Origin of the sequence: Paenalcaligenes niemegkensis (assembly GCF_022230885.1) — a bacterium.
In the GTDB taxonomy this organism is placed as follows: Bacteria; Pseudomonadota; Gammaproteobacteria; order Burkholderiales; family Burkholderiaceae_B; genus Paenalcaligenes; species Paenalcaligenes niemegkensis.
Genome location: NZ_JAKGCT010000004.1, coordinates 402,579 through 515,761, shown reverse-complemented (window position 1 = coordinate 515,761; position 113,183 = coordinate 402,579). Strand labels below are relative to the sequence as shown.

Annotated in this window: 108 protein-coding genes, 15 pseudogenes and 2 riboswitches (1 of these 125 only partly in view); of the genes and pseudogenes, 55 read left to right on the top strand and 68 right to left on the bottom strand. The window is 51.3% G+C overall.

Features of this window, described 5'->3' with window-relative positions; all coding sequences use genetic code 11:
• Positions 1-10: 10 nt before the first annotated feature.
• Complete coding sequence (locus L1889_RS06435; RefSeq protein WP_238664436.1) at positions 11-484, bottom strand: DUF2214 domain-containing protein; 474 nt, start codon at positions 482-484, stop codon at positions 11-13.
• A gap of 1,061 nt (positions 485-1,545) precedes the next feature.
• Between L1889_RS06435 and L1889_RS06430 the strand changes: the two genes are divergently transcribed.
• From L1889_RS06430 to L1889_RS06420, 3 genes are read left to right on the top strand one after another with little or no spacing between them, the layout of a single operon-like run.
• On the top strand, positions 1,546-1,881 hold the full coding sequence (locus tag L1889_RS06430) for a type II toxin-antitoxin system RelE/ParE family toxin (RefSeq protein ID WP_238664435.1): 336 nt from the start codon (positions 1,546-1,548) through the stop codon (positions 1,879-1,881).
• Positions 1,878-2,210, top strand: a complete 333-nt coding sequence (locus tag L1889_RS06425) for a helix-turn-helix domain-containing protein (RefSeq protein ID WP_238664434.1) — start codon at positions 1,878-1,880, stop codon at positions 2,208-2,210. Before L1889_RS06430 ends, L1889_RS06425 begins: the two co-directional genes overlap by 4 nt.
• A gap of 28 nt (positions 2,211-2,238) precedes the next feature.
• Entirely contained in the window at positions 2,239-2,421 is a 183-nt protein-coding gene (locus L1889_RS06420) for a helix-turn-helix domain-containing protein (protein WP_238664433.1), read from the top strand.
• A gap of 64 nt (positions 2,422-2,485) precedes the next feature.
• Here the strand turns inward: L1889_RS06420 and L1889_RS06415 are convergent, their stop codons facing one another.
• From L1889_RS06415 to L1889_RS06405, 3 genes are read right to left on the bottom strand one after another with little or no spacing between them, the layout of a single operon-like run.
• Positions 2,486-2,821, bottom strand: a complete 336-nt coding sequence (locus L1889_RS06415) for a type II toxin-antitoxin system HicB family antitoxin (protein ID WP_238664432.1) — start codon at positions 2,819-2,821, stop codon at positions 2,486-2,488.
• On the bottom strand, positions 2,818-3,072 hold the full coding sequence (locus L1889_RS06410) for a type II toxin-antitoxin system HicA family toxin (RefSeq protein ID WP_238664431.1): 255 nt from the start codon (positions 3,070-3,072) through the stop codon (positions 2,818-2,820). Before L1889_RS06410 ends, L1889_RS06415 begins: the two co-directional genes overlap by 4 nt.
• A gap of 46 nt (positions 3,073-3,118) precedes the next feature.
• Positions 3,119-3,271, bottom strand: a complete 153-nt coding sequence (locus L1889_RS06405; RefSeq protein ID WP_238664430.1) for a helix-turn-helix domain-containing protein — start codon at positions 3,269-3,271, stop codon at positions 3,119-3,121.
• An 83-nt stretch (positions 3,272-3,354) separates the two neighbouring features.
• On the opposite strand from L1889_RS06405, the gene L1889_RS06400 reads away from it, so the two are divergent.
• Together L1889_RS06400 and L1889_RS06395 are read left to right on the top strand one after the other, a co-directional pair.
• Positions 3,355-3,783 carry an Xre family toxin-antitoxin system antitoxin gene (locus L1889_RS06400; protein WP_238664429.1) on the top strand — a complete coding sequence of 143 codons (429 nt, stop codon included), beginning with the start codon at positions 3,355-3,357 and terminating at the stop codon, positions 3,781-3,783.
• A gap of 13 nt (positions 3,784-3,796) precedes the next feature.
• Positions 3,797-4,249 carry an RES family NAD+ phosphorylase gene (locus L1889_RS06395; RefSeq protein WP_238664428.1) on the top strand — a complete coding sequence of 151 codons (453 nt, stop codon included), beginning with the start codon at positions 3,797-3,799 and terminating at the stop codon, positions 4,247-4,249.
• 287 nt (positions 4,250-4,536) lie between these two features.
• Here L1889_RS06395 and L1889_RS19120 read toward each other — a convergent pair.
• From L1889_RS19120 to L1889_RS06355, 9 genes and pseudogenes are all read right to left on the bottom strand, one after another.
• Positions 4,537-5,144, bottom strand: a pseudogene (locus L1889_RS19120) (ABC transporter ATP-binding protein).
• Between the two features lie 91 nt (positions 5,145-5,235).
• Positions 5,236-5,328 (bottom strand): ABC transporter ATP-binding protein C-terminal domain-containing protein, encoded by a 93-nt coding sequence (locus L1889_RS19115; protein ID WP_372871723.1) that lies wholly within the window; start codon positions 5,326-5,328, stop codon positions 5,236-5,238.
• Positions 5,328-5,996: an ABC transporter ATP-binding protein gene (locus tag L1889_RS06385; protein ID WP_238664427.1), complete on the bottom strand. Its 669-nt coding sequence runs from the start codon at positions 5,994-5,996 to the stop codon at positions 5,328-5,330. Before L1889_RS06385 ends, L1889_RS19115 begins: the two co-directional genes overlap by 1 nt.
• Positions 5,993-7,248, bottom strand: a pseudogene (locus L1889_RS06380) (ABC transporter substrate-binding protein). Before L1889_RS06380 ends, L1889_RS06385 begins: the two are co-directional and overlap by 4 nt.
• Before the next feature lie 17 nt (positions 7,249-7,265).
• On the bottom strand, positions 7,266-8,228 hold the full coding sequence (locus tag L1889_RS06375) for a branched-chain amino acid ABC transporter permease (RefSeq protein ID WP_238664426.1): 963 nt from the start codon (positions 8,226-8,228) through the stop codon (positions 7,266-7,268).
• The gene (locus tag L1889_RS06370) at positions 8,225-9,085 is read right to left on the bottom strand and encodes a branched-chain amino acid ABC transporter permease (protein ID WP_238664425.1); all 861 of its coding nucleotides are present in this window, start codon (positions 9,083-9,085) and stop codon (positions 8,225-8,227) included. The genes L1889_RS06375 and L1889_RS06370 overlap by 4 nt, the downstream gene beginning before the upstream one ends.
• Positions 9,082-10,335, bottom strand: coding sequence for a metal-dependent hydrolase family protein (locus L1889_RS06365; protein WP_238664424.1), 1,254 nt, complete (start codon positions 10,333-10,335; stop codon positions 9,082-9,084). Before L1889_RS06365 ends, L1889_RS06370 begins: the two co-directional genes overlap by 4 nt.
• Positions 10,336-10,374: 39 nt before the next feature.
• Positions 10,375-11,169 carry an alpha/beta fold hydrolase gene (locus tag L1889_RS06360; protein ID WP_238664423.1) on the bottom strand — a complete coding sequence of 265 codons (795 nt, stop codon included), beginning with the start codon at positions 11,167-11,169 and terminating at the stop codon, positions 10,375-10,377.
• Between the two features lie 9 nt (positions 11,170-11,178).
• On the bottom strand, positions 11,179-12,051 hold the full coding sequence (locus L1889_RS06355) for a fumarylacetoacetate hydrolase family protein (RefSeq protein ID WP_238664422.1): 873 nt from the start codon (positions 12,049-12,051) through the stop codon (positions 11,179-11,181).
• Positions 12,052-12,289: 238 nt separating this feature from the next.
• On the opposite strand from L1889_RS06355, the gene L1889_RS06350 reads away from it, so the two are divergent.
• Positions 12,290-13,138, top strand: coding sequence for a helix-turn-helix domain-containing protein (locus L1889_RS06350; RefSeq protein ID WP_238664421.1), 849 nt, complete (start codon positions 12,290-12,292; stop codon positions 13,136-13,138).
• 119 nt (positions 13,139-13,257) lie between these two features.
• On the opposite strand, the gene L1889_RS06345 is transcribed toward L1889_RS06350, so the two are convergent.
• A complete protein-coding gene (locus L1889_RS06345) occupies positions 13,258-13,809 on the bottom strand; it encodes a DUF3016 domain-containing protein (protein ID WP_238664420.1) in 552 nt (183 codons plus the stop codon).
• A gap of 480 nt (positions 13,810-14,289) precedes the next feature.
• Entirely contained in the window at positions 14,290-14,937 is a 648-nt protein-coding gene (locus tag L1889_RS06340; RefSeq protein ID WP_238664419.1) for a carbonic anhydrase, read from the bottom strand.
• 182 nt (positions 14,938-15,119) lie between these two features.
• On the opposite strand from L1889_RS06340, the gene L1889_RS06335 reads away from it, so the two are divergent.
• The 3 genes from L1889_RS06335 (at position 15,120) to L1889_RS06325 (ending at position 17,263) form a co-directional block, all read left to right on the top strand.
• Positions 15,120-15,548: a TOBE domain-containing protein gene (locus L1889_RS06335; RefSeq protein WP_238664418.1), complete on the top strand. Its 429-nt coding sequence runs from the start codon at positions 15,120-15,122 to the stop codon at positions 15,546-15,548.
• 217 nt (positions 15,549-15,765) lie between these two features.
• Positions 15,766-15,969, top strand: a complete 204-nt coding sequence (locus tag L1889_RS06330) for a YodC family protein (RefSeq protein ID WP_238664417.1) — start codon at positions 15,766-15,768, stop codon at positions 15,967-15,969.
• Between the two features lie 37 nt (positions 15,970-16,006).
• The gene (locus L1889_RS06325) at positions 16,007-17,263 is read left to right on the top strand and encodes a DUF445 domain-containing protein (RefSeq protein WP_238664416.1); all 1,257 of its coding nucleotides are present in this window, start codon (positions 16,007-16,009) and stop codon (positions 17,261-17,263) included.
• A gap of 2 nt (positions 17,264-17,265) precedes the next feature.
• Here the strand turns inward: L1889_RS06325 and L1889_RS06320 are convergent, their stop codons facing one another.
• The gene (locus tag L1889_RS06320; protein ID WP_238664415.1) at positions 17,266-17,931 is read right to left on the bottom strand and encodes a putative quorum-sensing-regulated virulence factor; all 666 of its coding nucleotides are present in this window, start codon (positions 17,929-17,931) and stop codon (positions 17,266-17,268) included.
• A gap of 236 nt (positions 17,932-18,167) precedes the next feature.
• Here L1889_RS06320 and L1889_RS06315 point away from each other — a divergent pair, with 236 nt between their 5' ends.
• A complete protein-coding gene (locus L1889_RS06315; protein ID WP_238664414.1) occupies positions 18,168-18,536 on the top strand; it encodes a NirD/YgiW/YdeI family stress tolerance protein in 369 nt (122 codons plus the stop codon).
• Between the two features lie 89 nt (positions 18,537-18,625).
• Here L1889_RS06315 and L1889_RS06310 read toward each other — a convergent pair whose 3' ends face one another.
• The 4 genes from L1889_RS06310 to L1889_RS06295 all read right to left on the bottom strand — a co-directional run bounded on the left by L1889_RS06310 (position 18,626) and on the right by L1889_RS06295 (position 23,686).
• Positions 18,626-21,013: a catalase gene (locus L1889_RS06310; RefSeq protein WP_238664413.1), complete on the bottom strand. Its 2,388-nt coding sequence runs from the start codon at positions 21,011-21,013 to the stop codon at positions 18,626-18,628.
• Between the two features lie 160 nt (positions 21,014-21,173).
• A complete protein-coding gene (locus L1889_RS06305; RefSeq protein ID WP_238664412.1) occupies positions 21,174-21,653 on the bottom strand; it encodes an alpha/beta hydrolase in 480 nt (159 codons plus the stop codon).
• Positions 21,654-21,670: 17 nt separating this feature from the next.
• Positions 21,671-22,909 carry a TrkH family potassium uptake protein gene (locus tag L1889_RS06300; protein WP_238664411.1) on the bottom strand — a complete coding sequence of 413 codons (1,239 nt, stop codon included), beginning with the start codon at positions 22,907-22,909 and terminating at the stop codon, positions 21,671-21,673.
• A 123-nt stretch (positions 22,910-23,032) separates the two neighbouring features.
• Entirely contained in the window at positions 23,033-23,686 is a 654-nt protein-coding gene (locus tag L1889_RS06295) for a potassium channel family protein (protein WP_238664410.1), read from the bottom strand.
• Positions 23,687-23,842: 156 nt separating this feature from the next.
• Between L1889_RS06295 and L1889_RS06290 the strand changes: the two genes are divergently transcribed.
• On the top strand, positions 23,843-24,907 hold the full coding sequence (locus tag L1889_RS06290) for an alkene reductase (RefSeq protein ID WP_238664409.1): 1,065 nt from the start codon (positions 23,843-23,845) through the stop codon (positions 24,905-24,907).
• A 17-nt stretch (positions 24,908-24,924) separates the two neighbouring features.
• Here the strand turns inward: L1889_RS06290 and L1889_RS06285 are convergent, their stop codons facing one another.
• The 4 genes from L1889_RS06285 to pbpG all read right to left on the bottom strand — a co-directional run bounded on the left by L1889_RS06285 (position 24,925) and on the right by pbpG (position 27,347).
• The gene (locus tag L1889_RS06285; protein WP_238664408.1) at positions 24,925-25,380 is read right to left on the bottom strand and encodes a PaaI family thioesterase; all 456 of its coding nucleotides are present in this window, start codon (positions 25,378-25,380) and stop codon (positions 24,925-24,927) included.
• Positions 25,380-25,844, bottom strand: coding sequence for a GatB/YqeY domain-containing protein (locus tag L1889_RS06280; RefSeq protein ID WP_238664407.1), 465 nt, complete (start codon positions 25,842-25,844; stop codon positions 25,380-25,382). The genes L1889_RS06285 and L1889_RS06280 overlap by 1 nt, the downstream gene beginning before the upstream one ends.
• A 101-nt stretch (positions 25,845-25,945) precedes the next feature.
• Positions 25,946-26,404 carry a carboxypeptidase-like regulatory domain-containing protein gene (locus L1889_RS06275; RefSeq protein ID WP_238664406.1) on the bottom strand — a complete coding sequence of 153 codons (459 nt, stop codon included), beginning with the start codon at positions 26,402-26,404 and terminating at the stop codon, positions 25,946-25,948.
• 16 nt (positions 26,405-26,420) lie between these two features.
• Positions 26,421-27,347, bottom strand: coding sequence for a D-alanyl-D-alanine endopeptidase (gene pbpG / locus L1889_RS06270; RefSeq protein WP_238664405.1), 927 nt, complete (start codon positions 27,345-27,347; stop codon positions 26,421-26,423).
• A gap of 387 nt (positions 27,348-27,734) precedes the next feature.
• On the opposite strand from pbpG, the gene L1889_RS06265 reads away from it, so the two are divergent.
• Positions 27,735-28,085 carry a flagellar protein FlhE gene (locus L1889_RS06265; protein ID WP_238664404.1) on the top strand — a complete coding sequence of 117 codons (351 nt, stop codon included), beginning with the start codon at positions 27,735-27,737 and terminating at the stop codon, positions 28,083-28,085.
• Positions 28,086-28,182: 97 nt separating this feature from the next.
• Here L1889_RS06265 and L1889_RS18740 read toward each other — a convergent pair whose 3' ends face one another.
• Positions 28,183-28,800 carry an SLC5/6 family protein gene (locus tag L1889_RS18740; RefSeq protein WP_308217604.1) on the bottom strand — a complete coding sequence of 206 codons (618 nt, stop codon included), beginning with the start codon at positions 28,798-28,800 and terminating at the stop codon, positions 28,183-28,185.
• Between the two features lie 23 nt (positions 28,801-28,823).
• Positions 28,824-29,645 carry a sodium:solute symporter family transporter gene (locus tag L1889_RS18735; RefSeq protein WP_308217603.1) on the bottom strand — a complete coding sequence of 274 codons (822 nt, stop codon included), beginning with the start codon at positions 29,643-29,645 and terminating at the stop codon, positions 28,824-28,826.
• Between the two features lie 69 nt (positions 29,646-29,714).
• Positions 29,715-29,824: riboswitch (TPP riboswitch) on the bottom strand.
• Positions 29,825-29,903: 79 nt separating this feature from the next.
• Positions 29,904-30,000, top strand: a riboswitch (TPP riboswitch).
• A gap of 47 nt (positions 30,001-30,047) precedes the next feature.
• On the opposite strand from L1889_RS18735, the gene L1889_RS06255 reads away from it, so the two are divergent.
• Together L1889_RS06255 and L1889_RS06250 are read left to right on the top strand one after the other, a co-directional pair.
• Positions 30,048-30,827, top strand: coding sequence for a 3-oxoacyl-ACP reductase (locus L1889_RS06255; RefSeq protein WP_238664403.1), 780 nt, complete (start codon positions 30,048-30,050; stop codon positions 30,825-30,827).
• The gene (locus L1889_RS06250) at positions 30,827-32,017 is read left to right on the top strand and encodes an LLM class flavin-dependent oxidoreductase (RefSeq protein WP_238664402.1); all 1,191 of its coding nucleotides are present in this window, start codon (positions 30,827-30,829) and stop codon (positions 32,015-32,017) included. The genes L1889_RS06255 and L1889_RS06250 overlap by 1 nt, the downstream gene beginning before the upstream one ends.
• 93 nt (positions 32,018-32,110) lie before the next feature.
• On the opposite strand, the gene mgtE is transcribed toward L1889_RS06250, so the two are convergent.
• Together mgtE and L1889_RS06240 are read right to left on the bottom strand one after the other, a co-directional pair.
• On the bottom strand, positions 32,111-33,457 hold the full coding sequence (mgtE, locus tag L1889_RS06245) for a magnesium transporter (RefSeq protein WP_238664401.1): 1,347 nt from the start codon (positions 33,455-33,457) through the stop codon (positions 32,111-32,113).
• A gap of 586 nt (positions 33,458-34,043) precedes the next feature.
• On the bottom strand, positions 34,044-34,997 hold the full coding sequence (locus L1889_RS06240; RefSeq protein WP_238664400.1) for an NAD(P)-dependent oxidoreductase: 954 nt from the start codon (positions 34,995-34,997) through the stop codon (positions 34,044-34,046).
• Between the two features lie 406 nt (positions 34,998-35,403).
• Here L1889_RS06240 and L1889_RS06235 point away from each other — a divergent pair, with 406 nt between their 5' ends.
• Together L1889_RS06235 and L1889_RS06230 are read left to right on the top strand one after the other, a co-directional pair.
• The gene (locus L1889_RS06235; protein WP_238664399.1) at positions 35,404-35,649 is read left to right on the top strand and encodes a type II toxin-antitoxin system Phd/YefM family antitoxin; all 246 of its coding nucleotides are present in this window, start codon (positions 35,404-35,406) and stop codon (positions 35,647-35,649) included.
• Positions 35,646-35,909: a Txe/YoeB family addiction module toxin gene (locus L1889_RS06230; protein ID WP_238664398.1), complete on the top strand. Its 264-nt coding sequence runs from the start codon at positions 35,646-35,648 to the stop codon at positions 35,907-35,909. Before L1889_RS06235 ends, L1889_RS06230 begins: the two co-directional genes overlap by 4 nt.
• 78 nt (positions 35,910-35,987) lie before the next feature.
• Here L1889_RS06230 and L1889_RS06225 read toward each other — a convergent pair whose 3' ends face one another.
• On the bottom strand, positions 35,988-36,728 hold the full coding sequence (locus L1889_RS06225; RefSeq protein WP_238664397.1) for an SH3 domain-containing protein: 741 nt from the start codon (positions 36,726-36,728) through the stop codon (positions 35,988-35,990).
• Positions 36,729-36,876: 148 nt separating this feature from the next.
• Here L1889_RS06225 and L1889_RS06220 point away from each other — a divergent pair, with 148 nt between their 5' ends.
• Together L1889_RS06220 and L1889_RS06215 are read left to right on the top strand one after the other, a co-directional pair.
• Positions 36,877-37,104 (top strand): hypothetical protein, encoded by a 228-nt coding sequence (locus tag L1889_RS06220; protein ID WP_238664396.1) that lies wholly within the window; start codon positions 36,877-36,879, stop codon positions 37,102-37,104.
• Positions 37,101-37,370 (top strand): hypothetical protein, encoded by a 270-nt coding sequence (locus tag L1889_RS06215; protein ID WP_238664395.1) that lies wholly within the window; start codon positions 37,101-37,103, stop codon positions 37,368-37,370. Before L1889_RS06220 ends, L1889_RS06215 begins: the two co-directional genes overlap by 4 nt.
• Before the next feature lie 264 nt (positions 37,371-37,634).
• Here L1889_RS06215 and L1889_RS19110 read toward each other — a convergent pair.
• Both L1889_RS19110 and L1889_RS06210 read right to left on the bottom strand, forming a co-directional pair.
• Positions 37,635-37,814, bottom strand: a pseudogene (locus L1889_RS19110) (integrase arm-type DNA-binding domain-containing protein); the annotation flags it as partial.
• 277 nt (positions 37,815-38,091) lie between these two features.
• A pseudogene (locus L1889_RS06210) lies at positions 38,092-39,017 on the bottom strand (YicC/YloC family endoribonuclease).
• Between the two features lie 111 nt (positions 39,018-39,128).
• On the opposite strand from L1889_RS06210, the gene L1889_RS06205 reads away from it, so the two are divergent.
• The 7 genes and pseudogenes from L1889_RS06205 to glnA all read left to right on the top strand — a co-directional run bounded on the left by L1889_RS06205 (position 39,129) and on the right by glnA (position 47,091).
• Positions 39,129-40,241: a metallophosphoesterase family protein gene (locus L1889_RS06205; protein ID WP_238664394.1), complete on the top strand. Its 1,113-nt coding sequence runs from the start codon at positions 39,129-39,131 to the stop codon at positions 40,239-40,241.
• A gap of 8 nt (positions 40,242-40,249) precedes the next feature.
• A pseudogene (locus tag L1889_RS19105) lies at positions 40,250-40,384 on the top strand (AAA family ATPase); the annotation flags it as partial.
• A gap of 116 nt (positions 40,385-40,500) precedes the next feature.
• Positions 40,501-42,885 carry an ATP-binding protein gene (locus L1889_RS06200; protein ID WP_238664393.1) on the top strand — a complete coding sequence of 795 codons (2,385 nt, stop codon included), beginning with the start codon at positions 40,501-40,503 and terminating at the stop codon, positions 42,883-42,885.
• A 34-nt stretch (positions 42,886-42,919) separates the two neighbouring features.
• On the top strand, positions 42,920-43,669 hold the full coding sequence (gene rph, locus L1889_RS06195; RefSeq protein ID WP_257793858.1) for a ribonuclease PH: 750 nt from the start codon (positions 42,920-42,922) through the stop codon (positions 43,667-43,669).
• Between the two features lie 30 nt (positions 43,670-43,699).
• Positions 43,700-44,308 (top strand): RdgB/HAM1 family non-canonical purine NTP pyrophosphatase, encoded by a 609-nt coding sequence (gene rdgB / locus L1889_RS06190; protein WP_238664392.1) that lies wholly within the window; start codon positions 43,700-43,702, stop codon positions 44,306-44,308.
• 7 nt (positions 44,309-44,315) lie between these two features.
• Positions 44,316-45,524 carry a radical SAM family heme chaperone HemW gene (hemW, locus tag L1889_RS06185; protein WP_238665871.1) on the top strand — a complete coding sequence of 403 codons (1,209 nt, stop codon included), beginning with the start codon at positions 44,316-44,318 and terminating at the stop codon, positions 45,522-45,524.
• A 155-nt stretch (positions 45,525-45,679) separates the two neighbouring features.
• Positions 45,680-47,091, top strand: a pseudogene (gene glnA / locus L1889_RS06180) (type I glutamate--ammonia ligase).
• Positions 47,092-47,115: 24 nt separating this feature from the next.
• On the opposite strand, the gene L1889_RS06175 reads toward glnA, so the two are convergent.
• From L1889_RS06175 to L1889_RS06165, 3 genes are all read right to left on the bottom strand, one after another.
• A complete protein-coding gene (locus L1889_RS06175; RefSeq protein ID WP_238664391.1) occupies positions 47,116-47,904 on the bottom strand; it encodes an ABC transporter ATP-binding protein in 789 nt (262 codons plus the stop codon).
• A 6-nt stretch (positions 47,905-47,910) separates the two neighbouring features.
• A complete protein-coding gene (locus L1889_RS06170) occupies positions 47,911-49,557 on the bottom strand; it encodes an ABC transporter permease (protein WP_372871721.1) in 1,647 nt (548 codons plus the stop codon).
• 91 nt (positions 49,558-49,648) lie between these two features.
• Entirely contained in the window at positions 49,649-50,683 is a 1,035-nt protein-coding gene (locus L1889_RS06165; protein ID WP_372871720.1) for a Fe(3+) ABC transporter substrate-binding protein, read from the bottom strand.
• A 325-nt stretch (positions 50,684-51,008) separates the two neighbouring features.
• On the opposite strand from L1889_RS06165, the pseudogene L1889_RS06160 reads away from it, so the two are divergent.
• The 7 genes and pseudogenes from L1889_RS06160 to L1889_RS06130 all read left to right on the top strand — a co-directional run bounded on the left by L1889_RS06160 (position 51,009) and on the right by L1889_RS06130 (position 57,189).
• Positions 51,009-51,784: pseudogene (locus tag L1889_RS06160) on the top strand (ferredoxin--NADP reductase).
• Positions 51,785-51,868: 84 nt separating this feature from the next.
• The gene (locus L1889_RS06155; RefSeq protein ID WP_238664389.1) at positions 51,869-52,255 is read left to right on the top strand and encodes a Rid family detoxifying hydrolase; all 387 of its coding nucleotides are present in this window, start codon (positions 51,869-51,871) and stop codon (positions 52,253-52,255) included.
• 6 nt (positions 52,256-52,261) lie between these two features.
• Positions 52,262-54,340 (top strand): ATP-dependent DNA helicase RecG, encoded by a 2,079-nt coding sequence (gene recG, locus L1889_RS06150; RefSeq protein ID WP_238664388.1) that lies wholly within the window; start codon positions 52,262-52,264, stop codon positions 54,338-54,340.
• A 53-nt stretch (positions 54,341-54,393) separates the two neighbouring features.
• Positions 54,394-54,516 (top strand): annotated as a pseudogene (locus L1889_RS19100) (LysR family transcriptional regulator); the annotation flags it as partial.
• Positions 54,517-54,525: 9 nt separating this feature from the next.
• Positions 54,526-55,358, top strand: a pseudogene (locus L1889_RS19095) (hydrogen peroxide-inducible genes activator).
• Between the two features lie 57 nt (positions 55,359-55,415).
• Positions 55,416-55,961 carry a Dps family protein gene (locus tag L1889_RS06135; RefSeq protein WP_238664385.1) on the top strand — a complete coding sequence of 182 codons (546 nt, stop codon included), beginning with the start codon at positions 55,416-55,418 and terminating at the stop codon, positions 55,959-55,961.
• A gap of 103 nt (positions 55,962-56,064) precedes the next feature.
• Positions 56,065-57,189, top strand: a complete 1,125-nt coding sequence (locus L1889_RS06130) for a branched-chain amino acid ABC transporter substrate-binding protein (protein WP_238664384.1) — start codon at positions 56,065-56,067, stop codon at positions 57,187-57,189.
• A gap of 85 nt (positions 57,190-57,274) precedes the next feature.
• Here L1889_RS06130 and L1889_RS06125 read toward each other — a convergent pair.
• The 4 genes and pseudogenes from L1889_RS06125 to ugpB all read right to left on the bottom strand — a co-directional run bounded on the left by L1889_RS06125 (position 57,275) and on the right by ugpB (position 61,608).
• Positions 57,275-58,359: pseudogene (locus L1889_RS06125) on the bottom strand (sn-glycerol-3-phosphate import ATP-binding protein UgpC).
• A gap of 25 nt (positions 58,360-58,384) precedes the next feature.
• Entirely contained in the window at positions 58,385-59,230 is an 846-nt protein-coding gene (ugpE, locus tag L1889_RS06120; RefSeq protein WP_238664383.1) for a sn-glycerol-3-phosphate ABC transporter permease UgpE, read from the bottom strand.
• 21 nt (positions 59,231-59,251) lie between these two features.
• The gene (gene ugpA / locus L1889_RS06115; RefSeq protein ID WP_238664382.1) at positions 59,252-60,133 is read right to left on the bottom strand and encodes a sn-glycerol-3-phosphate ABC transporter permease UgpA; all 882 of its coding nucleotides are present in this window, start codon (positions 60,131-60,133) and stop codon (positions 59,252-59,254) included.
• A 166-nt stretch (positions 60,134-60,299) separates the two neighbouring features.
• Positions 60,300-61,608: pseudogene (gene ugpB / locus L1889_RS06110) on the bottom strand (sn-glycerol-3-phosphate ABC transporter substrate-binding protein UgpB).
• Positions 61,609-61,787: 179 nt separating this feature from the next.
• Between ugpB and proC the strand changes: the two are divergent.
• The 7 genes from proC to L1889_RS06075 all read left to right on the top strand — a co-directional run bounded on the left by proC (position 61,788) and on the right by L1889_RS06075 (position 68,892).
• Positions 61,788-62,627 (top strand): pyrroline-5-carboxylate reductase, encoded by an 840-nt coding sequence (proC, locus tag L1889_RS06105; protein WP_238664381.1) that lies wholly within the window; start codon positions 61,788-61,790, stop codon positions 62,625-62,627.
• Between the two features lie 190 nt (positions 62,628-62,817).
• Positions 62,818-63,927: a high-affinity branched-chain amino acid ABC transporter substrate-binding protein gene (locus L1889_RS06100; RefSeq protein ID WP_238664380.1), complete on the top strand. Its 1,110-nt coding sequence runs from the start codon at positions 62,818-62,820 to the stop codon at positions 63,925-63,927.
• 108 nt (positions 63,928-64,035) lie between these two features.
• On the top strand, positions 64,036-64,962 hold the full coding sequence (gene livH / locus L1889_RS06095) for a high-affinity branched-chain amino acid ABC transporter permease LivH (protein ID WP_238664379.1): 927 nt from the start codon (positions 64,036-64,038) through the stop codon (positions 64,960-64,962).
• Positions 64,962-66,188, top strand: coding sequence for a high-affinity branched-chain amino acid ABC transporter permease LivM (gene livM, locus L1889_RS06090; protein WP_238664378.1), 1,227 nt, complete (start codon positions 64,962-64,964; stop codon positions 66,186-66,188). The genes livH and livM overlap by 1 nt, the downstream gene beginning before the upstream one ends.
• Positions 66,185-66,961, top strand: coding sequence for a high-affinity branched-chain amino acid ABC transporter ATP-binding protein LivG (livG, locus tag L1889_RS06085; RefSeq protein ID WP_238664377.1), 777 nt, complete (start codon positions 66,185-66,187; stop codon positions 66,959-66,961). The genes livM and livG overlap by 4 nt, the downstream gene beginning before the upstream one ends.
• Position 66,962: 1 nt before the next feature.
• A complete protein-coding gene (locus L1889_RS06080) occupies positions 66,963-67,664 on the top strand; it encodes an ABC transporter ATP-binding protein (protein ID WP_238664376.1) in 702 nt (233 codons plus the stop codon).
• Positions 67,665-67,770: 106 nt separating this feature from the next.
• Positions 67,771-68,892, top strand: coding sequence for a site-specific integrase (locus L1889_RS06075; protein WP_238664375.1), 1,122 nt, complete (start codon positions 67,771-67,773; stop codon positions 68,890-68,892).
• Between the two features lie 86 nt (positions 68,893-68,978).
• Here L1889_RS06075 and L1889_RS06070 read toward each other — a convergent pair whose 3' ends face one another.
• The gene (locus L1889_RS06070) at positions 68,979-69,587 is read right to left on the bottom strand and encodes a glutathione S-transferase family protein (protein ID WP_238664374.1); all 609 of its coding nucleotides are present in this window, start codon (positions 69,585-69,587) and stop codon (positions 68,979-68,981) included.
• Positions 69,588-69,604: 17 nt separating this feature from the next.
• Positions 69,605-71,524, bottom strand: a complete 1,920-nt coding sequence (locus L1889_RS06065) for an alpha/beta hydrolase family protein (protein ID WP_238664373.1) — start codon at positions 71,522-71,524, stop codon at positions 69,605-69,607.
• A 115-nt stretch (positions 71,525-71,639) separates the two neighbouring features.
• Between L1889_RS06065 and L1889_RS06060 the strand changes: the two genes are divergently transcribed.
• Genes L1889_RS06060 through fumC form a run of 4 tightly spaced genes read left to right on the top strand, consistent with a single transcriptional unit; the run spans position 71,640 to position 75,931 of the window.
• Entirely contained in the window at positions 71,640-72,605 is a 966-nt protein-coding gene (locus L1889_RS06060) for a D-2-hydroxyacid dehydrogenase (RefSeq protein ID WP_238664372.1), read from the top strand.
• A 32-nt stretch (positions 72,606-72,637) separates the two neighbouring features.
• Positions 72,638-73,432 carry an SDR family oxidoreductase gene (locus tag L1889_RS06055; RefSeq protein ID WP_238664371.1) on the top strand — a complete coding sequence of 265 codons (795 nt, stop codon included), beginning with the start codon at positions 72,638-72,640 and terminating at the stop codon, positions 73,430-73,432.
• A 12-nt stretch (positions 73,433-73,444) separates the two neighbouring features.
• Positions 73,445-74,494 carry a type I glyceraldehyde-3-phosphate dehydrogenase gene (locus tag L1889_RS06050; RefSeq protein WP_238664370.1) on the top strand — a complete coding sequence of 350 codons (1,050 nt, stop codon included), beginning with the start codon at positions 73,445-73,447 and terminating at the stop codon, positions 74,492-74,494.
• A 39-nt stretch (positions 74,495-74,533) separates the two neighbouring features.
• Positions 74,534-75,931 carry a class II fumarate hydratase gene (gene fumC / locus L1889_RS06045; protein WP_238664369.1) on the top strand — a complete coding sequence of 466 codons (1,398 nt, stop codon included), beginning with the start codon at positions 74,534-74,536 and terminating at the stop codon, positions 75,929-75,931.
• Between the two features lie 142 nt (positions 75,932-76,073).
• Here the strand turns inward: fumC and L1889_RS06040 are convergent, their stop codons facing one another.
• Positions 76,074-76,499, bottom strand: a complete 426-nt coding sequence (locus L1889_RS06040) for a universal stress protein (RefSeq protein ID WP_238664368.1) — start codon at positions 76,497-76,499, stop codon at positions 76,074-76,076.
• Between the two features lie 255 nt (positions 76,500-76,754).
• Here L1889_RS06040 and L1889_RS06035 point away from each other — a divergent pair, with 255 nt between their 5' ends.
• The gene (locus L1889_RS06035) at positions 76,755-77,087 is read left to right on the top strand and encodes a c-type cytochrome (RefSeq protein ID WP_238664367.1); all 333 of its coding nucleotides are present in this window, start codon (positions 76,755-76,757) and stop codon (positions 77,085-77,087) included.
• A 285-nt stretch (positions 77,088-77,372) separates the two neighbouring features.
• Positions 77,373-80,241 (top strand): annotated as a pseudogene (locus tag L1889_RS06030) (adenosylcobalamin-dependent ribonucleoside-diphosphate reductase).
• Here L1889_RS06030 and L1889_RS18730 read toward each other — a convergent pair.
• The 5 genes from L1889_RS18730 to L1889_RS06010 all read right to left on the bottom strand — a co-directional run bounded on the left by L1889_RS18730 (position 80,238) and on the right by L1889_RS06010 (position 83,342).
• Positions 80,238-80,690 carry an MFS transporter gene (locus L1889_RS18730; RefSeq protein WP_308217602.1) on the bottom strand — a complete coding sequence of 151 codons (453 nt, stop codon included), beginning with the start codon at positions 80,688-80,690 and terminating at the stop codon, positions 80,238-80,240. The pseudogene L1889_RS06030 and the gene L1889_RS18730 sit on opposite strands and share 4 nt — an antisense overlap.
• Complete coding sequence (locus tag L1889_RS18725; protein ID WP_308217601.1) at positions 80,672-81,445, bottom strand: MFS transporter; 774 nt, start codon at positions 81,443-81,445, stop codon at positions 80,672-80,674. The genes L1889_RS18730 and L1889_RS18725 overlap by 19 nt, the downstream gene beginning before the upstream one ends.
• 110 nt (positions 81,446-81,555) lie before the next feature.
• Positions 81,556-82,026 carry a RidA family protein gene (locus L1889_RS06020; RefSeq protein ID WP_238664366.1) on the bottom strand — a complete coding sequence of 157 codons (471 nt, stop codon included), beginning with the start codon at positions 82,024-82,026 and terminating at the stop codon, positions 81,556-81,558.
• A 144-nt stretch (positions 82,027-82,170) separates the two neighbouring features.
• Complete coding sequence (locus L1889_RS06015) at positions 82,171-82,566, bottom strand: tyrosine-type recombinase/integrase (RefSeq protein WP_238664365.1); 396 nt, start codon at positions 82,564-82,566, stop codon at positions 82,171-82,173.
• Positions 82,554-83,342, bottom strand: a complete 789-nt coding sequence (locus tag L1889_RS06010; protein ID WP_238664364.1) for a tyrosine-type recombinase/integrase — start codon at positions 83,340-83,342, stop codon at positions 82,554-82,556. Before L1889_RS06010 ends, L1889_RS06015 begins: the two co-directional genes overlap by 13 nt.
• Before the next feature lie 150 nt (positions 83,343-83,492).
• Between L1889_RS06010 and L1889_RS06005 the strand changes: the two genes are divergently transcribed.
• Both L1889_RS06005 and purT read left to right on the top strand, forming a co-directional pair.
• A complete protein-coding gene (locus L1889_RS06005; protein WP_238664363.1) occupies positions 83,493-84,542 on the top strand; it encodes a DNA-binding protein in 1,050 nt (349 codons plus the stop codon).
• An 89-nt stretch (positions 84,543-84,631) separates the two neighbouring features.
• Complete coding sequence (gene purT, locus L1889_RS06000) at positions 84,632-85,831, top strand: formate-dependent phosphoribosylglycinamide formyltransferase (RefSeq protein WP_238664362.1); 1,200 nt, start codon at positions 84,632-84,634, stop codon at positions 85,829-85,831.
• Positions 85,832-86,029: 198 nt separating this feature from the next.
• Here purT and L1889_RS05995 read toward each other — a convergent pair whose 3' ends face one another.
• On the bottom strand, positions 86,030-86,944 hold the full coding sequence (locus L1889_RS05995; protein WP_238664361.1) for a LysR family transcriptional regulator: 915 nt from the start codon (positions 86,942-86,944) through the stop codon (positions 86,030-86,032).
• 131 nt (positions 86,945-87,075) lie between these two features.
• Here L1889_RS05995 and L1889_RS05990 point away from each other — a divergent pair, with 131 nt between their 5' ends.
• From L1889_RS05990 to L1889_RS05980, 3 genes are read left to right on the top strand one after another with little or no spacing between them, the layout of a single operon-like run.
• Positions 87,076-87,615: a cytochrome b gene (locus tag L1889_RS05990; protein WP_238664360.1), complete on the top strand. Its 540-nt coding sequence runs from the start codon at positions 87,076-87,078 to the stop codon at positions 87,613-87,615.
• Between the two features lies 1 nt (position 87,616).
• Entirely contained in the window at positions 87,617-88,174 is a 558-nt protein-coding gene (locus L1889_RS05985) for a YceI family protein (RefSeq protein ID WP_238664359.1), read from the top strand.
• Between the two features lie 32 nt (positions 88,175-88,206).
• The gene (locus L1889_RS05980) at positions 88,207-88,788 is read left to right on the top strand and encodes a YceI family protein (protein ID WP_238664358.1); all 582 of its coding nucleotides are present in this window, start codon (positions 88,207-88,209) and stop codon (positions 88,786-88,788) included.
• 46 nt (positions 88,789-88,834) lie between these two features.
• Here the strand turns inward: L1889_RS05980 and arsC are convergent, their stop codons facing one another.
• On the bottom strand, positions 88,835-89,293 hold the full coding sequence (arsC, locus tag L1889_RS05975; RefSeq protein ID WP_238664357.1) for an arsenate reductase (glutaredoxin): 459 nt from the start codon (positions 89,291-89,293) through the stop codon (positions 88,835-88,837).
• Between the two features lie 188 nt (positions 89,294-89,481).
• Between arsC and L1889_RS05970 the strand changes: the two genes are divergently transcribed.
• The gene (locus L1889_RS05970; protein ID WP_238664356.1) at positions 89,482-90,114 is read left to right on the top strand and encodes an RsiV family protein; all 633 of its coding nucleotides are present in this window, start codon (positions 89,482-89,484) and stop codon (positions 90,112-90,114) included.
• Between the two features lie 6 nt (positions 90,115-90,120).
• Here L1889_RS05970 and L1889_RS05965 read toward each other — a convergent pair whose 3' ends face one another.
• The 5 genes and pseudogenes from L1889_RS05965 to mltG form a co-directional block, all read right to left on the bottom strand.
• On the bottom strand, positions 90,121-90,921 hold the full coding sequence (locus L1889_RS05965; protein ID WP_238664355.1) for an ankyrin repeat domain-containing protein: 801 nt from the start codon (positions 90,919-90,921) through the stop codon (positions 90,121-90,123).
• A gap of 163 nt (positions 90,922-91,084) precedes the next feature.
• Positions 91,085-91,855, bottom strand: coding sequence for a TatD family hydrolase (locus tag L1889_RS05960; protein ID WP_238664354.1), 771 nt, complete (start codon positions 91,853-91,855; stop codon positions 91,085-91,087).
• Between the two features lie 23 nt (positions 91,856-91,878).
• The gene (gene holB, locus L1889_RS05955) at positions 91,879-92,904 is read right to left on the bottom strand and encodes a DNA polymerase III subunit delta' (RefSeq protein WP_238665869.1); all 1,026 of its coding nucleotides are present in this window, start codon (positions 92,902-92,904) and stop codon (positions 91,879-91,881) included.
• Between the two features lie 2 nt (positions 92,905-92,906).
• Positions 92,907-93,542, bottom strand: a complete 636-nt coding sequence (gene tmk, locus L1889_RS05950) for a dTMP kinase (protein ID WP_238664353.1) — start codon at positions 93,540-93,542, stop codon at positions 92,907-92,909.
• Between the two features lie 2 nt (positions 93,543-93,544).
• Positions 93,545-94,554: pseudogene (gene mltG, locus L1889_RS05945) on the bottom strand (endolytic transglycosylase MltG).
• A 155-nt stretch (positions 94,555-94,709) separates the two neighbouring features.
• On the opposite strand from mltG, the gene ygfZ reads away from it, so the two are divergent.
• On the top strand, positions 94,710-95,660 hold the full coding sequence (ygfZ, locus tag L1889_RS05940) for a CAF17-like 4Fe-4S cluster assembly/insertion protein YgfZ (protein WP_238664352.1): 951 nt from the start codon (positions 94,710-94,712) through the stop codon (positions 95,658-95,660).
• On the opposite strand, the gene L1889_RS05935 is transcribed toward ygfZ, so the two are convergent.
• The 3 genes from L1889_RS05935 to L1889_RS05925 are packed head-to-tail and all read right to left on the bottom strand — an operon-like array spanning position 95,655 to position 97,587.
• Positions 95,655-96,764, bottom strand: a complete 1,110-nt coding sequence (locus tag L1889_RS05935) for an enoyl-CoA hydratase/isomerase family protein (protein ID WP_238664351.1) — start codon at positions 96,762-96,764, stop codon at positions 95,655-95,657. The two genes, ygfZ and L1889_RS05935, sit on opposite strands and share 6 nt — an antisense overlap.
• 4 nt (positions 96,765-96,768) lie before the next feature.
• Positions 96,769-97,149: an RnfH family protein gene (locus tag L1889_RS05930; protein WP_238664350.1), complete on the bottom strand. Its 381-nt coding sequence runs from the start codon at positions 97,147-97,149 to the stop codon at positions 96,769-96,771.
• A gap of 3 nt (positions 97,150-97,152) precedes the next feature.
• Positions 97,153-97,587, bottom strand: coding sequence for a type II toxin-antitoxin system RatA family toxin (locus L1889_RS05925; RefSeq protein ID WP_238664349.1), 435 nt, complete (start codon positions 97,585-97,587; stop codon positions 97,153-97,155).
• 61 nt (positions 97,588-97,648) lie between these two features.
• Between L1889_RS05925 and smpB the strand changes: the two genes are divergently transcribed.
• The gene (gene smpB / locus L1889_RS05920; protein WP_238664348.1) at positions 97,649-98,122 is read left to right on the top strand and encodes an SsrA-binding protein SmpB; all 474 of its coding nucleotides are present in this window, start codon (positions 97,649-97,651) and stop codon (positions 98,120-98,122) included.
• Positions 98,123-98,158: 36 nt separating this feature from the next.
• On the opposite strand, the pseudogene L1889_RS05915 reads toward smpB, so the two are convergent.
• Positions 98,159-99,477, bottom strand: a pseudogene (locus tag L1889_RS05915) (NAD(P)/FAD-dependent oxidoreductase).
• Positions 99,478-99,804: 327 nt separating this feature from the next.
• Here L1889_RS05915 and L1889_RS05910 point away from each other — a divergent pair.
• Entirely contained in the window at positions 99,805-100,416 is a 612-nt protein-coding gene (locus L1889_RS05910; protein WP_238664347.1) for a TetR/AcrR family transcriptional regulator, read from the top strand.
• A gap of 99 nt (positions 100,417-100,515) precedes the next feature.
• On the opposite strand, the gene ppsA is transcribed toward L1889_RS05910, so the two are convergent.
• Positions 100,516-102,879, bottom strand: coding sequence for a phosphoenolpyruvate synthase (ppsA, locus tag L1889_RS05905; RefSeq protein ID WP_238664346.1), 2,364 nt, complete (start codon positions 102,877-102,879; stop codon positions 100,516-100,518).
• Between the two features lie 165 nt (positions 102,880-103,044).
• Here ppsA and ppsR point away from each other — a divergent pair, with 165 nt between their 5' ends.
• Positions 103,045-103,878, top strand: a complete 834-nt coding sequence (gene ppsR, locus L1889_RS05900; protein ID WP_238664345.1) for a posphoenolpyruvate synthetase regulatory kinase/phosphorylase PpsR — start codon at positions 103,045-103,047, stop codon at positions 103,876-103,878.
• Between the two features lie 117 nt (positions 103,879-103,995).
• Here ppsR and L1889_RS05895 read toward each other — a convergent pair whose 3' ends face one another.
• From L1889_RS05895 to rseP, 10 genes and pseudogenes are all read right to left on the bottom strand, one after another.
• Complete coding sequence (locus tag L1889_RS05895; RefSeq protein WP_308217600.1) at positions 103,996-104,541, bottom strand: TrmH family RNA methyltransferase; 546 nt, start codon at positions 104,539-104,541, stop codon at positions 103,996-103,998.
• 29 nt (positions 104,542-104,570) lie between these two features.
• Positions 104,571-104,780, bottom strand: a complete 210-nt coding sequence (locus L1889_RS18720; RefSeq protein WP_308217599.1) for a hypothetical protein — start codon at positions 104,778-104,780, stop codon at positions 104,571-104,573.
• Positions 104,777-105,394 carry a ribonuclease HII gene (rnhB, locus tag L1889_RS05890; protein WP_238664344.1) on the bottom strand — a complete coding sequence of 206 codons (618 nt, stop codon included), beginning with the start codon at positions 105,392-105,394 and terminating at the stop codon, positions 104,777-104,779. Before rnhB ends, L1889_RS18720 begins: the two co-directional genes overlap by 4 nt.
• Positions 105,384-106,588: pseudogene (gene lpxB / locus L1889_RS05885) on the bottom strand (lipid-A-disaccharide synthase). Before lpxB ends, rnhB begins: the two are co-directional and overlap by 11 nt.
• Positions 106,585-107,376 (bottom strand): acyl-ACP--UDP-N-acetylglucosamine O-acyltransferase, encoded by a 792-nt coding sequence (gene lpxA, locus L1889_RS05880; RefSeq protein WP_238664343.1) that lies wholly within the window; start codon positions 107,374-107,376, stop codon positions 106,585-106,587. The pseudogene lpxB and the gene lpxA overlap by 4 nt, the downstream one beginning before the upstream one ends.
• A complete protein-coding gene (fabZ, locus tag L1889_RS05875; protein ID WP_238664342.1) occupies positions 107,373-107,834 on the bottom strand; it encodes a 3-hydroxyacyl-ACP dehydratase FabZ in 462 nt (153 codons plus the stop codon). The genes lpxA and fabZ overlap by 4 nt, the downstream gene beginning before the upstream one ends.
• Positions 107,835-107,865: 31 nt before the next feature.
• Positions 107,866-108,957 (bottom strand): UDP-3-O-(3-hydroxymyristoyl)glucosamine N-acyltransferase, encoded by a 1,092-nt coding sequence (lpxD, locus tag L1889_RS05870; RefSeq protein ID WP_238664341.1) that lies wholly within the window; start codon positions 108,955-108,957, stop codon positions 107,866-107,868.
• A 6-nt stretch (positions 108,958-108,963) separates the two neighbouring features.
• The gene (locus tag L1889_RS05865) at positions 108,964-109,446 is read right to left on the bottom strand and encodes an OmpH/Skp family outer membrane protein (RefSeq protein ID WP_372871718.1); all 483 of its coding nucleotides are present in this window, start codon (positions 109,444-109,446) and stop codon (positions 108,964-108,966) included.
• A gap of 134 nt (positions 109,447-109,580) precedes the next feature.
• Positions 109,581-111,920, bottom strand: a complete 2,340-nt coding sequence (gene bamA, locus L1889_RS05860; protein ID WP_238664339.1) for an outer membrane protein assembly factor BamA — start codon at positions 111,918-111,920, stop codon at positions 109,581-109,583.
• Between the two features lie 52 nt (positions 111,921-111,972).
• Positions 111,973-113,183: the 3' portion of an RIP metalloprotease RseP gene (rseP, locus tag L1889_RS05855; protein WP_238664338.1), read on the bottom strand. The gene runs 124 nt beyond the window's last position; only the last 1,211 of its 1,335 coding nucleotides appear in the window; its start codon lies off the right edge, out of view; it ends in the stop codon at positions 111,973-111,975.

Sequence of the window (113,183 nt, the reverse complement as noted above, 5' to 3'; positions counted from 1 at the left end):
TTACATCGTCTCAGACAAAACCTATCCAGCGGCCGGCTATGAGGACAGAAAGCCAAAGTATGGCGGATGTGATGGCCAAGGTTCGAACTCGCACAGATGGCTGGCCGCTGCGCAGGGCTGCATCAAAGTGCTCGCCGCGATGCTGAAGTGCGATGTTGCAGATTGCCAGTACAAGCAGTGTGGCCTTGAAGAGGAAAGCTGGATTCTCTGCGTACTCCACCGGCTTCACTGAGAATAACCAAAGCCCTGTCGTTACCGCGAGTGCGGTGCCCGTCGCCGCTGCGCGTACAAGAAAGGGGCCAAGGGTAGGCAGATCCCGCCTGCGCGTTGAACGTAAAAGAAGCAAATCGAGCGGTAGGATCGCGCCAAGAAGTAGCCCAATACCAAGGATGTGGGCTGCATTGACAACGAGATAGGCGACCCAGTATTCCTGCAGGAAGGCGGCACCGGGCCAGCCGGAAATTGCTTGCAAAAAACCTGTCATCGCCGTGTCGTCATTGCTTGATGCGTTCTGGATACATGTCGTACTGTTTGCCGCCGACCGTAATGCGCACGGCTTTTATATGCGCCTTGTTCGGCTTTCGCTTGATACCGACATAATCATGCTCCTTGAAGTGAGTAAAAAACTGAGAGTCCAACGCATTGACCCAGCTCCCGTTTTTAACGGTACAAGAACCGCCAGTGCCGACGGCCCCCAAAGCGAAGTGTAATAGCCTTTTCCAAACGTTAGCTTTGGGCCGTAACCTGCCTGAGTAATTAGCCACTCTCCAGATTATCAACTAGTTATGATGCTGTTCAAGATCACAATAGTTGCTATACATGCCACCTCATAGCTAAAAACCTGACGCTTGGTGTTGCTAGCTATTTCTTTTGACCTCTAGCACGTACTTCCCGAGGTGGATGATCTTCTGCCTCACTCACCTCAAACCTCAGCTCAGACTATAAAGTAGGTATCCCTACGCTAATAAAAAATATATCACAACCTCGGCTGTGACAGAGTGAGAGAGCCTGAGCTGATTCTCCATTTGGATCGTGAGCGTCCAGTCCTGCGCTTGCCGTTGAAATTAACGTCGCTGGGTATCTCAAGCTGCTAGTTTGGGACCAGTTGTTCGGTTCGCTCAAACGCGCCGGCGAACAGCAATGAAGTGACCCTAATAGTTTATGTAACTACACTAATTCTATGGAAATCACATTTGATCCGGTTAAAGACAAAGCCAACCAAAGCAAACATGGTGTTACGCAGCGAAATAGCCACATGCACATTATTAGCCTACGCAAGGCAAGCAGACGTGAGGTACAGAGCTATGTCGAACAAACCTAAACTAATTATTCTCACTGGGGCAGAAGATGCGGCAATCAGCGCTGGCATTGCCGCATTAACGTCGTAAAGCGAGCCGATTGGGCAAATGTAGCGGTGTGGTGCAGCTGATTTGATGGATGTCTATCCCATGAAAATTGGGTATAGCCAGGTCAGTCAGGCTAATTAATAAAGGGCACCTTTCGTTTTATCGCGAAGGTGTATAATAATTTATACATCCAAATGCTATGGAAAAAGACATTCGATGGTCAGGCTCGTCTTACGAAGACCTTCTGGCATTTCCTGAGAACCCTCGTAGGCAAGCAGGCTTTCAACTCGGAAAGGTCCAGGCCGGACTTGATCCGGACGACTGGAAACCATTTGATGATGTGGGAAAAGGCGTACGGGAAATTCGACTTCGCGACCGTAGTGGTGTTTATCGGGTTATGTATGTTGCTAAGTTTGATGAAGCCATCTATGTGTTGCACTGTTTTCAGAAGAAAACCCAAACGACAAGTAAGCAGGACAAAGAAATTATGAAGACGCGTTATGCCGCCATCGTGAATACCAGGAGCATGAAATGAGCATTGACACTGAAATTCGCCACACAACAAAGGCAGGAAGCAATATATTTCTCGAACTGGGTTTTCCGGCTGACGAGGCAAAACGGCTACAAGCCGAATCCGAGCAACAAATAAATGACACACAGTTGCTCAAAGAGCAATTGATGGCTGAGCTGGCTTCGTGGATAAAAGAGAGTCACCTGAAGCAGGTCGAGGCAGCCGAGATTCTGATGGTGTCGCGCCCCCGAGTTTCAGACGTTGTGAATAAAAAAACGAGCAAGTTCACGATTGATGCCCTGGTAGGCATGCTAAGCCGCATTGGTAAGCCTGTGACGCTTTCGGTGGGCTAATTATTTATTGTCTGAAAGGGAGGCTTGGATGGTTGCTGTTGTGCCAGAAAATTATCCTGTCGCAGCAAATTTTTCGTCAGCCTACCGTATTCCTCTGGCAACGCTCAAGGGCTGGGAACAAGGGCGGCGTCAACCTGACGCAACCGCAGCGGCGTATTTGAGCGTTATCGAAAAATTGTCAGCAGAGACGCGGGCTGCACTTGAAAGCTAAGTTGACGCCGAAACAGTAATATGGCGGTTTCTTGTGGGCGTTCAGTCGCGTGAGGGTAGCTGCTTTAAGCGTGAGCAGCTTCTTTGATGGCGCCAGCAACCCATTGGTTCAGGCTTTCTCCGCTGGCTGCTGCTGCGGTGGCGGCGGCCTCGTGAACCTCGGGGGCGATTCGTAGCACGAACTTTCCTGAAAAGCTCTTGCGAGGATCAATCCCGCGTCTGGCGCATTCATCCATAAAGAGGTTAAGCGAAAGCTCACCCTCGCGATGCAGCCCAGCAACATCATCAGCGTAGAAGTCTGCGCCGCCATTAAGCCCGACAAATTCACCCCGAAACATTTCAATATCGGGGTCAAAGGTAATAACAGCCTGCTGATTGCCTATTTTCATAACGTTCTTCATGGTTTTACTCCGTTTTCTTCAAGCCACCTTCGAATAGAGGCTACTGCACCCTTGTCTATGTCTGACGAGGGGTGAGGGCGGTGCATCACCTTCACTTGCCCAAAGAGGAATATGGCAACGCGGGAGCCTTCTCGCTCGGTGATTTCAGCACCAAGCTCGACAAAGAGCGCTGCTGCGTCACTCCACTTAACCCCGGCTGGGGCCAGCCTGGAAAAGATTAGCTCTAGCGTTCTTCGGTGTTTGGCTTTCATGCGATAAATGATACTGCAATGTAGTATCAATCGCAGGATGTTTTGATTAGTCTTTGCCCTGCACTGCGGGGCTTTGTTGTGGGCTGAGCAAGCGGTAGCTCACGCGAAGGGCAATCAAAAGCAGCGCAGGATCATCTTCTTCTAGTGCCGCAGATAAATACTCAGCGAATCTTTCTTCGCTGTCGATATAGTTAGACAAAGGCTATATCCGATAGTAGAGTTTGCTGACAAGTATCAATTGATCTATAATATACACATCAATTGATACCTGTGGAGAACGCCATGCTCGCTTTACGACCTGAAGACATTGGCGCAGTCATGAGCCTTGCGCCCAATCCCACAACCTTCGCTGAATTAGATAGGCTAATTTCAAAAGGCGTGCCCAAAAAAGCGTTGCGCGCTATTGCGGTACGGGTGTCTCTACATGGCGAGCAGGTTAATTCTATTCTGTACAAAGTTGTGCCGGAAGGCACCTTTAAACGGCGCAGAGTCTACCTCAGCGCGGAAGAGTCCGAACGTACCGAGCGTTTGGCGCGCGTCTATGCGACGGCTATGCATGTGCTTGAATCCGAAGAGGATGCTCGTGCTTTTTTACATGCTAAGCACCCCATGCTCGAGGGAAAATCCCCCTTAGAGGTAGCCTTCAGTGAAATTGGCGCACAGCGGGTAGAAAGGCTGCTCTGGTCGATTTTTTACGGTCTGCCCGCTTAACGGGTGGCATTGCGTGCGCTTATACCGAATCGCCAGCAGCAGGCATTCTATCTGGGATGGTACGGGGGCGGCGCTTATGGGTGGGCGCTGGAACTCTGCCGGAAAACCTATTATCTACGCCGCCTTGTCATACGCCGGTGCCATGCTGGAAGTGCTGGTCCATACAAATATTGCTAGGATACCGCCATCCCATCGATGTGTGATCGCGGATGTCCCGGAGGACGTGGCCTATACACGCTACTCGCCTGACGATCTGCCGGTGGGGTGGGACCTAGCCGAGAGCAGCGTTGCCCAGCAGATCGGCGATAACTGGATTCAGCAGAAGCAGACGGCCTTGTTACTCGTGCCTTCAGTCGTGGCCCGCATGGAATTCAACGTACTGATTAATCCTGCCCATCAAGATGCCTCACGAATTAAGGTTTCCGAACCCATGGTAGTGCAGTGGGATGAGAGGTTGTTTCGTTAAATGAGGTCTCGCTGACAGTCACTGCAGAAAGCGCTCTAACAGGGAGTGGCCCAACCAGGCCTGCGGTTGGTATTTACCGGCTCCAGCAGAGACAAGATGGCCACTCCCTGATTCATGGCGTTTCGTGCGGCATTGGGTCGCGTTGGGGGCGTTTGCACCGGAGCCTAAGCACGGCCAGCTCCATGCGGTTAGCCACTTATTACTGTTTCGGACGTCGCACGGCGCGGACCTTGCCGCTTGCGCCGCCACCGCAGTAAAAGATGCCGGCGCCGTCGAAGACATACCCCTTACGATGCCTTGATGCCCAAATATTGTTTTTGCAAGTCCAAACTTTGGCGCAAAGTGTTGGCATCGGTTTCCAGAGCAATTTGCCCGTTTTCCATGATGAGCACGCGCTCAGCAACTTGAATCCCAGCCTGCCAGTTCTGCTCGATTAAAAAAACCTGAATGCCATGAGCAGGAAGGTCGCATAGCACCGAGATAAGATCCTGAACTATTTTTGGAGCAAGCCCCTCCGAGGGTTCATCAAGTATTAGTAATTTTGGGTTAGTCATCAGGGCACGGCCGATCGCCAGCATTTGCTGTTCACCCCTGATAATTGGTTTCCGTAGTTATGACGACGTTGCGCCAGTCGTGGAAATGTGGCGTAGATGCGATCGGTGGTCCAGAGGTCCGATGCCTTCCCCTTAAATAGCTGGAGGTGCTCGTGAACCGTTAATGAGGGAAAGACTCGACGCCCTTGTGGCACGAGGGCGAGTCCGCTTTGGGCAATTTCGTGAACCTTTTTATGAGTTAGTGCTATGCCATTTAAGGAAAAAGCCCCCTTTTGAGCAGGCAGCAATCCAAGCAGGGCAGCACACAGCGTCGACTTACCGGCTCCGTTTCTTCCTAACATCACCACAGGTTCAGGGCCTATCTGCAAATTGATGCCGTGTATTACTTGCAAGGCACCTCGATTTACAGATAAACCATCTATTTTTAAAAGATTAGATGTTTGTACCAAGATAAATTTCCCTGACAAGTGGATTGTTCTCAATGTTTTCGGGAGTGCCCGAGGCTACAACCCGGCCATCACACATCACCGTAATGCGGTCGGATAGCCCCAGCGCGATATCCATATCGTGCTCAACAAATAGCAGCGTGACCTCAGGGGGAGATTGCGCAAATGATGCAGTAGCGCCGTTCTTCCTTCTGGAGACATCCCTGCAGCGGGTTCATCTAACAGTAATAGAGCTGGTTGACTGATCATCGCCATGGCAATTTCAAGTTCGCGCTGCTTTCCATACGATAGTGAACCTGCTATATCGTTAAGATGCTTGTCTAAGCCGAACTGCTGAAGAGTCGCTAAGGTGCGTTGACTTACTTGCGGGTAATGTTTCCACGAACGTAAGGAGAAACGGGGGCCGTGTTGTCCCATCGAGGCGACTTGTACGTTGTTCAATACGCTTCGATCGGCAAAAAGCAGAGATGTCTGAAAAGTGCGGCCTATGCCTAGTCTGGCTCGTTGATGCATACGAAGGTGGGTAATGTCCTGCTGGGCATAAGTGATGTGCCCGGCGCTGACGGGGACCGAACCAGAAATCGCATTGAACAAGGTGGATTTTCCCGCCCCGTTAGTCCCCAGCAAAGCGTGGCGCTCTCCAGGGTAAATTTCCAGTGATACCGTATCGACAGCCCTCAGGCTGCCGTACGACACACTGACTTTCTCTACCGATAAGATCGCCGCGGTGCTTGTATGTGATGTCATGGCTGGCAGACTGGGTTATTACGGGTTGGCGCACCCAGTGCTAAAAACGCTTCGCGTTCCATACCCAGGGTCTGGTTTACATTCTCAACCGTCTTGACTAGTTTGTTCTGCAGCTGGCCATCGTCATCGATGACAACTTCAGTGACGTAGTTAGTGGCAATCGCTTGTCGATTCTCATCCAGTGTGACGACGCCTGTTGGTGAGTTCAGCTGTAGAGAGGCCAGAGTTTGCTGAAGGGCTTGCTGATCGTCATCAAGCTTCCCTTCTACAGTATCTAAAGCTTGGAGTACCGCCATGGTGTTCAGGTAGTAGCCGTGAGCAAAGGATGATGGCATGTTAAAAGCATCTGGAAATGTGGTTTTGTATTGTTCGACAAAGGTTTGCCATTCTTCCGATGGATTGGTATCAGCGGTTGGCCCTGCAGCAATCATGCCGACTATGTTTTTGCTAAACGCCCCCTTGGTACTTAATACGTTCTGGTCGATCGTAACGGTGCCTCCGATCATGGCTGCTTCGCCGCCCGTTTGATAATACTGTGTCAGGAAATTGACCGCATCGGCTCCGCCCAGTAGTACGTAAATAGCATCAACGTCAGAGGGCAGTCGTGCAATAACTGAGCTGTAATCTTTGGTTCCGATTGGAACCCAGCTCTTTGTACGACTTCTCCACCTCGGGAACAGAACTCCGACTGAAAGCCCATGACCTGTGCGTAAGGGAAGGAATAGTCCTCGGAAACTACAGCTACTTTTTTATAGCCTTTTTCATCATAGGCATATGACCCGAGTCCTGCTTGCCACTGGGTGCCATCCATCGTGAAGCGGAAGAAGTTCGGTGCCGGATCACGTAGTGTGGTATCGGATGCCGCGGAGGTGCCATTTACAAACGTAGTGCCGGGGACGGTACGGGCATATTCTTTAACGGCCAGCCCTTCACTGCCTGAAAGCGGTCCTACAACTATATCTACCTTATCCAGCTCGACCAGTTTACGGGTTTTGGCTACAGCTACATCGGGCTTGGCGTTACTGGACTCTTTGACGAGCTCGATCTCCCGCCCGGCGACTTTTCCTCCGTGTACCTTTAAGGCAAGTTCAGCGCCTCGCATCGCGTCTTGGCCCGGCTGCGCAAAGGGGCCTTCTAAGGTAGCCAAAACACCTATTCGGATGGGGCCATTACTGGCGTAAGAGGCAGATGCCCCAAGTAAGGTACCTAAGGCAATAGCGGCACTGTGAAGAATAAATTTATTTTTATACATGAATGTCTCCGTTGTAATTAAGTTGTTTTCAAGCGGTTTACCACTTTTTCATACACACCCAACAAACCTCGGGGAGCGTAAATGACTGCCAAGACGAAAGAGATGCCAATGACCAGATTGAATCGTTCTCGCCCAATGAGACCTGTGGCGAAGTTTTCAAGCAGAACAAAAAACAAGGCCCCGATAAAAGCACCTGCGGGGTGCCATACACCGCCAAGTACCGCGACAATCAGTAAGTTAACGGCTGCCATGACATCGGTTGATCCAGGCGATACTTGTCCGGTGTGCCAGGCGTTCAGGATGCCTCCCGTCGCAGCAATCCAGCCGGCTATAGAGAACGCGATCAGACGAATGGTCGTAGTGTTAAAGCCAAGTGCGGCCATACGCAGAGGAGCATTCCTGAATCCATGAAGCACTGAGCCCAGAACTGAACGTTCAACGGCCCGGCACAGGAGCAAAAGCACGAGGCTGCTCAGCAGGCACAGAAAATAAAAGAGTTCCCGCTGCCTAAAGTCCCACGTTCCGAGAGAGGGTGCTCTTAAGCCATTAACACCATCAAAGCCGTTAAATACCGTGATGTTTTGGGATACGAAATAAAACAAGCACATGGACGTAGCCAGCGTGATCATCAGGAGATAGATTCCACTACTGCGTAGCGAGATCAGACCGACAATAAAGCCACCAAGCGTCCCGACACCTAAGGCTAAGATAATGGCGATGAGGGGGTGTAATTCGATACCAATATAAGAGCTGTTGGCAGACAATAGCCCCACGGTATAAGCGGCGGATGTAGCGACTGCCGCTTGAGCAAGCGAAACTAGTCCTGTAGTGATGAACAGGAAGTTCAGGCTAAGGGCCATAAGTCCAAGAATGAGCGCCCGCGTTGCCACCGAGGACAACCAGAAGGTATTAGCCCATAGAGGTAAGGTGATCAAGATCAAGCCGAATGCGGCCAGAGCCGTTTTTTTAGTCAGACTCATATTTTTCTGCCAAATATACCTTGTGGGCGCAATGCTAAAACAATGACCATGATCATGAAGGTAGACAACATGGCATAGTTAGGAAAGAAAGCCATGCCGAATTGCTCAGCAAAACCAATGAGTAATGCGCCAAGCGCCGCGCCAGCCAGGCTGCCCATTCCTCCTACAATCACCACAACGAGCGATGACAATAGGTAGCGCATGTCCTCTCCGGGTGCAACAGACAAGGCACTGCCGCCTACCACTCCAGCGAGGCCAGCCAGGACAGCTCCCAGTATGAATACCCGACTCATGATTTTGGGGACGTTGACACCAACCGTGCCTAATATGTCGCGATCATCCACGCCCGCTCTGATCAGGCTCCCTAATCGGGTGTGCAAAATTAAAAACCACAAGGCGACTCCCACTACAATCGCTGTCGCCATCACGAATAGACGGATAGTGGGGTAGGCGCCGATAATCATCATCGGGGTACTGCCATAGATGATCTCGGGTGGCGTGAACTGCAACGTGGCGCCTCCATAGCGTGCAAGTAGTAAGTCACTAAGGATCACGGCAAAGCCTATGCTGACTAGAGCTTGTCTAAGCTCATCGTCTTTCACTGGCTGCAATAAAAAACGGTGTAGAAAAACACCAATCAGACCGCTGGCGATCATTGCTCCAATCAGGCCCAAAACCCATGATCCAGTGCTAGAGGCAACGTCGTAACCCACATACCCTCCGACCAGAAACAGAGCTCCGTGTGCCATATTGACCAATCGAAGCAGACCAAAAATTAACGAAAAACCAGAGGCCACCAAGAAATACAAGCTGGCCACGGTCAGTGCGTTCAGGGTGATGAGTAGATAGAGTTTCATATGAGCTTTTTATAAAAAACACCGTCTTTCATTACCGCCAGTATTTTTTCTTTATCTTGCAGCACCGCGATGTCTTCCAAAGGGTTGCCGTCAATCAATAGCAGATCAGCCAGATAGTTTTCTTTAATCTGTCCTAGTTCGTTGCCCATACGCATGATCTTGCCGCCTTCCCGGGTTGCGGAAAGCAGGACATCCATAGGCGTGATGCCAATCATTTCAGTGAAATACTGCAAATCTTTGGCGTTGGTTCCGTGGGGAATCCATGAGAATCCATAGTCGCCACCCGGCAAGATTGGAATGCCGCGCTTATTCATCGCCTTTAAAGTCTCGACCGCATGTTCCAGCTCGTCGATATAGCCCATCTCTTCGGCCACCTCGGGAGTGATGCCCCATTCGCTGGCGTGGTATGCGGTATTAATCAGCCAGGCCAGCCCTGGGGCAAAAAAGTAGTCTCCTTTATGTTTTTCCAGCATGTCCAGGGCTTCTTCGTCCGCGTAGCTGGCGTGGTAGATAATATGGATGCCGTGCCGCAAGCACTGTTTAATGGACTCGGCCGAGCGGGCATGGGCTGCCAAACGCTTATCGAAACGTTTAACTTCCTGCACCGCTACGGAAATCTCCTCGTCGGAAAACGGTGTCAGCTTTGCGCTAATGCCTGCAATGTATTCGCCTGACAGGTTCAGCTTGATGGTGTCTACGCCATACTTGATAAACTGACGCACACTTCTGCGCATTTCTTCGGGGCCGGAAATAATGTCGCAAAAGCTGAGTTCGGGGTAGGGCATATGAGGCGGGATCGTGTCGCCCAGACCGCCTTGCACCGTAATTTCCTGCGATGCAGCCGAATAGCGTGGGCCCGGGTAAGCACCGCTTTCAATCGCATTGCGTACCACTACGTCCAGTCGCGGTTTCGCTGCAGCCGCACCCATACACGAGGTCCAGCCCATTTCCAGGTATTTTTTTGCCACTTGCATACACCATAGTGCGTGTTCTTCTGGAGGCATCATGGCAATGGCATTGAGCGAGGGCTGGTCATTCCAGGAAAAATGCGTATGTGCTTCGGTCATCCCCGGCATCATAAACTTACCGGCGGCATCGATCACTGTTACATCGCCGTTCTCGCGCTTTACTTGGTCAGACAACGGCGTAACGGACGCGATACGGTTCCCTCTAATCAGCACCTCTCCCAGGTAGGGAGCGGTTCCGGTCGCATCAAAAATTGTGGCGTTAGCGAATAATAAGTCGGGCATTGTTTTGTCTCCAGGCTTCGAATTGTTATGCCGCTTTGGTTATGAAGCAGAAAGGCCGTTAAGGAATTCACTCAGCAATTGCCGACATGGTTCAACCTGTTCGAACGTAGTCCAGTGTCCGCATTCCGCTAAGGTATGTATGGCGGGAGTCTTTGCAAATTGCTGAGCCAAGGCGTGCATTGATTGCGGCGAAGCCACCTTGTCGTCTTTACCCGTAATCAGCAAAGCAGGGCAACTGATCTGTGCCGCATCTGCGGCAATCGCCTCGGCTAAAGCAAAGCAGGTATTACCGTAGCCTTTAGGTTCCTGACGCATCAGGCATTCGCGTACCAAGGCAATAACGGCAGGCTGACTTAACTTGGTTGCTTCGGCGGTTGCACCCGCCACCACTTGCTCTGCAATTTCGGCCATACCAGCAACGCCTTCGCTGATCGCTTTTTCGCCTCGGGCACGTACACCAGGGCGGCCAGCATCGGGAGGCGATGCCATCGGGCCAAATAACGACAGCGACTTAACCCGGTCAGGGTGCTTTACAGCCAAATGCTGGCAAACAATTGTGCCCAGCGAATGCCCCAGGAAATGAGCCTGCTGGACGTCTTCAGCATCCAGCACTTGAATGATGCTTTGTACGAAACGATTAATGCTCAGGGCTTCACCATCAAAGACTGAACGACCGCTTCCCGGTAAATCAGGGCGAATTACCTGATAGTCTTGAAGTACAGGCATAAGCGGTGACCATGTATTGCTGGTGCCCCCTAAACCGTGAATGGCAACAATGACGTCGCCATCACCGTCCATTTCATAAACAAGGTTGTGTATGTTTTTCGTTGTCATGTTTTGCCCTTAGCTAAACTGGTTTTCTATATGGCCCAAGCCCTCTATCTCAACGCGTACCACATCCCCGGATTGCAGGTAGCGTGGTGGCTGCATTCCCATGCCTACGCCCGCAGGTGTACCCGTGGCAATAATGTCGCCCGGAAATAGGCGTATACCGCGTGAACACGTTTCAATTAGCTCGGGAATATCAAAAATCAAATTTCGCGTGTTGTTGTCTTGGCGTAGTTCGCCATTTACCCAGCATTGCACCTGGGCCTGCTCACCATCAAAGGCATCGGCCGTAATAATCCAAGGCCCCATTGGGCAGAACGTATCAAACGACTTACCCAAGTGCCATTGCTTATGGCGCATCTGCACATCTCTGGCTGTCACATCGTTCACCACCGTGTAGCCGTAGATGTGTTCAAGCGCGTTTTCACGGCTAATATTGACGCCGCCCTTGCCAATGACGATGGCTAGCTCCGCTTCGTAATCGATGGAATCAGAAACAGAGGCAGGTGGAATATGTACATTATCGAAGGGACCAATCACACATTCCGGCACCTTGGAAAATACAATCGGCCATTGTTTCTCTTCGGCTTTGCTATCCTTAAAAACAGAGTTCGCCAGTTCTGCAGCATGCTCATGATAGTTACGGCCCACACAAAAAATATTGCGCCTTGGATGAGGTATGGGGGCGAGTAGCTGAACCTCATTCAGCCTATGCTTAACATTGGACAAAGGGGGCAAGGTAGCCTGTTCGCTATATTGCTGCACCAATGGCAATGCGCCGAGGTCCACATCTTTATCAGACAATTGAAAGGCTTGCAGGGTTTGGGAGTCATCCGATACTTGCCCTACATATTGTTTGCCATTTGCACGATAAGTTGCTATTTTCACTTTGATGAGTTTTCCTGAAAACATTAAAAATTAGAACGTAATTAAATTCTAGGAAATCATCAGCAGGGACGTCTTATCAGTTCATCCGCAAGCTTATCGTTTTGTCTTGTCAGGGGGTCGGTACATACCCTTAGGATGTATTATTAATAGGTAAATACTGAATTTTTTGTTATAAAAAATGAAGTTGCATAGCTGTTAGACTCCTCCCACGCATCATAAAAAATAGATGATTAAAATCATGAAAGATACTTATGCGCTATGTCAGGGGAAGTTCGGCCGCGCGGTGTTGTTGAAACTGCGGGCGAGCTTGGTCTCTCACTCCCACGCCAGTGGTCAAATTGCCTTTTGGTTAGGAGGTTCGCCAACGAAGGCACGTATTGGCGATAAAAGTTACGAATATAAAACGGACGTTGCGCTGGGCATAAATCCTTTCGAATCGCACGACGCAACCATCTGCGACCCTAATGATCCGGCTTTGTTTTTAACCTTCGAATTTAAGCAGAGCTGGATTGAGGAACAACGCATTATTTCAGGAAAAGGGCTTTATTTTCTGAAACCTACCGTACCTATTGATGATGAGCTCTATAGCGCCTGCCACACCCTGCTTAACATCATGTTGAACCCGTTCCACAGCAATTATCAAAACATCGAGCCTGTGATTCTGGACATACTCATCAGGGCTACACAGGCGTCCGGAAATAATATTGCGGACTTGAGTACGGGATTGATAAGAACGCCAGACTACCGGGTTAAACGAGCCATTATGGCGTTAAGATCGAACACCTCACGAAAAATGTCGGTTGATCAGCTGGCAGACCACGTAGGCTTATCGCGTTCGCAGTTGCATGTGCTGTTTCGTAAAGACTTGAACTCTACGCCTTCCGTGGTGGCCAATCTGATGGTCGTAGAGGAAGCTATGCGTCGCATGCTGAATCATCAAGAGTCGCTAATCGATATTGCGCTAGATCTGGGCTTTTCGTCTCAAGGAAATTTTTCACGCTTCTTTAAGGAGCATATGGGGGTCTCACCGTCTGTTTATCGTTCAGCAGCGCGCAGCATATCCACGGTGGATTTTTTATCGGATTAGGCTTGATTAACAATAACGGCCGAAACCAGTCACGCAATCGGCCTCCCTCGCTTACCCTTAGCACCTTGCTCCTGTGGAAATGAAAAATACAGAGGCCTTGGCCGACACTTAAAAAAGCATCACTCCGTTTTGAATTCCCGTCGCAGCCAGTCATCGAGCAACGTCTTTTCGTAGCGTAGCGGGTCATCGTGGTACCCGTGTGCGCGCATCAGAAAGGCGGAGTCGCGTAACTTGGCATTGCCGTCTTTGAAGGTCTGGCCTTGGTTATTGCTCAATTGGTAGTTTAGATCAATGCGCGGCGGATAGATGTCGCGCACGATACGTACATCGTAGAGTCCGGCGCGACGCCAAGGCTCATACTCCCCGGCAAGCTTGATGTCGGTGAGCTGGACAAGCAAGTGCGTCTTCGGTGGCAGGTACTGAGGAGCCTGCTGTTCAAGGTGTTTGCGTAAGCTCTCCATCCATGCCTTGCTATCGCTGTCGCGTTGCAGGCGGTGACTGCGCATTTCGGCAAACTCGGAAGCGTTGATGAACTCGACTGAGATAGTTGCATCAGCCGCGCTTTCTACAGACGTGCGCTGGGCTGAAGGGGAGGGTCCTGCACAAGCGGCCAGCAGAGCGGTCACCAGAAATAGCGAAGCGAATGCGCTACGAGACAAACAAGTCGTCATGGGCATCTCCGGTAAAAGTGGCGCTAATAAGTGGCATGGCTTTTATCTCATTGTAGCGCCCGACATAGTTGCCGCGGCGTTTTCTCTTAGGCAGCACCGCTTTGTCGGACATTGTCGATCAGCTCCCTCCCGTTAAAGGGCGCCAGCCAATGAATTATGATTGTTTTGTGACTTTGTGTTGTTTTGGGCCAGCTACTTCGTCTATAACTTATAAACGCGTGACGTTTCCATGGGAAACGCCGCGGGCTCTATATATAAGCGCAAGCCAATTAAAATCTATAAGCGTAAGCTAATTAAAATCGCAAAATCGAGGTTCTGTCTATGCTCAGGCTATCAGTTTGCCCATGTCGAGATAGCCACTACCGGCGACTTCAGCGCAAGTGGTGGTTGCGGCTGCTCTTCCCAGGGCGAAAGCTTTTTCTATGCATGCGCTGTAATTCGCAAATGCTGTTGTCGACAAAAGCCGCATTAAAGCGAAACTTATAACTGAACTTCTTCGCTATAGGGTGTAAAGCGTCCCGTGAGCGGATCACGAATAAACAAAACCCCTGTAGCAACGCCAAAGTAAGCGCCGTGCAATGTCAGGTTGCCGCTTTCTATGGCTTCAGCCACCGCCGGGAAGGTAGGCAGGTTTTCAAGGCTATAGCCCACAACAGCCATTTCAAGCCGTCGTATCCATTCGGGATGGTCCGCACAGGGCGGTCCAATGCGTTCTGCTACGGGTGCGATCTGCGACATCCACTTGCCAATAAAGTCGCGTTTGGACAAAGGCGCAGCCTTGTTGGCAAAAGCGGAAATGCCACCACAGCTTGCATGCCCGAGCACGACTATATGTTTGACCTTTAAGGCGTTAACGGCAAACTCAATGGCTGCGCTCGTGCCGTGGAACGAGGTTTCGGTATCAGGTTCGCAGGGGGGCACAAGGTTGGCAATATTGCGAATAACAAAAATTTCGCCGGGCCCGGCATTAAAAATAGTTTCTGGCGCAACTCGGGAGTCACCACAACCGATGACCATGATCTCTGGGTGCTGACCGGATTTTGCAAGCTCTTCGTAGCGTTGGCGTTCGCGAGGAAGACAGCCGTTTAAGAACGATTGATAGCCAGAAGTTAGCCGAGTTGGAAACACTTTTAATCCCTTTTGTTGTTTGAGGCTTAGGGATTTTACGCCTACTTCGGTGTTGAGCATATAGCTAAAGCTTACGTGAAATGAATTAAGTGCTTGAAACCATCGCTTGCCAACGCTCTAACCAGACGGTCGAATGGTAAAATCAAGTTTCACTAAAAAATGTTTGCTCTCCAGGAATGACCATGATGATCAGTACAAGAAATCAGTTTCAAGGCAAGGTAAAAGCTATTCATGGCGGAGCCGTCAATGATGAAATCGTGGTTGGCGTGGCTTCAGGCCGGGAGATTGTTGCCATTATTACCGAAAGCAGTACTAAGAACCTGGCACTGACCGAGGGTTCAGATGTGGTGGTTTTGGTCAAGGCATCATCCATCATTTTAGCTACCGATATTCAGGGGCTGGTGTTTTCTGCCAGAAACCAGATATCAGGTGTTGTTGCCGTCGTAACCCAGGGGGCTGTTAACTCTGAAGTTGTGATTGATGCCGGGAATGACCTGCAGATTAGCGCCATTATTACGAATGTGAGCTTTGATAATCTTGGGCTTAAAGTAGGCGCAGCCGTGACGGCTATTTTTAAAGCTTCCAGCGTTATTATCGCGGCTAAAGCCTGATCTCATGCATTACTAATGCAGGGCGTGACGCCATGCAGCCCTTGTCATAACCCTTTCATCGATCGATAGCGGCGTCGGCCATATCCGGCGGCCTCGTCGCCATGCGATTGCTGTAAACTCTTAAGCTCGCTCGCGCTGTGGCGCTGATGCTCAGATTTCTCAGTTCGCTTATTTTCATCAATAAGCGAAACTTTCTTATTTTTTATATTGTGGTGCTATGTCCTTTACGAAAATGTTTATTGGTGATGTTGTGCGCCTGAAAAGTGGTGGTCCGCAAATGACGGTCACCCAGCTTGGTCTTACCCATGGCCGGGTCGAGTGCTCATGGTTCGTGAACGATGTGGAAATTCGTTCGGCATTTATTCACTCAGATGCCATTGTTCGCGTTGATGAGTCGCTTAACGCCGCTTCTCATCCTTAACGAAAAGATCAACGCAACGTAACCCACAGGAGCGGATGTGCTGCATTGGCTTCAATCCCCCTATAACCGAATGAAAGGCTTGGCAACGGCGTTGTTGTTTGCCGCTGCCTCCTTGTTTTTCTTTTCTAAGTATGTGGGCGATGGCACGGGTGCATGGGGCTATCTGACGGCGTTTGCTGAAGCTGCGATGGTGGGGGCCGTGGCCGACTGGTTCGCGGTAACAGCGCTCTTTCGGCATCCCTTGGGCTTGCCCATTCCACATACAGCGATTATTCCCCGCAAGAAAGCGCAGCTAGGCAAAAACCTGGCAAATTTTATTTGCGAGCATTTTTTATCTACGCCACAGCTCATGCAGAAGCTGCGTGACTACGACGTGGCCAGGCGCTTCGCTAATTGGCTTTCCCGTCCCGCCAATGCGGTCTTGGTGGGGGATTATGTGGGTTTGGCTGCGCTGCACAGTGTTTCGGCATTACGCGATAAGCGGGCAGAGCAGTTTATACAGGCCACTGCCATTGATAACTTAAAACGTATTGATCTCAGTGCACTGGCAGGAGGCATGCTCGACGGTTTAACGGCAGATAAGCGCCATCAGGAGTTGCTGAATCACGTTCTTAAATGGCTGAATCATCTGCTGCAGAATGACTCAGTGCAACGTCGCGTTGCATTGGCCATATCCAGCGAATTGAATTCGTCCTTGCATTTGAAGTCGTTAAGCCGGCTGGCCGGAGGCTGGTCTACCGATAAATTGGTCAGTGCCTTTTCTAAAGAGCTTGATGCCATAGCGAATGATCCGAATCACGAGCTGCGTCGCAACTTCGACGGATATTTACGTCTGCTGATACGTAAACTTAAAAAGGATCCGCGTTTTCATGAGCAGGCAGGTCAGCTGCAAGACGAGATTATTCATCATCCGGTGCTTGTGGCATATTTAAGCAGCCTGTGGAGCGACCTTATAGATTGGCTGCAGGCTGATCTGGCTCTACCCAACTCGGAAATTCGTGGTCGTATCAGTGCAGGCACCACTGCTTTTGCTAATCATTTATCTACTGACCCGGCGATGCAAGCGGTGCTTAATGAGAAGATTGATGAGTTTGCCCCGGCACTGATTGAAAAATACCGTGCACAAATTGCCAGCTATATCGAAGCCCGCGTGGTGGCGTGGAACGAGCAAGAGCTGGTAAGCCAGCTAGAGAAATCCATAGGTAAAGACTTGCAGTTCATACGCATTAACGGCACCTTAGTGGGCGGGGCGGTAGGTTTGATTATTCATGCAGTGGGGCGGTTTATTGGCTAGGCTTATAGCGTAGCTTGTACAGCAAGCTTCACATGCGGGTCTAAGGTATCTTGGCGCAGCAGCCATGCCTTGTAGTCGGCTGGCAAGTCGGCGATGGGCATCCCGCGATGTTTGCCAAATGGCATGGTGGCAGGTATACGGGCTTGTTCAGAATGAAGCCATAGCTCTTCCCAGGTGTTGACGGGCGTGCCTATGGCCTGCACCAGGGTACGCAATAAATCCAGGCAGTTTTGTACGTCTGCCAGAGCAGAGTGTGCCTGCTTCAGTCGCGCCCGGGCTCCGGCGCGGTCTATGTGATAAATGAGTGCAGACTGACTGTGACTGTCTAGTTTGGGAAAGTAGCGCCTGCTTAAAGCCAGGGTGCATATGCGCTTGACGTTAGGCGAGCCCGCCACCTGCCAGTCATAATCAATGTTGTGCCCAATGATGTATTGCGTGTCGGCCGGAAGGGCGAAGTCGGTGTGTGGACGGCAGCCCTGCAACTCTTCGTCATATATGTGGTGAGTGGCTAGTGCGCCCAGGCTGATTTTCTCGCTGGGACAATAACGTTCTTCGAACTGCTCTAGAACCTGCAGCGAGGAAGGTGAGTCGAGCCGCAACCACGCTGCCTCTATCACTTGAGCGTTTCGGGTGCCAGTAGTTTCGGTATCAAATAAAAGCGCGGTCATTGGGAAAACTATGTAAACAAGAAGGTGAATGTGTAACAGCCCGAGAAATTCCTGGCTCGGGACGTCATTATTGTCGTCGGACAGATGCGACGGGTAGCAGGCTATCTTACTAAGTTATACGTTGCCTGGCGAGGTGGCAGCGATCACAAACTATTACGAGTGGCTACGCCCCTACACCAATAGCCTCCTCATTACTTCTAGTATGAAGCTACTTTTAAACCGTCAGGAGAAAGCATATGAAATACGCCACCTTAAAGACTATATCCGCAAGCTTGGCATTAGGCGCCGCTAGTCTTGCTTTTGTGGGACAGGCCAATGCTGCGGACGAAACGCTTCCTGTTGCGACATCTGTGAGCCAGATTCTGGAAGACACTAAAGATGACCAGCCTGTAACGCTAAAAGGTTCATTGACGAAGCTTGAGGCCGACGAGAAGTATTCTTTCTCTGATGGTACTGGTGAAATACAGGTGGATATCGACGAGAATGTTTTCCCTGCCTCTACACTGGCTCCGAATGCCCAGGTCGAAATTACGGGTGAGGTAGATAAAGGCATTATCGGTAAAACCGAAATAGATGTTAAATCGGTAAATGTTTTAAGCCAATAACGAGCCCTCCCAGGTACGCAACATAAAGCCCCGGTTCAGTTCATTCTGAGCCGGGGCTTTATTCATGCCTTTGAAGGGGGGCTATTAGATTAAACGCGCGGGCGTTCCTGCTCCCGCTCAAAGAATCGACCTTTGGCAATAGCTTCAATAAAGGGTTTGTGATCGTCGGAGCCTTCTTTAACGCTCAGCACGCCGTTACTGTTGATTTCGCTATCAGGAATCCCAGCCAGGCCGAGAAGCTTTGTGCTGGCTCCGCAGGCATAGATGGGCTTGCAGTGACGATAGGCGTCGCGTATATGCTCTAAGGCCAAGCCTTCTTGTGCCAGCAGATTTAAGCCGTCGACCAAGGCTACCGCATCAAACAACACCGATGGTGAGTTTTCAAACGAGGCATCGCTGATGATGATTGGCCCGTTGGCACTTTCGAATTCGCCCAGGTAGGGACCAATCAGTCTTACCACCAGCCCCTGGTCCATCAGGGTATTGGCGAGTGTTTTGACCTGGGCGCCGTCTACGCCTTTAGTGACCAATATGGCGACCTTGCGGGTTTTAAGTTTTTCATCGCCGGGACGTGCTGTCATCGAAAGGGGCGGCGATTCAGTCAGCTCAGGCTTGAACTTCTGCTCGGTGGCTTTAACCATGGGGGTAGGCAAGGGGCTGACGCCCAAGCGGCCCGCAACATTTTCAGCAAGTTCGGTGTCGACATTCATGAGCATTGAGATCATCCGCTCGCGAATGGCGGGAACGGTTACTTTGCTCAGTTCAAATCGGAATGCGGCCGCGATGTGAGCTTGTTCGGCAGGAGTCTGGCTATGATAAAACAGCGCTGGCTGATTGTAATGCTCGGCGAATTTCTCTGGTTTTACCCGTGTTTCGTTCGCATTTACGGGTTCCGGGAAGGCAACGTAGCCCGAACTTCCGGCCTGAAAAGGACAGCCCCCACCCAGAGAGTTAGGTTCGTAAGCGGCTCGGCCCTGATGAATTGCCTGCCGGTGCATACCATCACGCTGATTATTGCGTATCGGCGTGATCGGCGCGTTGATAGGCAGTTCATGAAAGTTCGGTCCGCCCAGTCTGGATAACTGGGTGTCTGCGTATGAGTGGATGCGGCCAGCGAGTAAAGGATCATTGGTGAAGTCGATACCTGGCACTACATTGGCCGTACAGAAAGCCACTTGCTCGGTCTCGGCGAAAAAATTATCCGGATTCCGGTTGAGGGTCATTTTGCCGATGGGGGTCAATGGAACAAGCTCTTCAGGGATTATCTTGGTCGAGTCCAGTATGTCAAAGCTGAAACTTTCGGCCTGTTCTTCATCAAAAATCTGTACGCAAAGCTCCCATTCCGGGTAGTGACCGCTTTCGATCGCTTCCCATAAGTCGCGGCGGTGGAAATCGGGGTCAGCCCCTGAGGTTTTCACGGCCTCATCCCAGACCTGGGCGTGGGTGCCGTAGCTGGGGTTCCAATGGAATTTGACGAAGCTGGACTTGCCTTGCTGATTAATAAACCGAAAGGTATGAACACCGAAGCCTTGCATCATACGCAAGCTGCGCGGCAGGGCGCGGTCAGACATAAGCCAAAACACGGTGTGCAAAGACTCCGGCATCAACGACACGAAATCCCAGAAGGTGTCATGGGCAGACGCAGCCTGAGGCATGCCATGATTGGGCTCAGGCTTTACCGCATGAACGAGGTCAGGAAATTTCATTGCGTCCTGAATGAAGAAGACCGGCATGTTGTTGCCGACCAGGTCCCAATTGCCTTGATCTGTATAGAATTTAACGGCAAAGCCGCGTACATCTCTGGGGGTATCTTTAGAGCCACGTTCGCCTGCAACGGTAGAAAAACGCACAAAAACCGGTGTTTGCTTTCCTTTCTTCAAAAATGGCGCCGCAATCGTGATGTCGCTGAAGTCGCCATAAGACTGAAAGACTCCATGTGCACCCGAACCGCGTGCATGGACTACACGCTCCGGAATACGCTCGTGATCGAAGTGGGTGATTTTTTCGCGAAGTATAAAGTCTTTTAGTAGTGCGGGGCCCCTGGCTCCTGCTTTCAGTGAGTTTTGGTTATCGCTGATGACTACACCCTGATTCGTTGTCATCTCACCTGTGTTGGCACTTGCTTGCTGGTAGGGCGACAAACTGCTCTGAGGGTTAAGGTCCTGACGTTGTGCGCTGTATTTTTCTGAGGTGTTCTTATCGCTTAGCGTGCTGCCCGCCGCATGGTCGCCGACGGTAGCCGATTGTCCCTTTGCGGCAATACTGCCTTCATCCGAGTCGGCATATTCGCTGGATTTGGCTTGGTTATAAGGGAATTTTGCCGCTACGTCCTGGGTTTGAGTCGCCTTGATGACGTTATCTGCTTTTTTATCCGTTCCCAGAGTGCTGGGAGGACCACTATCTGTCGTACCCGCGCCGGTTTTCGCGGAATAGTGGGATGGGTTCCCGTTTTTTGCTTTTTCAGACTGATTAGACATCCCTAAAACTCCTTCAAAACATCGTGAATGGCGAGGTTGAAGCAATTCGCAATACTGCAAGGGGAGCGAATGAATAAAGAGTTAGTGTAGGATCTAAACCAGAGCTGTCACGTAAGTGACCGTAATCAATTGAAACGCGGGTAACAGTCTGATTTTACGCTTAAGTTTTGCGTCGCCGAGCCGCCCGGGGCGGCTCTATATCGACCTGGTCATCGCTAAAAAGTACCCGATTGCCCACCTGGAAAATACTGCGCTTCACCAATTGCTCGGTAATGATGCCCTGATGATAATCTGTGGGTCGGGAGGCCAGCGTCACGATTCGAACCGGGATCCAGCGCTCGGTGCTGTGCGCGACCAGCCTGACGGTCTGGCCTACTTTTAGCTTGATGGCACCCGGCATGCGGTGAGTGTCCCGATGCCCGACCGTTATTCTGAACTCACTTGGGCGATGGCTTATATAGGCATAGCGCAGCGCCTGATCCAGCTCATGCAGCTTGTGTAGCCACAGTGTCAGTTCATCAGACGCAGGCTGATTGAGCACCGGAGATTGCTTATCGATCAATTGTGCTGCGCATTCTGATTCAAGCGACTCAGGTAGTTGTACCAGCTTGGCGATAAGGGTAAATTGCTCAGGGGTCATAGCGGTTTATGGGAGGCCTACCCGACCTGGAAGGAGACTTCAGGGTAGCGTACATTGCTGCGCTTACGGCGGGCAAGCGTGTAGACCAGGGTAAGAGGCCCTAGACGTCCGACAAACATCAGTACCGTCAACATGGCTTGGCTGGGCAGGGAGAGGTGGGCGGTTATGCCATGACTCATCCCGGTGGTGCTAACCGCCGACATGACTTCGAACAGAACGCTCCTAAACGGAAGCTCATCAAAGATAGTAATAAATAACACGCCCAATACGAACCAGACGGTAGTAATGAATACCAGGGCAAGAGACTTTTGGACAATAACCGGGGCAATGCTGCGCCCCATCAGCACGACTTCTTCGCGCTGGCGTATGTATGACGTTACTGCCGCTACCAGTACGATGAGGGTCCCCACTTTGATGCCACTGGCAGTGCTTAACGAGCCGCCGCCAATAAACATATACACCATCATCAGCATGGTTGAGCTATCGCGCATATCAGCCACATTCATGGTAGCAAAGCCTGCTGTACGTGTGGCAATTGCTTGCAGCCAGGCAGCCGTAGCCTGATGCAGGGTATCCAGGCCGCCCAAGGTCAGGATGTTGTTGGCTTCAAAAGCCCAAATCGCCAGAAAGCCCACAATATTCAGAATCGCTGTGGCTATTAAAATCAGCTTGCTGTAGATTTGCAGCTTTCGCCACCCCCGAACTCGCGCTACATCCATAATGACGGGGAAGCCCAGCCCTCCGAAGATGATCATCAGCGAGAGCATGACTATACTGAAGCCATCGGGTACCATGCCGGCCAGGCTTTGGTCGTAGAGCGACATACCCGAGTTGTTGAAGGCCATGCTCACATGGAAGTAGGCCTGATAGAAGGCATCGCTCCAGGCGGTGTCCCGTGCCCACCAAAAACCCAGTATGGTGATGGCGCTTAGCTGTATCAGCGCTGCTATTTTGATGACCGATAGTGCTGTGCTGCGGATTTTTCCGACATTGGTCTGGTTAAAGGCTTCCAGGGCCAGAGCCTGCTGGCTGAGGCTTATGCGCTTGCCCATGCTGATGGCGGCGAGCAGGGCGAAGGTGACGAATCCCAGTCCTCCGATTTGAACCATGATGGTTAATAGGACCTGTCCAAACACAGTGAAGGTAGTGGCAGGTTCTACTACCGTCAGCCCGCTGACGGTAACCGCGGAGGTCGCCATAAAGAAAGCGTCGAACCAGCTGATAGGCACGCGGGTCGAGATGGGTAATCTGAGCAATAGGGAGCCCAGGAGGATCAACACTAGAAAGCCTATCGCAAGCACAGCCGGAGGGCCAGCATTAAGGGTCCGGCGCCGATGCAGACCTAGATTCAATCGCGCAGGGGTTCGAAAAAAGCTCATCTAGATTAATTTGGGTGCGATAGTGCGGAGCGCCTGCAGCGGACCAAATAATATGACTATGTCTTTGGGCTGTAATGCGAAATTGTCTTCGGGGTGCACGAAGCTTTGGGTTCTGCGTTTAATGAGCAGAACTTTTACAGCGCCGTTTTTGCTGTGCACGACTTCACCAATGGTGGCGTCTTCGAGCCGGTCGCTCGCGGTGATTTCAACGACGAAGTCGCCGTTACCCAAGGAAATATAGTCGTTGACCATGGGGTAGCTGAGCATTTGCGAGACGCGTATGCCCATTTCTTCTTCTGGATGGATAATGCGCTGTACGCCCAGCTTGCTAAGAATAAGATGCTGCGCGTGTGAAATGGCTTTCACCCAGATGCTCGTTATACCCAGCGATTTTAAATGTACTACACACACCAGACTGGCCTGTATGTCGTCGCCGATCGCCACGAGTACATTATCGTAATTATCAAGGCCGAGCTCTTCAAGAGCTGCTTTTTCAGTCACGTCGGCGATGACAGCACGTGAAATTTCATCAGCATAGCGATTGATCACCTTGGAATCGTTATCGACGCCCAGTACAGAGTGACCCATTTTCGTGAGCTCAATAGAGGCTGCAGAGCCAAATCGTCCCAATCCTATAACCGCGAACTGTGCCATTTTTTTATTCCGGGTGATATAAATAACTTATCATTGAGATGTAAAGCGAATGGTAGTCTACTGCAAATTCTGGTAAAAACCCTTATTCGGGTAATTGCCGAGTTGCAGGAATCGGGTGCATATCCCGATAACCTCCCTACAGGACGGTATGGCAGTATGGTTAATTTGTTTGACCCACTCAGGGTGGGTGATATTACAGTAACGAATCGCATTGTGATGGCGCCAATGACACGTACCCGTGCCACTCAGGGGCGCGTACCCAGCGACTTGATGCGCAACTATTATTGCCAGCGAGCCTCTGCAGGACTAATAATAGCTGAGGCAACATCCATTTCACCACAGGGCGTTGGTTATACGCACACTCCTGGCATCTGGAGCTCCGCACAGACGGAAGGCTGGAAAAACATAACCCAGGCGGTACACAGTAAAAATGGCAAGATATTCCTGCAGTTGTGGCATGTGGGTCGAGTGTCCGATCCCGAGTTGCTAAATGGACAAATGCCCGTTGCTCCCAGCGCCATCGCCTGTGAAGGGCAAGTCAGTTTACTGCGCCCTGTCCGCGACTATGTAGTGCCGCGGGCCTTAAGCTGCGAAGGCATTGCTGATATTGTCAAAGATTTTCGGGATGCCGCACAAAATGCGATAGCGGCAGGTTTTGACGGCATTGAGATCCATGCTGCAAATGGCTACCTGATCGATCAGTTTCTGAACGACAGCAGCAACCAGCGTCAAGATTCCTATGGTGGAAGCATCAGCAATCGCACACGGCTGTTGTTAGAGGTGGTCGATACCTGTGCCTCGGTTTGGGGTTATGGGCGCATAGGCGTGCATCTGTCTCCGCGAGGCCAGGCACATTCGATGTTTGATTCGGCGCCAGCCAGCTTGTTCACGCATATTGCCGGCGAACTCGATCGCCGTCAGGTTGCCTTTATATTGTGCCGGGAAGCCGGGGCTACCCAAGACATCACCAAAGTGATACGCCAGGCCTATAGCGGTGTGCTGATTGTCAATGAAAACTACGAGCGCGCCTCGGCCGAGAAGACCCTGGCTTCCGGAGAGGCCGATGCGGTGGCCTTTGGCCGTTCTTATATCTCAAATCCTGATTTGGTGGAACGATTCAAAGAACAGGCCGAGCTTGCAAGCCCCGATAGCGCCACTTTTTATACAGATGGGCCTCGGGGCTACACTGACTATCCTACACATGCCAGCCTGGTTTCTTAAGGGCAGAGCAGTGTGTCCTACACCCTGGAGCCCTCGCCACGACGGCGTACGACCTTGAAGCTTGCCGTGGCAGTTGCTACCAGGCGTTTCTTGGGGTCATGTGCCTGGGCCATGCAATGGGCGATGTCGTCAACAATGCTCAGGCAGCGTGCGGTCAATGTAATGTCACCGCGCGCAGGGCTGAGAAATTGCGAACTCATTTCGATGGTCGCCATGCCCGAGTCAGGTATCTTGACTCGGGCCGCAGCGCCTAGTGTGTAGTCGAGCGCACTCATGAGCGCTCCCCCATGTACATCGCCCCGACTATTTATATTGGCGTCTGACCAGAGCAATAAGGTGGTCGCTCCGGTTTCGTCAGCCTGAATCGACTGTAAGCCAATAGTATTCATAAACGGGATATGCAATCCAAAATGATCACCGCGTAACGGCAGGGTGACTGTGGCTGCATCGCTGGAAAAACAGGACTCGCTCATTACTTGGATGAGAGCTTCTCTTTAACGGTTTTGGATATCTCGGCCATGTCTGCACGACCGGCCAGATTTTGGCGCACGCTGGCCATTACCTGACCCATGATGGCGGGGCCGGTTATGCCTTTTTCGATGGCCTGGGAGATAGCAGCCTCGATGGCGGCGTGTACCGCTTGCTCACTGGCCTGCTCGGGAAGGTAGTGTTGCAGTACATCAATCTCGTTTTGTTCTTGTGCAGCGCTTTCTGTACGTCCCGCCTTTTCGAAAGCTGTGATAGATTCACGGCGCTGTTTAACCTGTTTTTCGATGATTGCTAAAATTTCAGCATCGTCCAGTTCGCGTTGCACTTCAATTTCACGTGTCTTGATAGCGGCCTGAAGCAGACGCAAGGTGTTCAAACGCACACTTTCCCGGGCGCGCATGGCAGATTTTACATCGTCGACAAGAGTGGCTTTTAAGGTTTGGCTCATGATTGATCCGTTTTGGACTGTGAAAACTCTATTTTATGCCACACATGGCGTCTGGTGATGTTAGCGGCGGAGTGCCGTTTCAAAAAGACGTGACCGTAGTGCTAATAGGCTCCGGAAGGGGCCTCCCATCGGATATCCAGTGCCGTAGGGTTTTCGCTGATCGTGACGTCGTGTGACTGGGTTTTGCCCAGGTAAGTGCTGTGTACGCTGTAGTTGCCGACAGGAAGCTGAATGAAGCAATAGGGACCATCGCTGGTGATGTTGAGCAAGGTCTGATCGTTGTCGTCTCGGATGACGACCTGAACGTCTGATACAAAAGCCGCATGTCCGCCGTCGCTTGCCACTGAGAAGTTGAGGCTGAGCGGGTAATTTGCGCGCACCCGTCTGAATGCGGCGACTTCGTCGCTGCCTATACCGCCGGTAACAACCACCATAGAGCCGTGATACTGAGGAGGCGGCATTGCCGTAGTGGTGTCGGCCAGCGCAGGCAGGCTGGCGCCAAGGCAAAGTAGAAGCAGGGATCGTGAAATAACAGGGCGCAGAAGTGAAGTTTTTGTCATGGCAGTCAGCCGTACCTTAAAGCATTGCCAATTGATGGCTGTTCTCAACCAGGCTGCGCAGCCGTACAGCATCTCCAATACGTGAGTATCGTCCTTGTGCATTTAACAACACAATGGCGACATCACGACCATCGATTTTCGTCAGCATCACCAGGCATTCGCCCGCTTCATTGATGAAGCCAGTCTTGGAAATCTGTATATTCCACTTATCGTTTTGAACCAGCCTGTTGGTGTTGTTGAACACGAGCTGACGGCCTTTACGCGGCTGCACCGAGTATTGTTCGCTGGTGGTGTAGCGATGAATTAATGGCTGGGCCGCAGTCGCCTGCAGCAATTTAACCAGATCTTTAGGACTGGACACATTTTCGCTTGATAACCCGGTGGGTTCTACAAAATGTGTTTGTCGCATGCCTAAAGCCCGTGCCTTGTCATTCATTGCACGAATAAAAGTTGCCTGGCCACCGGGGTAATGACGGCCCAGTGCGCTAGCTGCACGGTTCTCTGACGACATAAGAGCCAGATGAAGCATGTCAGCGCGTGAGAGCCTGGAGCCAACGCTCAGGCGCGAACTGGAGTTTTTGAGCCTGTCTATGTCAGCGCTGCTGACTTCCAGGACCTCGTCCATATCTTGACCAGCCTCGGCGACGACCAGGGCAGTCATCAGTTTGGTAATTGACGCAATTGGACGCACCTCTGTGCTGTTCTTTTCATACAATACCGTTGCGCTTTCAAGATCTTGTACATAAGCGATCTCTGAGCGCAGCGAGGCACGTAGTTCAGTCGTTTTGAAAGCAGGGCTATGGTCGCGGCTTGGCAGGCTTACCGGATGCAGGTTTTTTTGAAATACAATATGCGGGCTACGATAAACGGTGCGGCTAAGCGCTTCGACAGCGGCACTTTCGGCCAGGCTGGAAGGCACTATCAGCAGCGATGCGCTGATCACTGTTAACAGGCGAGTTATCGGGCGGCGCGATTGACGCAGAATGGCGATAGTATGTTTTTTATACGTTTCATGGCCGACTTATAAGTGTGTTCTTGGTGCCATGAATATTATCAGAAATTCGCAGTTAAATTAGGAAGTTACAACGAATACTTGAAAATAAGTTTAAGTTTGCCCATGGTTGTTTCATAGTGTGGAAATGACTGTTTTTACACACAGTGCTGTGACTAGGGGTTAGCCCTGGTTCGGCACCCTTTCTATTTTAAACCGGCCTGATAGGGTAATGCCGTGTCTATTTTTTTAGGTGTATTTTCGATGCGATTCAGCCTTAGACTTATTAGCCTAGCCATCGCTTGTAGCACGACGCTATTTTGGGCCTGCGGGGCGGCCATGGCTTCAGAATCATGGGTGAAATCTCAGGCCAGTCCAGGCATTACGCGGTTGAATGATGCTGTCAGTTATAAGATTGAGCCACCCAATGAGTGGGTTAGCAATACGAATCCAATTAAACGGGTTGATGCGCATCTGCAATACCAAAGCGACGCAACAGTAATTAGTCAGTTGTGTCTGGCCAATAGCTACCGCTGTGTGACCTTGAGCGGCAGCAGCTTTACTACCGATGTATTTAACGGTGAGCCTGGCAATTCAGAGTTTTTGCTGGTCCATACAGTGACGCGATGGAACGGATCCCTGCCCACGCTGTTTATTAAAAGCTCGATATCGGTCTGGTCGGGTCATTGAAACGAAAAAAGACGTAGGGCTGTAAAGCCCTACGTCTAAAAAGGTGGTGTACTAAAATTCGCTTTTGCGCCCTTAAGCAACCACCTTGCCACAACGGTTAAGACTGCGCTGCTGTCGAATTGTGATCAATACTGCGAATCTTAGAACTTAAGCTGCTTAAGTCGTAATTCGAACCACCAGAATAAAAACGATGCAGTAAAAAGGTCACAACAACTGGAACCACTGCAGCGAGTACAAACGATTCAAGTAAAAAATCCAGCGCGGCGTTGGGAGCAGGAAATAAATACAGGCCTGCTACCAGCCCGCTAACGGTACTAATTGTAGCAGTGGAACCGCTAAGCCGTGGGCTGAACAGGCCGTAGAATACCGGAAAAGCTGCTGCGGCGCACAAAAGGTCGGCTAATAGAAACAGATATAGCACGCTGTAGCCTTGAGATGAGGCCACCAGCACTGGGATTGCCAGAAGTAGCACTAGCCACTTTGATAACTTTTTAAGCGTTTTGCGTTCAGTCAATGGACGTAATCGATGGACATCAATCGCGATAATGCTTGAGACCGCACTGATCGCGGTGTCTGCGCTGCTCATTACCAGGGCGAGACCCAGCGGGATGAGAGCCACAGCAAACCAGCCTGGAACGGCCGGCATGATGACGCTAAACAGCGCAACTGAACTGTCTCCTTCCGGCGTGAAGGCGACGAATGCCAGTCCGAACAAGCCCATTACAAAGATAAAGGGGGCTACCAGTAACCCCCAAGCAGAAAGCCCCGACGCATGGAGGGGATGTCTTTGGCTGAATAGACACGCTGCCAGTTGCCTTGATGAAAGAGTCCAGTCAATAAAATAGCGACAAAAAACGTCAATCCGGCCTTGATTCCAATCGGGTCGCTTAAATTTAACAACTGAGGGGCACTCAGTTCCAGAGCGTTGACTGCCGGCCTCAGCCCTCCAATGGCTTGCCACCCGAAAGCAACCAGCACAACAAGAAGAGGCACGATCACAAGCATTTGTACCTTGTCAGTGAAGATGCTTGCCTTCAGGCCGCCATATGAGGTGTAGATAAGAGTGGCGCCCAGAACGATCAGCGACGTTACCCATAGCGGAATCGGTGCAATCAGGGTGACCAGCTTGGCGATAGCGGTGATCTCGGCAGTCAGTGCGATGAACATGTAGAACATCATGATGACTAAGGTGAGTGCATACATCGGTTTGCCGTAGCGTGTAAGTACGAACTCAGTCAGCGTGTGTCCCTCGGGGATGAGGGTGCGCATGCGTTGACCGAGGGGAATCATGGCAATTCGAGGTGACATCGAACCCACCGCATAACCAATGACTGCGGCGAGGCCTCCCCAGGTTGCTGCCTGTGCTGGAGAAAACAATATCCAGGCCCCCAGGGATGAGGCCAGGAGTGTCAGTACGGTGGCTGTGGAACTTTGGCTATTACGGGCAATAATGAAGTCCTCGAGACTGTCATTCGACCGTCTCGAGTACATGACACCGGCTGCGGCAAAGATGGCGGCAAAGGCGATCAGCCAGGCTAGGGTGGTTGTGCTGCTTAACAAGAGGCTCTCCCTGAAACGGTAATCCAGTAAGTGGAAAGACCGAGCAGGCAGGCGAATGCGGAGGACGTGGCTAGATGGATCTTCCTTCCCTTCGCCGGCATTACCCGGATCAGGTTCTAAGGGTTACGGCATAAATACCGAATCTCAGCCTAGTAACAAAGGCTCCCCCAGGAACAAGGGCTAGATTAGGACAGTGTGAGGGCTAAGTCAAACGCATGGACCCGATTTAGTTTGTACCGCCGCTTTATGCTACTCTTGGCTTTCGACACGGGGTGTCCCGCAAAGTGGGACTGAGACTACACCCGTACTACCTGAACCAGATCATACTGGCGTAGGGATGTCTGGCTGTCTAACATGGTTAGCGCGGCATTGCCCCTACGCTCTAACACTGAGGCAATGTGCATGGCAGCGTCATCTATTTTTCCCTTGAATCAACAATTGGTCCTGGTCACCGGAGGTTCCCGCGGGCTCGGTGCCGAACTGGTGAGCGCTTTTCTGGCCCAGGGCGCAAAGGTTGTGATTAATTATTTTAATAACGCCGAAGCGGCCATTAAACTGGCTCAAAAGCACGGGGATCGGGCTATTGCCATCCGGGCCGATGTCAGCGATCCGGCACAAGTGGGCGCCCTGGTTGAACAGGCTGCACGCCACTTTGGCCAGCCTGTCAGCACAGTCGTCAATAACGCTTTGCCAGCCTTTTCCTTTAACGGTGATGAGCGACCTCATGCTGATACGGTTACCTGGGGCAATCTGCAGCAGCAGTTGCATGGCATTCTGGGCGGGGCGCTTCATACGACTCAGGCCTGCTTGCCAGGGATGGAAACCATTGGCTTTGGCCGTATTATCAATATAGGGACCAATCTTTTTCAAAACCCGGTGGTGCCTTATCACGATTACACGGCAGCTAAAGCTGCACTGCTTTCGCTGACACGCACGCTGTCCAATGATCTTGGGCCAAAGGGGATTACCGTCAACATGATCTCAGGCGGGCTGCTGCGTACCACAGATGCCTCGTCGGCCACGCCGGAGGCAGTTTTCGACCTGATTGCCGCGAGTACGCCATTGCGCCGTGTGACTACGCCAGCTGAATTTGCTGATACGGCGCTGTTTTTTGCAAGCCCCTGGGCACGCTCTGTTACCGGGCAGAATCTCGTGGTAGATGGTGGATTGGTGAAGAACTAATGAAGCAGATGCATATAAACCTGTTTATCTATGGCTGCGGTCATCATCGTGCTGCCTGGCGTCACCCTGATTCTCAGGTCGAACGCCTCGGCGACATTCGCTACTTTCAAGATCTTGCCAGACTGGCCGAGCGCGGAAAGCTAGATGCCGTGTTTTTCGCGGACGGGCAGTCAGCAGATACTGTGTCGGATGGGCCTCGCTGGTTTCTGGAGCCATTGACGATGCTGTCGGCAATGGCGGTAGCGACCGAAAAGATAGGCTTGATCAGCACGGTCTCAAGCACCTTCTATACCCCCTTTCATGCTGCACGAATGCTGGCTTCGCTTGATCATATTTCGGAAGGGCGCATGGGCTGGAATGTGGTGACTTCCATGTTTGATGCTGAAGCCCGCAATCATGGTTATGAAAGCATGCCGGATCATCAGTGGCGCTACGGACGAGCCGGGGAGTTTATTGAGGTGGTCAAGCGCCTGTGGGATTCCTGGCAGGATGACGCCCTGAAGATAGACCGCGAAGGCGATTATGCCGATGTGACGAAGGTGCTTCCCCTTCACCATCAGGGGGAGCATTTTCTGGTGGATGGTCCGCTGACGGTACCTCGTTCGCCTCAAGGCCATCCCGTGCTATTTCAGGCTGGGGCGTCAGAGCAGGGCCGCCAGCTTGCCTCGGCTGTGTCCGAGGCGATCTATGCGGTGGCCTACGACCTGCCCGCAGCGCAGTCTTATTATCGCGATATAAAGCGGCGTGTACGCGAGGCGAATCGGCACGTTGAGGTTCCCATCATGCCTGGTCTGGTGACCTATGTGGGGTCTACACACCAAGAGGCCCTTGCCAAGCAAAAGGAACTCGATGAGCTTTTGCCGGCAGAAACCTCATTACGCCAGTTAGGCCAGTTTATTGCTCAGGATTGCATGGACTGGGACCTGGACGCGCCTGTGCCGGCTTTGCCGCCCCTGGACGAGTTTACCGGGCCTAAAGGGCGCTATGGCACGATTTTACGAATAATCCAAACCGAGAATCCCACTGTACGTCAGTTGTTGGGCCGGTTGGCAGCAGGGGGCGGGCACTGCACCATGGTGGGTACGCCTGAAGCGATTGCCGACCAAATGGAATTCTGGTTTAGAAATGAAGGTGCAGATGGTTTTAACCTGATGCCCCCGCTTTGCCCGGCAGTATTGAAGACTTTGTAGAGCAGGTGATACCCCTGCTTCAAAAGCGAGGGCTGTTCAGAAAGGAATACGCCGGGAATACACTACGCGATCACTTGGGCCTGACTCGCCCCCTTAGTTCAAACCCAAAATAGCGTTAGCAATACTAAAGTAAATGATCACGCCCGAAGCGTCGCAGATGGACGTGATCAACGGCGCGCTGGCTGAGGCAGGATCCAGCTTTAAGCGGGTAAATACAAAGGGAAGGGACATGCCGATAAGGCTTCCCACCATGACGATAAGCACCATGGTGAGCGCTAGTATCAGCGCTATTTCAGGCCCGCCTCTCCATAAGCCAATCATCGACACCGCTGCTGCCATGGTCAGGCCGAGCAAGAGTGCCACTGAGGACTCTTTCAGTATTAACTGAAACCAGTCTTTCAATTTGACTTCGCCTGTGGCCAAGGCACGAACCATTAAGGTGGAGCTTTGCGACCCTGCATTACCGCCGCTATCAATAAGCAAAGGCAAGAAGAAAACCAGGGCAACTGCGCCTTGAATTAACTCTTCGAAGTGGGCAATACCGGCGCCCGAGAACAGGTTTCCAAAGACCAGAACTACAAGCCAGCCCACACGTGATCGGTAAAGCAAGCTGATGCTGGCGTCTTTCAGGGACTCCGCAAGATTTCCCACTGCCCCGAACCGGCGCTGGTCGTCGGCGCTTTCTGCATCGTCAACGTCACGCGCATCATCATGGGTGACGATTCCCACCATCTCTCCATTGCTATCGATAATGGGCAACGCCAGCAAGTCGTAATGAGAGATACGGGTAGCCGCCTCGATTTGAGGGGCGGAGGCCTGGGCATGGATCACCTCGGTCACCATCAAGTCGGCGATCAGGGCGTTCGGCAGCGCTACGAGCAGTTGCCGTAATGAGATCGTGCCGATAAGGTGCCGATTGTCGTCCAGTACATAACATTGATAGATTGTTTCCGCATCCGGCGCAACCAGGCGTACGTGTTCTAATGCCTCCGCTGCCATCATGTTGGCGTTGAGGGTTACGTAGGCTGATGTCATGACAGCCCCTACACTCCCTTCAGGAAAACTTGCTAGCTTACGGATGTCTTCACGTTCTGCATGGGCGATTCCAGGCAAGATAAGTGCGCGAGCGTCCTCGGGAAGCCGGTTATAAAGATCCGCGCGTCTGTCGTGATCCATATGGGTCAGAAGCAGGCTGATCTCTTCGCGGCTCATGCGCTGCGACATCATGACCTGCAGCGGCACTTTAAGGTAGGCAAATATATGGGGCAGGCGTGCAATGGGACACAGCCGGAACAAGCCCAGGCTCATATCTGCATCAAACTGGTTCAGCAGTGCAGCAATATCCTGACTAGGCAGGGTCTCAAGTAATGCGGAGGCCTTGCTCCAGCTGCGATCGGCAACGAGCTGCCGAAGCAGAACCAGGTTTTCATCAAGATTCATATCAGCTCCTAACGTTCAGATTAAGGGGGCTGATTTCAATAATAGAAGGGCGTGCACGGCTAGTGCGCACCTGACGAGGACATGATACCGATGCCTAAAGCGTCCGGAGAGGCCTTGGGCTAAGCGACTTACAGGCAGAAAAAGCAGATTGATGTGTGCAGAGTTGCACAAAGAACCGCATACAAGAATAGAACGCGGCCGAATGTTGCGACAGCGTCCTAAATAATACTTGTCAGCCTAAGCCGCTTAGTAATACCTGGATCAGGGTCCACGAACATTCTCCTGTTGTTGAAATCGGAGAGAACTATAACACAGCTATTATGGCAGGACGAGTCCAGAGCCATTAACACCCATTAAAGGGTGTTGCCCATGGGGGCTAATGACTTTTTTGTTGCAGAGCTTGCACTCACTGCTAAAGTGCAACAAGCCTAGCAGCTACATAACGAAGGAAGGGGCACGTTGTCACGCGAGGCTACGAGTTCGGACAATGCTAAATCACAGACAGTAGCACAAAGCTTTTGCCAACCTTCTTTTCTTATAAAAATAAAATAAATCTATCATAACGATAGGTTTGTTTTTAGTTTATTTAAATAATTATATTTTCTTGCTCGCCTTTTTCCCATTTAATAATGTTATTAAATGTGATTTTGGCTCTTCTTATCATGGCTTCGTCTGTTGCAAATCCAATATGGGGAACAAGAACAGTATTTGGAGCATCTAAAATAGGGCAGTCTGCGGGAATTGGCGGTTCTATATCTACTCTATCTAAACCGGCACCAGCGATTGTCCCATTATGCAGTGCTTCTGCCAATGCATTGTTATCAACAATGGGTCCTACAGCTGTATTGATTAAAAATGAGCTGGTTTTCATTAATGCTAGCTTGTTTTTATCAATTAAGCCTTTGGTCTCATCTGTTAGTGGCATATGAATTGTAATAATATCACTAGCCTCTAAGACTTCATCTAATGATTTATATTCCACACCTTTATTTATCAGTTCTGGGTTTTCACTTCGGTTATAAGCAATGACGTGACAGCCAAAAGCTAAACCTAATTCAGCTACGGCGCCACCAATATCTCCAGTACCTAAGACTCCCAATGTTTTACCTTTTAAATCAGTCTGCCTGTAGCCCTGCTTTGTACCTCCTTCTCTGACGATTTTCTCTAAAGGTACAACACTACGCAACAGTGCAATGATTAATCCAAAAGTAAGCTCGGCGACAGAATTAGTGCTGTAACCGGCAGCATTTGAGACCTTGATTCCTTTTTCTTTACACTTATCTAGATCAATATGATCATAGCCAGTAAAGGCTACTGAAATATATTTCAATTTTTCCGCAACATCGATTACTTCAGAACTCAACGGAATATTAGCAAGCACTAAAATTTCTGCATCTTTTATTCTTGATTTAAGGGTCTCATTATCTGTTTTTCCATCGCCATAGAAAACTAGCTCATGACCATTATCTATTAAAGGCTTTGATATTGTATTGAACTCTTTATCATTAATTCCTAAGGGTTCTAATATTACAATTTTCATTTTTTCCTCTATGTTTATGATTATATGTACTGGTCTAATGGAGTTGAGTACTTTAATTAAAAATAATAACTGTCAAAAATTAGCGTGCCAAGCTTAATACTAACAAGAAGTAGTGAACTTGCTGTTAGCGCAGGATTGTACACTATGACTGAAGTTGATAAATCTTTGAAAATCTTGTACTTATTGGGTTTATAGGGCTTGATGATATCAGTAACATCACTCAATATTCTGTGGCGGCCAGGCCTAGACCGCAGGCTAATAGAGTGCGTCCAGAGAGTTTGACTAAGACGCTCGGGATCAATACCCGTTCAGGTGGCTTTCGTTCGTTGTTTAGGAAGGGTTAGTATCAGGGACTTGATTTCACGTACGTAATAGCGTACTGTTTAGATGCATTTGGAGAACTGCCATGACTACAACCATAACTGCAACTGAAGCGCGGGCAAACCTGTACCGCCTCATTGACCAAACCGCCGAGTCTCATCAGCCGATTCGAATAGCTGGCAAACGTACAAGCGCCGTGCTGATCTCGGAAACCGATTGGGATGCCATCCAGGAGACGCTGTATCTGACCTCTGTGCCTGGTATGCGTGAATCCATTAAAGAGGGAATGGCAGAGCCCCTGGAAAAGAGTGCTAAGGAACTGGACTGGTGACTTGGCAAATCGTGTTTGCAAAAGCAGCGCTCAAGGATGCGAAAAAGGTTGCTGCGGCTGGTTTCAAGCCCAAAGTGCAAACGCTGATTGCGATCCTGGAGATTGACCCGTTCCAGAATCCACCGCCTTTCGAAAAATTGGTCGGTGATCTTTCCGGGGCCTATTCCCGCCGTATCAATATTCAGCATCGGTTGGTGTACGAAGTGTTCATCCAGGAACGTGTCGTCCGTATCTTGAGAATGTGGACGCACTACGAATAGTGAACCTAATAGATTGAGCGGTTACCCGCTCCGTGTAGCACCTTCTCAGTCCAGGTTAACGCAAACCAGTTAACCACCTCAATCAAGCAGTCGGATACGCGAAATGTGCATATATCCCACCTTGCCTTGGGCAGTTCTTACCTGCCACCAATTGCCATCTTGCATATAGGTAAAAAACTGTTCGCCTTGTACAACACGGGCCACGTTCTGGCTTTTTGCACTTTTCTGGCTACGCATGTTGGTATAGCCGTCTGGGTCATCAATGATCGCCAGATTGGTAAAGCCTGCTGGTAGAGTAGGGCGGGCTTCTTGTGCAGGAGCATAGGTCTGGTTTTCCAACGAAAATGCCTGAGACTCCGTTAGGCAGGGGTTGGCAGGATGATCCAGGGGCAGTAGTTCTTCACTTAGCCCCTTGGTAGGAAAGCGGACCTCGTAGCCGTCGGCACGAACAAAAAGGTTATTTGCTTTTAATAGCGCAGGCCAAAAAGACTGTACGAAATTATTTTCACAAGCCCTGCAAGAGGTGTTGAAGGGATCGTCAAACTCCACACCATCAATGACGAACTTGATTTCTATGCTGTCTTTGGGTGAGTTGTAATCAAACCCTCGCGTTATCATTTGAGCACTAGCTGACTTAGCACGTCCATGTGGACACCAGATGGCGAGGCTATTTCCATTTCCATCATCAACATGATATTCCGTCGTTCCCTGGCCATATCCACTGGACCATTCGTAGGTGGCCGCCAGTGCTGCTAGCGGGGAAATGGCTATGAGTAGCCCCTGAAAAACCTGTGTTTGCAAACGTATGAATCTCTCCATTCAGTAGGGTGTCCTGGCATGTTACATGTGGGCATCTATTGTTTCGAGTGGTAGGTTTTTCAGTGGAGTGTGGCTGAACTACTCTTCAATCGCAAGCTGTCTTTTATAGGTGGTGAAAATCGACGGGCCAAATGATACGATCTGCAACATGGACATTAAAAAACTATCACTTCATGACCTGCTAACGCTTCATACCGATGCTATAACTGAGCTTCGGCATCGTGGCGTGCTTAGAACCAAAAACAATCCCACTGGTGACTACGCAGAATGGTTGGTTTCTAAAGCTTTGGGATTGACATTGGCAAGCAACTCGTCGGCAGATTACGATGCAGTCTCGGAATCAGGGAAAAAATACAAATCAAAGCGCGCCGAGTGACGCCTGATAATAAATCACGGCAGTTAAGCGTACTGCGTAATTTGGACGCTCAAGGCTTTGACGAATTGGTCGTTGTGATTTTTAACGAGCATTACCATGTGGAAGATGCGTATTCGATCCCCCACAGTGTCGCTACCGAATACGCCTCTTATAGATCGCACGTCAATGGCCACATATTGCATGCTCGTGGTGCCTTATTGAGTGATTCACGTGTGCAAGACATTTCTGCTGCGGTGCGTGCAGTAGCAATTGCTCATGCAAACTGAACGGTCTGTGACTTATGGGCTGTAGTCTGTTCTCAAGCTTTGCTACTCAGCTAACTATTGGTGTCATAGAGCAGAGCATCGTTAGCAATAGTCGGTCTATTGCTTTCTGCGATGTTTCTTAGAATTTGCCTAATGTCACGCCTCGTTACTGCTATTGGTTGCATTTGGCCTATCACGGGGGCGATGTCTTTGGTGTAAACGCTTAGAGGGATATGGTGATGCTTAAGGCGTTTTATGTTGCCTTCATGCCAGTCAGTAAAGAGATCATCTACTGTATCCATAGGGCCGTATATGGCTCTTTTTTGCTACTAACGGATCAAGGCCTTCACGTAGTTGCTTCATCTTAAGTGCTGCTTCTGCACGCGCGTTAGCTAAGGCTAGGTCATCTATGAAGCCTAGCGTCATTTGTTTACGCTTTCCGTTGGAGGTGAAGCGTAGCGCCCAAAACGCGCGCCCCTGCTAGGTACTACAAGGTAAAGACCATTGCCATCGGCGAAGTGTCCAAGCTTGCCCCGGAGCTTTGCGCTAACTTCCTTGCTTGTAAGTACTGACATAGAAACCTTACTCCAAATGTACCCACCACTGATTAACGCAGATTGTGCTATGTACTCACCGATTTTTTCTTGACTTGGGTGGGTGTTGGTAGAGTTATATGGAGTAAGGGTTTCTTTAATCTATTGAATTTATTGAAGTAATAGACCTTAATCGAACTCGGTAGACATCACTCAATATTCTGCGCCTGCTCACGCATCTGTTCAATCATGAGCTTTAAGTCTATGGCGGCTTCAGTCACACTGAGTGCGCCGGCTTTAGAGCCCAGGGTATTGGCTTCACGGTTCATCTCTTGGAATAAAAAGTCCAGGCGTTTACCACTGCTGCCTTTGCGCGCGCTTTTTTATCGCTAGTGGCTTCGGCAGCGAGTATGTGGTCAAGCTCTTTGACATGCGATCGCAGTCGGGTGAGTTCTTCAGCTACATCGATACGCATTGAAAACAGAGAGGCTTCCTGAGCTATGCGGGCCGAGAGCTCTTCTCCGCTGATCAAGTCAAAGCCTTCAGGGCTGATGCCCATCAGGGCCTCATGCAGCCGCTCGCTGATCTTTTGCTGCTGGTCTATCAGAATTTGCGGCATGTGTGTTTCAACGCGTGTGGCGATGTTGTCAACTTCAGCGGCGATTTCCAGCATGTTGTCCGCAAGACGTTTTCCTTCACGCTGGCGAGAAGCTTGAAGTTCGTTTAGAGCCAGATCAAAAGCTTCGATGCAAAGCGCCTGCCACGCATCAAGATCAGCTTGCGTAGCCTCTTGATGGTGAGCACTGCTTAATTCGCTTAATCGAGGGGCGGGGACATCTGGGATAATGCTTCGGGCTAAGGCAAGGTCATCAGCGATACGTTGCAGAAACTCCGCCTGCAGCGGCTGCTGCTGGTTTTGCATCTTTTTGGTGAAGCTTAGGCGCAGCTCGACTTTGCCGCGTTGCAGCCTGGTTGTCAGCCGCTCGCGCAACGCGCTTTCTACAAAGCGCATTTCTTCTGGAATGCGAAGAGTTAAATCCAGATACCGATTGTTTACACTGCGCAAATCAACGCTGATGGTGCCCAGGTCGGATTCGGCGCGGGCGTTGCCGAAGGCCGTCATGCTGCGGATCATAAGTTGCTACCGTTTAAGTCAGAGAATTGCTTAATTGTAGCCCCTAGTCTGACGCTAGCGATCCTGCATGTTCTAATGGCATAAAGCTGTTATATAAATCTCAGGGTATCCATGCTGAAACTGTTACATACCGCCGATTGGCAGATAGGCAGAGTCTATTCTCGCTTTGAACCAGAAGATGCTTACGCTTTGCAGGAAGCGCGCTTTACTGCAGTTGAAGGCTTGGCTCAACTTGCACAAGACCGGGGTGTTTCAGCCGTTCTGGTTGCGGGCGACGTGTTTGATAGCCAAAGCCTTTCCGAGCGCACCGTAAGACGGATGTTTAATGCGCTTGAGGCCTTTGACGGCGACTGGATTTTTATTTCAGGCAACCACGATGCTCTTCTTGCCGAGGGCGTGTGGCAGTTTGCCAAGCGTTTAAAACTGCTCTCGGAGCGGGTTCACCTGCTGGAAGAGGCCTCAGTCAGCTGTTTTGACCCCTACCGACTGGCGGTGTTGCCTGCGCCATTGACTCAACGGCATACGGTTCATGATCTGACGCAATGGTTTGATGAGGCGTTTACGCCGAAGGGCTACTACCGTATCGGCATGGCTCATGGCAGCGTACAGGGTGTGCTGAGCGACGAAGCAAGCCGTACGAACCCTATTGCTGCCGGACGAGCAATGCAAGCCGGGCTTGATTATCTGGCCTTGGGGGACTGGCACGGAATGAAGCAAATCGACGAACGTACCTGGTATAGCGGTACGCCAGAGCCAGACCGGTTTCGTAATAATGACGCTGGCTGTGCATTAATTGTGTCGATAGACCAGCCCGGCGCTGTGCCCCACGTTGAACGGGTGCAAACATATCAGTTTCGCTGGGAACAGCACAGTCATGCCATTGAGGTCGACAGCGATATACATCAGCTGGCGACGTTGCTGCATCAGTTTGGGTCCCAGACGGTCCTGGAGCTGACGTTGAGCGGGCGTATCAGCCTGGAGCAGCAGCGCCAGTGCATGGCTCTGATTAATGAGAAACAGGCACGTCTGCGCAGTCTGCAGGTACACACCGATGAGCTATTGCTAGTCCCCAGCGCCGAGGATATTGCGGCTTTGAATGTGGATGGGTACGTTGCACAGGTACTGGATCAGCTTCGCAGCGAAAGCGAAGAGGGCCAGGCCATTTCAAGCCGGGCCTTGGTCGAGCTGGCCTCCATTCTTGACCTTGTTCAACGACCTGCCTGAGAGTCACCATGAAGCTGCGCCGATTATATCTTTCACAATTTAAGCAGTTTGTGGATCCCTTCGAGCTCAAAGAGCTGGACGATGGTCTGGTTGTCATTACCGGGCCTAACGAGGCGGGAAAAAGCACCTTGTCCCTTGCGTTGCGATCTGCTTTTTTGAGCGGCATAACACTTCTACCGTCGAATCCTTCAGACCTTACGGTGATAGTTCCGCGAGGCCTGAAGTTCATGTTGAGTTCGAAGTTAAGGATCAGTCCGCCTTGCTTCATAAGCGGTTCTTGCGTCAGGCGGGCTGCGACTTGCGTATTGGCTCTGAGCACTTCGATGGGTCGGCTGCTGAAGAGCATTTGGCCGACGTGCTTGGTTTCAGTTTACGCAGGCGCGGAGGAAGTGGTCCGGACGACTGGGGCGTACCGGGATTGCTGTGGGTGCTGCAAGGCGAACTGCATAAACTGGCCCAGGCTGTTACCCCCGCGACGTCTCACCTGGGCGACGCCCTGGGCGCGAGTGTGGGGGCATTGGCCAGCAGTGATAGCGATGGTGTTCTGGCCGAAGTCGAGCGGCGCCTGGCGGAACTGCTAACCGGTACCGGAAAGCCCAGGGCAGAATACGATAAAGCTCTTAAAGAACAGGCAGAGCTGACCGCCCAGGTAGAGCGGCTTACTAAAGAATCAGCTACTTACCGAAAGCTGGTGGATCATTTAGAGAGTTTAGGCGAGCGTTTCAGGCGTGAACAGGATGTGCAGGTATGGAGCACGCTACGCGGCCAGATACCAGCGTTGCACCATGAGGCAACTCAAGCTGAGCAGCGTGAAGCCCGGTTGCTTCAGTTAACGACCGAGCTCAAAACGCTTGAGCAAGAAAAGCAATATATCTCTCAGGCTTTGCAAAACCATGATGCCGACCAGGCACGCTATACGCAGCTCCTGACCGTGGTCAGGCAGCTGGAAATATCAATGGCTCAGGGGCAAGAGCAGCTGCAGCAGGCTGAGGCCACCAGAGATATGGCTGTGAGCAGGATGCAAAAGGCGCAAGCGCAGCGTCAGGCAGCAACGGCATCTGCACAATGGAGAATGCAGCGACGAGAACATGAGCAGCTTGAGCATCGCCTCGCTCAGCTTCGTCATGCGAAGCAGTCAGTCGATACCTTGCTGGAGCAGCAACAGCAAGTAAAAGGCGATGGCCCTGCCATCGTGCTCAGGGCTGAGGATATTAACGCCTTGCGCAAGGCTGAACACGCTATGGCGGTATTGCTGGCCCAGCTAGAAATGGTCTCTACCCGATTGGATTTCCAGCTTCTCAACAGCGAAGCCGTTACGGTAGCGGGATCCCCTCTGACCGATAGCAGCCAGCCGCTTCAGATCACTGAGCAAACCACGATAGCAATCGCAGACGTGGGCTTGATTCATATTTCTCCTGGTGGGCAGGATCTTGCGAAGCTACGTGATCAGTTGCATCAGGCTCAATTGAATCACGCCAGACTCCTGAAGCAACTGTCTGTTACTGATTTAGCGCAGGCAGAGCACTGTTTCCGTGAACAGGAAAAAAGGCTGATTGAATTAAGACGCATTGAGAGTCAAATATCGATTCATGCTCCCGCAGGATTGAGCGCTTTAGAAAAAGAGATTGTCGAGGTCACTGAACGCATTCAATATATGCCGGCGCGGCCACCTGCTGATCTTAGGGAAACCTTATCGGTCGACGAGGCACAGGCGATTGAGCAAGCCGCGCAAAACGCTCTGGAGCGCGATGAGCGAGTATTGCAGGGGCTCAATCAGTCAGGTATAGAAAACAGGGTTAAACTGGCGGCGGCGAAGGATGAGATCAACCGCCTGCAAACCCATATCAACAGCGAGGCGCAGTCCACTCAGTCGCAGCAGCACTTGGCTCGCCTGACACTGATCAATACAGAAATTCAGCAAGCTGAAGAACGCAGGGCCGAGCTTGAAAGCACTCGTCAGCATGGCCGCAGTGCCGCCGATGTGCGGGCGGTAATTGCTGGCCTCGAAGGTCGTGCGGTACAGGCTGAACGGGCCTTCTACGATTTGCAGATTGAACTGAGCAAGGTCGAGACTGAGCTGCAAATTGTTGGGGCTCAAGGCTTAGACGAACAGTTAGCGAGTACACAGGCCGCTTTGAGTCAGGCACTTCAGCGTTGCGATCAGTTCAGGCAACGAGCCGAGACGCTGGAGCATCTTAAGCAGTATTTGATGGCCGCCCGCTCCAGCTTGCGGGAGCGCTTGCAGGCACCGTTGCTAAAGCGTATCAATTATTATCTTGAATTCCTTTTCCCCGGCTCCAGTATTGAACTTAACGACAACTTCGTACCTAAAGTATTACACCGTGAAAACAGTAATTCGGCCGAGTTGCTGGAACTAAGCTTCGGTGCTCTTGAGCAGATTGCGGTTATTTCCCGCCTTGCTTATGCAGATTTATTGAAAGAAGCGGGCAAGCCTACGCTTATTGTGCTGGACGATGTGCTTAGCTATTCTGACGAGTACCGTTTGGCTCGCATGAAAGCGGCTATTTATGATGCGTCTAAACGCCATCAGATATTATTATTCACCTGCAATCCCCACATGTGGAATGATGCGGGTGGACAAGTCATCAATATAGAACAGCTTAAATTACGCACCTCGATCTGAGGGTGCGCGACTGTTCGGTTTTCTGGAGAGTTCGTTGTTAACTCGCGATCAGGCAGTAAAATCACGGCATGAAGACCGTCTTAATAACCAGCTTCGTAACATGGCTTTCGAGACGGGTTTCAGCAAGCACGCTGAAGGCTCTGTACTGGTGAAGGCGGGTGACACGCATGTCCTTTGCAACGTCAGTGTCATTGACAGGGTTCCACCCTTTTTAAAAGGCAAAGGGCAGGGCTGGGTTACTGCTGAATACGGCATGCTGCCACGCTCTACCCATACACGTAGTGATCGTGAGGCGGCAAGGGGCAAGCAAAGCGGGCGAACTCAGGAAATTCAGCGTCTTATCGGCCGTAGCTTAAGGGCTGTCTTCGATTTGAAGTTACTGGGCGAACGTAGCTTGCAGATTGATTGCGATGTGTTGCAGGCTGATGGAGGCACTCGGTGCGCGAGCATCACCGGGGCGTGGGTAGCGGCTGCGCTCGCGGTGCAAAAGCTTCTTGATCAGGGGGTTCTGACGACGAGTCCTCTCCTGGGGCAAGTAGCGGCTGTCTCTGTAGGCAAAAGGGGGAGCGAGCTTTTGCTTGATCTGGATTATCTGGAAGACTCCAGCTGCGATGCCGATGTCAATGTGGTGATGACCGACGCCAATGCGTTTGTCGAGATCCAGGGTACGGCCGAGGGGCATAGTTACAGTCGCGAAGAGCTAAATGGTTTGCTCGATCTTGCACAGTCAGGCATAAGCGAACTGCAGGCCTTACAGCTTGAGGCTGTAAGGCAGGGCAAATAATTCACTGTAAATAGATATTTGGTGTCGAATATGAAAGTAGTGCTAGCGTCTAATAATCCGGGTAAGTTGCGTGAGTTTTCTGCCATTCTGTCTACCGTGGGCATTGATATGGTGCCTCAGGGCGAACTGGGTGTTAGTGAAGCAGACGAACCTTTTCAGACCTTCGTGGAAAACGCACTCGCTAAGGCGCGTCACGCCAGCGAGCAGACGGGACTGCCTGCGCTGGCGGACGACTCCGGCCTGTCAGTCCATGCCCTGAACGGTGGTCCTGGGGTGTACTCGGCACGATTTGCCCTCATGAATGGCGGCGAGAAGTCCGATGCTGCCAATAATCAGTACCTGGTGCAGAAACTGCAAGGTGTGTCTGATCGTCGGGCCAGGTACGTTGCGGTACTGGTGTATGTCAGGTCTGCCAATGATCCCTGTCCCATCATTACCGAGGGCTGTTGGGATGGCTCTATCGTAGCCGAACCGGCAGGGCATAATGGCTTTGGTTATGACCCCCATTTCTATGTGCGTGATTTGCAGAAAACAGCTGCCGAATTATCTGAAGAAGAAAAAAACAAGCGTAGTCATCGGGCTCAGGCATTGAAGCAGTTGCTAGAGCGCTTACAGCAGGAAACGGTGGCCCAGAGCTAATATGAGCATGACATCCACTCCTGCAGTGCGCATAAGGCCAAGCTCTGAAACGGCGCTTAAGTTCGATACGCTTCCGCCCTTGTCACTGTATGTGCACGTTCCCTGGTGCGTACGTAAGTGCCTATACTGTGACTTCAATTCGCATAAGGCTCCAGACGAACTGCCAGAGCAGCTTTATCTTGAGGCGCTGCGTGCCGATCTTGAACAGGCGCTCCCTCTTATCTGGGGGCGTCAGGTGGTCTCCGTATTTATTGGGGGCGGCACACCCAGTCTGCTGTCGGCGAAAACCATCGATGACATGCTCGCCATGATACGGGCCTATCTGCGTTTGCTGCCTGACGCCGAGATCACTCTGGAGGCCAACCCTGGAACAGTTGAGGCTGAGCGATTTGCAGAGTTTGGCCGCAGCGGCGTCAACCGGATCTCCCTGGGTGTGCAAAGTTTTGATGATTCTGCTTTAAAGGCATTGGGGCGTGTGCATTCTGCAGATCAGGCTCGACGAGCCATCGAAATCGCTCAGCGCTCGGTGCCCCGGATTAACATTGACCTGATGTACGCCTTGCCTGAACAGACCCTGGCGCTGGCCGCTTATGATCTGCAGCAGGCCCTAAGCTTTGACCCGGAGCATTTGTCTTTGTACCACTTGAGCCTTGAGCCCAACACGGTATTTGCTAAGTATCCGCCTGAGCATCTTCCGGACGAAGACACCAGTGCACTGATTCAGGATCACTTGATCGCCACTGCCCAAGAGCATGGCATTATGCAGTACGAAATTTCCGCCTATGCAAAAGCGGGTAAACACAGTCGGCACAACATGAATTATTGGGAGTTCGGCGACTACCTGGGTATAGGGCCTGGGGCGCACGGCAAACTTTCCTTTCCTGATCGCGTCATTAGGCAGTCTGCCTTGCGCAGTCCTGAATCATGGATGCAGGCTGCTCTCAAGCGAGATGGTTCGCATTTGGCTGAAGAGTACGCTATTGCCTTTGCTGACTTTCCATTCGAGTTCATGCTGAATGCGCTGCGACTAAAGCAAGGCGTCCCCGCCTCTTACTATGAGGAACGTACAGGCCAGAGCCTACGTCACGTATTGCCCACTATTAAGCGTTGCCTGGAAAAAGGCCTGCTTGCCGATGATCCTGTGCGTATTAAAGCCAGCGATCTGGGATGGCGTTTCCTGAACGATTTGCAGGCTGAGTTTCTTAAACTCAAATAGTCGCGATAAGGTGCTAATAATTGCAATTTTTATGGGTGGGCTGGTTCCCATGAATTACAATTCATCCTTAGACTGCATAGTATGTGGATAGTCACTTTGTGTTTTCGCCGTTTTATGCATTTTTATTGTCGCAATTTATTCCTGCTGGAGTCATGATGTCTACCCCCGAAGAGCTCGTCAAATTACTTTCCCAACATGACGTGGCATTTGTCGATTGTCGTTTCACCGATACCTTGGGCCGCGAGCATCATTTAACGGTACCAGCCCACAGTTTTGACGAAGAGCGCATCGAAGCGGGTATTGCTTTCGATGGCTCATCGCTGCCAGGGTGGAAGGGGTGGAAGCGTCAGACATGTTGCTATTACCTGACGCAGCAACTGCTCGCATGGATCCGTTTCGCGAAGAATCTACACTGATCGTCACGTGTGACGTGGCTGAGCCCACTGACCTGAACGGTTACGACCGGGATCCGCGCTCATTGGCAAAACGGGCTGAGGCTTATTTAAAAGCCAGCGGTCTTGGCGACACCGCTTATTTTGGCCCGGAGCCAGAGTTCTTTATCTTTGACAGCATCCGCTGGAACGATGATATGTCCGGCAGCTTTGTTGAAATCGGTGCCGATCACGCACCATGGTCCCGAGGCGCCAAACTGACGGGCAATAATCTGGGGCATCGGCCCGGCGTCAAGGGCGGTTATGTGCCGGTTCCTCCCGTCGACGCCTTTCACGACATGCGTTCCGAGATGTGCTTGTTGCTTGAGCAGCAGGGTGTGCCAGTGGAAGTTCATCACCACGAGGTCGGCGGCGCTGGCCAGCTTGAAATCGGTACACGTTTCTCGACCTTGGTCCAGCGGGCAGACTGGAACCAGATCATGAAATACACGATTATCAACGTGGCTCATGTGTACGGCAAAACAGCGACCTTCATGCCTAAACCTATTATGGGCGACAATGGCTCGGGTATGCACGTTCACCAGTCGATCTGGAAAGACGGGAAAAATCTGTTTGCCGGCAATGGCTATGGCGGTCTTTCAGAATTTGCCCTATTTTATATTGGCGGCATAATCAAGCATGCGCGCGCGCTAAATGCCATTACCAATCCCACCACAAACTCGTATAAGCGTTTAGTCCCGCATTACGAAGCCCCTGTGAAACTGGCCTATTCAGCCCGAAACCGCTCAGCCTCTATCCGTATTCCCTACGTCAGCAACCCTAAGGCTCGTCGCGTAGAAGCTCGCTTTCCAGATCCGATGGCTAATCCATACCTGGCATTCTCAGCCTTGATGATGGCGGGTCTGGATGGTGTGCAAAACCGGATTCATCCTGGCGATGCGGCCGACAAGAATCTGTACGATCTGCCGCCAGAGGAAGATGCAAAAATCCCTACGGTTTGTTCATCACTTGAGCAAGCCATCGAAGCGCTCAACAATGATCGCGAGTTTCTTACACGCGGTGGTGTGTTTAGCAACGAGATGCTGGATGCTTATCTGGATCTCAAGCAAAACGAGGTGACTCGCCTGAGAATGACACCGCATCCCGTCGAATTCGATATGTACTACAGCCTTTGATTGGATGTATGCGGACCTGTAGGGTTACGACGCTACGGGTTCGCCGCGCAGAAATGCTTGTGCACGTTGATTAAGCAGGGCTTCGCGCCTGATGAAATTGGCGACGAAGTCGTTGACAGGCGAGTGATGCAGGCCGTAGGCAGTATCCCACTGTATGATGTGTCCGTCTTTCATGACGCCGATACGATCAGCAATGGCAAAGGCCTCGGCTTGATTATGCGTGACCAGAATCGCGGTCAAACCCGTTTTTTGCAGTATGTCCCGTACCTCAAAGGCAAGCCGCTCACGGGTATCCACGTCCAGATTGGAAAAGGGCTCATCGAGCAGCAGTAAGTCAGGCTTGGGGGCCAAGGCTCGAGCCAGGGCCACCCGTTGTTGCTGGCCTCCGGACATCTCGTGCGGATATCGGTGACTGAAGTCCTGCAGCCCGACCAGCTCGAGCATTTCTGCGATACGCTCCTGACGGGCTGCCTTGCTGAGCTTGCGTAGCCCGAAACCTATGTTTCTGGACGCCGTCAGATGGGGGAACAGGGCGTAATCCTGAAACATCATGCCGACATTCCGATTCTCTGGCCGCACACTGTCCGAGCGGGTAGACAGACTCTGCCCTCCTAAGACTATCTGCCCAGACTGTAAGGGCTCAAAGCCGGCAATAGCGCGCAGTATAGTAGTTTTTCCGCACCCGGACGCGCCTAGTAAACAGCCGATGCTGCCTTGGTCGAGTTCCAGGCTCAAGTCGTGCACTACTGTTTTAGATCCGCTGGAAGTTCGGTAGGCAAGGGTGATGTTCTCTAAGTTCAGGTAAGCAGACATAAGTATTTAGTACGTGGTTTTAAATTGAGTACGCGCTAATAAGATAACGGGCAAGAGGCCTGCGGTTACGATGGCGAGCGCTGCCACCGCGCCTTCTTCGTAGGTCCCCCTGGCTGCTTCCGCATATAACCACGTCGCCAGTGTGTCAAAGTTCATGGGCCGTAGAAGCAAGGTGGCAGGCAGCTCTTTCATGGCGTCCACAAACACCAGCAGGGCAGAAGCCGCGAGGGCTGGACGCAATAGCGGCAGATGGATCTGGCCTAAGGTGGCAGTGGGGCCCGCTCCGAGTAACCGGGCTGCTTGCTCCAGGGAAGGAGGGATGCGTGATAGCCCAGCCTGGATACCTCCTGCCGAAATGGCCATAAAGCGGATACTGTAGGCAATAACCAGTGCGCCCATCGAGCCCATGATCAGTAAGCGGTCCGGGCCGCCCCAAAAGCCGCTTATCCAATTCAACGCTGTATCTGCGAAAACCAGTGGTGATAACAAGCCAATGGCTAAAACCGTGCCCGGTATGGCATAACCTATAGAGGCGACGCCAGCGATGAAGCGCGGTAGGGTTCTGGATAAGTCAGACCGTACGGCTCGTGCCGACCAAGCGACCGTTAAGCCACCTGCCAGTGTCACGATAGTTGCCGCCAATGCCAGGCTAACGGTATTGACGGCGCTGCTCAGCAACTGATCAGACATGGCGCCAGTCAGGTGCAGGTATTTGGCGCTTTCATTGAGCAGATAACAGGCCGGCGCAATAAAGCCAATGAATACTGGCGTCCAGCCCAAAGCACTTGCAAATAGAGCGGCTGATCCTTTTAGGGGAATGGGCTGCACAGGATGAGAGCGCTGATTGCTGCTGTAGCGCTGGTTGCGTCTACCGAAACGTTCGACCAGGATTAAGGTGGTGACCAGGCTCAGCATGGCTAGCGAGATCTGGGCTGCGCCAGCGAGATCAGAGCGCGTTACCCAAGTGGTATAGATTGAGACGGTTAAGGTTTGAATGCCCAGAAACTCGGAGGCGCCGATATCGTTCAGTGTCTCGAGTAATGCGAGACTGACTCCGACCGCAATTGCGGGTCTGGCCATAGGTAAGGCCACCCTGAAAAATACGGATCGGCTGCTTTCGCCCAATACGCGGGCGGCCTCAAGCAGGCTTGTGGCTTGTGTGGCAAACATCGCCCGTGTGCTTAAGTAAACGTAAGGATACAGAACGAAACCAAGCAAGAAGACGGCGCCACCCAATGAGCGTAAGTCAGGTAACCTGAATTGGCGCGGGCTATCGTAGCCCAATATGTCACGGATTAAGCCCTGTACGGGTCCGATTGGATGCAAGATATCCAGGTAGGCAAATGCCACAATGTAAGTGGGCACCGCCAACGGGAGCAGCAAGGCCCACGATAAAATACGGCGACCAGGAAACTGGTAGGCCGTGATTAGCCAGGCGGCGCCTACTCCTATGCTGGTGACAAGTATTCCGACGCCGATCAATAGCAATAGCGTGTTTGTAAAAGCGTTAGGCAGTACGTAGGAGAATAAATGAGCCCAATGATCAACTGAGCCAAAAGCATGCCATATAAGTACACCAACCGGAGCAGCGACAATGATGGCAATCAGGCACGAGAGTGCCTGCCACCCGTTTAGCCTAAGCCATAGGTTTATGATTGATCTTTCCGATGGCCGATTAAGACCCGCTTGGCGCCGGGGGCTTTCAGGCCGCTCAGCGCTGTAGCCATTCTGACCGCTACGAGATTTAGTTATCGAATCCAACTTTGTCCACCAGCTCGCTTGCTTGTTTACGGTGCTTGGCGATTTCAGTTAGCGGCAGGGGGTCAACCTCGAGTTCGCCGAAGCTGGCTACCACTTCGTCAAGCTCTACCCCAGCCTTTACCGGATATTCGTAATTGGCTTTGGCGTAAAGGCTTTGGGCTTTGTCGGACACCAGGTATTCGAGCAATGTCACGGCACTATCTTTGTGCGGGGAATGTTTGGCAACGGCTGCGCCGGAGATATTAACGTGCGTGCCTTGGCTTTTATCGCTGGCAAAAGTGGGACGTACAACTTTTATACCTTCACCCCATTTATAAGCATCGCTACCGGGTTCAGCGTTTTTCATGCGCCCCACATAATAAGCATTGGCAATGCCGATGTCGCAAATGCCGCCCAGGATATCGCGTGCCACATCCCGATCGCCACCAGCCGCCTTACGTCCCAGATTGGCTTTTACGCCTTCCAGCCACTGCTCGGTGGCTTCGGCACCGTCATGCGCTATTTTTGCAGCAATCAGTGCAGTATTGTAAGGATGCTGGCCTGAACGTATGCAGACCTTGCCTTTCCATTTTGGGTCGGCGAAGTCTTCGTAGGTCAGGGTATTGATATCAATATCGTTGGCCACATAGGCGACCCGGTCACGTAAGGACAGTGTGAACCATTGGCCATCACTGCCCCGCAAGTTTTCCGGAATAGCGGCATTTAAGATATCTGATTGCACGGGCTGCGTGATGCCGGCCTCGACGAGGTCAATCAAGTTGCCGATGTCCACAGTCATCAAGATATCGGCAGGAGACTTATCGCCTTCGGCTTTTACGCGCTCTATCAGACCATCTTTAACAAAGACGGTATTGACTTTGATTTTAGTGTCTTCGGTAAAGGCATCGAGCAAAGGAATGATCAGGCCGGGCTCGCGGGTCGTGTAGAGATTGACCTCGTCTGCTGTCGGAGCCGAAGCGGAGACGAAAGCCGCTGAAGTCATAGCCAGTGCGGCGAATAAAAGGGTGTGCTTGCGCATGGCGGTCATCAGAAGTCTCCAGATGTTAATATAAATAGCTATAATGAAAATGATTATCATCTAGAAGCAGAAGCTTGGCAAATGTTCGGGTCGTGTTTGAAGAACGCCGGCTTTTAGCGGTGTCTTGAAAGAAGTGCTTACTTGATTTTCCGCAAGCCGCGCGAGCCACCTTTAGATTAAGGTAAATCCTACTGGACAGCGGCTTTAGTTTCCTGGCTAAACCTGCAAACCCTGATTTAACAGGGTAGAATAACTGTTTATACCAAATCCTCGAATTTGCCTTTTATAGGCATAGCTGTCTTTAACCTCTACTTATAGCGTACACATGGCTGCTTTTAACTCTGAACGCGTTCTCAGTGTGCATCACTGGAACGATACACTTTTTCGTTTACCACCACACGAGACGCCGCGCTTCGTTTTACTAATGGGCACTTCGTGATGTTAGGCTTAGAAGTCGAGGGTAAGCCGCTAATGCGCGCCTACAGTATTGCCAGCGCCAATTACGAGGAAAACCTCGAGTTTCTCAGTATCAAGGTGCCAGATGGCCCGTTGACTTCGCGGCTGCAGCATCTAAAAGAAGGCGATACTGTGCTGGTCAGCCGCAAGCCGGTGGGCACCCTGGTCATCGACGACCTTCGGGCCGGCAGGAATCTGTATTTGTTTGGTACCGGAACAGGTCTGGCTCCTTTTATGAGTATCATTAAAGACCCCGAAACCTACGAGCGATTTGAAAAAGTCATTCTTGTGCATGGTGTACGGTTCGCCAGTGAACTTGCTTACGCAGATTTCATCGAGAAAGAACTGCCTGACAACGAATACTTCGGTGATATTATCCGCGATAAGCTCATTTATTACCCCACCGTCACTCGTGAGCCTTTCCGCAACGAAGGCAGAATCACCCAGGTTGTGGAAAGCGGACGTATTTTCAGCGATATCGGTGTTGATGTTATCGATCCCGCTCACGACCGCGCCATGTTGTGCGGAAGTCCGGCAATGCTTACTGACATCAGCAATATGCTTAACGAGCGTGGCTTCAAAATCTCGCCTGGGGTAGGGCAAATGGGTGATTATGTCATTGAGCGCGCATTCGTCGATAAATAATGTGGCTCAGACTGGGTTGTTAAGCTAAGCTATAGACGATTAAAATCTGATAGATATCCTTAAGTCTTTCGGTAGGCAACCCTTATGTCCAAACGTATTATCCATACCAGCTCTGCTCCTGCTGCTGTCGGTCCTTATTCGCAGGCAGTCGTTGTAGAGGCTGGAAAAACCATATACCTGTCCGGGCAGATCGGGCTGGACCCCAGTACAGGCGAACTTGTTTCCGACAATTTTGAAGCTCAGGTTAGACGCTGCTTCAGCAATGTCGAAGCGGTGGCTATTGAAGCCGGTGGAAACCTAAGCAATATCGTCAAGCTCACGCTGTATCTGACTGATCTAAGCAAGTTTGCCAGCGCTAACGCGATCATGGCTGAAATCATTCCCCAGCCTTATCCTGCGCGCTCCACCGTGGGCGTGGCAAGCCTGCCTAAAGCGGCCTTGATAGAAGTCGAGGCAGTGCTAGCTCTATAGCACCCTATGGCCTCCACCAGCGCATCCTTTACCCCTGCAAAGACGGCTAAAAAACGGGCGCCGACTCAGGCCGATCGCTTTAAGCGATTGGGTCTGATGTCCGACGACGACTTTATCGTTCATTTGCCCTTGCGCTACGAAGATGAAACCCAGGTCAACACCATATCGCAAGCCAGGCCGGGCGAGTTCATTCAAATTGAAGGCGAGATAGTCCAGCAAGAGCAAAGTGCCCGCCCCAGGAGGCAGTTGCATGCCACGATTGCTGATGAAACAGGGCAATTGCGACTACGCTGGCTGCATTTTTATCCCAATCAGCAAAAGCAGGTTGAGGTAGGTAAGCGAGTTCGGGTGCGGGGCGAAGTTCGGGGTGGTTTCCATGGGCTTGAGTTAATTCATCCTAAAGTTACCCAGGCCGACGCGGCGCTCGCCGATGCGTTGACACCAGTATATCCAACCACCGATGGCCTGCGTCAGTCAGCCATACGAAGCGCCATTCATCAGGCCATTGAACGCGCCGATTTACGCGACACCTTGCCCCCGGAAATTGTCCAGCGTCTTGAACTGCATCCTTTTGCTGAGTCTATCCGGTTGCTGCATTCGCCGCCGTCACAGACCAGCTACCAGACGCTAATCGAACGTGAGCATCCAGCCTGGGTACGAATAAAGTTTGATGAGCTACTGGCCCAGCAGCTTAGTCTGGCGGCAGCGCGTGCTGCCCGTCTGGCTCAGCAGGCTTATCCGCTGGCCAATAGCGACGGAAGCGTGAGGCAAGGTCTGCAGAGCAGTTTACGTTTTGAACTGACTGGCGCTCAGCAGCGGGTGATAGCCGAAATTGCTCACGATCTACGACGCGCTTTTCCTATGCATCGATTGCTGCAGGGGGATGTCGGTAGCGGCAAGACTGTTGTTGCCGCCTTTGCCGCCGCCCAGGCCATAGATAGCGGTCTTCAGGTAGCCATGATGGCTCCGACCGAGTTGCTGGCAGAGCAGCACTACCAAAAGATGACAGCGTGGTTTGAGCCCCTGGGGGTTCGGGTAGGCTGGCTAAGCGGAAGTAAAACCGCAAAGCAGCGGCTACCCGTATTAACGGGGCTGAAAGAAGGCACGCTTCCCCTGCTGGTGGGAACCCAGGCTCTTATTCAAGACAGTGTAGAGTTTAAGCATTTGGGCCTCATCATACTTGATGAGCAACACCGTTTTGGTGTGGGGCAGCGATTAAGCCTAAGCCGAAAAGGCGAGGCTGCAAGTCCTGTTGGGCTGATGGTGCCACACCAGTTGAACATGAGTGCTACTCCCATACCGCGCACCTTGGCCATGAGCTTTTTGGCTGATCTGGACGTGTCCGTAATCGATGAGCTGCCGGAGGGTCGGACACCAGTCATTACCAAGCTGGTAGCGGATGGCCGTCGCGACGAAATCATCGCCCATATTTATGCCCAGGTGAATCAGGGTCAGCAGGTATATTGGGTATGCCCGCTAGTAGAGGAAAGCGAAACGCTGCAACTGCAAACGGCTGTGGATACGCAGCTCTACTTGAATGATCACCTGCCTGGCATCACAGTAGGGCTGCTGCATGGCAAGCTTTCTGCTGCTGAGAAAGCGTCCGTCATGGAAGCTTTTCGACAGGGCACCATCAGTGTATTAGTTGCCACGACGGTAATTGAGGTGGGTGTAGATGTGCCTAACGCTACCTTGATGGTAATTGAGCATGCCGAACGTTTCGGTTTGGCACAGCTGCATCAACTACGGGGCCGGGTGGGACGCGGCGCCGATCAGGCAGTCTGTGTGCTGCTTTACCAGGGGCCGCTTTCGGCTATCGCTCGTGAACGTCTACGGGCTATGTACGAGACCACCGACGGCTTTGAAATTTCTCGAAGAGACCTTGGCTTGCGGGGGCCAGGCGAATTTCTGGGCTTGCGTCAATCGGGCCAGGAACTCTTGCGGTTTGCCGACATTGAAACCGACGAGGCGCTAGTCGAACAGGCCAGAAACTGTGCAATGCTGCTGCGCGAGCAATACCCGGAACATGCGATTGCTCATGTACGACGGTGGTTGAAGGGGCGTGAAGATTTCTTACGGACCTAAATTAAATATTCAGCAATAACGCCCTATGTGTTATTGCGCCCAATGAGCTCTCTATGACCTTAACCGAACTGAAGTATATTGTTGCCGTTGCGCGTGAGCGCCATTTTGGCCGTGCCGCCGAAGCCTGTTTTGTTAGTCAGCCCACCTTGTCTGTAGCGATCCGCAAGCTCGAAGAAGAGCTGGAAGTGGTTATTTTCGAGCGCGGCGGGTCAGAAATAGGGATCACGCCTATAGGGTTACGCATCGTTGAGCAGGCTCAAAAAGTACTGGAAGAGGGGGCCAATCTGCGTGAGATAGCCAGGCAAGGGCACGACCCCTTGGAAGGACCTTTACGCGTCGGAATTATCTACACAATCGCTCCTTATTTGTTGCCATCTCTGGTGCCTGAGCAGATCAAGCTTACTCCGCAGATGCCTTTGCTGCTGCAGGAAAACTTCACGGTGCGTCTTCTTGAGCTATTGCGGCAGGGGAAATCGATTGTGCGATTGTGGCTCTGCCATTGCCAGAGTCCGGCTTTATGGTACGTACCCTTTATGACGAGCCTTTTGTCGTGGCGGTGCCGCACAATCATGCCTGGGCTACTCGTGATGCCATTGATCCGGAAGAGCTGAAGAATGAAACGATGCTGCTGCTTGGTGCCGGCCATTGTTTCAGGGACCAGGTGCTGGGTGTCTGTCCGGAGCTGTCCCGTTTCTCGGCGACCAGCGAAGGCATACAGCGAACTTTTGAGGGTTCATCGCTGGAAACCATACGCCATATGGTTGCTACGGGAATTGGCGTCACGGTCATGCCGTCGAGTGCGTTATCGTCGCCGGGGCAGGAAACTAGCTTGCTGCGCTATATACCTTTTACTAAACCTGTGCCCGATCGTCGGGTGGTGTTGATTTGGCGTAAAAGCTTTCCGCGTATCGCTGCCATTAATGCGCTTAGTAAGGCGGTTATTAACAGCGGCCTCCAGAATGTGAATTTTTTACTTGATAAGAATACGATTTTTAATAACCTTGACGGATTGCAGTAAACGGGTTTAAGTGTAATGAGCAGGATCAGTTATTTACTTATTAGTTAGGAGTTAAGCATGGCTAAGGCAACAAAGGCAGTCAGAAAAAGCAGTAAAAAAGCAACTAAGAAAGTAGCTGTACGCACAACAGGCATTCTCGCTGTCAACATCGGAATTTCCGAGACTGATCGTGAAAAAATCGCCCAGGAGCTTTCTAAAGTCCTGGCCGATTCGTATACGGTTTATTTAATGACGCATAATTTCCATTGGAACGTTACCGGTCCAATGTTCAACACATTGCATGTCATGTTTATGGAGCAATACACCGAAACATGGCAGGCTCTCGATCTGATTGCAGAACGCATTCGTGCCTTAGGTCATTATGCCCCTGGAACCTACGCCCAGTTTGCAACCCTAAGTTCGATATCCGAACCCACCGACATCCCTGAAGCGCCCGACATGATCGAGATGCTGCTTAGGGCCAATGAAGGGCTGGCACGTACGGCTCGCGCCGCTTTTGATTGCGCTGACGGCGCCGATGACCAGCCCACGGCTGACCTGCTTACACAGCGCCTCGATGTACACGAGAAAAACGCCTGGATGCTGCGCAGCCTGCTGCAGTAAAGATCTGCATTATTTACTATAGAAAACCCTAAGCAACATTGTGTAGCAAGCTACGCCAGAGGTGTTTCGGTGTATGCTTTGCTGCACATAATTGGAGGTTTCTATGAAAATTCGCTTTACACCTATTGCCAGCGCAATCAGTCTGGCCGCCGGTATGCTGATGGCTTCTACCGTCAGCGCCGACACTATTAAAATCGCTATCGCCGGCCCCTTTACGGGTGCAGTGACGCAGTATGGCGACATGGTTAAGCAGGGCGTCGATACTGCAGTAGAACAAATCAACGCTTCGGGCGGTGTATTGGGAAAACAATTGGAAGCCGTCACGATTGATGACGGTTGCGAGCCCAAGCAAGGTCCTGTTGTTGCCAATCGGGTTATTAACGATGGCATCAATTACGTGGTTGGTCACGTGTGTTCTGGCGCTACCATTGCCGCTACTGATATCTATAACAATGAAGGCATTGTCATGATCTCGCCGTCGGCTACTGCGCCCGCTGTTACCGAAGGTAAGGGGTACGAGACTATTTTCCGCACAATTGGCCGCGACGATCAACAAGGCCCGGCCGCTGCCAAGTTTATTATCGAGCAGGTCAAGCCTGCCAAGGTCGCCGTATTGCACGATAAGCAATCCTACGGTCAAGGCATCGCCTCTTCCGTAAAAAGTGAACTAGAGGCCGCAGGCTACACAGATATTTTCTTTGAGGGCATCAATGCCGGCGACAACGACTACTCCGCTGTCATCACTAAATTAAAATCCAGCGGTGCAGACTTCGTCTATTACGGCGGCTATCACCCTGAAATGGGGCTGTTGCTTCGTCAAGGCGCAGAGCAAGGCCTGACAGCCAAGATGATGGGGCCGGAAGGGGTCGGTAACCCGGATATCAGCGCTATTGCCGGTGAGGCAGTAGAAGGAATGCTGTTGACTTTACCGGCTGATTTCACTCAGGACGCTGATAACGCTGCCATTGTAAAAGCCTTTGCCGATAAGGGCCGGGATGCAAGTGGAGCGTTCCAGCTTACGGCTTATGCTGCAACGCAATCGCTGGCAGCAGGTATTGAAGGGGCGGGTGTGGATGATCCAATCAAGGTAGCCGAATACTTGCATGCCAACGAGGTTAAAACGCCTATTGGTGTGCTGTCCTGGACAGAGCAGGGTGATTTAAAAGATTTTCAATTCGATATCTTTACCTGGCATGCTGATGGGAGCAAAAGCGTTTACGCTCAATAAACCGTAAACCAGGCCCGGTTAACAGGGCATATAAAAAAGGTGGCTCACTTCAAAGGAGCCACCTTTTTATTTAAGGGCCACGGGTTTAATCTTCGATGCGGATGCCGGTTTCCGCATCAAACCAATGGAGTTTAAAGTCGGGGTTGATGCCCACTTGAATGGTTTCACCGATCTGTAATGGATGCTCTCGGGTTTGATCCACAGCACAACGTACAATAATCGCCTGCTCTCCGTGGCGTCCATGTATCAGTTGTTCAGATCCCAGAATCTCAATCATCTCTATGTGTATGGGTATGCCGCTTGCGTGAATAGCAATATGCTCTGGCCGCAAGCCCATAATGACTTTACGCCCCCTCAGGCTGACCGGAATATGCTCCGTCGCCACATGCAGGCCCAGGTTCCGTTCGTCGTTCAGGGTGCCGTCCTGCTCGACCTGGACGGGCATGAGGTTCATGGGAGGTGAGCCTATGAAGCTGGCAACGAACGTAGTGGCAGGGCGTTCAAAAACCTCGGCCGGGGTACCAATCTGCTCGGCCACCCCTTTATTCATCACTACCATGCGTTGGGCCAGGGTCATGGCCTCGACCTGATCATGCGTTACATAAAGGCTGGTGGTGCGCAAGCGCTGATGTAGCCGCTGTATTTCAAGGCGCATCTGCACGCGCAGCTTGGCATCCAGGTTAGACAACGGCTCGTCGAACAAAAATACCTTGGGCTCGCGTACGATGGCCCGGCCCATGGCTACGCGCTGTCGCTGACCCCTGAAAGCTGTCGCGGACGGCGGTCGAGCAAGCTGGAGATTTCGAGGATTTGAGCGGCGTTATCAACACGGGTGCGTATTTCTTCTTTGCTGTGCTTACGTATTTTCAAGCCATAAGCCATGTTCTCGTAGACGGACATATGGGGATAAAGAGCATAGTTTTGAAACACCATGGCAATGTCACGTTCTGCGGGTTCGAGTTCGTTGACGACTTTTGCATCAATGCTGATCTGGCCATCTGTGACGGACTCCAGACCTGCCACCATACGCATAAGTGTGGATTTCCCGCACCCCGAGGGCCCCACAATGACAACAAACTCGCCGTCCAGCACATCCATGTTGATGCCATGAATGACTGCGATATTGCCGGGATAAACTTTGGTAACGTTGTTAAAGCTAAGAGTAGCCATTTTTTCAGTCCTGAATTGCTTGAGCTTATTTTTCTGAGTCGATCAGGCCCTTAACGAACCATTTTTGCATGAGCAGCACGACGGCAGCCGGAGGAATCATAGCCAAAAATGCAGTGGCCATGACCAGGTTCCATTCGGTGACGCTGTCTCCACCAGAAATAAGGCGCCGTATCCCTATAACGATGGGATACATGTTCTCTTGTGTGGTGATTAGCAGAGGCCACAGATATTGGTTCCAGCCGTATATGAACTGAATCACAAACAGGGCGGCAATACTTGTTTTGGATAAAGGAAACAAGATGTCTTTGAAGAAACGCATTGGTCCAGCACCATCGATGCGGGCGGCCTCTACAAGCTCGTCGGGCACGGTTAAAAAGAATTGCCTGAACAGGAAAGTAGCCGTGGCTGAGGCGATTAGCGGCAAGGTCAGCCCTGCATAGCTGTTAAGCATGTTCAGGTCGGCAACAACTTTGTAGGTAGGCGCTATACGCACTTCAACTGGCAGCATAAGCGTGATGAATATCAGCCAAAAGCACAGCATGCGGCCGGGAAAGCGGAAATACACCACCGCGAAGGCCGACAGCATTGAGATGGCAATCTTGCCAATGGCGATGCTCAGGGCCATCACGCTGCTTACCCAAAGCATGCGTCCCACGGGCGGCATGTTGCTGCCCGGCTCGCCAAACAGTGCGGCTTTGTAGTTCTCAATAAAATGGCCGCCCGGCAGTAAGGACATAGGGGCTCGTGCTACCTCTGCCGCCGTTTGCGTTGAGGCGACAAAGGTCATGTAGAGCGGGAATGCAATGATAAGTACCCCTAGGATAAGTATCACGTGCGTAAATATATCGAGTATAGGTCGACGTTCGATCATAGTAGCGCCTTGCTATCCCTATTAATAATTAACTTTACGGTCAATGTAACGAAACTGCACAACCGTCAGTACGATGACAATAGCCATAAGTACAACAGACTGTGCCGCTGATGAACCTAGATCCAGGCCGCGAAATGCCGTGGTATAGACTTTGTAGACCAATATGGACGTGGTTTCGCCCGGGCCGCCCTGGGTGATGATATCGACGATTGCGAAGGTGTCGAAGAAGGCATAAATGATATTTACTACCAGCAGGAAGAAAGTGGTGGGCGACAAAAGGGGAAACACAATGGACCAGAAACGTCGCATGGGACCCGCGCCGTCAATGGCGGCAGCTTCGAGCAGTGAGCGAGGTATGGCTTGCAGGCCAGCCAGGAAGAACAGGAAATTATAGGAAATTTGTTTCCAGATTGAGGCCATCACGACCAGCAGCATGGCGTCGTCTGCATCAAGACGGGGGTTCCATTTAATGCCCAGCTCGAAAAGATATACAGCAAACACACCTACCGAAGGCGAGAACATGAATAGCCACAGTACGCCGGTTACTGCGGTTGCAACGGCATAGGGCCAGATCAGCAGTGTTTTGTGAAGGGCTGCGCCGCGAATGACGCGATTGGCCATGACAGCCAATACTAATGAAATGAGCAAACCGAGTCCGGCCACAAGAAGCGAGAACTTGGCCGTAACTTTGAAAGACTGCAGATAGTCGGCTTGGGAGAAAAGCTCCCGGAAGTTATCGAACCCGACAAATACAGACTGTATACCGAAGGGGTCTTCAAGATGAAACGACTGCCAGAGGGCTTGGCCAGCGGGTAGAAAGAAAAATATCACTGTTACTGCCAGCTGGGGAGCAAGCAGTAAGTAAGGGAGTGTCTTATGGTTAAAAACGACACGTTTTTCCATGGTGGCAGCTTAAGTTAGATGGCTAATCATGGCTACGGGATCGCCGCAGCACTTAGCAAATAGGATAAATATACACGCTACAGTAAAACAAAAGACCGGGTAGAGGGGCCAAAGGCGCCCTATACCCGGTGAGAATTGTAATTTAACTAGCGGTTGATGCTGTGTGTTACTTTACGCTTTTCTCGAAGCGCTCAAGCAGTTCATTGCCGCGAGTGTTCATGGCTTTCAGGCCTTCGGCAGCACTAACCTTGCCAGCAAAGATCTGCTCCATGAGCCCGTCTTCAATATCGCGGATTTGGGGCAGGTAACCCAAGCGTATGCCGCGTGAGTTCTCGGTGGTGTTCTGCGTCCAGCTGTTTCACAGCGATTTCAGTGCCTTCATTTTTCTCGTAGAAATCAGAGGCTTTGGTTGCTTCGTAGCCGGCGTGTGTCACGGGTACGTAACCGGTACCTTGATGCCACGCTGCCGATTGTTCCGGACTGGCGATAAACTTGAAGAATTTCGTTACGCCTTTGTAAACATCATCTGATTTTTTGGCAAAAACCCACAGCGAGGCACCGCCAATTACGGAGTTTTGAGGAGCGCCTTCTACGCCGTCATAGTAGGGGAGAGTGGAAATACCAAAATTAAACTGGCCTGTTTTCAGGATGTTTGCGCGGTTGCCGCTGGAGCCTGTAAACATGCCGCACTTGCCTGATGTGAATAGCGCGTTAGATGTATCACCGCGACCGCCATACGTAAAGGCGCCATCTTTGGCCATGTCAGCGAGGAAGCTGAGATGGCGCTCGAAGACGGGCGTGTCTATTTGCAGACGTGCACCTAAGCCACCAAAACCATTGTCTTCAGAAGCGAAGGGAACGTTATGCCAGGCCGCGAAGTTTTCCAGGAGGATCCAGGAGGGCCAGGAAGTGGTGTAACCGCACTCGTAGCCAGCTTCACGTATCTTTTTTGCGGCCTCGGATACGGCTTCCCAGGTTTTAGGTGGGTTTGCCGGATCAAGACCTGCTTTTTCGAACGCATCCTTGTTGTAGTACAAAACAGGAGTGGAGCTGTTGAATGGCATGGACACCAGCTTGCCGTCAGTGTCTGAGTAATAACCGCCAACGGCACCGATAAAGGCTTTGGGATCAATAGGATCGCCTACTTTTTCGGACATTTCCTGCACGGGCTGAATCGCGCCCTTAGCGTGCATCATCGTGGCGGTGCCGACTTCAAAAACCTGTAGAATATCGGGTGCGTTACCTGCGCGGAATGCGGCAATCCCGGCGTTCATGGATTCACCATAGTTGCCCTTGTAGCTGGGCTTTACAACATAGTCTTCCTGACTTTTGTTAAAGTCTTCGACCAGAGCATTGACACGGTCGCCTAGCGCCCCTTCCATTGAATGCCAGAATTCGATATTGGTAGCGGCATTAACGCTGCCGATACTGGCAATAATGCCAGCGAGTGAGAGGGCAATTGTGGTGGCTCGCATGAGCTTTCTCCTGGTGGGTTAGCTGCTAAGTTTTTAAGTGCAACGGCTTCTAGTTTATTGCATCTTATTGCATGTTTATTACACAGGCGTGACTGTACAAACAATTGACTGCTTCGGTCAATGACGGCTTTCCCTGTGTTGTCCTTTATTTATTTTAAAATCAATACAATTGAGCCATTATGATTAACGAAAAATATAAACTGACCCTCGCATTCATTGGCGGCGGCAATATGGCTACTGCCTTGTCCGCAGGACTGATCCGCAAACGCTGTGCAGCTGAAGATGTGCTCGTAATTGATCCCAACGAGTCGGTGCGCGCCACATGGACAGAGCAGGGCACCTTTACTGCGGGCGAGCCGGATGCACAGCTGAGCGGTCACCGGGTATGGCTATTTGCTGTCAAGCCGCAAGCCATGAAAAACGCGGTGCTGGCCTGCAGGCCCTTTCTGCAGTCCGATACAGTGATTATCAGCGTAGCAGCTGGAATTGCGGCCACCGATATCGCGCGCTGGCTCGGAGAGCCTGACCAGCCTTGCAACCGGGTTATTCGATGTATGCCTAACACTCCTGCCTTTATCGGGTGTGGTGCAACAGGCCTCATGGCCCTGCCAGCGGTACATGACGACGACAAAAAACTAGCCGAGCAGTTGCTCGGCACGGTAGGCGAAACCGTTTGGGTTGATAGCGATGAGCAAATTGATGCTGTGACCGCCTTGTCGGGTAGCGGGCCGGCCTATGTCTTTCTGTTTCTCGAGGCATTGATACAGGGGGGAATAGAGCAGGGTTTAAGCAGTCAGCAGGCACGTAAGCTGGCTTTGGCCACGCTGAACGGAGCCACTCAGCTGGCAGGCCTGTCGCCAGAGTCTCCGGCTACATTGCGCGAACGTGTCACCTCTGAGGGCGGCACGACTGCAGCGGCCTTGCAGGTTTTTGAGCAGCAGCAGTTTCATGCTACCGTGCGTGCAGCGATGGCAGCTGCCAAACATCGTGCAGCACAGCTGGCCGCCGAGTTCTCCTGACACTAGGTATTTACCCACGAATTTCAATTTTTAGGGCTTATACGTAGTGACACTCAAATAACGCTTATAGAGAATACAGTCTCATCTATTACTTTATTTAATAATAACTACGCCTGGCGCAATCGAGAGTGGTTTAAGCCAAACACGGCTTTAACGATGGCACTGGCTGGTAACGAGGAGACTGGCTGCTATGAAATTCAAGGTGTTATTCGTTAGTGTGTCTTTAGCCTTTGGCGTCACCGCCGGAGCCGCATTCGCCGACACAATAAAAATCGGTATCCCTCAGCCCATGACCGGACCCGCTACCCAATACGGTGACCAGATACAGGCGGGGGCCCTGACGGCTATTGATGCCATTAATGCGCAGGGCGGTGTCAATGGTAAACAGCTTGAGCCACTATTAATTGACGATGCCTGCGAGCCCAAGCAGGCCGTTCCAGCTGCCAACCGGGTTGTTAATTCAGGTGCCAAGTTTGCTGTGGCCCATGCGTGCTCGGGCACCACGGTACCTGCGGTAAACGTCTACGAACAAGAGGGGATCGTAGCCATTACTCCCGGAGCCACTTCGCCCTTGGTAACTGACACGATCAAGCCGCATTTTTTCTTCCGCACTATTGGCCGTGATGACCAGCAAGGACCTTACGCCGCCAAGTATATTGTCGACGTAATGAAGCCGGCATCTATCGCTATTTTGCACGATAAGCAGACTTACGGCTCGGGCGTAGCCACCCAGGTGCGAGAAGCCCTGAGCCAGGCCGGAGCAAATGTTGTGTTGTATGAGGGTATTAACGTGGGCGACAGCGATTATTCTGCTGTGATCACCAAGTTACGAGGTGAAAAGCCTGATCTGATTTATTTCGGAGGCTATCACGCTGAGTTGGGCTTATTGCTGCGCCAGGCTCGTGAGCAAGGCGTGACAACCCAGTTCATGGGGCCTGAAGGGGTAGCGAATCAAGATCTGGTGGCCATTGCCGGAGAAGCAGTTGAAGGGCTGCTGGTTACTTTGCCGGCTGACTTTACCAAGTTGGAAGCCAATAAACCCGTAGTGGAAAACTTCAAAACTTATGGACGCAGTCCTGATGGTGCTTTCACTATTCCAGCCTACGCCGCTATACAGATTATTTCCCAGACTATTGAAGCCGTAGGTGAAGATCCAACTAAAGCGGCCGACTATATGCATGAGAATACCTTTGATACCGCCATCGGAAAAGTCGAATATGACGAAAAGGGTGATCTAAAACAATTCGAATTTGCCGTGTATCAGTGGGATAAATCCGGAAATTTCACTGAAATTAAATAAAATCAATTAGACCGTAGTATGGGGTAGAAACCCTCCCCCATATTACGGCTAAGCAATGCATTTCAGAGGTTACAATTCCGGCGGTCGCTTTATCGGAATAACTAAAATATGTCAGATTTACTACCGCAGTTAATACAGCAGTTCTTCAACGGGCTGTCACTGGGTGCTATCTACGCGTTAATCGCTATCGGGTACACCATGGTTTATGGAATTATCGGCATGATTAACTTTGCACATGGCGAGATCTATATGATCGGTGCTTATGCAGGGTTGGTGACCTTGTCGGTAATAGGTGTCAGCTCAGGGCTGCCACTGATTCTGATTATTCTCATTATGTTGCTGGTAGCTGCGGCCATTACGGCGGCATACGGTTTTGCGGTTGAAAAAATAGCCTATGCACCATTAAGAGGCAGCCCCAGACTCGTACCTTTGATTTCAGCCATTGGTATGTCTATTTTTCTGCAAAACTGGGTAGCATTGGGTCAAGGCGCCCGCGACATGGCCGTCCCGGCGCTGGTAACGGGCGCAGTACAGATTCCTTTCGGTGACGCCTTCACAGTAACCGCACCGTACTCTCGCATTATGATTATTGTGGTCACTGTTGTGCTGATGGTGGCCTTGAGCTTTTTTATTAAGTACTCGCGCATGGGACGTGCTTCCCGGGCGTGCTCGCAAGATTTGCGTATGGCTAATTTGCTCGGTATAGACACCAGCCGTGTTATCTCGTTTACCTTTGTTATCGGTGCGATGTTAGCGGCCGTAGGCGGCGTCTTGATTGCGCTGGCCATTGGGAAGCTCAATCCCTATATTGGCTTCCTGGCTGGAATCAAAGCCTTTACAGCAGCAGTGCTGGGTGGAATCGGAAGTATCCCTGGCGCCATGTTAGGCGGGGTGCTGCTGGGTCTGGCCGAGACTTTTGCGGCAGCGTATATCTCTTCGCAGTACAAAGATATTGTCGCATTCGGTCTCTTGGTGCTGATCTTGCTGTTTCGTCCCACTGGGTTACTGGGTAAACCTGAGGTGCAAAAAGTCTGATGGTTAGTCGAATTAAGACCGCTTTTTTTGCAGCGATCATTGCCGGCATTATTATTGCTCCGGTTTTTGGACTGCAAATACTTCGCGTGGGCATGACTACTACGATTGTGCCCGAATGGAATATGATTTTTCGTGGCATGGCCATCGTGTTCGTATTCCATCTTGTCCGGCCCTACATTGCGAGCCTGCTTTCCCGCAAGCGAAGAAAAGTCAGCTTGCCGACAATAGACGAAAGAGGGCGCAAGATGCTCACTTTTCTGTTGATCGCCATTGCCCTGGTGTGGCCCTTTTTCTCTGGACGTTCACAAATCGATATTGCAACCTTGGTACTCATCTATGTGATGTTGGGTCTGGGTCTGAACATTGTGGTGGGATATGCGGGCCTCCTTGATCTGGGTTTTGTGGGTTTTTATGCCGTGGGTGCTTACACCTATGCGCTGATGTACCACTGGTTGGGTCTGGGTTTCTGGTGGGCTTTGCCATGTGCGGGTGTTATGGCAGGTATTTTCGGCTACGTATTGGGTTTTCCCGTCCTGCGATTACGTGGTGACTATCTTGCCATCGTAACCTTGGGTTTCGGCGAGATCATTCGTTTGCTGTTGATCAATCTTTATGACATCACCGGGGGCCCGGATGGCATTTCGGGCATTCCGAAACCTTCGGTATTTGGCTACCCCATGCTGAGAAGAGCTCCCGAGGGTGAGACCACTTTTCATGATCTGGTCGGATGGACCTTCAATAACCAGGACGTCATTATCTACCTGTACATGCTTGCCTTGGCGCTCGCACTCATCACTTTCTTTGTTTCCAACCGCCTGATCAGGATGCCCGTAGGCCGGGCGTGGGAGGCTTTGCGCGAAGACGAAATTGCGTGTCGCTCATTAGGCTTGAATCCCACAGGTATCAAACTGTCAGCCTTTACAATCGGCGCAACCTTTGCGGGCTTTGGTGGTGCGTTTTTCGCCGCCAGACAGGGAATTGTGAACCCTGAGTCGTTCGGCTTTATCGAATCAGCCCTGATTCTCGCCATTGTTGTTTTGGGAGGGATGGGCTCGCAGATTGGTGTTATTTTGGCGGCGATTCTTCTGACGGTTGTGCCTGAGGTCGCGCGGGGCTTTGCCGAGTATAGGATGCTGGTTTTTGGCTTGGTGATGGTGTTGATGATGATCTGGCGCCCTCAAGGACTGTTACCGGTTAAACGGCCACAAGTGGAGTTGAAAACATGAGCGTCGTTGCAAAGACTCTGCTTGAGATCGACGGTCTGAGCATGCGGTTTGGCGGCTTGTTAGCTGTAGACAATGTGGCTTTCGAACTGAAAGACAACGAGGTTTTCGCTATTATCGGACCGAACGGTGCGGGCAAGACCACAGTGTTTAATTGTATTGGTGGTTTCTATAAGCCTACAGGCGGGAAGATAAAACTGGATGGTGAAGAAATTCAGGGACAGCCCAGCCACTCTGTAGCACGTAAGGGGCTGGTCAGAACCTTTCAGAATGTTCGGCTGTTCAAGCAATTGACTGTTCTTGAAAACCTGATGGTCGCCCAGCACACACGTATTAACACTAACTTGTTTTCAGGTCTGTTTAAATCCAAAGCCTATAGGGAGTCAGAGGAAGAGGCTAAGTCGCGGGCAGCTCAGTGGCTGGATCTTTTGAATTTGCGGGAATTCGCCAACCGCGAGGCAGGCAATCTGGCGTATGGGCTTCAGCGTCGCCTGGAAATTGCCCGTTGCATGATCACAGCGCCCCGGGTCTTGATGCTTGATGAGCCTGCTGCAGGCTTGAATCCCCAGGAAAAGCGCGATTTGCAAGCATTGATTGATTTGCTGCGCCGTGATTATGATGTGGCAGTGTTACTGATAGAACATGACATGAGCCTGGTGATGGGGGTTTCAGATCGTGTGCTGGTCATGGAGCACGGATGTCCTATTACGACCGGCTTGCCAGCAGAAGTACAAAGTGATCCACGCGTTATCAAGGCATACTTAGGAGAAGAATAGCGTGCTAAAACTAGAAAATGTCAGTACCTTCTACGGCGCTATTCAAGCTTTGGATGAAGTCTCGGTTGAGGTTAATCAAGGTGAGATTGTTACCTTGATCGGTGCAAACGGGGCCGGAAAGACCACGATGCTGATGACCGTTTGTGGCTCACCTCGGGCCGAAAGCGGCTCCATTACCTTTGAAGGGGTTGATATCACCCATCAGAAAACTCATGACATCATGCAGCGCGGCATTGCCATATCGCCTGAAGGCCGTCGCGTGTTTCCTGATCTTACTGTCTCTGAGAATCTGAAGATGGGCGGTTTCTTTTTAAAGCGTGATGCTATTGCTGCCGGCGAAGAACATGTCTATGAGCTGTTTCCGCGTCTGCGTGAACGAGCCTTTCAGCGTGCAGGAACCATGTCCGGAGGAGAGCAGCAGATGCTGGCCATTGGACGAGCCCTGATGAGCAAGCCTCGTCTGTTATTGCTGGACGAGCCCACCCTTGGACTGGCTCCGCTTATTATTGCCCAGATCTTCGATATTATTCGCACGATTCGCGACGAGGGGGTAACGGTGTTTCTGGTGGAGCAGAACGCCAACAAGGCCTTGCAGGTTGCAGACAGAGGGTATGTGTTGGAAACAGGTAAAGTGGTGCTGGCTGATACGGGAATCAACTTGCTGAGTAACGATAACGTGCGTCGAGCTTATCTCGGGGCGTGATGGATTACTATCGCGCATAATATCAACCTCGAGTACCAGGCGGCACTATGCCGTCTTTTTACTATATAATAATGCAACTAACGGAAATAAGAATATTAAACTGCATATGGCTAACAGTCCAAACAGGCAGCAATCCTTGCCACTTGCCGGCACAAGTAAGCAGAGTGTGGATGCCATTGCTCTGTTTGACGGTTGGCTTGAAACACAGCGCCCACCTTTTAAGCGTAGTACCAAACGTATTTATCAATTTCTATGGAATCGCTTTATAGAATGGACGAGAGAGCATAAACGTCATTTCTCGCAGTTGAACGAGGAAGACATTATTAGCTTTCTAGAAGGGCTCGAAGACATAAACCGGCAGCAGCGTGAACGTTATCAGTTAATTATTTATCGTGCCTATACCGAGTTTCAGACACATGATCCTTCGTCTTCGAATCCGGCGCTTCCATCTGCTATTAACGATATACAGGCAACAAGCTGGCGGGATTCCAGCGCAAACCAAGCCAAGCAGTTTTTGCTACCTCAACAATCGCAAGCCCTTATCGAATCGCTACAAGCTGAAAGCATCATACTCAACGAAAATAGCCAGTCGCTGGCGTGGCCTACCTTATGGAAAAGACGCAGAAACGCATGCGTTGTCGCCTTGCTGCTTGGCTGCGGTTTAAAAGCCCTGGAAATTTTGTCTCTAAAAGCAGAGTCAATTTATCAATACGATGATGACCCGACTTATCAGTTGGATACAGGTAAATTTGTTGGTTTTTCGTTGGAAGAACAGGTCGCTTTAAATAGAACCAGCCCCACATCATCAACCATTCATGCGTATATTCACGATTACAATGGCATGCACCGTCAGTTGACAGTACCTGCCTGGGCAACAGAAAGTGTCCGCCTTTGGCTGCTTAGCTTAGAGAGCGAAGCGCCAGCTTCCAGCGGCTTGTTATTTCCGGCCAACCGAGCCATATCGCCGGAACGACCTAAGCAAAGCATGAACCCCGCGACACTTTCACGAGTCGTCAACGGATGGGGAAAGCTACATGGCTTTACTCATCTTAGCGCTCAAAAACTTAGAAATTCTTACGGGGCCAGATGTATAGAGAGCGGAGCCTCTATTGCAGATCTGGATGCGCAAATGGGCTTTGTCGCCAGCGCTGCCGGAGCATTTAGACTGACTGCCGAATGGCAGCAATTTCTGCTATTTCACGAAGCGATAAAAACCGCGAAAACATAAAAAACCCCAAAGAGCGAAAAAGTCTTCGGCCTTTGGGGCATTGTTCATCATTAATATAGATATCTGAATAGCCTCTTGAGAAACGCTTAACTGAGCCCTTGTTCGCCTAAGGCTTTTTGCACGCCCGCATCTTTCTCTATGGTTGCACTGAAGCGACGCAGATTATCGAATCCGGACAAATCAATTTTCAATGCGTTAGCCCAGCGTAAAACCGTATACAGATAGGGGTCGGCAATTGAACGCGTGCCTGTAAGCCAGTCTTTTGCTTCCAGCTGCTGATCAACGATCTTAAAGAAAGAGCGTAGCTTTTTAGCTGCATTGCTCTTTAATTCAGCTTGTGCTGATTCGCTTTGAGCGTAGCCTTGCACACCAAAGATCATTCCAAAGTTACGATGAATATCTGCGTTGATAAGAGCCAGCCAACGACGGGTTTCTGCACGTTCTGCCGGAGTGTCACCGATTAAAGCAGCCTCAGGTGCGATTTCAGCCAGGTACTCCAAAATCGCCGAGCTTTGCGTTAACACCAAATCGCCATCCACCAGAACCGGTACGGCGCCTAGAGGGTTAAGTGCCAAAAAAGCAGATTCTTTAAGCTCGGTACGGCTAACGCTTTGCAAAGAATAGGATTTTCCTGTCCAGGCCAGCACAATATGAGAGGCTAAGGGGCAAGCCCCTGGCAAGTAGTAAAGCTTCATAAGCTAAGTCCTTTGATTTAGTGTTTAGGTTTTAAATGCTGGTTTAGAAACGCTTCCATCTTTTCATAAAACTCGAACTTATTCTCATCATTATGAAAGCCGTGGCCTTCATTGTCTTTCACCATGTAATCGACTTCAATGCCCCGGTCGCGTAAGGCTTGAACCATTTGATCGCTTTCAGCAATATTTACTCGTGGATCATGTGCGCCTTGCGCTACAAATAAAGGCGTGGTGATTTTATGGGCCTGTAGCGCAGGAGAGGTTTCAATCAGCCGTTGCTTATCGTGTTCCGGGTGGCCGACCATTGCGTACATTTTTTCCAGAAGCGGCTTCCAGTAGGGCGGGATGGTGTTCATGAACGTAAGCAGGTTTGATACGCCTACATAGTCAACGGCGGCAGCATATAGCTCGGGAGTTTTGCATATTCCGGCCAACGTCGCATAACCTCCGTAACTTCCACCGTAAATGGCAATTCGTGCAGGATCAGCAACCCCGCTATCAATTGCCCATTGCACTCCGTCAGTAATATCGTCTTGCATGCTCAGCCCCCACTGGCCAAAGCTGGCCTCCCAAAACTGGCGTCCGAAACCGACTGAGCCGCGAAAATTGATTTGCAGCACGGCATAACCCCGGTTTACCAAAAATTGAACCTCGGGATTAAAGCCCCAGCTATCACGGACCCACGGGCCACCATGCGGATTGACGATTAGAGGCAGATTTTTAGAACTGCCTTCTACAGGCACACTGAGGTAGCCCTGTATTTTCAGGCCGTCACGAGCAATAAAGCTGATGGCCTGCATAGGGGCCATATGAGTCTCGGGCAATGCAGGATTGATCTCTACAAGCTTGCTGAGCGAATCTGAAACTTCATCGTAGATGTAGCGCGAACCTTGGGTGCAATCGTTATGGGCAGCAACGATGAATTTTTGCTCATTACGTGTTGCGCTTTGAATGCTGATTTCGTATCCGGGCAAATGTTCGCTTAGTCTGGTGTGACGCCTGGCGCTGACTTCGTCGAAAAAATGATAATGCAATTTGTCGCTTTCGTAATAGGCGGCCGTCAAAACCTTGCGTAGCCTGGAATAGCCTGCACCGGCAAGGTCGTAATCTGCTACCTCGTGCACCAGTTCTTCCTGATCGGGCTCTGAGGGGTTGATTAGGACAAGGCTTGCGGTGTCACGTCCTCTGTTGCTCAGGGCGTAAAAGCGTTGATTATCGCTGGTGAAAAATAAAGGGCTGACACTGGTTTTGAAGTCGGTCTGAATGATGCTGGTGAAATCATCTGCTTCAGTGGCCCGATGAAGCAGATCGGTGTTCAGGCCGTCGCTTGTGATGGCCATGCGTACATGCCCATCGTGGTCTGTTTGCCAGCCTACGACATTGCCCGGATTTCTGGCGATCAGCTGGCTTTGGCCGTCGTGAATATTGACACGATAAATATTGAACAGCTCGGGATTTTCCTGATTATGAGCGATGAGTACATGATCGGGATCATCTTCAAGGTCGTCTTGTATGCCTGCACGTACGTTTTCGTGTGGGGTCAGATCAATATGCTCGCCTGAATGTACATTCACGGCAATTACGTGGAAGTTCTCGTCGCCATTCAGGTCTTTTTCGAAAATTATGGTGTCGTTGCCTTTCCAGAAAAACTGCGAAATATCACGAGCGGTTTCCTGTGTTACTACTTTGGCATCACCTGACGGCTTGCTGCCATCAAGGGCCTGCACCAAAACATTCAGCCGTTTTGGATTATCGCCTATAGCAACGGGCTCCATAAAAGCAATGCTGGTACCTTGATCTGATAATCGAAAGAAACTGCGTTCAGGACTTTTAAAAAAATCGCGTAAAGGGTAGAGCGGTACGGAGGTACTAGCCTCTCCGGCAGGGGTAAGCGAGCTTTTTAATAAAGAATCCCAGAGCGAGTTGATTGACAGCATTTGTGTTTCCTTCGAGACGAATACGTTAGACTTGTAGCTTGGACGGAATTTATCACTATACCAACTGCCACTAATTTTTACTGCAGCAAAGGGCTGCTTTTGTCTAAGGGTACACATGTTAAATCAGCGTTTGCAGATCGTCTTTTTAGATGGAGAAACTCTCTCTCCAGAGACCAATCTCAAAACCTTCCCCTTTGAGCATGACCTCATAATTTATGCAAAAAGCACGACGGAGCAGGCAATTGAACGTTGCCGGGGTGCGCATATTATCATTAGCAATAAAGTTCGGGTCGGCGCCGAGCTAATTGCGCAGGCGCCTGATCTAAAGCTTATCTCGGTCGCCGCGACAGGCTATAACAATATCGATATGGATGCCTGCCGAGAAAGAGGTGTTGCTGTTTGCAACGTCCGGGACTACGCTAAACATACCGTGCCAGAGCATGTTTTTGCCTTGATTTTCGCATTGCGCCGCAGTCTCCTGCCTTATCATCAATCCGTTGCCGCAGGGCGCTGGCAAGACTCAGGGCAGTTTTGTTATTTTGACTATCCTATACGCGATTTGGCGGGCAGTACCCTTGCCATCGTAGGCGCAGGCTCCCTCGGAGAATCTGTAGCTGCGATGGGCCGAGCTCTGGGCCTAAGGGTTATTTTTTCTGCGCGCAAGAACGATACAGCTACACCTGAAGGCCGGGTCAGCTTTGATGACATGCTCAAACAAGCCGACATTATCAGTTTGCACTGCCCGCTTACTGCAGATACGCAGGACTTATTGGCGGCGCCGGAGTTTGCTCAAATGCAGCGTAAACCGCTAATTATAAATACGGCTCGTGGTGGCCTGATCAACGAAGGGGATCTTGCCAATGCCTTAAACGATGGCCTTATCAGTGGCGCCGGGATCGACGTCACCACCCCTGAGCCGCCTGAAGATGACAATATTCTGCTTAGCCTGATGGACAGGCCCAATTTCATTTTCACCCCGCACGTGGCGTGGGCAAGCCAGGAAGCCGTACAGGCGCTGGCCGACCAGGCCTTTGATAATGTATCTGCCTTCGTTGCTGGTACGCCTGCCAACTTGCTGTAGTGCCAGATTTTGACGAGGTAGTCGATTTCACGATGGATACAAAACTATTGGCATCAGATGCCCAGTTAATCAAGCCTCCGAGCTTTGACTTGCACGGCCAGCGCGCATTGATCACTGGCTCTACACAAGGACTGGGCTGGGCAATCGCCCAAGTCTATGCCGCCAGTGGAGCCCATGTCATATTACATGGACGTAATGAACAGCGACTGGCCTGTCGTCAGCGTCAGCTTAACGAGGCTGGCTACCCCGCCAGCTTCTGGCAGCATGATCTTTCGCTCGTGGATGAAATTGAGAACTCGTTTAATACGCTTGCGCCAACGCCCTCGATCCTGGTCAATGCCGTGGGGGTGCGGTTACGGCATGGTTTCAGCGAGGTTTCCTCTGCCGACATTATTTCTCACCTGCAAACAAACCTTAGCGCTACTGTCATACTTTCCAAACTCGTGGCAGCAAAGATGGCCCGTGATGGCTATGGACGAATTATCACCCTGAGCTCAATCGCAGGCAGTCTGGCGCGTTCCGGCGATGCGATATACCCCATCGCCAAACATGGTTTAGAAGCCATGGTACGTGCATTGGCAGTTGAGTTCGGCTCTGACGGCATAACCAGTAACGGAATTGCCCCTGGTACCTTTGCCACCGAATCCAACCAGCTGCTGGCCAGCGATCCTGTTAACGGCCCGTTGGTCGTAGGACGCAACCCGCTTGGTCGCTGGGCCGCCCCCGCAGAAATAACAGGGCCTGCATTGTTCCTTGCCTCTACATCGTCCAGCTATGTAAACGGACACATACTTGTCGTCGATGGCGGCTTTTCTATTACCTTTTGAGTCGATTTTTCAATGGCAACACCCCTTATTCGTGTCGCAATTAATGGTTATGGCCGTATAGGCCGTTGTGTGCTGCGCGCTATCTACGAGCGGCAGCTTGAGGCTGCCGTCGAAGTTGTGCTGATAAATGAGCCAGCAGATCTGGAGTCTATGGCTTACTTAACCCAGTATGACTCCACACACGGTCCGTTTCCCGGGAAAGTAGGGCGCAGCGATACCGCATTGATTATTAATGGCCGTCCTATCACCGTCACGCATGCCTCTAGCCCTGAAACAGTAGACTGGGCCTCGCTGAACGTAGACATCCTGATTGAATGCTCCGGGGCCTACGGCAACCGTGCCGATTTACAGCGCTTTATTGACAGTGGCTGCAAGCGTGTGCTGGTTTCTCATCCCGCAGATAGTGCATTGGACGTTGACTACACAGTGGTGCTGGATATTAACGATAGCGGACTTAACCCAGCCCACAAGATCGTTTCCAACGCCTCCTGCACCACCAACGCGATTATTCCCGTACTGGCAGAACTCGACGCCGCCTATGGGATCAAGCACTGCTTCTTAACCACCTTGCACTCAGTCATGAACGATCAGCCCATGATTGATGGTTACCATCATAAAGATCTGCGGCGCACTCGTTCAGCCATGCAGTCGATAGTTCCTGTTGCAACAGGACTTGCGCAGGGAGTAGAGCGTCTGCTTCCGCAATTAGCTGGCAGGGTTAAGGCCAAAGCGATACGGGTACCGATTTTAAACGTCTCGGCCATTGATTTAATGGTTAACCTGAAACGTGACACACTGGCAGCAGATATAAACAGCTTGTTTATTCAGGCCGCTCAGCGGCATCCCCATACTCTGGCGTACACCGACAGGCCGCATGCTTCCGTCGATTTCAATCATGACCCTCACTCAGCCATTATTGATGGCAGTCAAACACGTACAAATGGCGATGGCTTTGTGAACGTATTTATCTGGTTTGATAACGAATGGGGTTTTGCCAATAGGCTAATCGACATCACCAAGGTCTGGGCAGCGTGTATCGACGCCGACGGCGCCTGTTATTAACCTCTACTACTTAGCAATAAGATACTTAGGAGTATTTTCATGACAACGATGCGTTCTGAAAACGATTCAATGGGAAGCATTGACGTACCAAGCAATCGATACTGGGGAGCCCAAACCCAGCGATCCATACAAAACTTTCCGATTGGGGTAGATCGCTTTGTATGGCAGGCTCCCATGATTCAAGCCCTGGGATACCTGAAAAAAGCAGCAGCTCTTGCGAATCAGGAACTGGGCGAGCTGCCAGCCTCGATTAGCGGGCCTATAGTAAAAGCTGCAGATTTGGTAATTAGCGGTGAGCTTGATGACGAGTTTCCGTTAGTGGTCTTCCAGACAGGTTCTGGAACACAAAGCAATATGAATGCCAACGAGGTTATCGCCAACAAAGCCATCGAACTGGAAGGCGGCGTCATTGGCAGTAAAAGCCCCATCCACCCCAACGACCACGTTAATCGCGGTCAGTCTTCGAACGACACCTTCCCAACGGCGATGCATATTGCCGTTGCGCTGCAAATTACCAAGCGACTGATTCCCAGCATCACGCAACTGAAAGACACTTTCGAGCGCCTTGCCAAAGAGCACGACACCCTGGTCAAGACCGGACGTACTCATTTGCAAGACGCTACGCCCATTACCTTAGGGCAAGAAATCGGAAGCTGGGCAGGACAGCTTGATCACGCTATCAGCAATGTCAAACAGCAGCTTGACGGTATATACGACTTGGCCATAGGCGGCACAGCGGTCGGTACCGGACTTAATGCACATCCCTTATTCGGAACTACCGCCGCTTCGCGTATTGCTGACCTGACCGGATTGCCTTTTCGCAGTGCGCAAAATAAATTTGTAGCTCTTTCGGCCCATGATGCGCTGGTTAATGTATCAGCCTCATTGCGTACGTTGGCGGGTGCCTTACTAAAAATCGCCAATGACATACGCTGGCTCGCCAGTGGCCCTCGCTGCGGAATCGGCGAAATCAATATTCCGGAAAATGAGCCCGGCTCGTCGATTATGCCGGGCAAAGTCAACCCTACCCAATGTGAGGCGCTGACAATGGTGTGCGCGCAGGTGTTCGGCAATGACACCACTGTTGCATTTGCAGGATCGCAAGGCAATTTTCAGCTTAACGTGTACAAGCCAGTGATGGTGCATAACGTTCTGGAGAGCATACAGCTGATTAGCGATGCCTGCTTATCCTTTGACGAGCATTGCGCTCAGGGCATAACGCCAAACGTACCCCAGATAGAGACGAATTTAAATCGCAATCTGATGTTAGTTACCGCGTTGAATCGTCATATTGGCTATGACAAGGCCGCCCAAATCGCAAAAACGGCGCATAAGGAAGGCTTGAGTCTTCGTGATGCCGCTTTACAGTCCGGATATCTGAATGCTGATGAGTATGAGCAATGGATTGACCCGCTGGCAATGACCCGGGCAGATTGATTTTTTCAAAGGCTCATATTTTTACAGCGCATCAAGGGCATGCTCTTGGTTTGAACTGACCCCAACAAGCTGGACGTCAATCCAACTTGTTGGGTTTTTTATGATGAATCAATACTTTAGCGCACTCAACACGCTGCCCAGGCTATTTTATCAAGGTAATCGGGATATTGATCAGACTGAGCACCTTGGTTGTAACCGAACCTAGAATCAGACCTGGCATTGCCGCCAGGCCGCGGGTGCCCATGATCAGCTGATCGCCCCCATGCTCTTCAATATAGGCTTGAATAGTTTCGGCTATCGGGCCGACAGCTATTCGCTTAACGTATTTAACATCAGTGTTTTCAAGCAAGGCAAGGGCTTTTTCCAAAGCATGCTCACCTTCATCCTGATAGTACTCGTTTAGCGTTTCCGGGGAGAAAAAACGGGATACATTACGAGAGCCAATAGGACTTTGAATGTTCAGTACGTGCAGTTCTGCACTTTCGGTATTTTTGACCAGTTTTAGCGCTGCTTCCAGGGCACGAATAGAGGCGTCGGAACCGTCTATAGGAACTATAACTTTTTGCATATAAACCTCGGGTTACGTTTCAGAACAATACCAGGCCTTAATAACACGCTCTACTGTGCCTGCACGGGTACGATAACCAGTATGGGCTCAAGCTAATGTTGATCTAGGTCAAGGATTACTCGGCTGGGATTAATCATTAAAACGGGTTTTAATCCTATACGCAATTGCATCGGGCTAAGTGTCATAATAGCAATGCTGGCAGCGTATAAATAAGTAAGCGCTGCCTTTGCTGTTTCAACCAAGGAGAATCAATCCATGAAGCTGAAGTATTTAGCCCTGTGCCTGCCCCTTGTCGTGGGCAGTGGCTTGGCCACCGCAGACACCGATTTCGCTGCGGTGAATGATGCGTTGAAAAAGAATGCCTGTTTAGCCTGTCATGCCATTGACAGCAAAGTTGTAGGCCCGGCCTACAAAGAAATTGCTGCCGCCAGCAAGGACGATGCCGCCAAGGCGGAAGTCCTGAAAACTCATATCAAATCGGGCAGCAGTGGGGTATGGGGACCCATCCCAATGCCGCCTAATCCCAACATTTCTGATGATGACTTAACCCTTATTGTTGACTGGCTCATGGCGGGTGCACCACACTAGGGTCTTAGCAATTTAACGCTTTAAAGCGCGCTCAGCAGCGAGCGCGCCGGTTCCTTAACAGAGCTGGAAACGGTGCGGCCTTTGGTGTTTTAGTATCGTCAGTAGCCCTGATTAGATGTAGCCGCGGTTTGCGTCTACAATACAGCACTATGGTCAATTGTCGTTATCGGCGTTTAAAACGCGTTATTTTCTCAGTAACGTCCACGTTCTCTTAGGCTTCAGAATCTATGGTTATTGTGCTTAACGACACTGCCTGTATGACCCTCACTCTGAAAGGCCCGCTTAATGAAACACGAAGATCTGTCCCATACCCTCGAACCTCAGGATATCTCTATTGAGGTTCTGCTGGAAAAAGTACGCCAAGGGAGGCGAAACCTCAATAGGCGAAATTCAAGCGCGCGTAGCGCGTGCTTTGGCAGCTCAGGAAGAGCCACAAAAGCAAGAGTATTACTTTTCCGCGTTTATGGATGCGCAGAAGCGGGGTTTCATTCCAGCCGGGCGTATTAACTCCGCAGCCGGTACCGATCTCGAAGCCACCTTGATCAACTGCTTTGTCCAACCCGTTGGCGATTCCGTATCTGAAACAGTGGATGGCTTGCCTGGTATTTATGATGCTTTGCAGAAAGCGGCTGAAACCATGCGCCGCGGTGGTGGCGTAGGGTATAACTTCAGCCGTATCCGTCCCGCCGGAGCCATGGTCAAAGGCACCGCGTCTAAAGCGTCGGGGCCTGTTTCCTACATGCGTGTATTTGACCGGTCCTGCGAAACGGTTGAGTCTGCCGGTGCACGCCGGGGTGCACAAATGGGTGTGCTGGATGTACATCATCCTGATATAGAAACCTTTATCAGTGCTAAACAAACGGCAGGCGAGCTCACCAACTTCAATGTCTCGGTAAACGTCACCGATGCATTCATGCAAGCCGTTGAAAACGACGAGGCTTTCGAACTCCACCACCAGGCCGAGCCCTGCGCCGAGATTAAAGAGCAGGGTGCCTACCAGCGCGACGACGGCCAATGGGTATACCGCCGTGTACGTGCGGTCGACATCTGGGAATCCATCATGGCTTCCACATTCGACTATGCCGAGCCAGGGGTACTGTTTTATGACCGCATCAACGAAGAAAACAATCTCCACTACATTGAGGTGCTTGATGCCACCAACCCTTGCGGGGAGCAGCCTTTGCCAGCTTATGGCTGCTGCTGCCTGGGCTCAATTGATTTATCCCGCTTCATAAAAAATCCCTTTGGCCTTGCAGCCGAACCTGAGGTCGACTGGGAGGCATTGAATGAAGTCGTTGGCGTTGCGGTACGTATGCTCGACAACGTGCTGGACGCTACGGTGTGGCCGCTCTCCGAGCAGCAGCTTGAGGCTGCTGCCAAACGCCGCGTTGGCTTGGGCATAACCGGTTTGGGTGACGCGCTAATTATGCTCAAGCTAGCTTACGATTCTGAAGATGCCCGCACGATGGCCACCCGTCTTACCAAAGCGGTAGCACACAGTGCTTATAAAGCCTCTGTAGAGCTCGCTAAAGAGCGGGGCGCTTTTCCGGCATTCGATGCTAAAGGCTACCTATCCAGCGAGTTCACTAAACGCCTGCCTAAAGAGCTCCGTGACGATATTCGCAAGCATGGCGTACGTAATAGTCACTTAACGTCCATCGCGCCTACCGGCACAATTTCCCTGGCTTTTGCGGACAATGCCTCTAATGGTGTAGAACCTCCATTCTCATGGACCTACACGCGAACCAAGCGTATGGGAGACGGCACCAAACAAGATTACCAGGTTGAAGACCATGCTTATCGTCTCTACAGGCTTATGGGCGGAGACACCAGCGACTTGCCCGCGTACTTTAGAACAGCCCTTGAGATTTCGGCAACAGATCATGCGCTAATGGTGGCGGCGGTTAAAGATCATGTAGACGCAGCCATCTCCAAAACCGTTAACGTACCTGCCGATTACCCTTATGAGGATTTTAAAGATCTTTATATGCAGGCGTGGAAATACGGCCTTAAAGGGATCACCACCTACAGACCTAGCGGCAAGCGTGCTGCGGTCTTGTCGGTAAATCCGGCTCCTGCCACCGAATCACAGCCGCAGACCATTTCGCTAGACGAAGCCGATAACCGGCTGATCCTCAATCGCACCATAGAGCCGGTACTTGACAGTCTGCGCTGGCCCAGCCGTCCTCATTTGCCCCGTGGTGCCAATGCCTGGGCATCGGACTCCATAGAGACCTCAGAAGGCAGCTTCGTCGTATTTGTCTCTGATATTTCAGGCCGTCCCTTCGAGGTTTGGGTCAACGGGGCAAAACCACCACGTGGTCTGGGCTCTGTCGCCAAAATGCTCAGCTTAGATATGTACACAGACGATCGGGCCTGGTTACAACGCAAACTCGATGTGCTGGCCAAAACCAATAGTGCCGCTCCTTTTGCCATTACGGATCCGATTAGCGGACAAAGCACATGGATGCCGTCGGCTGTGTCGGCATTATCACGGCTGGTGTCCTTCCGTCATGACTCGCTCAGCGAAAGTTCAACGGCAAACAACTCGGCCATGATGGATGCGCTGATCGCTCCGCGAGAGCCTAAAACCGGCACCGACGGGACCATGGCGTGGGTGTGTGATGTTTTGAATCCTGTTACTGGCGATGATTTTGTCTTGATGATGAAAGAGCTGCAGATGCCGGATGGTACGACTCGTCCGTATTCAGTTTGGGGAGCAGGTAAGTTTCCACGAGCCTTTGACGGTCTGTTCAAGCTGCTCAGCCTGGACATGCGTATTGTCGACCCTGCCTGGATTGGCATGAAGCTGCGTAAGCTTTTAAACTACGCCGAACCACAAGGTGACTTTCTGGCAAGGGTGCCGGGCTCAGAGAAATCTGCCAATTTTTCTTCTACTGAAGCCTATATTGCCCGACTCTTGATTCATCGTTATGCCATGCTAGGCATTCTTGACGAAGGGGGCAACCCGCTGCAGGCAATGGGTGTGGTTCAGGCTGAAACGGTTCAAGCTGGCGTTGCAACCACAATGGCTTCAACGGCTCCCACCATCATGGCAGGCAGTGAATGCCCGGAATGCCATTTGTATGCTGTTATTCCACGGGACGGTTGCCTGTTTTGCACCAGTTGCGGCTATCAAGGCGCTTGCGGCTAAAACACAGAAGGGGGCATAACGCTTGGATAGTTTTTGGGAATGAGTCGCTGCACTAAAACCGCAGCGATAGCTACCAAGCCTAAGTGTAGTATCCAGGCGTAGCTAAAGCTGCCGCTAAAATCACGAATCGATGCACTGGACCAAGGGCCAATGGAGGTAATCAAAAAACCTCCACCTTGCATCAACGCGCTTAGCCCGCCTGCCTGAGCCGGGTTGCTAAAGTGATCAAGCGCCACGACCAAGGTCAATGCAAAACAGCCGCCCAAGCCAATTCCCATAACGACCGACCAAAAGTACGGGGAAGCATTGGGCCAAAAGGCAAAGGAAGCAAACCCCAGGGCTTGGCAGCCGAGTGCCAGCCACAGCCAAGGCCGGCGGTCAATATTTCGGGCAGCCAAGGTTGGCATAGACAGCGCAGCCACGGCCTGTGCTATGGATAAAACCGCCACCAGACTCCCACTGGCAGAGGCCGACCAGCCTTGTTCCTGATAAAAGGTGCGAGCCACGCAACAATGCTGGCGTAACCGCTATTAACAAGCCCAAAACAAAAAATGAGCAGCCAGGTGCGTGGCCGGCGCATCAATACACCCGACGGAAGGGCTGCACTGGCTGCAGGCGCCTTTTTGGGCATCACACGCCACGCTGAGACCACAGCCACAAGAACCGGCAGGGCCCAGATCGCTAAGGCAACACGCCAGCTTTCGGTCGCGCTTGCTACCCATGGGGTTACTTGTGCACCGAGTGCACCTCCTCCCATAAGCATGGCTGAATAAAGCCCGGTGACCGGTGCCACAGAGCGTGGGAACTGCTGTTTGATGATTCCAGGAAGCAAGGCCTGGAGCAGGGCAACGCCAATACCGCACAAGGCAGCCGTCAAAATCAGCGTGGCACCTCCAGGTACGAACAGCCTAAACGCGCAACCTAAGAAAAGAACGCCAAGCGCAGCCAGCATGATGTGACGAGCACTTAAGCTACGCCGTATACCAGGGAGCAAGAAAGCAACAGCCCCCATAAAAAACATGGGTAGCAGGGTTAGCCAGGCCAGACCTTTGAAATTTAGCCCTGTTCCCTCTGCAATTTGATGAACCAGAGGCCCCGTGGCCGTGATAAAGGGACGTAAATTCAAGCCCACAAAAATCACCAGTGACAGCCATAATATGGATTGCATGCGTGCAGCAGCACGCGAAGTAGAAGTAGGGCTCATTCAATAATACAAATAAAAACAGTGTTAATAAGCATCCATGACGCTCATCCAAACGAAGAAAAAGGGTGCCGTGGCACCCGCTTATGAAGACAGTCCAGCCGTGTTGATTTCTATTTTTTTACGGCGATCACCTCAATTTCTACCAGCCATTCAGGAACGGCTAAGCCAGCCACCTGAAAAACTGAACGTACAGGAAGATTAGGCTGGGCCTCTGTACCAAAAAATTCGGTGTAGGCTTTCATGAAGCCGGCAAAGTCCATTTTGCCTTCCGCTGCTGGGTCGCCCACCAAAAAGACCTGCATTTTCACCACATCACCTGCTGTTAAACCCCTGGCTTCGAGGTTTTTTTCTATGCTTTTAAGGACGCTGCGTGTTTGAGCCTCGGTATTGCCGTACTGCTTGTTTTCATCAGCACTGGGTACTGTACCGCTAAAATAGTAGGTGGTGTGATCGCCTGGCACGACTACTGCTTCGGCTATGGGGAAGTCTTTGACAGGAAACCTTTCAATCTCATCTGCGAAGGCAGATAGCGAGACACCTAGCAGCGTAGAACTCAGAAATAGAGAGACGACTTTCTTCATGGCTTTCTCCAATAGTCAGTACGAAAGGGCACATTGAAATTAATTATGCCTGGCATAAAAGTAAAAAACGGCATGTAGATGATACTTACAAGAAACAAAAGGTTTCCATGTGCCCTGTGTGCGCTGCAAAAAGAGGGCAAGGGGCTACCACTTTATTTTATGCGAGTCTTCAGTGGCATCATGGCGATCGTCGTCCGCACTGTGCAGATATCGGTTTGTTGTGCTGATAGACCCGTGCCCCAAGGTGTCTCGTACGTGCAAAAGGTCAACTTTATTGCCCAGCATATGCGAACCCGCGGTATGCCGCAACCAATGGGCAGAAGCCTGTTCTACATGCTGGGCCTCGGCTTCGTAGGCGGACCCTTTTGCACGGATACGCTGGGCAGTAAGCGTGAATATCTCTTTGACAATCAAATGCAGGGCAGCGCGGCTAAGCGCTTTGATCTGCTTGCCTATAGGCAGCACAAGCGGAGTATGCTCGTTGGCCATCGGGTACTGCGCCAGACCTTTGAACGACCTGTACTGGGCTAGCTCAGCCATAAGCTCGGCGGTAGCAGGAATAGTACGGGTACGCCCGCCTTTGCCGCTGATATCCATCCACCAGCGCAGCCGTCCACTGTGATCGCGCCTTGAAAAAAAGCGCCCATTGTATTTAGAGAGACCTCGGAGACGCGCAGGCCGGTAAGGTAGAGCAGGGTGAAGACCCACCGGAAACGCAGATAATGCTCGCGCTGCCGGTCTGTCTCTTGTGGCAGACCTTCGATTGCCTGTTTTACTTCTTTCCAGTCATCTTCGTTTAAATAGCGCACCATACGGCTTTGTGGCTGATGGCTTCGCTGGCGGCTTAAGGCCAGGGGGTTTCCGGCCAGATAGCCGGCAGACACCAGCCACGCGAACATACCATGCAAAATGATCAGTGCCTGCCGACGGCTTGCTGCCGACAGCGGACCTGCGAAGGGACGCCACTCAGGATGTGCTCGTCCGACCTTGCGTGCATTGTTTAAGACCCAGCGCTGGGCGGGCTGGGGATCTTTAAGAAAATGCTGATAACGCAGCATATCTTCGTGGGCAAGAGAGGAGAGCGCTTTGCCCAAATCAAGGTTTGACCAGAGCAGCAGGCGTTCGGCCTCTTTGCGGTAAGTAGCAAAGGTATTCGGACTGTCAACATAAGAGGCCAGCCAGGCCTTAATGGCCGAGACGTCATTCTTTGCATTAATAAGCTTAGGCGACTCGGTGGCCCGATTGGAGCCGGACGAGCCATCCACATCAGGCGACGATAAAAAATATTCGAAGGCAACAACAGACGCTAAGGTCATAACAGGCTTTACAGGCAAAAAAATAACAAAAAACACTTTTCATCAATATTTTGACATTATAGCAGTAATGTCAAAATATTGTTTGAATAAGTTGAGTTTACAACATAATACATTGTATTATTAATTACCCCCTCTGCTCTTGGAATAAAAATGGACAGTAATATCGATATGACTCAAAAGCTGCAAAGTGATGTGGCCGAGCTTCGTACCCGCTTTAAGGACACTCAAGAGCTCTACCGTGAGGTTGCGGCGCTGCTGTTCTTCCGATACGGCACAACTCCTACTGCGAACCGCCTCTATCAGTTAGTCAGGAAGGGGAGCATGAGCGCTCCGGCCCAGGCCTTACAGACGTTCTGGCAAGATTTACGTGAAAAAAGCCGAGTGCGCCTTGATCATGCCGATATCCCCGAGTCGCTTAGCAATAACGCAGGAAAGCTTATCGCCCAACTTTGGCTTGAGGCCCAGGCTGAAGCCAAAGCCTCTTACCAAAGCTTTTATGACGAATCTGACGCCAAGGTTGAGGCCGCCCTGACATCACGGGAACAGGCAGAGCTCGCCCTACAAGAAAAAGACCAGGTTTTGGCACGGACAGCCGCTCTGCTGCATCACTCGCAGGAACAAGAGCAGCACCGCAAAGAAGAACTCGCCTCTCTGCACCGCGACCTCACCCATGCCATTGAAAAAAACAGCACCCTGACTGATGAAAAGAAAGCGTTAAACGAAGAGCTACAAAAACAGCGCGATCAATTCACTTCCGATCTGGAAAAGCTCCAGGATGCCATTTCCCTCACCGAAGAACGTGCTCGTGCCAGCGAACGCATGGCCTTGATGCAGGTAGAAAAAGAGCGCAGCTTGCGCAATACTGCCGAGAAAACCCTGACAGCGATCAAGGCACGGCAAAAAGAAGACATGGCACGACATCAAGCCCTGACAAATGACCTGCAAGAAGAAGTTGTCAGTCAGCGCCACCAGCTCCAACAGGTGCAGAACCGATTGCAGAAGGCCGAAAGTACACACGCAGACATCCAGACCGAACTGACCCAGGCCCTAAAGAGCCTGGCTGAATCCCACACTCAGTTAGCCCTTACTCAGCAAAAGAATATCCATCTAAACGAGTTGCGCGACGACCTTCAGAAGCAGCTGACACGTGCCCACGAGAATCGGCGTGTAGTGCTCAGCCGACGTCATCGTCGCATTTGAACCCTGGTTTCCCGCCTATAGTTCAGTCTACAATTGACCTTTTATAACGCGACTCAGCCATCTGAAAGTGGCACTTCCGGAGCAAAAGAATGAAACCCTTAGGCACGCCCTTAAGCCCTGCGGCCACCAAAGTCATGCTTTTAGGTGCTGGCGAGCTGGGCAAAGAAGTGATCATTGCACTACAGCGGCTAGGGGTTGAGACCATCGCGGTTGATCGATATGACAATGCGCCCGGTCATCAAGTGGCACACCGCTCCTACACGATCAACATGAACAATCCTGACGAGTTGCGCACCCTGATTGAACAGGTACAACCTGATCTCATCGTGCCCGAAATCGAAGCGATTTCCACTTCAGTGCTGGCAGAGGCCGAACTTTCGGGCACCCGGGTTATCCCAACAGCACGGGCTACTCAGCTCACCATGGACCGGGAAGGTATCCGTCGTTTGGCAGCTGAAACATTGGGCGTACCAACCAGCCCTTATCAATTTTGTGAAACACTCGAGAGCCTGCAAGGTGCCATCGATGGCGGTATTGGTTATCCATGCGTGGTAAAACCACTAATGAGCAGTTCCGGCAAAGGGCAAAGCAAGGTCGAGGGTCCAGACGACGTCTCTGCTGCCTGGGATTACGCCCAGGAAGGCGGACGGGTCAGTCAACAACGAATTATCGTCGAAGGCTTTATTGACTTCGATTACGAAATCACCTTACTGACCACGCGTAGCTTGCAGGCAGATGGCAGCGTACGCACCGACTTTTGCGCCCCAATTGGACACACGCAAGTCGATGGCGACTATGTAGAAAGCTGGCAACCGCATCCCATGAACCCTGAAGCTCTGGCTAAAGCTCAGGAAATCGCGCTCGTGGTCACTGAGAATCTCGGCGGACTGGGCCTGTTTGGCGTAGAGCTCTTCGTAAGAGGGGACGAAGTATGGTTTAGCGAAGTCAGCCCCCGTCCGCACGACACCGGCATGGTTACGATGATCAGCCAGTGGCAAAACGAATTCGAGTTGCACGCCCGCGCTATTCTGGGCTTACCATTGAACACGGCATTGCGCAGCCCCGGCGCAAGTGCAGTGATCTATGGTGACATCGATGCTGACATGGTGGTCTTCGAAGGCGTAGATGAGGCGCTCGCTGTGCCTCAAAGCGATCTGCGACTATTCGGCAAGCCCCAAAGCTTCAGCCGCCGACGCATGGGGGTCGCTTTGGCCTATGATGCCGATCTGGACAAAGCCAAGGCGTCGGCCCAAAAAGTTGCGTCCCTGGTACGTGTACGTAAAGCCTGAGCTATGCAATACAAGAACATGGGCGGGAGTGCAAAGGCTGCAGCCAGCCCATGGCCAAAGGATTCTGAGTAATATGCTGAGGTTCAGGTCCCGCCGGCGACATACTCATAAACATGACTTTACATAATATACATTATGCGCTTATTGTTATGATGAAAATTGACGTACGAGGATGTCGCGCCAACTCCCATCATTCCCTCAGCTCTGGTCAATGACGGTGCTGCCACTTAGCTGGCTTACAGCACTCTCGCCCAATGCAGATGGCAAATGCTCGGCAAGATACTCCATGAGCAAACTAATGCGTTGCGGTATGTAGTAATTCGTTGGCAGCACCGCGTAGATGCCTAATCGCTGGCTACTATACTGATCAAGCACAGACTGCAGTTCGCCACTTTGCAGATAACCTTGGGCAATAAAGTCTGGCAAGACAGCCAGACCCAGGCCATTAGCCGCAGCTACCGCTAAGGCATCACCGTTATTAGCTTGTATACGCCCAGAAGTTGAAAAATAGGTGGTTTCGCCATCAATCTCAAGGGACCATCGGCTATGGTTCTGGTATTGCAAGCAAACGTGGTCTGCCAAATCTGCCGGATGCGCTGGCCGTCCCTTACATTCGAAATAATCGGCCGAGCCAACCACCAGCATTTTGCATTCGCCTAATTTACGCACAATATCGTTGGAAGCAGGCTCGGCCGCTACTCGAATGGCTAAATCAAAGCCCTCTTCTATTAAGTTCACCAAATCATCGCTGTAATCCAGTTGAAGTGCCACCTCTGGGTAATCTTTAGCGAAACGTATCAATATTGGAGTCAGGCAGCGAACACCGAAGCTGATTGGCAGACTAAGACGTATAGAGCCTTTAGGCGATAAGCGCTCTTCCATGACTTCGGTTTCTGCACTATCAACCAGATCAATGATAGCCCTGCATCGTTCCAGGTATAGCCTGCCCGCCGAGGTCAATGACTGACGCCGGGTGCTTCGGACAATTAACTGTACGCCCAGGTGTTTTTCCAAGGCGGCAATCTGGCGCGTAATCGCTGAACGATCAACGCCCTGCTGCTCAGCCACGGCGGCGAAGCTTCCCAGTTCGGCTACGCGAACAAATAAGTACATTGCATCAAGTCTGCTCATTGTTGCAATAATAACAATAGATAATTGCGAAGCCAACTCTGTTTAACATCAATGAATCGGGTTAAAGTTGCATATTGAAAATGATTCTCAACTAGAGATTAACCGAGGGATCCATGGTTCAACGTTACGCCTTGCCGTTACGCATCTTGCATTGGCTGATGGCTGCTCTTTTTATTGGCATGCTGGCTCTGGGCTTATTCATGACTACAATGCCTCTGTCCCCTGCCAAGCTACAGGTATATTCGTGGCATAAATGGATAGGAATGAGCTTGTTTTTCCTGGTGCTGATACGCATTATTATTCGCCTGAGCTTAAAGGCACCGGGTCAGCTAGAGCATATGTCGCCGTTGTCACGCCGTCTTGCAAAAATCGGTCATGTGCTTCTTTATATTCTTATGCTGGCCGCCCCGCTATCCGGGTGGCTGATGAGCTCTGCAAAAGGCTTTCAAACTGTATGGTTCGGCGTAATTCCCTTGCCCGATCTTATCGGAAAAAATCTTGCCTTGGGCGAGAACCTTGTGCTGGTTCACCATTGGGTCAATTACTTGTTTATTGCCGTAATTGCAGGCCATGTTTTGGCTGCCCTGAAGCATCATTTCATCGATAAAGATCCAATATTCAAGCGTATTTCGCTATCTTCTGCAAAGGAATGATATGAACAAAAATCTCATCGCGTCCCTGGTCTTAAGCGCCCTGTCATTTACGAGCCTGGCGGCAAACTACACCTCATTTGTTGAAAACGAAAGCGAAGTCAAGTTTGCCTATAAGCAAATGGGTGTGTCCTTAGACGGCGAGTTCAGCGAGTTCAATGGAAGCCTAAGCTTTGACACAGAAAAGCCTGAGTCGGCCCACGCAACCATCACCGTTCCGCTGGCATCTATCGATACCGGTAGCGACGAAGGCAACGAGGAGGTAGCCGGAAAATCATGGTTCAACATTAACGACTTCCCGGTCGCAAGCTTTGAAACAACCCGGATTCAGGCAAACGACGACCAAACATTCCTGGTTACCGGAAACTTAAACATCAAAGGCACCTCAAAAGAAATTGAGTTTCCTGCCACGTTTAACGAGAACGGCAATAAAGGCACATTCAAGGGCGAGTTCATTATCCAGCGAGGCGACTACGCTGTAGGCGAAGGATCATGGGCTAAGTACGACATTGTTGCTAACGACGTAACCATTGCTTTTTCGCTGACCGCTACTTCCAACTAAGCATCTACTTAATTAAATAGGAACCTTCATCCATGTTGAAAAATCTTGTTCGCATTTCCAGCGCTACCATTTTAACCGCCGCTTTAGCTTCAGCTGCCGTAGCCGCGCCTGTTAATTACGCTATCGACGAGTCACATACGTTTCCACGCTTCTCGTATGACCATATGGGCTTTAGCACCCAACTAAGTGTATTTAAGAAAACCACAGGGACGGTAGTGCTAGATCGCGAAGCAAAAACCGGTGAAATCAACATCGAGATCGACACCCGCTCGGTAGACACCGGGCACGACGACTTTAATGGCCACATTCAGGGTGAAGATTTCTTGAATACGGCTGAGTTTCCTACCGCCACATTCAAATCCACCAGCGTTAATTTTGATGGCGATACACCTGCATCGGTAGATGGCGAACTGACGATTAAAGGCGTAAGCAAACCCGTTACCCTTGAAATCACTCACTTTGTCGCAAAGCCGCATCCAATGCTAAAAAAAGAAGCCCTGGGCGCCAATGCAACTGTAACCATCAAACGCTCTGAGTTCAATGCCGGCAAGTTTGCCCCTGCCGTGGGTGACGATGTAACAATCACCATTGCCCTGGAGGCTCTGGCTGATTAATTGCCCTGACGCTGCGGCTGGTGCAATGCCTGCCGCAGCTGTTTTTCTAGAGAATCTCTTCTACTATTGCAGCCGGCCTGCACAGGCGCACGCCCTTCTCTGTTATTGCAATCGGCCGGTTCATCAAAACCGGATTTTCCGCCATTGCCTCAAGCAGCGCATCATCGCTCAGCCTCTCGTCATCCAGACCCAGCTCGGTGTACAGTGATTCGTGCGTACGCAGGACCTCGCGCACGCTCAGCCCTGTTTGCGGAATCAAGACCTCCAGCTCTGCTTTAGTGAGAGGATGCTGCAGATATTCGATCACTTCAACCTCCAAACCAGCTTGCTGCAACAACTCAAGTGTTGTGCGCGAATGTCCGCAACGGGGATTATGGTAGATTTTTGCCATTGCCAATATCTCTCTATATAGTAGATTAAAGATCTGTATTGTAACCAGGCTCCAGAAAGGCAGGGCCTCAGTGCCGCGAATCCGCGCATCGCCCTGCTTCAGCCAAGCCCCCATTCATACCTCAAATAAGGAAATCCGGGAATGAGCTTACAAATAACACAGTTGGCACGGCTAAGTGCGACGCTGACAATTACGCTTATTTTAACGGCGTGCGCAAGCTCAGGCGGCGGCAACATCAGCAAGATACCCGCACAAACTGGCGATGTAACCAGCACAGATGGCGCCTTTACCCAACCCCTGAAATGGGAAAAAACCAAGGCAGACTGCAAGGAGAGTGCCCAAAACTTAGCGTGGACAGCCTGGTGTTTCCGGGTAATGCGAAACTTAGCCTTTTTGTCGACGCTACGCTGGCCTCTATGACTGGCATGGGCGACGGCCCCTTGCACAGCTCGATAGATGAGTTCGAGAATTATTACTGGCGAACCGCCGGCCCCAGGGATGAGGTGATTCTTGCCGCTAAAACCCGGTATCGAAATAAAGATCTTACCGTGGTCGAATTGGGCTCGTGGCAATACTTCACGGGTGCCGCCCATGGTATGGCAGCCACGCAATTTATTAACTGGGATAATCAGCGAGGCGCTGTATTGCACTTTGGCGACATTATCGCGCCCGGAAAGACCCAGGACTTCTTAAGAGTGCTTCAGCAGGCACACCAGCAATGGCTGCTCACACAAGAGGATGCTCAGGAAAATATCGCGCAATACAATCGACTGTGGCCCTTTCAACCAACGGAAAATATTGCGTTAACAGATACCGGAGTCGTCGCCAAGTATGATGCCTATGCCATTGCCCCTTATTCGTCTGGGCAGCCCGAACTGACCGTACCCTATTCTCAGCTAAAAGGTATTTTAAACCCCGCCTATCTACAGCGCTAAAAAACCCTAGGGTGCAACGGGCTGATCAAATCGGTCCAGGTCGAAATACCGGCTGCTGCTATCGGAGCCATCCACAGAACCCGTGCTATCGCTGTCATTTTGAATAAGACCCTCTATATCCCCGCCGTTGGGCTGTGTGGCGGGGGTATGGATCGCTTTTTTATACTCGTCGAGATAGTTGGCCAACTGCGTATTACTCTTGGAGCGGGCCCAATCAGCCGCCTCAAGCCCCTGGAGATTCACCGCATTTATATCGGCGCCTTCATTTAACAGCAGCTCTGCAGCAGGACGGCTTCCGGCCAGTGCCGCCATCATCAGAGGCGTTGTACCATCAGGCGCCGGTGAGTTAACCAGTGCGCCGTTGTCGAGCAATAATCTGGCAGCTTTTACTTGTCCTTTAGACGCCGCATAGTGCAACGGCGTCCATCCCAGGCGCCTTACCTTCGCCCCTTGCTGTATTAGCTGCTGCATGCGCTCGTACTCGCCCATGAGGGCCAGATACATCAGGGGCGTCTCGTCATGACTGTTTACTGCATTAATATCCGTGCGGCGATGCTGGCGAAGTAAATCATAGACCTGCCAAGACTGATGCTGTATGGCCATCATGATCGCAGGTTGACCGTCATCATTTCTGACGTTGGGATCTGCTCCTGACGCTAGCTCTTGCATCACGTTCGTTCGCCTGTCATTTTCCACATCGTTCCACCATGCACTACTTTGCGCCGAGGCAGAGCCTGGCAAAAACAGCGTTAAGGCAATAAAGAAAAGTATTTTTTTGATCAAGGCGCGAATCTTAAGAAAGAACATTAACTATCTCCAATATCATGCTTATAATCAATAAGTTATCTAGAAAATCTAATGTGAATTATTGGTTATAATTAAAAAAACAAAAAAACACCTTTAAATCAATAAGATACATAGATAACTTAATGTAATATATAGCATAGTTAATGCTATTTCTAACTTTAAGTTATACACCTAACTTATTGAAAAGATTATAGAAATTGTTTTTTGTGGCCTCAGCTACCTCAGCCACGCTTATTTGTCGAAGTTCGGCTATTTTTTCGGCCACATGGATAACATAGGAAGGGTCATTTGTCTTACCGCGATAGGGAATAGGTGCCAAATAGGGCGAGTCAGTTTCAATCAGCAAACGCTCAAGCGGAATCTTCGCGGCGACCTCTTGCACTTCTTTTGCATTTTTAAAAGTCACAATGCCCGAGATGGAAATATAGAAGCCCATTTCCATGGCGACCTCTGCCATTTCCAGTGACTCGGTAAAACAATGCATAACTCCACCGGCGGAAGCAGCGTCCTCTTCACGCATAATGCGTAAAGTGTCATCAACGGCTTTGCGCGTGTGAATAATCACCGGCAAACCGCTTTGCCTGGATGCCTGTATATGAGTCCTAAACCGATCTCGCTGCCAATCAAGGGGCTCCGACTGATAGTGATAGTCGAGCCCTGTTTCGCCAATAGCGATGACTTTAGGATGACTGGCCCGCTCTAGCAAATCATCTATAGAGGGCTGCTCTACACCCTCGTATCCAGGATGCACTCCTACTGAGGCGTGAAGATGATCGTGCTGCTCTACCAACGCCATCAAGCGCGGCCAGTCGTCCAGGGTTACGCTAACCACCAGGGCGCGTTCGACCTGATTCCGTTTCATACGGATCAAGATGTCGTCAAGGTTAGCAGCCAGATCAGGGAAATCCAGGTGGCAGTGAGAGTCTACATACATAATTAAACCTATTTGAGTTCAGCCTAAACTCGTGCCAAAGTAGCCTGTTTTACACGGTCAAGACTATGGTGCACCAGCAACTTTGCATTGAGCGGATGATTCGCCCAGCGACGCTGCTCGCTTAACCATTTAAGAAGATTATTAATGCTGCCTGGCTCTGATCGCTGAGCCAGGACAGAGGTATGCGAGATGAGGTCTGGAAAGTAACGAGCCGGGCCTCCAAACTGAATAAGCTGCACATCAAAAAAACTACGTTGCAGTGCGTCCAGCCAAAGCGTAGTCGCTTCCTTTTCCAGCAGATCAGCAATAGGAGCAAAATCAAAGGCTGGCGTCTGCGCCAACCCTTTTAGCAAATCTTCCAGCCAGGCAGGATAGGGGCTGCTTTGAAGAGCAGCTAGGCGTAGCGCTGCGGTAGGACCTCCGCCAGCAGCCGCCAGCCAGGAAGCTGTGCGCTCCGGCAACTGGCTCTGCAACCAGTGCATGCCCTCTTCTTTTGACGGAACGGGGAGCGGCAAACGGCGACATCTGGACAAAATAGTAGGCAGTAAACGATCAGGAGCATCGGCCACCAACAAAAATAACGTGTTGGCCGGTGGTTCTTCCAGCACTTTCAACAGGGCATTTGCCGAAATAGTGTTTAAAGATTCGGCAGGATAAAGCACTGCTACACGATAGCCCCCTCGATGCGTCGCTGTGTTGAACCACGAATGCAACTGGCGTAGCTGCTCAACGCGTATTTCTTTGGAGAGTGTCTTTTTACTGTCAGTGGCCTCGTGGTTGTCTTCTGCAAGAGCAACAGCCTCTGGCCGAATCAGGCGCAGGTCAGGGTGATTTCCATGCTTGCACCACAGGCACGCTTCACACACGCCACAAGCCAAGTGCTCAACCGGCTGCGTGCACAGCAAGGCTGCCGCCGCTGCCCGTGCGAACCGAGTTTTACCTACGCCAGCAAGACCGTGTATGAGCCAGGCATGAGCAAAGCGTTCTGTGTTGCTTAGCCAATGCTGGGCAACATCGCGCTGCCAAGGATAAAAATCACTGGAACTAATGCTCATAGACGGACGTAACCCGAGTGTAAATGCTGCAAATCAGTTAACAGTACATCCTGTATAGCCTCAATGCTTTGGCTGCTGTCAATGATCCTGAAGCGTTCATTTTGCTCACGGGCGCGCTGCAGATACGCTGCTCGCGTACGCTCGAAAAACGCATTCTGCTCTTGTTCGAAACGATCCGGATCCCTGCTTTTGCTTAAACGCTCTTTGGCCAGACTCAGAGGCAAGTCAAATAGCCACGTACGTGCAGGCTGTAAACGCGGATGAACCCATTGCTCCAGAGCCTCTACCGCTTCTGCACCCAGTTCTCGTCCACCGCCTTGGTAGGCGAAGCTAGCATCGCTAAAGCGATCACAGAGCACCCAGTTGCCCTGGGCAAGAGCCGGTTTAATGACCTGTTCAAGATGCTCATTGCGTGCGGCAAACATGAGCAGTGCTTCAGTCTTCAGGTGCATAGGCTGATGCAAGAGTAATTCTCGCAAGCTTTCCCCCAGCTCGGTACCCCCGGGCTCGCGTGTGCTGACTACAGTATGCCCCAACTTTTGAATCTGCTCGCATAGCCACTGAATGTGGGTGCTTTTACCGGCTCCATCCACGCCCTCCAGACTTAAGAACATCCCGTGTTGTGTAGGCATGGTTAATTTCTTCGCAATATATATTTAGAAACGGCTCGATTATGAGCGGCGAGGTTTCGAGAGAACTCACTGGTACCATCGCCCCTCGAAACAAAATAATAATAATCATGATCTTCAGGGTGAAGAACGGCTTCCAGTGCGGCTTTCCCCGAATTAGCAATAGGGCTGGGGGCAGGCCGTTACGTGTATAGGTATTCCAGGGCGTGTCAGTAGTCAGGTCGCGCTTACGAATACGGCCCAGATAAGCCTCACCCATGCCGTATATGACGGTAGGATCGGTTTGCAGCGGCATACCCACCCGCAGCCGATTGATGAACACTCCGGCTACCCGCGTTCGATCAGCACTGTGACCTGTTTCCTTTTCGACGACGGAGGCCAGTATCAAGGCTTCATAGGGTGTTTTCAACGGCAAGTCTGGATCGCGCTGATCCCACATGTTCATTAATAGATCATGTTGCGCCTTATAGGCCCGGCGCAAGATATCGAAATCAGAAGTGCCCGGCGTAAAAACATAGGTATCGGGATAAAACAGACCTTCAGCATAATCATGCTCTATACCTAGCTTTGCCAGGAGTTCTGCATCAGTGACATCGTCCAGGGTCTGACGTACATTAGGATCAGATCGCAACACATCTCGTATACGCTTATATGACCACCCCTCTACCAGTGTCAGCCTGGCTTGTGTCATGTCACCACTGACCATCCGCTCGAACAGTATCCACAAAGTGTCTCCCTGTCTCGCCTCGTAGGCACCTGCCTGGAGTTTTTTATCGTTCTCTGTGAAACGCGCTAAGGCCACAAAGACGTCGGCATTGACCTCAATGCCTGCCGCATTCAGGGTTCCCGCAATTTTGCGCGGCCCACTGCCCTGTTCGATAATGTAGTCGACAGGGCTGTGCGTCATTGTCACGGGCCGTTTCATGACCCACCACCACCCCGCCGCTGCACCCGATAGCGCAATTCCCAGCAACAGGCTCAAGGCCACAAGAAGAATACGTGTTGTTTTTTTCATAAGGGCTACAGTGTAAACCGTACTAGGCTTTGAAGGTACACTTGCTTGGCACTGCTGACATAGGGGCCTTCACTTAACTTTTTGGAATTGACCGTTATCATAGAGAAATCGATATTCCCTACAATCTTTTGGATTGCATGTAATTTGCTTTGATTATGAAAATCTCTGATTTACAAAACGTAGTACAGCTTAATGACTATGTGGTGCTCGATGCTATCGGGCCGGATGCCTTGACGTTTTTGCAAGGGCAGCTGACCGCTGATCTAGAGACCTTATCCGGCAATGCCGTCTTTGGCGGCTATTGTGGCGCCAACGGTCGCCTGTTGGCTACAGCATTGCTTTGGCAATACCCCGATGACGATACCCGCTTCGGCTTATTACTGCACAAAAGCCTGGGCGAGCCATTGCTGAAAAGGCTAAGCATGTTTGTATTTCGCGCCAAACTCAAGCTGAGCTTAAGGGATGCCCACGTTTACGGTGCCTATGAGCCCCAAGAGGGTACGCTGGTGGCTAAACTGTATAAGGTGACATTAAACGAAGGCGTTACAGCGGTGCAAGCCCCTTCCGGCGAAAACGAGCCAGGCAGATGGTGGCTAATATCAGATGACGCCCTGAACTCTGCCAGCGACAGCGCTGACGACGCACAGCAATGGGATGCCGAAACCCTGATTCAGGGCGTTCCCCACATTCAAGGCGCCACTCAGGACACTTTTATCCCCCAGACATTGAATTTGGAACTGATAGGTGGCATCAGCTTTGGCAAGGGCTGCTTCCCCGGCCAAGAGGTGGTGGCACGCAGTCACTATCGAGGCACCATACGTCGTCGAAGTGCTCTGTTTACACTCCCCGCTACGGAGCTGCTAACGCCCGGAAAGCTGGAAATAGGCACTGATCTTTACGCAGCTGAGGGCACAGACTCACCTGCCGGACGGATAATCAATTACGCAAAACAAGGCGATCGCTATGTTGTACTGGCTGAAGTCATGCTGGCAGAGCTAGCTGATACGCAGTACTGCCTGGCCGAGCCGACTGGCCCGCGCCTTGACAAGCTTCAGCTTAACTACGATATTTTCGAACAGCGAGAGAACGTTCGCCCCAAACTATAAGGCTAGTGGCGCAGCGCCAGTCCAACTGGGCTGGCAGAAGGTATCGATTAGCGGTGTATCTATAGACTCTAGCGGGCGCCAACGTGGAGTCCGGTCTTTATCAATCAGCAGGGCTCGAACCCCTTCTTTGAAATCGCCGGCAGAGCAACACTGCAGCGATACCCAAAAATCACGTTCCAGTGTTTGTGAAACACTGGCTGTTCGATTCGTGGTTAAGAGTTGCCACGTAATCTGGGTAGACAGCGGGGAAGCGTAGGCCAGGGACTTTCTTCCCGCCTCGATCACTTCACTATGGGAACCTGCGTGCAGCTTATCGAGCTTATTCGTAAAATCAGCGACGCTATGGCTCAGGGATAAGTCACGCAACTCATGGAAATGAGCTGCTATAGGTGACTGGTCAGTGTCCCACTGCCGATCAACACCCGTGAGCAGCCGGTTTACGTTTCCAGCTGAACTTAAGTTTGTGTCGTAGGCATAATCTGAAACCAGTGCAATAAGCTCACCAGCCGAGTATTTGTCTACGTAGCTATCGGCCAGCCTTAAAAAACAGCAATCATGCCCATTCAGGCTAGTGCCCGTGAGCGCCACATACTTACCCACGCCTTTAGGAAGCCGCCCTAAAAGCCACGTGCCGGCCACATCTGGATAAAGCCCTATCGCAACTTCAGGCATGGCGTATCGCGTATTGGCAAAGACGACTTTATGACTTGCGCCCATAAAGAGCCCTACCCCGCCGCCCATTACCACTCCTTGCCCCAACGCGACAATTGGTTTGCGGTAATGGTGAATCAGCGCATTAAGCTCGTACTCGGTCTTGAAGAAACGATACGCGTAATGTTGAGGTTCAAAGACCCGATGGGCCTCTGACAGCAACGACTTGTATAACGTTGTGATGTCGCCACCTGCACAGAATGCCCGTTCGCCCTGGCCTTGAATTATGACAAAGGCAATTTCCTGATCGCCCTGCCACTTGGACAGCTGTGCATGCAGTGTTGTGACCATGTCCAGATTGAGGCTATTCAACGCCTCGGGGCGGTCCAGGGTCAAGACGCCAAACGTTAAGGAGGTGCCTCGCAGGGGCAGCACAACAGCAGTCACAGCCATGGACTTAGCCTTTAACGCGTGGTTGATTGGCGAGCATTCGCGCAGCGGCACTTACAGGCTTATTGCCCGGTTGTGTTTCCAGCTTTCTGGCTCGATGCTCTGCCCGGCGGCGGCGCGACTCCATCGGATCAAATACAAGATCACGATAGTACTCAATGCGATCAAAATTATTGAGGATACGGTCCCCGTTTACCAGTTCACCATAAATACCGTAAGCCAGTGTCTGTGTTTCCGGACACTGCTGGTGAATATTACTCGCAGCAATCGCCTGCGCAGCGGTTGCCCCGTGTGCCAGTGTCAACGTATGATGCCACTTCTGGGTAGGCGACAAGTACAATAACTCTACTGTTATCGTGCTGGAAGCAGAAGATGATGGTGAACTCATGGTTTAATCATCATAGAGGTCATGTGCGCGGCGCGTAAACGAATCAATAAAGCTATTGGCAACCCGATTGAAGATAGGCCCTACGACCATCTCCAGGGCACGGCTGGAAAAGGCGTATTCCATAATAAACACCACCTTGCAGCCATCTTCGCCCAGCGCGACGAACTGCCAGTCGCCAGTAAGTGCTGAAAAAGGGCCATCCACCAGCTTAAGGCGGATACGACTCGGATACTCGTGTTCGTTACGCGTGGTGAAGCTTTGTCTTACCCCAGCAATGCTGATCGTAATGGTAGCCTCCATTCCGTTATCATCGCGTCGCTGCACCTCGGCACCGCCACACCAGGGCATGAACTCGGGATAGCGACCGACGTCGGCGACCAAATCGAACATTTGCTCGCAACTAAAGGGGACTAGAACTGAACGTTTTACTGTATGCATCGATAAGGGGATAATAGAGAAAATGTATCGATTTTATAATCAAGGGCTGGTCAATTAATTCATGAGCATTGTCGACAACCGCAAAGCAAGACACGATTACTTCATCGAAGAGACTTACGAAGCCGGACTGGTTTTACAAGGCTGGGAAGTAAAAGCAATTCGTGCAGGCCATATACAACTCGCCGAAAGCTACGTCATTATCAGAGACGGAGAAATCTGGGTCATCGGTATGCATATCAGTGCACTTCCCACCGCTTCGACCCATATTGTCCCCGAGGCAGCTCGCACACGCAAACTTTTGTTGAAAGCAGACGAGATCAGCAAGCTAATTGGTCGGGTTGAACAACGTGGCTACACCATTGTGCCATTAAACCTACATTACTCACGTGGCCGCATCAAGATGGATATCGGCCTGGGTCGGGGCAAGAAAAGCCACGATAAACGCGACACGACGCGAGACCGCGACTGGGCGCGTGAACAAGAACGCTTAATGAAACACGACACCGTTCGAAGACGGGCAGAACTCTCTGACTAAAGCAATAAAAGGGGGCATAGCCCCCTTCTTTTTATTTTAGTGCAACTTTACGCGGGGGCTGAGCGTTTCAGTAATAAACGGCCCAGTGCCAAGGAAGCTGTACGCAGCACCCCCAGCACAGCCATATGGTGCAATAAATGCAGACTCATATACATGGTGCGGGCAACCAGACCTTCCACAAACCAGCTGCGCCCTTGCAACACGCCCATTAAGCTGCCTACGCCTTTGCTGTGCCCCACTGACACCAGCGAACCATAATCTTTATATTCAAATGCCTTGGCGGACGTATTGATGCCACGCAAGCGCTGCCCCAGCAAACTGAATAAATAATTCGCCTGTTGATGAGCGACCTGCGCTCGAGCCGGTAAATATCCCCCTTCTGAGCCTGAAGGCGCTTGTGCGCAATCGCCAAGGGCGTAGATGGCAGGATCCAGCGTACGCAGCCTTTCATCAACGACGATCTGGTTGATGCGGTTGGTCTCTAGCCCCAGAGTAGTGAGAAATTCGGGCGCCTTAATACCTGCGGCCCAAACACAAAGATCGGCCTCATAACGTTTTTGCTCACTATCAGTCAAGTATCCTTTATGCACCTCTGCCACTCGCACATTTGTGCACACCTGAACGCCGCGGTCGCGGAGCAGCTCTTCGGCCCTGAGAGACAGTTTGGCAGGCAAAGCCGATAAAATGCGATCTGCGCCCTCAAGCAGCGTGATGCGGATATCGCGTGCAGGATCCAAGGTGTTCATGCCGTAAGAACGCAGGCTGGCACTGGCTTCCATTAACTCGGCAGCCAGCTCAACGCCCGTCGCCCCGCCACCCACAATAGCTATCTGCAGCGGCTGACGCTCGTTAGCATGGTCAAGCTGACCTACTGTACGGGTGACCTCGTGCAGCAGCCTCAGGCGAAAACGTTCGGCCTGCTTGGTGGAGTCCAGCGTAATGGCATGGTCGGGAGCCCCTGGAGTGTTGAAGAAGTTCGATTTACTGCCAACCGCCAACACGAGGGTCCCGTAAGTAATCGTACGCTCAGGGAACACTTCGTCGCCAATGCTGTTATATACCGCTGCCAGACCGATGGTTTTGGCCTGGCGATCAAGATGTTTCATCTCGCCAGGTATGAAGGTAAATCCACAATCTCGAGCCAGCATGAAATAAGACAAGCCCTCGCGATGGATGTCCAGCGTTCCAGCAGCCACCTCGTGTAGCGACGGCTTCCAGATATGGTCATCATCTTTATCGATCAGATAAACACTTTCAGGTCCGAACTTGCGGCCAAGCTTGGCCGCAAGTTCCAGTCCGCCTGCGCCACCACCAATAATTACTACAGGGCCCACTGGATTCATGACTTCCCTCATTAATTTTCCTGCTCTTACGATAGCACTAAACTGTTAGGTAAAGATCGGCTTCAGGTGATTCCGCATCTTGGTCCACACGGAGTTGAAAAAACCGTTGCCGTATTTCAGTATACGCAGGAATTTAGCTAGGCCAGCAGCCAAGCACTTACATTTTATACTTTTAAAGACTACAAAAGATATTGCTGTCAGCGCAATCGAGGCGAATCAGCTAACTTTCATTAAACGCCACTACAATACCGTACTGTATGGTTTTTTTATAATTGACAAAGCATCGCAGCCAAGCAAAAATACAACATGCAAACTAAATAAAATAATTAGGGAAAAATAGTGAAAGCAACCAAAGCTCAAGAGCGCCGAGAACGCATCATAACCATCGCTACTGGCGTTTTTTGCGAACTGGGGTATGAGGGTGCATCGATGTCCATTATTGCAGCCCGTGTAGGCGGCTCTAAAGGTACGCTGTATAACTACTTCCCTTCAAAAGACGAACTTCTGCTGGCCACTATGCTTGCAGGTGCTGAAGAATTTCAGAATACGCTAGCCAAGTCCATTGATCAGTCTTTGCCTCTAGAGCAAATATTGGTAGGCTTCATAGAGCGTCTATTGCAAATGCTATACCAAGACAGCGATACCGAAAAACTATTACGCGTCGTGATCTCGGTGGGCGGAACAAGCGATGTTGGTAAACGTTTTTTTGAATACATAGGCGATGGCGTCTGGGCCCAAATTGCCCAAATTCTAGAACAGCATATTCAGCTTGGCAATTTGCAGGAAAAAGACCCTCTTTTTATGGTTACGCATTTAAGGGGCTTATGCGATGCCGATTTGTTGCGAATGCTGATGGGTGCCATGCCCAGCATGACAGACGAAGAAATCAAACAGCGCAGCTTGCAAATTTTGTCTACGTTTATGGACGCTTACCGCAACAGCCAGGAATAGACTCCGCTAGTCAAACGCAGTTTATAAAAATAGCGCGAACAGTTTGTGAACCGTTCGCGCTATTTTTTACTGCTTTACGTTTCGAGCTGCGGCAAAAGCCTATTTAGCCAAACGCTGCCAAGTATCGATCACCGTATCGGGATTGAGGGACAAGGAAAGAATACCCTCGTCTCGCAACCATTCGGCCAGATCCGGATGGTCGCTAGGCCCTTGACCACATATACCCACATACTTACCGGCTTTAAGGCAGGCCTTGATGGCGCGGCTAAGCATGAACTTGACAGCAGGATCACGTTCGTCAAAATCTGCAGCCAGCAATTCCATGCCAGAATCACGATCCAGGCCCAGGGTAAGTTGAGTCATGTCGTTTGAACCGATAGAGAAACCGTCGAAATACTCCAGGAACTCTTCAGCCAGAATGGCATTCGACGGAACCTCGCACATCATGATGACGCGAAGCCCGTTTTTACCGCGCTCAAGACCGTTATCGGCCAAGAGCTGAATCACGCGCTCGGCTTGCGACAATGTGCGTACAAAAGGCACCATGATCTCGATGTTGGTCAGGCCCATATCGTCGCGTACTTTTTTCAGCGCTTCACATTCCATGCGGAAGCACTCTTCGAAGTCGTCGGAGATATAGCGCGCCGCGCCGCGGAAGCCCAGCATGGGGTTTTCTTCTTCGGGCTCGTAGCGCGATCCGCCTACCAGTTTACGGTATTCGTTAGACTTGAAATCGGACAAGCGAACGATGACCGGCTTTGGATAGAATGCTGCGCCCAGCGTTGCAATACCCTCAGCAAGCTTCTCGACAAAGAAGGCGCGGGGGCTGGCATAGCCACGTGCTGCGGACTCAACAGCTTTTTTAAGTTCGCTATCAACGTTTGGGTAATCGAGTACGGCTTTAGGATGAATTGCAATATTGTTATTAATAATGAATTCAAGTCGAGCTAATCCAACGCCGTCGTTAGGGATCTGGGAAAAATCAAAAGCCAGTTGTGGGTTCCCCACATTCATCATGACTTTCATGCCTATCTCGGGCATTTCACCCCAGCTGACTTCGTCGATCTGGGTTTCGAGCAAGCCGTCGTAAATACGGCCTTCATCACCTTCGGCGCAAGAGACCGTCACTTCCTGGCCATCTTTAAGAATGTCGGTGGCCTCGCCACAACCTACGACGGCAGGAATACCCAGCTCACGCGCGATGATGGCTGCGTGACAAGTACGTCCGCCACGGTTCGTGACAATTGCCGAAGCCAGCTTCATGACCGGCTCCCAGTTGGGATCTGTCATGTCGGTAACGAGAATATCACCCGCTTTGACCTGATCCATTTCGCTTGCATCGCCGACCAGACGTACGGTTCCGGAACCGATTTTTTGGCCAATGGCCCGACCAGTAATCAGTACTTCGCCAGTAGCTTTCAGGCTGTAGCGCTCTTGAACGTCGTTGTTGGAAAGCTGAGACTTAACGGTCTCCGGGCGTGCTTGCAGAATATAAATTTTTCCGTCCAGCCCATCCCGGCCCCACTCGATATCCATAGGACGCTGATAATGCTTCTCGATAATTGTCGCGTAGCGCGCAAGCTCGATCACTTCTTCGTCGTTAAGCGAGTAACGGTTGCGTTCGGATACGGGAACATCAACCGTGCGAACGGCTTCGCCGCTTTCGCGCTGCGGATCAAATTCCATTTTCAACAATTTGGAACCGATGCGGCGGCTGATGATCGGATAGTGGCCTGCTTCCAGCGTAGGCTTGAATACGTAGAATTCGTCTGGGTTGACTGCACCCTGCACAACCGTTTCGCCCAAGCCATATGACGATGTGATGAACACCACGTCAGGGAAGCCTGACTCGGTGTCCAGGGTAAACATAACGCCGGAGCTGCCCTTGTCGGAGCGAACCATGCGTTGAATACCGGCTGACAGCGCTACATCGGCGTGCTCGAAGCCTTTATGGACACGGTAAGAAATGGCGCGATCGTTATAGAGCGATGCGAAAACATGATGAATTTTTTCTAAGACATCGTCAATGCCTACGACGTTCAGATAGCTTTCTTGCTGGCCTGCAAAAGAGGCATCTGGCAAGTCTTCTGCGGTGGCTGATGAACGTACCGCGAAGGAGCCCTGGCCGTCGGCATCCAGTGCTGCGAACGATTCGCGAATCTGGGACTCCAGTTCGTGCGGGAACGGCGTGTCGATAATCCACTGACGGATTTCAGCACCGGCTGCCACCAGCTCACGTACATCATCGGCATCGAGAGTAGCGAGTCGATTAGCGATACGTTCGTCCAGGCCATCGGCTTTAAGGAAGACACGATAGGCTTCGGCTGTGGTGGCAAAACCACCAGGCACACGTACACCGACACCAGCAAGCTGGCTGATCATTTCTCCGAGAGAGGCGTTTTTGCCCCCTACAGTATCGACGTCCGTCATACGGAGGTTGTCGAAGGGTAAAACATAAGACATGAATGTCACCTTAAAAATAAAAAAGCCTGTTTGCCTAGCACGCAACTGGGGGTGGGCCGATGACCACCATTTACGCACTAGGCAAACCTGCCTTGCTTGCTGCTCATGTCACTGTTACTCTTTTCAGATTGTACCGTTTATAGGCCATTGTGCACCACCTAAGTCATGACTTCGACATTAATTGAACGAACCGTATTCGTGGTCTCTGATAGTACTGGGATTACCGCCGAAACTTTTAGCCATTCTGTGCTTTCTCAATTTCAGCAATTTGAATTTGAAGCATTACGAATCCCTTTCATCGACACTATTGAAAAGGCCCAAGCGGTTGCCGATCGCATCAATAAAACAGCCGAGGAACAAGGCCAGCGCCCTCTGGTCTTCAGCACTTTAGTCGACCCTAAAATGGCCACCATTATCGGGGCGGCCAACTGCACCTTCCTTGATTTGTTTGGTTCCTTTGTGCGTCACATCGAACGCGCCCTGGGAGTGAAATCTACCCGCTCGGTAGGCCGGTCACATTCTAACGGCCTTTCCAAACAATACAACAACAGAATTGAAGCCATCAATTTCAGCCTGGCGCATGACGATGGTCAGTATGTCCAGGGCCTCGAGCAGGCCGATGTTATTTTGGTCGGGGTTTCACGCTGTGGCAAAACGCCAACTAGCCTGTATCTGGCCATGCAGTATGCAGTAAAAGCCGCCAACTATCCCTTGATTCCCGAGGACTTTGAACGCGGAACCCTCCCCGCCACTCTGCTCCCTTACCGTAAAAAGCTATTTGGCCTATCGATTTTGCCTGACCGCCTTGCCGAGGTACGCAACGAGCGACGTCCCGATAGTACCTATTCCTCGCTTAAACAGTGCATTAACGAGGTCGCTGATGCCGAACGCTTAATGCGCATCGAAGGGATCCCGTGGCTATCCACCACTACACGCTCCATTGAAGAAATCTCTACGAAAATCCTGGAAGAAGTCGGCCTGAATCGACGTGTTTATTAGTAATACATGACAGCACATAAAAAGCGGATGAGCCTTAACGGCCCTATCCGCTTTTTTATTAAGGCCCTGCCCTGTAGCCAGCTGTTTCCTGTAATCGTCCGGCGGTCAGCCGAAAAATCAGGCAAGCGACTGGCGCCGCTGCTCAAATAAACAGATGCCTGCAGCGATTGCCACATTCAACGATTCGACGCGGGCTGACTGCGGGATAAATACACGAGCCGTGGCCTTTTGCTGAAGCGCCGCCTCTACGCCCTGTCCTTCGTTGCCAAATACCCAGGCAGCCGAGCTGGGAATACGTATCTGATATAGAGATTGCGCGTCATCCAGAGAGGTCGCAAAGACCTGCACCTTCGAATGCCTGATCAAGTGATGAAGATCCACCTGCTCGTAAAGGCTCAAGTTAAAATGGGCACCTTGAGCACTGCGCAATACCTTTTGAGACCAGACATCGGCACAGCCTTCTGATAAAAAAACCTGCCCGATGTCAGCGGCTGCAGCGGTGCGCAATAGTGTGCCAAGATTGCCAGGGTCTTGAATACGGTCGAGCAGCAATGCTGCGCCATCGAGCGGGCCATCAGGAGACTGAGTGGGCATGCTCACTGCAAAGGCAATACCTTGGGGCTGCTCAACCTTGGACAGGCTTCGCAGCAGAGCACTGCTCAATGCACAGCGCTCTGCCGTATGAGCCTGTTCTAATAATGCCTGGATCTCGGGGTGGATTCTGCGCGCTCGGCATCGAATACCACCATGTCCGGCGCCCCGAAACGCTCAAGCCAGCTTTGGCACAAATGCACACCTTCGATCCACACTTGCTTCGGCCCTCCTCCTAGAGGGCGCTTGCCGGATGCTATGCGCTGCAGGCTTTTGTAGCGTGTATTATCACGCGAATGAATAATGGTCATTGAGGATCTTGAAGTCGCAAAGCCGCACGTCTTACAGGGGCGAAACTGCGCCGATGCTCCGGACACGGCCCATGCAAGGACAGACGTTCCATGTGCAAAGCCGTACCATAGCCCTTATGCTGATCAAAACCGTAGTCCGGGTAAAGTGCATGCATTTCCAGGCAGGCTTCATCCCTGGCGGTTTTCGCCAAAATAGAAGCAGCCGAAATAGCAGCCACCTGCGAATCGCCTTTGATTACCGCTCGTGATGGCGCGCATAAATTACTGGGTACGCGATTACCGTCTATCAGAATAAGCCCCGGAGAAAGAGGAAGAGCCTCGCACGCACGCTGCATGGCAAGCATGGTTGCGTGCAATATATTGAGTTCATCAATTTCATCGCGATTCGCACTGGCAATGCACCAGGCCAGGGCGTGGGCACGAATTTCTATGGCGAGCTCTGCCCGCCGCTTGGGACTCAGCTTTTTAGAGTCCCCCAGGCCTTCAATCACATGGTCGGGATCAAGAATGACCGCTGCAGCAAATACCGGGCCCGCCAAAGGCCCCCGTCCTGCTTCGTCTACGCCAGCAGTCAGTTCGTCAATTGATACAAGTACATTTAAATCAGTATCCACGTCGTGCCACATCCAAAATAACATTCGCCGCCAACTTGGCGGTATCCAGACGCAATGACTCGTGCAAACGGTAAAAGTGCCGGCTAACTTTTTCGCGCCACGAACTGTCATCCAAAGCCCGACGGCAAGCCCTGGCAAGCGATTTCGGCTCGGCCTCTTCTTGAAGCAGTTCTGGCACGATGAAGTCCTGGCAAAGAATATTGGGCAAGCCGATCCAGTCTAGCAATGGACGCTTTTGGCCTGACTGCCATGCCATGATGTTTTTCATCAAGGGCGTAAGCACATAAGAGATCACCATGGGCCGCTTGTAAAGAGCTGCCTCCAGCGTAGCTGTACCACTTGCGATAAGTAAAGCGTCGCTGGCCTCCATGACATCCCACGCTACCGGCTTCTGGCCGCCACCTGCTAATAGTTGCGTGGCGACAGACTCGTTTGTCACTATCCGAATATGTTTTACCGGGTGGTCTTTAAGTATGGCTTCAAACTGTGCTTTCCGGGCAGCATTAACCACAGGCACCAGAATTTGCAGCGCCGGCTCTTCTGCTTGCAAAAGCTGAGCTGCCTGCAAGAACCGGGGTGCAAGATTCGCAATTTCGGAGCGGCGGCTGCCAGGTAACAGCCCCAGCACTCTGGCATCAGGAGCTACTCCCAGTCGAGCTCGTGCCGCGATGAGGTCCGGCTCAAGGGGAATGCTCTGAGCTAAAGGATGGCCTACACAAGTAACAGGCACTCCCTCTTTCTTATAGATATCCACTTCAAAGGGAAACAGTACCAGCATATGGGACACTGCCTCACGTATTTTGTGAATACGCTCGTAGCGCCATGCCCATATCGAAGGTCCTACAAACTGGACTGTGGGTATGCCTTGCTGCCGCAGCGCTGCTTCCATTCGCAAATTAAAATCGGGAGCGTCTATACCTACAAACACATCCGGATGGTTTTTTTCCACCGATTGCGAACACCATAGTAGGTCTGCAATAAGCGTGGCAAGCTTTTGAGTGCGTCCACATAACCAAAAACCGACAGCGCGTCCATGGGATACCAGGCATCCAGGCCCGCAGCGACCATTTCAGGACCGCCAATACCGGTAATGAGGGTGTCGGGGTGTGTCTCGTATAGACCGCGTTGAATGCGAGAACCGAGTAAGTCGCCAGAAGGCTCACCAGCGACCATGCCTACTCGCAATGCCGTCATGGCCGTACAATGCCCCGGCTTGATTCTTCAAGAAAATCAACCATCAGCTGAATCGCTGATGCCGCTTCGGGCTTTTCAGACTGAAGAGTTTTGATTTGCAGCAAAGCCTCATCGATTTTCAAACCGCGCCGATAAAGCAGCCTGTAGGTTTCTTTGATGGCTGAAATAACTTCAGGACTAAAGCCTCTGCGTCGCAGACCTTCAGAATTCACACCCGCTGGCTTAAAGGGATCACCGGCCCCGATAACAAACGGTGGGATGTCCTGGCGGATAGAGCTAGTGCCACCAATCATGGTGTGTGCACCAATACGAACGAATTGGTGCATGGCAGACAAGCCGCCAATAATGGCCCAGTCACCTATGTGTATATGTCCGGCAAACTGAACACTATTTGCCAAAATAGTATGGTTGCCTATCTGGCAGTCGTGAGCAATATGCACATAGGCCATGACCCAGTTATCATTACCCAGACGGGTAACCCCGACATCCTGAACCGTACCGGTGTTAATGGTGACGTATTCACGCACGGTATTTGAATCACCTATTTCCAGACTCGTAGGCTCACCTGCGTACTTTTTGTCTTGAGGCATGCCGCCTATAGAGCAGAAACGATAAAAATGATTGTTTTTGCCAATGGTCGTATGCCCATCGATGATGCAATGAGGCCCGACGATCGTCCCCGAGCCAATGGTGACATTCTCGCCAATAATGCTATAGGGACCAACCTGCACATCTGCTGCAACTACAGCCCCAGGTGCAATAATTGCGGTAGGGTGAATTAAACTCATGCTTCGTCGTCTTCCAATACACGAATCGCACACATTAACTTGGCTTCAGCGACAACTTGGCCATCAACCAGAGCTTTTGCCGAGTATTTACAGATGGCGCGACTGATCCGATCTGCCACAACCTCCAAACGCAGCTGGTCTCCTGGAACCACTGGCTTTCTAAAGCGGGCGCCGTCTACCCCTACCAAATAGTAAGCAATTTTTTGACTGGCGGCATTCACTTCATGATCGTCTTCGAACGAAAAAAGTGCTGCGGCCTGAGCCATGGCTTCAATAATGAGCACGCCCGGCATGACAGGATGATGAGGGAAATGGCCTGTAAAAAACGGCTCGTTCATCGACACGTTTTTAATGGCAACAATGCTTTTCCCTGGGACCATTTCAACTACGCGGTCAACCAGCAACATCGGGTATCGATGTGGCAAGCGTTCCATAATTTGTCGAATATCGAGTTCCATGATGATTCCTGCTTATTATTCTATTAAAAAATTAATCGTTGTTACCCCGTTCCAGCGCGCGAAGACGACGCCGTAACGGATTCAACTGTGAAATAACAGCGGCATTACGTTGCCACTGCTGATGTTCGGCATAAGGATAGACCCCGGTATAGCGCCCAGGCTGATCAACATTCGAGGTAATGGCTGTACCGCCGGACACCTGCACGTCGTCAGTGAGGGTTATATGACCTGAAAGCATGGCCGCCCCGCCAATAATGCAACGCTTGCCTATGACTGTTGAGCCGGCAATACCCACACAGGCAGCAATGGCAGTGTGCTCACCAATGCGGACGTTATGGGCCACCATAATCTGGTTGTCTAATTTAACCCCGTTTTCAATAACGGTATTGTCCAGGGCTCCGCGGTCGATGGTCGTGTTCGCACCGATTTCAACATCGTCACCAATCTGCACACCGCCGATTTGGGCGATTTTAGCCCAGGCGCCTTGCGTTGACGGGTCGGGCGCGAAGCCAAATCCGTCAGCACCAATGACGGCACCGGCATGAACAATACAGCGGTCGCCCAAGGACACCTGGTGATAAAGTACAACCTTGGCATGCAGTAAACACGATGTACCTATGGTGGAATTTTCACCCACCACGCAACCAGCTCCAATACGCGTCCCCTGCCCCACCACAACGTTAGCCTCGATGACTGCGTTGGCAGCCACGCTGACACCGTCGTGCAGCACTGCAGAGCTATGGATCGTTGCTGAGGGGTGTATGCCTGCAGGCAGACCTTCAATGCGATGTCTGTCAAACCATTGGGCTAACAAGGCATACATCAGATAGGGCTGATCGCAGAGAACCACCGCAAAATGAGGCTTAAATGTCAGATTGCGATAATCGTCGGTGCTAAGGATGACAGCCCCCGCCTGAGTGCGGGACAACTGGTCTTTTAGCTTGGGGTTTGACAAAAAGCTGAGCTCGACTGAACTGGCATAAAGCAACGAGCCCAGCCCCTGAATCGGGTGCGTGGGCTCGGAGCTTATATTTGCCAAACTGCATTCAAGACCAGTGCTTTGTACTACAGCAATAAGCTGCTCTAACGAGGGCGCCTGATCAGGCGCAAGCAGTACTGGCATAGTTTTTTAACCACCTAGGGCTTTCAGGACCTCGTCAGTGATGTCCACTCGGGGACTAACAGTAACGGCATCTTGGATGATCAGGTCGTAACCCTGGTTGTCAGCAATGTTCTGAATAGCTGCATCGGCTTTCTCAACAATGGCTGAGAACTCTTCGTTACGACGACGGTTGAAGTCTTCCTGAAATTCACGACGCTTGCGCTGCAGGTCTGAATCAAGATCGGACAATTGACGCTGGCGCGAAATGCGGTCGGATTCGGAAAGCACTGGTGCGTCTTTATCGAACTTCTGAGCATCATTACGCAGCTTGTTAGCCAAATTTTGCAACTCGTCGTCACGGCGCTTAAATTCAGCTTCGATTTTACTCTGTGCTGCTTTAGCAGGTTGCGAGTCACGCAGGATGCGCTCGGTGCTGACAAAGCCAATTTTGGTCTGGGCTTGAGCAATTGGAGCAGCGGCCATAGCCGACACACCCAACACCGCGGCCATCACCACCGCACGATTGCCACGTGACAGTTGACGAGCGACTGAGGAAAGTTGAAATGCGAATTTAGACTTCATGAAAATCTACCTTGCTAATAACGCTGCGAGAAAAAGTTAATTGTGCCACTAAAAACGGCATTTTAAAACGCGGTACCAATTTGAAACTGGAAGGCTTGTTTTTCGTCACCGGCCTTGGCGTTCATTGCACGACCATAGGACAATTGCAATGGGCCTAACGGAGACTGCCACGAAAGACCCACACCCGCGGAGTATTTCCATCCGCATGGATCTTCGATTTCGTTGTTTCTGCCTGTCCAGCAAGAGCCGTCGGCGTTATCTACGCGGCCAGCATCGGTGAACACAAACCAGCGCAGTGTACGGTCACGTGTAGCGCCTGGGAACGGCAGATAGAGCTGCACATTACCCGCTACGCGGCGAGAACCACCCAGGTAATCGCCGGTCAAGGTGTCACGTGGACCTAATGAGGCACCTTCGTACCCCCGTACTGACCCTATACCACCACCATAAACTGTCTTGATGATAGGGAACGCACGACCACCGTAGGACTTCCCGTAGTCGGCCATGCCGTTAAAGGCCAGCGTAAAGGCTCGTCCCAGTGGTAAATAGTATTGTTGCTGCGCACTAAGCATGTAGTAACGCAGATCGAGCGTAGAGAAATCGGCAGACAGACGGGTGTAGCCACCCCGGGTCGGAGCCAATGCACTATCACGCGTATCTTTGGACCAGCCTAAATTGAAGATCGCCGCATTGGTACCCGAGCCAAACTCTTCAACAAACTCTTGGTAGGCCAGAGGCGTATACTGCCTGCTAAACCGGCCAATCTTGTTGTGCTCAAGGTTTACACCCATGAAAATGCGATCGTACTCTGAGATAGGAATACCAAAGTTCAAGCCCGCGCCGTACGCTGTAACCTGGTAATCACCATAAGAGTAATCACTTTCGTAAGGCGTGGTACGGCGGTAATACAGCGATGTGGTTTTGCTTATACCGTCTTTGGTCCAATAAGGGTTGGTGTGAGAAATCACAGCAGCCCGGTTGGTCTTACTTGTGTTTAGCTGCAACGACAAGCTGTTACCGCTACCAAAGATATTGTCCTGGCTAATACCGGCCGACAAAATAACTTTATCGGTAGAACCGTAGCCTACACCCAGGTTAATCAGCCCTGTGGGTTTTTCTTTGACGTCTACGTTCAGATCGACCTGATCAGGCGAGCCGGCCACAGGAGCTGTGTTGACATCAACTTCGTTGAAATAACCCAGACGGTCAATACGGTCTCTGGAGAAAGCAATACTGTTTGAATCGTACCAGGCAGCTTCGTTCTGGCGCATTTCACGGCGTATCACTTCGTCGCGTGTTCGGGTATTGCCACCGATCTGAATACGACGTACATAGGCACGGCGGCCCGGATCAATGTAGAAACTAAGATCCGCCGTATGGTTTTCCCTATCGAGTACCGGGTGCGGATTCACGTTGGCGAAGGCATAGCCTAAGCTGCCCAGATAATCGGTAATGGCTTTAGCCGAAGCATTGGTTTTTTCAGCTGAAAAGGTTTCTCCGGCCTTTACCTGTACAAGAGGCAGAATCTCAGCGTCCAGTCCGAGCAAATCGCCGGCTAGCTTGACGTCGCTAATCTCGTAGGGGTCGCCTTCGTGAACGGTAAGCGTCACAAAGATATCCTGGCGATCGGGCGAGATAGAGACCTGTGGCGGCTCGGAATTAAATTCAAGGTAACCACGGTCGAGGTAGTAGGAGCGAATACGCTCGACATCTCCTTCGAGCTTTTCCCTTGAGTATTTATTCGTGCCGGTGTACCACGTCATGACACCCGAGGTCGTGAGCTCCATCTGGCTAAGCAGGCGGCTTGTACTGAAGGCCTCGTTACCCACGATGTTGATCTCTTTGATTTTGGCCAGATCACCTTCAAAGACGTCAAAGCTGACCCCTACGCGATTGCGTGGCAACGGGGTAATGATAGGCGTGACCTCGACGCCATACTTACCTTTGCTGAGGTATTGCTGCTTGAGTTCGAACTCGGCACGCTCGAGCATGGCGCGATCGAATACACGGCCTTCACCAAAGCCCACTTGCGAGAGTGACTGCGTGATTCCCTTGGCATCAAACTCACGCATTCCGTTAAAGGTTACCGAGGCGATGGTGGGACGCTCGACCACAGAAACCACCAGTACGTTATCAGTGGTATCCAGCTGCACGTCGCTAAAGAAGCCCGTGGAATACAAGCGTTGAATAGCTTCACTAGCCTGCTCTTCGGAAAACTGCTCACCCACTTTGACCGGTAAGAAGCTAAAGACAGTGCCTGGATCAACTCGTTGTATGCCGTTAACTTGAATATCACGAACGACGAAAGGCGTAAACGCATTGGCAATGGCTGGAGCAAGCAGCGTTGCTACCAGCAAAGGCAAGGTACGCAGAGCAAATTTTGATTTCCGGCTTAACGACATCCTGGAGAGTCCTTGGTCGATCAAATGGTTTTGGATTGTAAGACAACGAAGCCTAACTGAAAAGTCGGACAAAGTCATTTACGAAAGCAAGCATCATTAAAGCAGCAAGTATACCTAAACCAATACGCCGCCCGTGATTTTGCCATTTTTCTGAAAGCGGTCGTCCGCGAACGACCTCGACAGCATAATACAGCAGATGGCCGCCATCGAGCATGGGTATAGGTAAAAGATTTAGTAAACCAATGCTGACGCTGATTAATGCAAGAAAATGTAAATAAGATGCTAAGCCGATGCGCGCGCTTTGACCAGCATAATCAGCGATAGACACCGGCCCGCTAATATTCTTGACCGACACGTCCCCGGTGACCATACGGGCTATCATTTTTAACGAAAGCCAGAAGGTATCGGCAGTACGAGAAACGCCTTGAACAACGCTGTCCAGAGGGCCATAACGAACCGTCACCATTGGCAGATCCGCACCCACCAATATACCGATACGGCCCACCTGCTCACCCTCCGGCGTCTGCTCAGCGCGCACATGCGCATCAATGCTAAGCCTTTGGCCATCGCGCAATATTTGTAACTGCACTGTTTGGCCCGCCAGATTCTGGACAGCACTCACAAAATCGTTAGCAGAGGGCTCTGGGATGTCATTTAAGCCAACAATGACATCACCGGCAAGCAAGCCCGCCGCCTCTGCAGCCCCACCCTCGATGATACGCTGTACTTTAGCGTGTGGCATGGCAAGCCTGAAGCCTGCTTCAGCGAGCAGATCCGGAGCATCGGGCTTAATCTGGGCCTTGGGAAGATCAATCTCGTAAGTGCGGCTGTTACTGAGTGCGTCTTGCGTTTGAATGTTGACTACGCCACCCGTGCTGAGCGAATCAAGCATCTGCCAACGAAACTGTGACCATGACGCTATGTTTTTATCATTAACACCCACCACCGTGTCACCCGCTTGCACATGTGCATACGCCGCCGGCGTATCGGCCGCAGGTTGACCCAGAATAGCGGCCGGCTCTTGCGTACCTACCAAGCCAATCAAGGCATAGATAAGTACCGCCAGAATCAGATTGGCAACTGGGCCGGCGACGGTAATGGCAGCACGTTGCCACACCGTCTTGTTATCAAAGGAGGCGTCGATCTCGGCCTGAGTCGCATTCAGCGGGGCCTGATTACGCATCATCACGTAGCCCCCGAGGGGCAGCGCTGAAAATGCCCACTCGCAACCGCGCTTATCGGTGTATTTGGCCAGAACCTTGC

What these genes read in the sequence shown, in the direction of transcription:
- L1889_RS06435 (WP_238664436.1), bottom strand. Translation starts at nt 484, where the DNA reads ATGACAGGTTTTTTGCAAGCAATTTCCGGCTGGCCCGGTGCCGCCTTC.
- L1889_RS06430 (WP_238664435.1), top strand. Translation starts at nt 1,546, where the DNA reads ATGGAAAAAGACATTCGATGGTCAGGCTCGTCTTACGAAGACCTTCTG.
- L1889_RS06425 (WP_238664434.1), top strand. Translation starts at nt 1,878, where the DNA reads ATGAGCATTGACACTGAAATTCGCCACACAACAAAGGCAGGAAGCAAT.
- L1889_RS06420 (WP_238664433.1), top strand. Translation starts at nt 2,239, where the DNA reads ATGGTTGCTGTTGTGCCAGAAAATTATCCTGTCGCAGCAAATTTTTCG.
- L1889_RS06415 (WP_238664432.1), bottom strand. Translation starts at nt 2,821, where the DNA reads ATGAAGAACGTTATGAAAATAGGCAATCAGCAGGCTGTTATTACCTTT.
- L1889_RS06410 (WP_238664431.1), bottom strand. Translation starts at nt 3,072, where the DNA reads ATGAAAGCCAAACACCGAAGAACGCTAGAGCTAATCTTTTCCAGGCTG.
- L1889_RS06400 (WP_238664429.1), top strand. Translation starts at nt 3,355, where the DNA reads ATGCTCGCTTTACGACCTGAAGACATTGGCGCAGTCATGAGCCTTGCG.
- L1889_RS19115 (WP_372871723.1), bottom strand. Translation starts at nt 5,328, where the DNA reads ATGTGTGATGGCCGGGTTGTAGCCTCGGGCACTCCCGAAAACATTGAG.
- L1889_RS06385 (WP_238664427.1), bottom strand. Translation starts at nt 5,996, where the DNA reads ATGACATCACATACAAGCACCGCGGCGATCTTATCGGTAGAGAAAGTC.
- L1889_RS06375 (WP_238664426.1), bottom strand. Translation starts at nt 8,228, where the DNA reads ATGAGTCTGACTAAAAAAACGGCTCTGGCCGCATTCGGCTTGATCTTG.
- L1889_RS06370 (WP_238664425.1), bottom strand. Translation starts at nt 9,085, where the DNA reads ATGAAACTCTATCTACTCATCACCCTGAACGCACTGACCGTGGCCAGC.
- L1889_RS06365 (WP_238664424.1), bottom strand. Translation starts at nt 10,335, where the DNA reads ATGCCCGACTTATTATTCGCTAACGCCACAATTTTTGATGCGACCGGA.
- L1889_RS06360 (WP_238664423.1), bottom strand. Translation starts at nt 11,169, where the DNA reads ATGACAACGAAAAACATACACAACCTTGTTTATGAAATGGACGGTGAT.
- L1889_RS06350 (WP_238664421.1), top strand. Translation starts at nt 12,290, where the DNA reads ATGAAAGATACTTATGCGCTATGTCAGGGGAAGTTCGGCCGCGCGGTG.
- L1889_RS06345 (WP_238664420.1), bottom strand. Translation starts at nt 13,809, where the DNA reads ATGACGACTTGTTTGTCTCGTAGCGCATTCGCTTCGCTATTTCTGGTG.
- L1889_RS06335 (WP_238664418.1), top strand. Translation starts at nt 15,120, where the DNA reads ATGATGATCAGTACAAGAAATCAGTTTCAAGGCAAGGTAAAAGCTATT.
- L1889_RS06330 (WP_238664417.1), top strand. Translation starts at nt 15,766, where the DNA reads ATGTCCTTTACGAAAATGTTTATTGGTGATGTTGTGCGCCTGAAAAGT.
- L1889_RS06320 (WP_238664415.1), bottom strand. Translation starts at nt 17,931, where the DNA reads ATGACCGCGCTTTTATTTGATACCGAAACTACTGGCACCCGAAACGCT.
- L1889_RS06315 (WP_238664414.1), top strand. Translation starts at nt 18,168, where the DNA reads ATGAAATACGCCACCTTAAAGACTATATCCGCAAGCTTGGCATTAGGC.
- L1889_RS06310 (WP_238664413.1), bottom strand. Translation starts at nt 21,013, where the DNA reads ATGTCTAATCAGTCTGAAAAAGCAAAAAACGGGAACCCATCCCACTAT.
- L1889_RS06305 (WP_238664412.1), bottom strand. Translation starts at nt 21,653, where the DNA reads ATGACCCCTGAGCAATTTACCCTTATCGCCAAGCTGGTACAACTACCT.
- L1889_RS06295 (WP_238664410.1), bottom strand. Translation starts at nt 23,686, where the DNA reads ATGGCACAGTTCGCGGTTATAGGATTGGGACGATTTGGCTCTGCAGCC.
- L1889_RS06290 (WP_238664409.1), top strand. Translation starts at nt 23,843, where the DNA reads ATGGTTAATTTGTTTGACCCACTCAGGGTGGGTGATATTACAGTAACG.
- L1889_RS06285 (WP_238664408.1), bottom strand. Translation starts at nt 25,380, where the DNA reads ATGAGCGAGTCCTGTTTTTCCAGCGATGCAGCCACAGTCACCCTGCCG.
- L1889_RS06280 (WP_238664407.1), bottom strand. Translation starts at nt 25,844, where the DNA reads ATGAGCCAAACCTTAAAAGCCACTCTTGTCGACGATGTAAAATCTGCC.
- L1889_RS06275 (WP_238664406.1), bottom strand. Translation starts at nt 26,404, where the DNA reads ATGACAAAAACTTCACTTCTGCGCCCTGTTATTTCACGATCCCTGCTT.
- L1889_RS06265 (WP_238664404.1), top strand. Translation starts at nt 27,735, where the DNA reads ATGGCTTCAGAATCATGGGTGAAATCTCAGGCCAGTCCAGGCATTACG.
- L1889_RS06255 (WP_238664403.1), top strand. Translation starts at nt 30,048, where the DNA reads ATGGCAGCGTCATCTATTTTTCCCTTGAATCAACAATTGGTCCTGGTC.
- L1889_RS06250 (WP_238664402.1), top strand. Translation starts at nt 30,827, where the DNA reads ATGAAGCAGATGCATATAAACCTGTTTATCTATGGCTGCGGTCATCAT.
- mgtE (WP_238664401.1), bottom strand. Translation starts at nt 33,457, where the DNA reads ATGAATCTTGATGAAAACCTGGTTCTGCTTCGGCAGCTCGTTGCCGAT.
- L1889_RS06240 (WP_238664400.1), bottom strand. Translation starts at nt 34,997, where the DNA reads ATGAAAATTGTAATATTAGAACCCTTAGGAATTAATGATAAAGAGTTC.
- L1889_RS06235 (WP_238664399.1), top strand. Translation starts at nt 35,404, where the DNA reads ATGACTACAACCATAACTGCAACTGAAGCGCGGGCAAACCTGTACCGC.
- L1889_RS06225 (WP_238664397.1), bottom strand. Translation starts at nt 36,728, where the DNA reads ATGGAGAGATTCATACGTTTGCAAACACAGGTTTTTCAGGGGCTACTC.
- L1889_RS06220 (WP_238664396.1), top strand. Translation starts at nt 36,877, where the DNA reads ATGGACATTAAAAAACTATCACTTCATGACCTGCTAACGCTTCATACC.
- L1889_RS06205 (WP_238664394.1), top strand. Translation starts at nt 39,129, where the DNA reads ATGCTGAAACTGTTACATACCGCCGATTGGCAGATAGGCAGAGTCTAT.
- rdgB (WP_238664392.1), top strand. Translation starts at nt 43,700, where the DNA reads ATGAAAGTAGTGCTAGCGTCTAATAATCCGGGTAAGTTGCGTGAGTTT.
- hemW (WP_238665871.1), top strand. Translation starts at nt 44,316, where the DNA reads ATGACATCCACTCCTGCAGTGCGCATAAGGCCAAGCTCTGAAACGGCG.
- L1889_RS06175 (WP_238664391.1), bottom strand. Translation starts at nt 47,904, where the DNA reads ATGTCTGCTTACCTGAACTTAGAGAACATCACCCTTGCCTACCGAACT.
- L1889_RS06165 (WP_372871720.1), bottom strand. Translation starts at nt 50,683, where the DNA reads ATGCGCAAGCACACCCTTTTATTCGCCGCACTGGCTATGACTTCAGCG.
- L1889_RS06155 (WP_238664389.1), top strand. Translation starts at nt 51,869, where the DNA reads ATGTCCAAACGTATTATCCATACCAGCTCTGCTCCTGCTGCTGTCGGT.
- recG (WP_238664388.1), top strand. Translation starts at nt 52,262, where the DNA reads ATGGCCTCCACCAGCGCATCCTTTACCCCTGCAAAGACGGCTAAAAAA.
- L1889_RS06135 (WP_238664385.1), top strand. Translation starts at nt 55,416, where the DNA reads ATGGCTAAGGCAACAAAGGCAGTCAGAAAAAGCAGTAAAAAAGCAACT.
- L1889_RS06130 (WP_238664384.1), top strand. Translation starts at nt 56,065, where the DNA reads ATGAAAATTCGCTTTACACCTATTGCCAGCGCAATCAGTCTGGCCGCC.
- ugpE (WP_238664383.1), bottom strand. Translation starts at nt 59,230, where the DNA reads ATGATCGAACGTCGACCTATACTCGATATATTTACGCACGTGATACTT.
- ugpA (WP_238664382.1), bottom strand. Translation starts at nt 60,133, where the DNA reads ATGGAAAAACGTGTCGTTTTTAACCATAAGACACTCCCTTACTTACTG.
- proC (WP_238664381.1), top strand. Translation starts at nt 61,788, where the DNA reads ATGATTAACGAAAAATATAAACTGACCCTCGCATTCATTGGCGGCGGC.
- L1889_RS06100 (WP_238664380.1), top strand. Translation starts at nt 62,818, where the DNA reads ATGAAATTCAAGGTGTTATTCGTTAGTGTGTCTTTAGCCTTTGGCGTC.
- livH (WP_238664379.1), top strand. Translation starts at nt 64,036, where the DNA reads ATGTCAGATTTACTACCGCAGTTAATACAGCAGTTCTTCAACGGGCTG.
- livM (WP_238664378.1), top strand. Translation starts at nt 64,962, where the DNA reads ATGGTTAGTCGAATTAAGACCGCTTTTTTTGCAGCGATCATTGCCGGC.
- livG (WP_238664377.1), top strand. Translation starts at nt 66,185, where the DNA reads ATGAGCGTCGTTGCAAAGACTCTGCTTGAGATCGACGGTCTGAGCATG.
- L1889_RS06075 (WP_238664375.1), top strand. Translation starts at nt 67,771, where the DNA reads ATGGCTAACAGTCCAAACAGGCAGCAATCCTTGCCACTTGCCGGCACA.
- L1889_RS06070 (WP_238664374.1), bottom strand. Translation starts at nt 69,587, where the DNA reads ATGAAGCTTTACTACTTGCCAGGGGCTTGCCCCTTAGCCTCTCATATT.
- L1889_RS06065 (WP_238664373.1), bottom strand. Translation starts at nt 71,524, where the DNA reads ATGCTGTCAATCAACTCGCTCTGGGATTCTTTATTAAAAAGCTCGCTT.
- L1889_RS06060 (WP_238664372.1), top strand. Translation starts at nt 71,640, where the DNA reads ATGTTAAATCAGCGTTTGCAGATCGTCTTTTTAGATGGAGAAACTCTC.
- L1889_RS06055 (WP_238664371.1), top strand. Translation starts at nt 72,638, where the DNA reads ATGGATACAAAACTATTGGCATCAGATGCCCAGTTAATCAAGCCTCCG.
- L1889_RS06050 (WP_238664370.1), top strand. Translation starts at nt 73,445, where the DNA reads ATGGCAACACCCCTTATTCGTGTCGCAATTAATGGTTATGGCCGTATA.
- fumC (WP_238664369.1), top strand. Translation starts at nt 74,534, where the DNA reads ATGACAACGATGCGTTCTGAAAACGATTCAATGGGAAGCATTGACGTA.
- L1889_RS06040 (WP_238664368.1), bottom strand. Translation starts at nt 76,499, where the DNA reads ATGCAAAAAGTTATAGTTCCTATAGACGGTTCCGACGCCTCTATTCGT.
- L1889_RS06035 (WP_238664367.1), top strand. Translation starts at nt 76,755, where the DNA reads ATGAAGCTGAAGTATTTAGCCCTGTGCCTGCCCCTTGTCGTGGGCAGT.
- L1889_RS18725 (WP_308217601.1), bottom strand. Translation starts at nt 81,445, where the DNA reads ATGAGCCCTACTTCTACTTCGCGTGCTGCTGCACGCATGCAATCCATA.
- L1889_RS06020 (WP_238664366.1), bottom strand. Translation starts at nt 82,026, where the DNA reads ATGAAGAAAGTCGTCTCTCTATTTCTGAGTTCTACGCTGCTAGGTGTC.
- L1889_RS06015 (WP_238664365.1), bottom strand. Translation starts at nt 82,566, where the DNA reads ATGGCTGAGCTAGCCCAGTACAGGTCGTTCAAAGGTCTGGCGCAGTAC.
- L1889_RS06010 (WP_238664364.1), bottom strand. Translation starts at nt 83,342, where the DNA reads ATGACCTTAGCGTCTGTTGTTGCCTTCGAATATTTTTTATCGTCGCCT.
- L1889_RS06005 (WP_238664363.1), top strand. Translation starts at nt 83,493, where the DNA reads ATGGACAGTAATATCGATATGACTCAAAAGCTGCAAAGTGATGTGGCC.
- purT (WP_238664362.1), top strand. Translation starts at nt 84,632, where the DNA reads ATGAAACCCTTAGGCACGCCCTTAAGCCCTGCGGCCACCAAAGTCATG.
- L1889_RS05995 (WP_238664361.1), bottom strand. Translation starts at nt 86,944, where the DNA reads ATGTACTTATTTGTTCGCGTAGCCGAACTGGGAAGCTTCGCCGCCGTG.
- L1889_RS05990 (WP_238664360.1), top strand. Translation starts at nt 87,076, where the DNA reads ATGGTTCAACGTTACGCCTTGCCGTTACGCATCTTGCATTGGCTGATG.
- L1889_RS05985 (WP_238664359.1), top strand. Translation starts at nt 87,617, where the DNA reads ATGAACAAAAATCTCATCGCGTCCCTGGTCTTAAGCGCCCTGTCATTT.
- L1889_RS05980 (WP_238664358.1), top strand. Translation starts at nt 88,207, where the DNA reads ATGTTGAAAAATCTTGTTCGCATTTCCAGCGCTACCATTTTAACCGCC.
- arsC (WP_238664357.1), bottom strand. Translation starts at nt 89,293, where the DNA reads ATGGGGGCTTGGCTGAAGCAGGGCGATGCGCGGATTCGCGGCACTGAG.
- L1889_RS05970 (WP_238664356.1), top strand. Translation starts at nt 89,482, where the DNA reads ATGGGAAAAAACCAAGGCAGACTGCAAGGAGAGTGCCCAAAACTTAGC.
- L1889_RS05965 (WP_238664355.1), bottom strand. Translation starts at nt 90,921, where the DNA reads ATGTTCTTTCTTAAGATTCGCGCCTTGATCAAAAAAATACTTTTCTTT.
- L1889_RS05960 (WP_238664354.1), bottom strand. Translation starts at nt 91,855, where the DNA reads ATGTATGTAGACTCTCACTGCCACCTGGATTTCCCTGATCTGGCTGCT.
- tmk (WP_238664353.1), bottom strand. Translation starts at nt 93,542, where the DNA reads ATGCCTACACAACACGGGATGTTCTTAAGTCTGGAGGGCGTGGATGGA.
- ygfZ (WP_238664352.1), top strand. Translation starts at nt 94,710, where the DNA reads ATGAAAATCTCTGATTTACAAAACGTAGTACAGCTTAATGACTATGTG.
- L1889_RS05935 (WP_238664351.1), bottom strand. Translation starts at nt 96,764, where the DNA reads ATGGCTGTGACTGCTGTTGTGCTGCCCCTGCGAGGCACCTCCTTAACG.
- L1889_RS05930 (WP_238664350.1), bottom strand. Translation starts at nt 97,149, where the DNA reads ATGAGTTCACCATCATCTTCTGCTTCCAGCACGATAACAGTAGAGTTA.
- L1889_RS05925 (WP_238664349.1), bottom strand. Translation starts at nt 97,587, where the DNA reads ATGCATACAGTAAAACGTTCAGTTCTAGTCCCCTTTAGTTGCGAGCAA.
- smpB (WP_238664348.1), top strand. Translation starts at nt 97,649, where the DNA reads ATGAGCATTGTCGACAACCGCAAAGCAAGACACGATTACTTCATCGAA.
- ppsA (WP_238664346.1), bottom strand. Translation starts at nt 102,879, where the DNA reads ATGTCTTATGTTTTACCCTTCGACAACCTCCGTATGACGGACGTCGAT.
- ppsR (WP_238664345.1), top strand. Translation starts at nt 103,045, where the DNA reads ATGACTTCGACATTAATTGAACGAACCGTATTCGTGGTCTCTGATAGT.
- L1889_RS18720 (WP_308217599.1), bottom strand. Translation starts at nt 104,780, where the DNA reads ATGACCATTATTCATTCGCGTGATAATACACGCTACAAAAGCCTGCAG.
- lpxA (WP_238664343.1), bottom strand. Translation starts at nt 107,376, where the DNA reads ATGAGTTTAATTCACCCTACCGCAATTATTGCACCTGGGGCTGTAGTT.
- fabZ (WP_238664342.1), bottom strand. Translation starts at nt 107,834, where the DNA reads ATGGAACTCGATATTCGACAAATTATGGAACGCTTGCCACATCGATAC.
- lpxD (WP_238664341.1), bottom strand. Translation starts at nt 108,957, where the DNA reads ATGCCAGTACTGCTTGCGCCTGATCAGGCGCCCTCGTTAGAGCAGCTT.
- L1889_RS05865 (WP_372871718.1), bottom strand. Translation starts at nt 109,446, where the DNA reads ATGGCCGCGGTGTTGGGTGTGTCGGCTATGGCCGCTGCTCCAATTGCT.
- bamA (WP_238664339.1), bottom strand. Translation starts at nt 111,920, where the DNA reads ATGTCGTTAAGCCGGAAATCAAAATTTGCTCTGCGTACCTTGCCTTTG.